A 115,343-nucleotide genomic window follows, 5' to 3' on the forward strand; every position below is an offset into this window, starting at 1 on the left:
CGTTCCATTGAATTATTAAATCAGGTTGGTATACCTTTTCCCGAAAAACGGTTTGCTTCTTATCCACACGAGCTTTCGGGGGGGATGCGTCAGCGTGTTGTCATCGCAATTGCCCTTGCTGCAGATCCTAAGCTTCTAATTGCCGATGAACCAACAACAGCACTTGATGTAACGATTCAGGCGCAAATTTTAGAATTGATGAAGGACATTCAAAGAAGTTCGAATACTTCGATTATTTTTATCACTCATGATTTAGGGGTCGTAGCAAACGTGGCTGACCGTGTTGCCGTTATGTACGCCGGACAAATTGTTGAGTATGGCACAGTAGAGGACATTTTCTACAATCCTAAGCACCCTTATACTTGGGGGCTGCTAGGTTCAATGCCCGACTTAAACAACTCTACAGATGAGTTATTACGTGCAATACCTGGTTCGCCGCCAAACTTGATTAATCCACCTATCGGCTGTGCATTCGCCCCTCGTAATGAGCTGGCTTTAGCAATCGACTATGAGGAAGAGCCACCGATGTTCCAAGTTTCTGACACTCATTATGCAAAAACTTGGTTACTTCATCCGAACGCTCCAAAAATTCCACTTCCTGAGGCGGTTGCTCGCCGGATCGAAATGGCAAGAGGAGGCACAGCTAATGCGTAAAAAGATTTTAGAAGTAAAAGGATTAAAACAATATTTCGGTACTGCTAAAGAGCCTATTAAAGCGGTTGACGGCATTAGCTTCGACGTTTATGAAGGCGAAACACTTGGACTAGTGGGTGAATCAGGCTGTGGTAAATCAACAACAGGACGTTCAATTATTCGCCTGTATGATATTACAGAAGGTGAAATTTTATTTAACCAAAAAAACGTGAATTCTTATTCTTCACGAAAGGAATCGATGCAATTCAACCGCGACATGCAAATGATTTTCCAAGATCCCTACGCATCGTTAAACCCGCGGATGACAGCTGGTGAAATTATTGCGGAAGGCTATGATATCCACGGCCTTCACAAAAATAAAAAAGAGCGTCAAGAAAAAATTGGAGAGCTGTTAGAATCTGTTGGTTTAAACCGTGAGCATGCAAACCGTTATGCACATGAATTTTCAGGCGGTCAACGTCAACGTATTGGGATTGCCCGCGCATTAAGCTTGGATCCAAGCTTCATTATTGCGGATGAGCCAATTTCTGCTCTAGACGTATCTATTCAAGCTCAAGTCGTTAACTTATTAAAGCAGCTACAAAAAGAACGCGGTTTAACATATTTATTCATCGCTCATGATTTATCGATGGTGAAGTATATCTCGGATCGTATTGCTGTTATGTATCGCGGGAAAATTTTAGAGTTAGGTGATGCGGACGAGATTTACAACAATCCGATTCATCCTTATACAAAGTCTTTACTTTCTGCCGTACCTCAACCAAACCCTGAGTATGAGCGTAAACGTGTTCGTATACCATACAAGCATGAAGAAACACCAGAAAATGCGGAGACTTTAGAAGCACGTCCCGGGCATTTCGTATTTGCCACAAAACAGCAACTTGCCAGCTGGTTATAAATAGAGAGCCGAGTATCCAAATTGAGTACTCGGCTTTTTCCATTATAGTGGTCCAATTTCTCTACCATTTTCTCACTCCTTCATTGCAAAGGATTGGAAAATGACCCTTATATTTTTCAAGAAAAATAGCCTCGACAAAAATCGAGACTACGTTTGTTTATATGGTTTGTTTTGGTCTTAATGTATGCTTCAGTACTTTACCGGAAGCATTACGTGGCAGTTGATCGATAAAGTCAACTTCAAATGGAACTTTATATTTTGCAAGCTGTGTCATGCAATAATCCAGTACATCTTGTTCCATTAGTTGTTTGTCTTCCTTTAATACAACAAACGCCTTAGGAACTTCACCGTAAACTTCATGTGGGATCCCTACGACCGCGGCTTCCAGAATTTGAGGCATTTGGTACAGTACTTCTTCCACTTCAATTGGGTAAATATTTTCGCCTCCACGAATGATCATATCCTTTTTGCGATCTACAATATATAAATAGCCTTCCTCATCAAAACGGCCTAAATCTCCTGTATACAGCCACCCATCCTGAATCGACTTGGCTGTTTCTTCCGGTGCGCGCAAATATCCCTTCATTACTTGGGGACCTCTCACGCAAATTTCACCGACTTCCCCTAGTGGCACAATTTCACCATTCGCATCGCGCAACTGAATATCCGTCCGTGCTAACGGTTTGCCTACTGAACCGATTTTAAACAGTGCCGCATCATCCAGCAATGAGCTGGCTGCGGGTGAATTTTCCGTTTGCCCATATAAGTTCTGTACTTTTACATTAGGGAATGTATCCTTTAGACGCTTCACAAGCTCATACGGCATTGGTGCAGCCCCATAGCAGAACAGGCGCAGTTCACTAAAATCATAGGACTGCAGCTCAGGTTTATTTAATAAAATGGTATACATTGCCGGTACCCCAAAGAAAATAGATGCCTTTGTTTCAACTAAATTTTTCAAAGTCTGGTCTGGTGAAAATGCCTCTTCAATAAGAACTGCACCCCCCTTATAAATTGTCGGCACTGCAAATACATGACTGCCTGCACAATGGAATAAAGGTGTACAAATAAACATGCGGTCCTCACTTGTCATATTCATTGAGTCAGACCAGATTTGCGCCGTCTCTAAAATGTTCCGGTGACTGAGCATAACCCCTTTTGGTTTTCCCGTCGTTCCGGATGTATACATAACAACTGACGTGTCCTCGAGCTCTAACTCCGGCATTGTTGGAGAATTACTTTGTTCATTTAAAATGTTTTTGATTTGTGATAGTGAAAGAATTTCCTGAAAACTATGTGTCGTGAGATCAATCGTCTCTTGCAGTTTTTCATCATAAATTAACACTTTTGCTTCTGAATGCTTAAATATAAAATCGACTTCAGGAGGAGCAAGTTTTGTATTCACAGGCATTACGGTTAAGCCTGCGAGCTGCACACCATAATAAACAGCCATAAATAAATGGGAGTTTAGGGCAAACTCTGCTACAATATCATTCTTTTGAAAACCTTTTTCAATTAGATAACCGGCAATTTTCCGGGAATTATCCAGAAGTTCATCGTATGTCCATACTTCATTTTCAAATTGAATAGCCGTTGCATTCGGTGTCTCCAGAGCTTGGTCAACTAATGCCTGTAAAACCGTCATTTAACATCCCCCTTAGTATATAAATATCTTAATATTCTAAATTTTAACAATTTATAGCTGCCTAATGCAATATTTTCATTTTTTATTTTTATCAACTAATGAAAATTGAATTATTTATTAGGTTCCGCGAATGGTATACGTTTATTTTGGATAAGCTAGTTGTCAAATAAAGTTAATACATCCATTTTATTTGAACATAAAAACATTCAGAGTGGACAAATTAATGATGAAGATTTTAAAAGGAAAGCAATCAAGATCAAGCGCCTTTTTCTTCATTATTGCTAAATCAAAGAGGAGGAAAGCTAATGCCAACTTTAGAGGTGAAATGTACTGTATCAGATTGTTTTTTCCATGCAAAGGGAAATTTTTGTGGGGCAGAAAAAATAGAAATTGATATGGAAGGTATAACCAACAAAAAAGAACGGACGGAGTTTGCTTCTGATTTTGATTTGCAAGCCCCTAAACAAAAAGAAGCGAAGTCGTCCAGCGACACTTGCTGCAAAACGTTTATTTCTAAAAAAGATAAGCAGCACTAATTAATTTTGAAGAAGCTGTCTAGAAAGTATACACTTTCAAGACAGCTTCCTTTTTCATAAAAATTTAATGCGGACCATTGCCACCTAATTGCCCACCAGGTACCTCACTGATTTTATAAGTACTGCTGTCGACTTCCAGATTTTCTGTTAATGGTCGAAGCGGCATTTCATCAGTGGTCTTTACTTCCTGTTCCTTGGCAAGTAAAGCAAGCGTGTCATTATAAGAAAGACCGGACGCTGCATTCAATCTCTTTACTTCATCAACATCTGTTCCTGCTTCTGTGAATTTTTTCTCGTTCATTCATCCACCTCCTCAATTACTAGGATGTGCGATGAACAATTGTTTATGTAATTACTTGCTCAAGTCGACATTGTTTCCGTAACAGATCCTTCTTTGTATAACATAATTCCAATTAAACCGACTGAAGAAAAAATAACTGGAATAATAAACCCGTAAAAGTACCCATTTTGTAAATTTAACGAGCTTGCCTGAACATAGTCTAATATTGCACCTAAAAAAATCGGCAATAGGACGGCACTTAAAAAGCCTCCTGTATTGGCAAATCCCGATACAATGCCAGACTCTTTCATTGGGAATGACTGCCGTACAGCAGCAAATGTCAATGCACTTGCTCCATATCCGAAGCCGATGAGGAAGAAAAGAACAATAACTCCGATCAGGGACGGATATCCTTGAAATAAAAGAAACGTAAACCAGCTTGCAAAAACAATCGTTTGCACTGCTATATAAGGTTTTTTAATCGATTCATACATACTGGCAACCCAGCTCATAAAAGGCGCACCAATAATTGCACCAACGAGCCCAACCATAATTAACTGACTCGCCTGTGACCGGCTCATTTCGTAAAGATCCATTCCGTACGGCACCGCCCACGAACTGATAAATCCAACATAGCCGCCCACTACCCCAAAATGGCATAAAAATAATGCCCATGCTTGACGGCTGGAAAAGACTCTTTTTACGATGCCAGCTGTTTTTTCGCGTTGGACAGGCTCAGTTACTACAGGCGTAATTTGCGGGAAAGCCTTTTTTGCTTGTTTTATCAGGACAACATATAATAGTATTCCGCATATGCTTACAAGAAGTCCCAATGAGAAAAATGCCCCTCTCCATCCAAGCAGTCCAATCCATGCCGAAAATGGAACAGTCGCCAACAAGAATCCTAAACTGCCTGTCATACCGGCAAAACCAACTAAACGGACAAATTCCTTTTTATAAAACCACTGTCCTAATATGAGCATCATATTAACCCAAATGGTCGCATCCCCTATTCCGGTAAAAATTCGCGAAAGAAATAATACCGATTCATGCGTTCCTATACTGTAAAGAACCGTTCCCACCCCGGCAAGGACTGCACCAAAAATAAGAAAAAAATTTGGTCCAAAGCGATCCGCCAAAATCCCCATTGGAATTTGCAGACTTGTATAAACAAAAAATTGAACACCTGTAATTAATCCGATTGTGGTGGCCGTGATATTAAAGTCATTCATTAATTGATCAGTAATCAATCCAGGCGCTGTCCGCTGACTAGCCATTAACAAATACGTAAGCAATACCGAAACAAATACTACCCATCTGTACTTACTGTTCTGTTTTTCCAATGATCACGACTCCCATAATGTTTTTCTTTACACATTGAATTGTTTAATTACGAGTTCCTTATCATCATCCATTTTATGAAAGAACTTTGCATGTTATCTTTTCAAGCCTTCACTTTCATAAAGTTATATACACTACATATAAATAACAGTATGCAGGGTATGATGCATATTGTTATTTAAGAAAAAATAAATGAAGGAAGTGAAACTATTCTTCAAATTGGTCCAATGCCTGTTAGTACTGTTCGATTAGATTGTGGACCGAATCAATTGGTATATTATCCTCATGTTTCTTACAAGTGGGATCATTTATGGGAAAACGAGATGAATGAGGCGATTAAGGAGCAAGTACAAAAGCAAATTGCACAGCAAGTTGGTGAAATGCCGACAACTGTAGAAGAAATGCTGGGGCTATACGAAATAAAAAACAATCAGCGGCAAGTGCTAAGTTTGAGTCTTTCCAATTATACGTATCATCAAAAGGCCGCGCATGGGATGACGACAATCCAATCACTGACATTTGATATTGAAAAAAAGAAGCTATGTACACTTAAAGATTTATTTAAACCGGGCAGCAACTATGTTAGAAGACTTTCTGCTCTTGTCGATATTCAAATACAGGAGCGGGACCTCCCGACATTAGGAGATTTTCGGGGTATAAGTCCAGATCAGGATTTTTATATTGCAGATAAAACACTCGTTATTTATTTTCAATTATATGAGATTACTCCATATGTAGTAGGTCTGCCAATGTTTCCGATTTCTGTTTTTGATTTGGCTGATATTATCGACGAATCCGGTCCGCTCGGCAGATTGGCAACTAACGGTTAAAGTTAAGTGAAATGTACTATATTTTCACATTCAAAATATAGTACATTTTTTTCAATTTAGTTAATGGTCATCAATATGTGGTGGCTGCACGAGATGGGCATCGTTAATAACGCGAATCGGTCGCATCATATCATGATCTTCATGCTCAAGAAAATGACAGTGCCACATATAATCCCCTGTATGTTCTTTCCAATGCATAATAATTTTCGTTACCTTTCCAATGTCCGCTTTTACAGTATCCTTCCAACCTCTTTCATAATCTCTCGGTTTTTCCGGCTCACCTGTAAACTCTAATTTCCCTTCCGAAACATATAGATCTACATTAAACGGTCTACGCTCCAATATTTTGAACTGTACTAAATGGAGATGGATTGGATGATGGACTGGTGTCGTATTTATAAAGTTCCAAATCTCTATACTATCTAACGAAGGCTTTTCTGTTGCGGGGTCATGGTACATTTTATTATCCAGCATGAGCATAAGCCTGCCATAACGGTCTAGAGAAGATGTTAAAGGCAGATTACGAATGGTATGTGCATGATGCTCATGTAAATCCATCGCTGGTTCCAACAATGTAGGTATTTGGCTTGTATCTTCTCGCCTTAGAGGTAAGTTCACAATGAATTTCATAATGACATTCGTATGTTCATCTGCAAACTCCTCATCATCATTCATCAGAAAAATTTCTTCATTCGCAAATTTACTAAAATCAATAATTACATCTATACGCTCAGCAGGATTTAATTCAGCTGTGATGATTTTCGTTGTTGCAGCTAAAAATCCGCCATCTGTTCCAATCTGGTTCATTTCTTCTTCATTTGAGAGACGTAGTTTGTAACTTCTACGGTTTGAGCCATTTAATATTCGGAAGCGATATTTTCTTGGCTCAACATTTAAATATGGCCATACCTTCCCATTTACAATAACTGTATTTCCAACATAGCCTAACGTAACAGTCGGATCCGGCAGTGGAAGCTGGTCAGGTACAGGTAGAGGAAATGGGGGATCAAGTTTCGTTGGATAAAAAATAGAACCATCTTCATTAAAGGAGCGATCCTGAATGAGCAATGGTATTTCGTATTCTCCCTTTGGCAGTTTTAATCGTTCCTCCAAAGAATCACGAAGCAAATAAAATCCTGCCAATCCTGCCACAACGTTTAACCTTGTAAGTGCCATCGCATGGTCGTGATACCACATAGTCGTACCCGGCTGATGGTTCGTATATGCATGCACTTCCTGTTTAAATAGTGGTCCTGTAGCAGCATAGTTTTTTGTATACCATGCTTCAGGGTGCCCGTCACTTGCAGAAGCGACATTCGCCCCATGTAAATGAACTACTGTTCGGACTTCTGCAGAATTGTTTACTCCATGCAGACTGTAATCTACCGGCAGAAAATGTTTATCGGGAAGTTTATTTAAATATTTCACATAAGTCGTAACATCTTTTTTTGCTTCAATTGTTGGACCAGGAACGATTCCATCATAGCCCCACACATCAGTATAAGGAAAGTCTTTATGAAATCGATGCCTTGCTTTAAGCATCTGGATTTCATAATAGGAATTAGGCGGATAGTTATTGTTTGGTTTAGATCTTGCAACTCGCGGTATAACAAGTTTATCTTCAAATTTTGATATTGTAGCAGGATCTGCTGGGTTCACCGGCTGATCATTAATTTTCAAATTGTCCCATCCTTCATTGTTTATTACTCTATTTTATTCTCTATATAATTAGGCGTTCCACAATATTTGAAATCCGACATTTATTCAAGTTTCCCGGACAGCAAACATACTGCAGCGAGTGGTTTGTTATATCCGTGCAACAGGTTAGATAATGAAAAGCGCTACAATCGTCGTTACGATTAGTCCGATTATTACCGGTACAAGATTTCTTCGTGCCAGTTCAAATGGGCTAACATTACAAATGGCCGCTGCAGGAATTAACGCCCATGGAACAAGTGTCCCGCCACCTACCCAAATAGCCGCAATTTGACCAAGAGCAGTCAATGTGGCCGTACCTTCTCCGATTGCCGTACCAAATAAATTTCCGAGTGAACCGACTAAAGAAATTCCGGAAAACCCTGATCCGTCCAGCCCTGTAATGGCTCCTACGCCCGTCAGTGTTACAACTGCAATTTCGGTTGTTAATGGTACGAGTGCCGCCAGTCCCATCCCTAGATCATTCACAATACCATGTGACGTTTCAGGCAGATGATTCCCGAGAATTGTAAGGAAACCTGCATCCCCTAAATAGAAAAACGCCGCAATCGGGATGACCGGTCCAAATACTTTAAAACCAAACTGAAACCCTTTAATAAAGTAGCTTGTCGTTTGGTCGAGCCCTTTCTTTTTAAAAGCAATAACACAAAGAATAAGCAGGATAAATACAGAAGTTCCTCCTACAAGTGCTGTTGCATCTCCCCCTTGGAGATCAAAAATAGCCATTGCAACAACATCCAATACAAAGGCAACCGGAATGAGCAACGCAAACAATTTTTTCTGAGTCATCGATAATAGATTTTCTGTTTGCTCCAGCTCTTGCTCCGTACTATTATCGTACGTTCCTACTAAAGGAATAGTGCCGCGCTTCATATCCCGTTTCAAAAAGTAAAATGCGACAACTGTCGTTACAACCCCCATCGTTATGACAAGCGGTATACTTGCCATCACGACATCCCCAACTGGAAGACCGGCAGCATCAGCCGTTAATTTTGGTGCACCTTGAATAATAAAATCACTGGATAACGCAATCCCGTGACCGAATAAGTTCATCGCCATAGCCACACCTAATGCCGGCAGCCCCGCCCGTATTGCTACAGGCAATAAAACAGCTCCGAGCAGAGCTACTGCAGGAGATGGCCAGAAAAACCAGGAAATGATCATCATTAATATCCCGATTGTCCAAAATCCTAGTGTCGGATTTTTTATGATTTTTGTAAAAGGTGCAATCATTACTTCGTTAATTCCCGTTTTAGTTAGTACCCGACTCATGGCGACGATAATTGAGATAATTAAAATAGTAGATAAAAGTTCGGTAATTGCATAAACAAAGCTATTAAATACACCGCCTATTGACGCTACAAAATCCCCTGTTGCGACGAGAGCAATAACAAAAATCCCCACAATACTAATCAATGTTGTATCCAGGCGCCTCACCATAAAGATAATGATCAGCATGATAAAAACAACATAGATCCAATGGAGAGCTGTTATCTCAATTCCCATACTCCAACCTCTTTTCCTTTTTTACTTAGCATATGGAGAAAAAAGAAAGGTTGTGAGCGCCTAGTACCAATATATATATTTTAATCTTTCATGGTATTCGCCTAGATTCTATAAAATGGGACGCAATGTTAGTAAGGCATTATTAAATGTAACTTCATCGGGCATTTGTGTTTAATTAATGGTGGAAAAGAGACATATTGCATACATACGATAAAAATAGAGGTGTGTTTATGGCGATTTGTCCGTTGTGCAATGCATTAGAAAAAGTCAGCAAGGATTGTCCTTCTTGCAACAGTCCACTGCAGGATGGAGGAAAGGTAGCCGATTATTCGGATCCATATGGACATTATAATGATGAAAATACCGTTAAGCTTGGGGATGGCTACCCTAATACTGCAAAAGATGAAATTTGTCCGCATTTACTTGTTTGCAAAGAGTGCAGCTTTGAGCAGGTTCAGTTTATACAGGAACAGTAAAAAACATGTCCGAAACAAAGTTTCGGACATGCCATAATCAAAATTATTAAATAAATATATCCAAAATTAATACTACGCAAAGGCCGACAATCGATGTCGTGAATAGTAAAAGACCCCATGTTTTAAATGTATCTTTAATCGATAAGTTAAAGTACTCTTTAAACAGCCAGAAAGATGCATCATTAACATGTGTAATTGTATTACTTCCCGCTGCTGTTGCCAAAACCATCAGGACTGGATTGACATCAAACGTATGGATTAACGGTCCTACAATACCTGCAGCTGTAATTGCCGACACAACCCCGGTACCAGTCGCAATACGAATAACGGCTGTAATCAGCCATGCCATAATTAATGGGTTAATGGACGTATTTTGCATCACACCTGCAATGAGATCACCAATGCCTGTATCTAAAATGATTTGTTTAAACGCCCCACCGGAACCAACGATAAAGATAATCATTGCAATACCTTCTATTGCACCCGAGAACGAATTCATTACTTCCTTCATCGTACGGCCAAGACGGATACCGAATACATAAATTGCGATCAGCACTGCCAGAATCATACTAATTTCAGCACTGCCTAAAAAGTTGATGAATTGACCGACTGCCGACTCTTTATCGAAAATCATATTGTAAATCGTAGCACCTGTAATAATAATTGCAGGTAATAATGGAATTAATAAACTAATTCCAAACCCTGGGGCCTTGTCCAGATCTACTTCTTCAGATTTCTTCAATAATGGAGGTATTGGCAAATCCAAATTCTTTAAAACCCGCGGAAGAATAATCCCCGCAGCAATAATCGCAGGTACAGCTACAACAACCCCCAGCAGGTAAACCATCCCCATATCTGCACCATATGCTTCTACAAGTGCAGTTGGACCAGGCTGTGGCGGGAATATACTATGCGCCATCGTAGCGGCAGCAACCATCGTAATTCCTAAACGCAAGTAAGGCATTTTTGCTTCAATTGCAATTGAAATAACTAAAGGCGCCAAAATAATAAATGCCACTTCATAGAAAACGGAAATACCGAAAATTGCACCGACAATTAAAATTGCCCATTCTACATTTTTTGCTCCGAATTTTTTAAGCAATGTCGAGGCAACTCGTTGTGCGGCTCCCGAATCGACCATTAACTTCCCGAGAACTGCACCCATCCCGATAATAATCGCTAAACTTCCAAGTGTGCTCCCAAAGCCTGTTTTAACAGATGTCACAACATCCGTTAATGATAAACCATTTAAAACCCCAACAAGAATTGCAACAATAAGTAAAGCTAATACACTATTTAATTTGACAACGATGTTTAAATATAATAATAAACCGACACCAAGTGCGACCCAGATAATCGGTAAATAGTCTACTATGAAATCCATGTTTTCCCCCTAGGTTAATAGCTGTACATCCAGTCTATCTATCAACACAGCTTATTGTATTAATGACTTTGACGCATATTAAGTTGGCCACCAAAGCGGATTGTTTTAGACATCTTTTGTTCCCCTTTGATTTGCTGTAATAACAACTCCACGGCTTTATTCGCCATTTTTGTTGTTGGCTGTGAAATGGTCGTAAGTTGGGGTGTAAACAAGTTTGCAAATGACACATCATCTATTCCAATAACAGCTAAATCTTTTGGAATGACAAGTTGATGCTCTTTTGCAAAGTTTAAGATTTCGACTAATACACGGTCACTGCCTGCGATAATCGCTTCCGGCCGCTGATCCAGTTCAAACATATTACGAAGAGATACTTTCATTTCTTCGACTTCGACACTATGTATATATTCATCCCGTACTTGTATGCCTCTACTCACTAAAGCTTTTTTATAACCTTCAATTCGCTCCAGCCGTGGTGTAATATTACGTGTTACCGGTGCGGTCAGTATGGCAATCCGGCTATGCCCGTTATCGGTCAATGCCTTTACCGCCACTTCTGCCGCCTGTTCATTTTCCAGTAAAATAGAGGGAATTCCTAAGCCCTCTATCGTACGGTCCATAAAAACAATCGGATATTTTTTCTTTTTCATTTGCTCATATAAATCCAAATTGTCGCCAGTAGGAAAGATTATCATCCCATCCACCTGTTTTGCCATGAGCATTTCAATATACTGCCGTTCTTTCTCAGGTTCGTCGTCAGCGTTACATACAATTGTATGAAAGCCGTGTTTATTAAAGTTCAATTCAATTGCGCGAATAATATGAGTGGAGAATGAATGTAAAATATTCGCGACAATAATCCCAACAGTAAAAGTAGATTTTTGCGACAAACTACGAGCAATAATATTTGGTCGGTAATTAAGCTCGCGAATGGAATATTCCACTTTTTTTCGGGTATGCTCACTCATATATTCATAGCGGCCATTCAAATATTGTGAAATAGTACTTTTAGAAACCCCCGCATGCTTTGCGACATCGGAAATCGTGACATTTTTCAAATATCACACCCCCGAATACGCGTTAAAGCCACCATCTACTGCAATTGTTGTACCCGTAATAAACGAAGAATAAGAAGAGTCCAGTAAAAATAGCAGAGCCCCTAATAATTGATCTGGCTCACCAAATTTTTTCATCGGTGTTGCTTCAATAATTTTTTTTGAACGTGCTGTGTACTCTCCTTCTGCATCAACGAGCAGATCTTTATTTTGCTGGGTAATGAAAAATCCAGGTGCAATTGCATTTACACGTAAGCCTGTTTCAGCAAAGTGAACAGCCATCCAGCTTGTAAAGTTGTTTATCGCCGCTTTTGCTGCACTGTACGCAGGGATTTTCGTTAATGGTGTGTATGCGCTCATCGATGAAATGTTGATGATGGCTGGACTTTCTGCCTGTAAAAGTGCCTCTCCAAATACTTGGCATGCCAGGAATGTTCCTGTGAAATTTAAAGAGAATACATCGGAAAAGCCATTTTCCTGCAAGTCAAAAAATGAAAGACCAGTGGAATTCGCCTCATAATATTCTTTTTCGGTAATCGCATCCGGATGGTTTCCGCCTGCACCGTTAATTAAAAAATCAATACGTCCAAACTGCTCAAGAATTTGCTCTTTTGCTGCAAGTAAAGAATCTTTGTTAAGTACATCAGCAGTTATTGCCACAGCAGTCCCCCCTGCTGCAACGATTTCCTCTTTAACTGCTTCGACCTTTGACTCAGTACGACCGATAATCGCCACCTTTACTTGCTGGCGTGCCAATTCCTGTGCCATCTTTGAGCATAGAACACCGCTGCCACCTGTAATTACTGCTACTTTATTTGCTAAATTTTCGTGTATTGGAATCATTATTTGCCTCCTGTTTGTTCGCTGTAAGCATCCCATAAACCATTTAAATACATAATACCGAGTGCACGATCATATAAACCGTAGCCAGGGCGACAAACTTCTCCCCATAAGTGACGGCCATGATCCGGACGTACATACCCTGTATAATTTTGTTCATGTAATGTTTTAACGATCCCTTTAATATCAATTGAACCATCTGATGTAAAGTGTGAAGTTTCTGCAAAGCTGCCATTTTCGTAGATTTTCACATTACGAATATGGGCAAACGGTGAACGATATGCATATTTTTCGGCAATTGCGACCATGTCATTATCCGGTGATGCACCCATCGATCCAGAGCAGAATGTAAAACTGTTTGCTAAAGAATCATTGATCTCGATTAATTTTTCATAGCTTGCTGCTCCTGTAATGATGCGAGGTAAGCCAAAAATTGAATACGGCGGATCGTCCGGATGGATTGCCATGCGTATTCCAACCTCTTCTGCAACAGGAATAATGGCATCTAAAAAGTAACGTAAGTTGTTCCATAGCTTTTGCTCATCCACTTCTTTATACGCTTCGAAAAGTTCCGCGATACGGGCCATACGTTCAGGCTCCCAACCTGGCAAAGTTAAATCAGAAGCTTCACTAACCGTTTTTACAAGCTGCTGCGGATCAAGACTTTGTACTTTTTCTTTATCGAAATAAAGTGCTGTCGACCCATCTTCAAGCGGGTGGAACATATCTGTACGTGTCCAGTCGAAAATCGGCATGAAATTATAACAAATTACTTTAACGCCTACTTCCGCCAAGTTCCGTATTGTCTGTTTATAATTTTCAATATATAAATCGCGATTACCAAGACCGAGCTTAATATCTTCATGAACGTTGACACTTTCAACAACATCAATATGGAAACCTTTTGACTGTATATACTCTGCTTCTTCTTTAATTTCTTCTTTCGTCCAAAGCTCGCCTGCTGCCTTTTGATGCAATGCCCAAACAATTCCTTTAACATTCGGAATCTGACGGATATGGTCGAGCGTTACTGTATCATTGTTTCTTCCGTACCAGCGAAATGTAATATTCATCTTTTACACCTCTCCTTGTTTTGCTGCTTCTACATATTTTCTGCTCGCTTCTACTACTGCTGCATGTCCGCCTGTTGCATAAGCTTTATTTAAATCACTGCCAATCCCTACTGCGATTGCTCCCGCATCAAGCCATTCACCGATATTGTCAGTATTTATGCCACCAGTCGGCATAATCTGTACATGCGGTAATGGACCTTTAACAGACTTAATGAACGATGGCTTAAAGTTATTTGCAGGGAATAATTTAATCACATCACAGCCATACTCAAGTGCCGATACCATTTCCTGAATCGTCATACAACCAGGGAAATACGGAATAGCGTAGCGATTGCATACTTTTGCTACTTCTTTGCTGAACTGTGGACCTACAACAAACTTTGCCCCATTCATAATTGCATGACGAGCTGTTTCCGCATCAAGCACCGTCCCAGCACCTACTACTGCATCAGAATTGCGGAATGTTTCCAGTACTTGCTGCGTATTTGGCGTTGTATAAGTGAGCTCAATTAAATGAATGCCCCCTTCAATCGCTGCATTAGAAAGAGCGATTGCTTCTTCTGCTGAACTTCCTCGAATCACTGCTACTACTTTCGAACTTGTAATCGCTGCTAATGTTTCAGCCTTTACCATATGTTCATCTCCCTTTTATATGATTAACGTTCAATTGCTTTTTTATTGTTCATAAAGTCGAGCACTTCCTGTAGTTCCGGCAATCCTTCATTATCACCTTTTACAGTCGTTACTAGCGCACCCACCGCATTCGCAAACGTAAGACTTTCTATTGGTGAATAATTGTGAAGAGCTGCGTATATATAGCCTGCATCAAACCCGTCTCCGGCACCTACTGTATCAATTGGAGTGATTTTGAAAGCTTCCTTTTCATGCCACATATTTTCTGAATAAAGCTTTGCACCATTGGCTCCGTCTTTAATAACAAGTTGTCCGATTCCGTGCTGCTTTGCGAAAGCTTCCAGTGCTGGTTTGCTTACATCATGTTGAATAAGCTCCACTTCCTCCATTCCTGCCAGCAGAATATCTACATAAGGGAAAATTTGCTCATATGCTTTACGAGCGTCTTCAATCGTCCATAGTTTTAGTCGAATATTCGGATCGAATGAAATCTTTATATTTTTTTCTTTCGCCTTTTTTAGTACAGCTAGTACAATTTGCAGATTCTTTGGTGCGATTGCCAAAAATACACCTGTTAAATGGACAATCGACACGCCATTCAACAATTCGTCCGTAATATGCTCCGGTTCTATTGTTAATACCGGAGATTGATAGCGGTAGTAAAACGTTTTTCCGGAACCGTCTTCGCGGATTTCTTTAAAATTCAGAGATGTCGGATACCCATCAACGAACTCAACTTCCGATACATCAATGCCTTCTCCGCGAGCAAACTTGTAAATGCCTTTACCGAATTCATCATTACCTAGGCGACTCATCCATTTCGACTGCAATCCAAGTCGGGCACAACCAATAGCAAAGTTTAACTCTGCCCCACCCGCTTTCTTAGCAAAGCTTTGCACATAACGAAGCGGACCTGTTTCGGATGGGTTAAACGTAACTAATGCATCTCCTAATGTAAAAACAGTTGGATTTGTAGTCAAAATTATTCCTCCTTGAGAAAACTTTTAAGCTAAATATTTTACTAAACCGGTTTAGTAATTTGAATTATTCAAATCTTACATTGAAAGTGCTTTCATTTCAATAGTAAAATTTAGAATATTTTAAATGTAAAGTGTTTTTTGATAGTACTGAATGCTGTTATATAAGGACTCAATACGCTTTTTCAGGCCATAAATTTCTTTTTAACTTTTTGGCGATTAAATTTACGGGATAGCAATTTTGTTTAATATTAATAAGCCCATTTTATTTTTAATATCATATACTGTTATGACATCAAATTTAAAAAATCATTATAAAAATACCAAAGCTGCTAACTTCTAGCCGGAAATGTATTGAACGTTCTAAATGATTATAAGGAAGGAGAGAACGAATGATTGTAGACGGGGTTTTTTCAGGCGGCGGTATTAAAGGCTTTGCATATGTAGGTGCCATTCGGGCGCTCGAAGAAAAGGGTGTGAAGTTCGAACGTGTAGCCGGTACAAGTGCCGGAGCCATATTGGCAACTTTTATCGCTGCGGGATTTAATACAAAGGAACTTGAAGAAATTTTTGATGAACTAAATTTAAAGGTTTTACTCGATCCCCCGAAATTCATAATCGAGTTACCGTTTTTAAAATGGCTTAATTTATATAAAAGAATGGGCTTGTATCGTGGTAAATCCTTGGAAAACTGGTTTCTCGAAAAACTTGCGACAAAAGGCATCTACACATTCGGAGATTTACCAAAGGGCATTTTAAAACTAGTAGCCTCCGATTTAACAAACGGCAAGATTCTTGTTCTCCCGGATGATTTGCATCACTATAATATAGATCCCAAAAGTTTTCCGGTCTCCCGCGCTTTACGCATGAGTTGCGGTCTTCCATTCTTCTTTGAGCCTGTCTATTTAAAAAATGGGAGAAGGGAGTCTGTTATTGTAGATGGTGGTGTTTTAAGTAATTTCCCAATGTGGATTTATGATAATGGAAATAGAGTACGGCCCGTTCTTGGAATGAAGCTTAGCAGTTCAAGCGAGGATAAGAAACCTCATGATATTAATAATGGAATTCAACTATTTGAAGCGTTATTTAGTACGATGCAAAATGCTCATGATAATCGGTATATTTCTCGAAGACACGAGAAGAATATTATCTTTATTCCGGTTGAAGAATATAGTGCAACCCAATTTGATTTAGATGAAGCGACAAAAAATAAATTAATGGGCATCGGAAAAGAGCGGACAATTCAATTTTTAAAAACCTGGTCTCCAGTTTGGTAAATTACCCAATAAAAAACTGGATGCTTTCATAGTTATGATTCACCCAGTAATTGAAGTATCCACTTTTTCAAATCAACTAGTCGATCAGATTCAGGTAATTCACTTTCCCCAGTCACTATAATCGGAACAATCGAATCTACTTTATGAAGAGATCCATGTGCGCCGCCACCCGCATGGTCATGGCTATGCTTTTCAATAAACTCATAAGATGGTTTAGCATCCACGATAATAACACGCCCTTCCTGTGAATGAAGCGCTCCATGCAGCCTTGCAAGTGCATCTGGATAATCCTGATATACAATACGTTGTTCTTTCGTCATGTTTAAATCCAAAATTGAGGCATCGCCAGCAATTCGCCATGCTTGATTATATTCATCAATAAATTTACCTTCTCTTGAAAATTCTAACTCTCCGTCACTTTGTGGGCTGACAACATAGTTTGTTTGTCCACTCTTCCATGCGATAAAGCCAATTCGCTCATCCTCTTTTAAAACATTTACAATTTCCGATAGCTCAACTTGGGGGTCAGTTAAGTAAATGTATGACATACGCTCGTTAACAGCGACAGCAAGTTGGGCATTCGGATTTTTCCTTTCCCAAAAAGTATAATCCTTCAATAACTGATTTAAATCAATTAATGCCGTTTCTTTATCATCAGTTACAATCGATTGACCACTATCGCCCAGTATAATCCAAGTTACTTCTTGTATAGCCTCTTCCCATGATGGAAAGCAATTTAGAATGTTTTGTACTGCTTGATCCGCTTTCTGTATTCCCTTTAAATCTTCAGGCCCGTGTTTGTGTATAGAAGCATCTGCATCCGGTAAATAGGCAAGTGTAAAGGGCGGTAACATTTTTCGGTCAATCAAGTAATTCAGTTCATTCGCAGTAAATTGGTTATTGACACCTAAACGATTCCATACAAATTTATAACGATTATTTTCTGAATTATATTGAGATAACGTTCCAAGTGAAAATATTGCAGGACCATTAACATCAATATTTTTCGGCAAAAGATCTACTACCGTAATTAATTTAGGTATATTTAAGCGATGTTGAAAATTTCCACGATATAATAGACCGTTGATCGAAGCTGAAGAAAGATTCCGATGAGCCAGCTCTTCATGGATTGTTTGCACTTCTTTACTTAAATGGCTGCTATTCAAATGGACAACACTATCAAGAGCAACATTTTTAACTCCATTACTCCAGATTTCGCCGATTCCGCTGCCGTAGCTAATCATTCGATTTTCATCTTCTTTAAACCAGATTAATCCCGGCACTTGATGCTGATCTGGATATGTACCCGTTAGTAACGTACTGTCAATCGTGACTGACATCGTCGGATAAGAGCTAATCATTTCCTGATGCAGCTGTCCGTTGTTCATTAAATATGCTAAAGCAGGTGCATCACCTTCTTTTATCACTTTTTGCAATGGTTCATTCATTAAGGAATCTACGACAATGAGAACTACAGGTTTATTCGGGTTTTTCATTATTTGACCTTCCAGTTTTTTTAATGGGGAAATTGAAAGCGCTAATAAAAAACTAGCACAGATAACAGCAACAAAGATTGCTGCAACTATTAATTTTCGTTTCATCGTGTCACCTTCAAATTAATTATATAAAGAATAGTATGGTTTGAACTTTATGAATGTATGCCGCTAATAACAAATCCTGGCCTGAAATAATTTTTTTTGAAATGGGCAAAGTAATTAATATTGCTATCATATTGCCTTGAAAGGTGGTTTTTCCATCATGAATAATACAAAAGTCAAACTATGGACAAACCAATACTTAATAATTATTTTACTGTCTTTAATAATGTTCGTTTCTTTTTATATGATTACAGCAGGTTTTCCAATTTATGTAGCCACGATTAGTGAGAACCCTGCAATTGCAGGAATTATGACGACAACTTTAATGACTGCATCCCTGATTACACGCTTCTTCGCTAGTATAATTATCCAAAAAATTAATATGAAATTGCTGCTGATTATTTCTTTGCTTTATTTTATAGGAACAATCGCCCTCACTTTCGTCAATGATTCAATCGGATTTTTAATCGTCATTAGAGCTCTTCAAGGGATTGGATTTTGCATGCTTACAAATTTGGTGTTTACTATATCCAGTACTATTGTGCCAAAGTCCCGCTTAGGTGAAGGAATTGTTTTCTTTGCAATGTCTACGAGCCTTGGGACAACAATTGGGCCTCTTATTGCTATTTCCTATTTAGCAAATTTTTCATTCCAGTCTATGATGGTACTAACATTAGGTCTTATGGCATTTTCATTTGTGTGCAGTCTTTTTACAAAAAATACGAAAGTTGAAAAGGAACATCCAAAGGAGAGAAATAAAGAGCCGTTCTATAAATATATGTTCGATAAACGTGTTCTTCTTCCGTCTATTTTAGTAGCATTCAATTATATGACGATTGCAGGGATTGTGAACTTTATGGGGGCATTTGGGAAAGAAATTAATGTAGGGGCAAGCATATCACAGTTTTTTATTGCTCAAGGAATTACAATGGTGATCATCCGTTCTTTCTCCGGTAAGATTTTCGATAAGTTCGGGCATAGAATTCTCATTATTCCGGCTGCAGTTTCAGGTGCTGTCGGGTTGGTTGTATTAGGCTTTTCAACTAACCTGATCATGGTTTTACTGTCAGGTGTACTGTTCGGAATTGCTTTTGCTATTCTTCATCCCATTATTCAAGCTTGGGCATTAACACTTGTTCCACCGGAGAAAAAGGCAACAGCCAATTCGATGCTTCTTATATTTATCGATTCCGGTTTAGCTATTGGTTCAGTAGGATTAGGTTTTATAGCAAGTATAGTTGGCTACGGCATGACCTTCAGTTTTTCTGCGGTACTTATGATTCTTATTTTAATCATCTATTTAATTGGAAGTAAGAAAATGACCGTATATAACGATAATTAAAGCATAAAAAAGGTGAAATCTTTTCGATTTCACCTTTTTTGAATTACTTATTCATTACTTTAAACATTTCCGGTACTGAATTCAGATCAATATCCCACATAATTGGAAGCAGGAAATAAATGGTCAGTGTGATGAATACTACACCAAACAAATTCAGTGCAAATCCAGCCTTCATCATGTCCTTAATCTTAATATACCCTGATCCAAAAACTGCCGCATTTGGCGGTGTGGCTACTGGTAGCATGAATGCACAAGATGCTGCTACACCAGCAGCAATCATTAATGCGTATGGATGAACTCCTAGCGCTACAGCCAGCGATGCCATGATCGGGAACATCATAGAAGCAGTTGCAGTGTTTGAAGTAATTTCAGTTAAACCAAGAACAAGTGCTGCTACAAGGAAAATCAGGACGATAACACTTACGCCCTCAAGCCCCATAAGTTGTGTACCAATCCACTCAGATAAGCCCGTTCCTACAAAACCGGAAGCAATTGCAAGCCCTCCACCGAATAGTAGCAGAATGCCCCATGGTAACTTTACTGCTGTTTGCCAATCCATTAAGCGTTCTCCTTTACGGTTTGCAGAAGGCAACGCAAATAACACAAGCGCAAAAATAACAGCAATCATACCATCTGTTAAACCGTCGACAAATTTGCTCAGTAAAAATGTACGCGTAATCCAAGAAAATGCAGCTAATGCAAAGACTATGAATACAAGTTTCTCTTCGAATGATGCTTCTCCAAGATCTTTTTTCTGTTTATCAATAACAGCACGTCCACCAGGCATTGTTTTTAATTTTGATGGGAACGCAATTTTAACAAGGTAAATCCATGTCACAAAAATAAAAATCCATGCAAATGGTACACCAAACAGCATCCAACCAGCAAATGATAGTTCAATGCCATACATTTTATTAATCGCTCCAGCAAGCAATGTATTTGGCGGTGTACCGATTAATGTGGCGATTCCACCAAGTGAGGCAGAATATGCAATTCCGAGCATCAATGCTTTACCAAATGCAAAACGCTGTGGAGATGTATCAATCGACGGGTCATTTTTTAATCCGTCTGCAACTTGGTTGATGATGGCAAGTCCAATTGGAATCATCATCATCGCTGTAGCGGTATTAGAAATCCACATCGATAAAAATCCTGTTGCAATCATAAATCCTAGAACAATTCGGTCCATATTTGTACCGACCATTGAAATAATTGAAATTGCTATACGTCTATGTAAGTTCCATTTCTCCATTGCAAGAGCGATGATAAATCCACCCATGAACAGGAAAATCGTTTCATCCCCATAAGAAGATGCTGTCACCTTCATATCCAAGCTATTCGTTAATGGAAACAATACGAGCGGCAATAACGATGTTGCCGGAATCGGAATCGCTTCCGTAATCCACCATGTCGCAATCCAAATAGTACTTGCCAATACTCCCCTTGCTTCTGTTGAGAGACCTTCTGGCTGGAAGAACAATAATGTTAAAACAAAAAGCAGTGGACCTAAAAATAGACCAATCATCTGCGCTGTTGTATAACTGCGAGGCGTATATCCACCACCATTACCTGAGTTTTCGTTACCAGACTTTCCGGTAACACCCTTTGATACGACCTTTGAAGAATTTGGTTTTATGAAAAAAGTAAACATGTCTTTTACTTGATCATGCATTTCCCATAACCGATTCCAAGTTGTTGAAAACAATTCCTTACCCCCTAAAATTTGATTATAACTAGCCTTATACCCATTTTTGATGCTAGATTGTTATTACCTTTTACATTTTTACTTAGGTTAAGAAAAAAAGCAATAGTATTTAAAATATTTCGATTTAAGTATACAAATGAATATTAAGAGGAAAATATACAAAAAATCCCACTATTTAATCGATTTAAATAGTATTTTTATACATGAAGCATTGTTATATAACACTTTAATATTATATTAAAAAAGTAAATATTAATAGCAAAACAAATAAATTTACTCTCTATAAGAAAATATTTATTTCTTTCAAAATTAGAAACTCGCATGAAATGCCTAAAAAAGAACGGACTCCCTTAATAGGAATTCCGTTCTTCTATCCAGAAATTAACGTGCATTCGCTCTTTTAAAACCATCATAGACAGATATTACAGCACTTACGATGAAAATGATAATAGCACTGCCAACCACCCATATACTAAATTGCGTCCTCGTCATCGTAAATAATTCCATCATATAAGTTACAAAATGATCGTTCATTATATCAGGATTGATTACAATTACTACAAAGACAACAGTTGACAATAATTGGAGAACCGCATTCCATATTGCCATTCCTTTTGTCCATTGTTGTTTTAGTAATTTATAAAGTGCAAAGGAAATCTCCAGTCCAATGATTAAAATAACTAGCGGCAAATATTGGAGTAAAACTTCTTGATTCAGCGCAATCATAACGAACTGGAGTCGGGTCCCATCACCTTCATATACCCCTATAAGCTGGTTGGCATAAAAATAAAGAGTTGCCCAAATAGCTGTCCACAATAAACTTCCAAAAACCTCAAACTTTGAGATCGCCCTTTTTTTAGGTATATAGGGGACATTTTTTAAATCATCTGCTGTCCATTTTTGCATGCTTGCAGTTAGCGGTTGCTGTTCTTTATCTTTATCAACCCTTTCAATAATCGCAAACGTTAAAGTTGCCCAGAAAAAAACTTGGATTGCAGCATTAAATATCGACCAGATGCTTTCTCCAAAAATAGATAACACACTCATTAAAATTGCTTCTTCACCATTATAACTAACAATATATTTCGTAATAACCGTAATCAGAGTAATGATAACGGCAATAGGGACAATCATTTTAAGCAATGAGACATATACATCAAAATAACGAGGACCAATCAGATGCATCGGCTCATCTTTATAACCATTCGCCAGGACGGCAGGATTGCCCAACTGATTAATAACCTGTTTTGCATCCTCCTCACTATATTGTTCCGGCAACATGTCCTCGATCGTTGAACGTAACTCCAGTGCAATATCCGTACGCATTTTTTCAGGCAATCTCCGAGTGACTTCTTGAATATATACATCAATGATCCTCATTTTCTTCATCCCCTCTTAATAAAGCATATAGTTCCTTAGAATTATCAATCCATTCCTTTTTTAGTTGCAGAAATATTTCCGTACCATATTCGCTCAACACATAGTATTTTCGCGGTCTGCTTTCAGAAGTATCCCAGCTGCTCGTAACAAGTTCCTGCTTTTCTAGTCGGCGTAGCAACGGATACAGAGTACTTTGATCAATTGAAATACCAGCACCTTCTAATAGCTGAACCAATGAATAGCCATACTGCGGAGTTCTTAATTGACTTAAAACAGCTAAAGTCAATGTCCCTCTTCTAAGCTCTGTCGTTAAGGAATTTAGTAAATTACTCATATATACACCTCAAATCATTATAATGTATGTCATACAGTATTATTCTTATACTATGTATCATACAGTATTAACGTGAAGAAAATCCATTATAACTTCAGATAAAAAAATAAAACCAATGAATCCTTAAAAGAATCCACAGGTTTTAAATAAGCAACCGGAGATAAGTTTGTATCCACTTTATAGCTGCTTACAAAAACGGTGAAAAATAGGCTTGATTCCATTTACCGGAATCAAGCCTATTATTATTCTTCTTTATTCAACTCAAAGCTATTAAGCAATGAACGTACTTCATCCGTAGATTTTGTATTCATCAACTGGTTTCTCAGTTCACCGGCACCTCGGAAGCCTTTTACATAAATTTTGAAAAAGCGGTGAAGACCTGACATTGAACGTGGCAGTTCTTCCGCATACTTGTCCTGTAGATCAAGCTGCAGTTTTAGAAGGTCAAGGTACTCTTCTGGACTGTGCTCCTTTGGAACCTTTTCAAAAGCAAACGGATTTTTAAAAATACCGCGTCCTATCATTACCCCGTCAATTCCGTACTTTTCTGCAAGTTCTAAACCAACTTGACGGTCCGGAATATCGCCGTTAATTGTTAACAGTGTATTTGGCGCAATTTCATCTCGCAACGCTTTAATTTCCGGAATAAGCTCCCAATGTGCATCAACAGCACTCATTTCTTTTCGTGTACGTAAATGAATAGAAAGATTTGCAATATCCTGTTTTAAAATATGTGTGAGCCACTCTTTCCACTCATCTATTTCTTTATAACCTAGTCGTGTTTTCACGCTGACCGGCAGACCACCTGCTTTAGCAGCTTCGATTAGCTCTGCTGCCACATCGGGACGTAAAATCAGACCGCTGCCTTTCCCTCTGCCTGCAACATTCGGTACTGGGCATCCCATATTAATATCAATTCCCTTGAAGCCCAATTCTGCCATACCAATGCTCATCTTGCGGAAATTGTCGGGATTGTCTCCCCATATATGTGCAACAATCGGCTGTTCGTCTTCTGTAAATGTTAAGCGACCACGGACACTTTTAATTCCATCAGGGTGACAGTAACTTTCTGAATTAGTAAACTCGGTAAAAAATACATCTGGTCTTCCTGCTTCAGCCACTACATGCCGAAAAACTAAATCTGTCACATCTTCCATCGGCGCGAGTACAAAAAATGGTTTCGGTAGCTCCTGCCAAAAATTCTCTTTCATATGTTAAGTTCAATTCCTCTCATTACAAACAATCATCTCTTACTTTTAAATTTCCTCTAACAATATTAGCGTAAATAGTGCAGAAAAGTAAAAGCAGATGATTTAAAAAGCTGTCTTTTAATAAATAGATTGATTTTTTGCTTCATTAACCAATTAGCAGTTTCTGTTTTATTTTTTTAAGTGTTCCTAAAATACTCATCGCTGCTAAATAACTCGTTTTAGGATTTGCAGGTAGCGGATTATTCTTAATTGTAAATGTTGCTTCCCCAAAATCCCCTGTCATTTCAACTTGGTGAATGTTTTTATCAATTTTCGGATCTGCCACTAATGTTACACTCGTTTCGTCAAATCCAATTCCAGCCAGCGCAAGCACAATCGATACATTCATATTTTTAGGGTAACGTCTGATCGCTTCTGTCGCACTCCCTTTAAATATCACTTTCTCTATCTCGATTGTTTCCTCAATTAATGAGCTCGCCGGTTTGCGTGTTGTTAGCGCAACGGATGTAACTGTACCAAGCACATGGGCGTTTTGCAGTAAATCCAATCCTCCGATTGCACCTGATGGCAAGTAAAGTCTTCGGTTGAATTCATTCGCTAAGGTGTTCAGCCCTGCCAACAGTTCCTCATCCACTAATGCACCAATACTAATTAAGACAACATCCCTTTTCCTGATTGCCGCCGGAAGTAATGTATGAACTGCTTCAATATTTGCAGCCTCCACAACAATATCAATTTCTGATTCTAAAAATGCATCTATTTCCGTGTACAGCTTTACTCCATAATTGGATTCAAGTAAATGATGCTTTCCCCTGTCCCTCACAAAAACATTTGTAATTCGCAAGTTTTCTTGCCTCTTTCCATTTATTTCTTCCAACAGGAAATGAGCAATTGCACCCGCGCCGATTAAACCGATTTTCATTGTGTACCTCCTTTAAATCATCTTCTATTTTCAATTGTACTCTTCTACAACCATATCATAATTTCAGCAATGCATTCTCCCATCCTTTAACAGAGGGTTTACTTCAAATATATAGATGAATTCGTTAGTATGAATATAAGGCAAGAAATTAGAGGAGGCATTCGTATGGAACTGACAGTTTATTTAGCAGGACAGATACATGATAATTGGCGTGAAGAAATCGCACAAAAGGCGAAGGTAAAAAATCTTCCACTCCAGTTTGTAGCACCACAGACAGACCACGATCGTTCAGACAATATTGGCGAGGAGATTTTAGGCATACAGCCTTCTGCATATTATAAGGACAATGCTGCTTCTGATATTAATAATTTCCGTACACAGGTATTAATGCAGAAAGCAGATATCGTCATTGCATTATTCGGTGAAAAGTATAAACAATGGAATACCGCAATGGATGTAAGTACAGCGATTGCATTGAATAAACCGACAATCATCATCCGTCCCGAGTCATTAATTCACCCTTTAAAAGAGTTATCCAACAAAGCAAATGTGACAGTGGAAACTGTTGATCAGGCAATTGAAGTAATCCGTTATATATTTGATTAAAGCACCAGTTAAAACTAAAAAAGAACGAACTCCCTTTGGAATTCGTTCTTTTTTATAAGTATCTATATAATTAAATACGCTTCAAGGCACCATTAGGCTGTGGTAATTCTTGCGCTGTTATTTCATTCATTTTACAGAAATGTGTAAAGAATTGTTGAGCAAGCTCTTTTTCCTGAGGGTCTGTTTTCAAGGAAACAATATCACGTAAAATTTGAGCCATCCATACATTATCAAAATAACGATGCTTACCTGTATTCCACGTCATTTTATGAGTGAACTTCTCATTTACGTAATAGTTCCAGAACAGCATTTGCTCAGCTTCTTGTTCTGTCAGTTGAATTCTGTACTTTGAATGTGCCGGAATATATCCATCTTCACTCAATTTCCCGATAAAATTCTCTTCTACCATATACACACCTAAAATGCGTCGTTCCTTTTCAGGCGAATTTTCATCCACTGCCGTTAACAACACTGCACTGTTCAGGTGCAGACGAATTGGTTTTACAGGCTTCCCTTTATTTACACCGCTCTTCGTTAATCCCGAAAAAACCTTCCAATCTGAAAAAGCTGTTTGCTGTTCTTCAGTGTCACACCAGAAAACCAATTGTGATTCTGGATGAAGTTTAAAGTTTTTCATATGTTTTTCATGAATTAATCGTTGTTCCTGGTTTTTACGCTGGAGTTTTAATTTCTCTTCTTTTTGCCATTCTTCTTCTCTTCGCTCAAGTTCTTTTTTCTGAATGATTTTTTCTAGCGTTTGCACATCATCTTTATCGTGAAGTACTAAATGCTTTCCAAATACATCAGGGAAAACAAACTTTTTACTTTCCGATGCGAAATGTATTTCAATGCTTGATTCATTCTGTTTAACGATACTACCCATTCCGAAATGCTTATGTGTAACTTTTTTATTGATTAGATTCATTATTTAAATCCTCCTTGTAAAATAAAAACACAGTTACGTTCAATCGTCAGCCAATAATTAACTCTAGTTTAGAGCTTAGACAACTGTTAAAATTTTTGCTCTCGTGAATAAAAAAAGTACATAAATACGTATCCTTAATAATGAATTCAAAAAGAACAAAGAATACATAATACGCACCGAAAACAATTGTAAGACTATTATAACATTTTTTTATAGAAATTACAAAAATTTTATTGACATATTATTTTACGTTAGGTTAAAATGAAATTTTGCTCTAAGTCAACTAAAATATTTATCCCTTAAAATTATAGTAGGCATCTGGTTCGGACGTGTAAAAACGCGTTTTAACCGGATGCTTTTTTATTTATTAAATAGATGAATACAGCATTTACTTAACGCTTCCTTTCAAAAATTCACATATTACGAAGCACTTTAAAACCTGTCCTTACATATGTTGCGTATATACAAACATACAAAGTGCTACCTTGTTTTAGTTCAAGCCTACATTTGCATATAAGTAAGTAATTGGCTGGACGATGATCATGAAACTTAAGGAGTGGATGAATGGGTGCAATTAATGGTGAAAATTATATTAACCGATTAAATGCGTTAAATAATGAAATATGGTTGGACGGTGAAAAGTTAGAAGGGTTGATATCTGAACACCCTGTTTTTAAAGGACTTATTCAGACGAAAGCATCCCTTTATGATTTACAGCACAATCCTAAAATAAAAGATGAAATGACCTTCGTATCCCCCCTTACCGGAGAACGTGTCGGCCTTTCTTATTTGATGCCCAAAACGAAAGAGGATTTAATAAAAAGGCGAAAAATGATGGAACATTGGGCTAGACATACACATGGCATTTTAGGAAGAAGTCCCGATTACTTGAACTCTGTTTTAATGGGCTTCACCTCCTCTGCTGCAATGCTTGAAGGCCAGGAAAAATGCTACCCGGAAAACCTTCTGGCATTTTTTGAAATTGTAAGGGAAAATGATTTATCGCTTACCCATACGTTTATTACCCCTCAAGTAAATCGTTCTCAAAGTTATATTGAAAACACGAACGAACCTATTTCAGCAAGGGTTATCGCCGAGACTGAAGAAGGCATCATCATAAAAGGCGCACGTCTTTTAGCAACACAAGGCGGATTAACAGATGAAGTATTTGTATTTAATGTTGGTAAGCTTGTATTTGGTGAAGATGAAACTTTTTCCTTTGCCGTCCCATCGAATACAGAAGGTTTAAAATTTATTTGCAGAGATTCTTTTATAGGCGGGGAGTCTGCATTTGATCATCCTTTAAGCTCAAAATATGAAGAAATGGATTCCATTGTCGTCTTTGACAATGTATTAGTACCATGGGAACGTGTCTTTTTTTACAACAATGTTGAGGTTGCCGAAAAATTTATTATGCAAAGTGGTTTTCATCATTTTGCCAAATCTCAAGTTTTAATTAGGCAGATTGTAAAAACAGAATTTATTTTAGGAATTGCCGAACTCCTCATCAATACGATTAAAGTTTATGAATATCAGCATATCCATGAAAAAATGTCAGAAATTATTGTTGGATTGGAAACGATGAAAGCACTATTGGAGAAATCGGAGAATGATGCAGCACTAGATGAATACGGCTATTTACGGCCTGCAATTTTACCATTGAAAGTTGCCGGTCATACGTTTTCGAAAATTTATGCCCGCCTCACCGAAATCATTCAGCTCATTGGTGCCAGCGGAATAATTACACTTCCAACTGAAAAGGCATTTCACTCTGCTATAAGAAGCGATTTAGATCAATATCTTCAAGCCGCAACTAAACCTGCTGAAGAACGGGTAAAAATATTCCGGTTAGCTTGGGATTTAACGATGAGTTCATTTGGAACTAGGCAAACTCAATATGAACGTTTCTTCTTTGGCGATCCCGTCCGGTTAGCAAGCGAATTATATTTCAATTATCCTAAAAAAGAATATGTAGAGGCTGTATGTAAATTTATAAATCTAAAATAATTAGAATAGTTGATGATCCTAGTAGGTAGGTACATTCATCACTCCTTCTTCAGTCATTAACTAAAACGGGTTTATTGCATAAACTAAATAAGAATGATTATAAAAAGGATGATGAATAAAATGAAGTTGCGGAAATGTTGCGGAAATACCCATCCAAACGACAAACATGCAGATTACATTGAAAATGATGAAAGCAGTGACATGAATCGCTGGGAAAACGATGGCGGTAGCACTGCGGGTACTTTAAACCTCGTAACCTGTACGAAAAATTTCATATTCGCTAAAATATCACTTTTTATTAAAAGTGATATTTTAGCGTTGTACAAACCCATTTAGAGTTGTGATCCAAAAATTCAATTACAGTCCGCCCTTTTGGTCAATATTTGATTAATACCCCCTCTACTTACAGTGGGACTTGTATATAGCTTATCTGTGATAAAACGATAATTCTTGTTATACTTTCCCTTTCGTAGGTATTAATAGATTCAGTTAAAATTAGAAAGTCCTGTTTAACCGCTTCCAATGTTCCTGTAATCAGGTCTTCTCCCACTGCTACTGTAATTTCCCTTTTTAAAAACATCTCCAGCTGCGTATTCAATAATTTGCGGCTCATTACACCACCTCCTCTTTAATAAGCTACATTTTCAATACTGGTTAATGGAATGTATAGAAAATGCGTGTTCATTCTAAGTGTTATAAAGTCCAAGTCCACTTCTACTAAAATACCGGTTACCTTTGAATATTCCGTTGTAACTGTAAGGTTTGACCCTTTCAAAGAATTAAGAAATGCACGCAGTTGCCCCATATTGCACCCCCCTTTATGTTGGTATGTTAAATGATATGTTTACTGCAGAAACTTCTCTGGGTAAAGATTCAATTTTCCATAATTCCCAATAAAATATAAGCATGTCGCACAGTTGGTATTAAATAAGGTTCATATCATAATTGGGAGGTGATAACTATGAAGGAAAGGAAGGAAGGATTAGTGAGTGTTGTAATTCCATGCTATAATGCAGCGCAATTTATAGAAGATTGCCTAGATGGACTGAAGTGTCAAAAACACGATAAAATTGAAGTAATAATTGTTAATGACGCTTCTACTGACAACACACTAGACGTAGTTGAAAAGTGGCTGGAAAATTCAAATCCCCACTTTCAAACTATTATATGTAATCTTCCTGTGAATACAGGGTTTGCCGGTGCTCTTACTGTCGGCTATTTTATGAGCTCGGGCGAATATATTGCAGTAAATGATGCCGATGATATTTCGCACCCGTTACGTTTATATAAACAGGTAAACTTTCTCCTGGAAAATCCAGACTATGATTTAATTGGAGCAAACTACAAAGTATTTTATAACGCAGATTCAATAGAAGATGGACAAAAATCTAATTGGTTGCAATACGGAGATTCTATACAAGAATGTTATGCGGCTGGAGGTCATTGTGTCTGTCACGGAACGATTTTATTTCGCGGAAAGGTTTTTGACATGATAGGTGGTCCCACACGAAGGATTAACGGTGCAGAAGATTATGAATTTATCGTAAAATTTCTGAATGCAAAATTAAAGATAGATAATCTTACAGATGTTCTCTATTACTATCGAAATCATGATCAGCAACGCTCCAAGACGTTTTATGGAGGCGAGAAGAGTGACTGAAAAAAGGATTTTGCTTGCCGTTGATGCCTTCTATATCGGCGGAACTGAAACTCATGTATTAAGTTTGGCAAAAGAACTTATTAAAAATAATATCTTTGTGGCAATCGTTGCTAATAAAACAGGTAATTTAGTCAATTCATATGAGGCATTGAATTGTCCCATATATCATATTGAATTTCCAAAATCGATTACTTTGGAAGAAACCTATGAGACGGAATTGATAAAACAAATTGAACTAATTATTGAAACAGAAAAAATATCCCATGTTCATATTCATCAAACTTCATCTGGCTACTTGGCTGGAAAGGCAGCAAAAAACAGAGACATTCCTACAATTATAACAATACATGGGACGTATTATCCAAATCATGAGATAGAGGAACTTCTCAAATTATCAGATGTAGTCATCTGTGTAAGCCCTCCATTATGTGACTATGTAAAAACATTCGGTGTAGAACATCCTTTCTTAGTACCAAATGGAATCAACTTAGAAGACTATCCCATAGATCTGGCTGAAAGAGATATAAGAAACGAATTGAAAATACCGGAAGATGCCACCATTCTTCTGTATGCAAGTAGAATTACATGGGCTAAGGCGCATGTTTGTTCCATTTTTTTAAGAGCTTGCAAGGACTTAAAAGTAGGTGAAATTCCTAACCTTCATGTCATAGTGGTAGGCGATGGAAACAAGTTGGATGAAATTACATCTTTGGCTCGAACAATTGAGGGAATTTGCGGTGAGGCTTTTATCCATATAGTAGGAGAACAAAATAATATGCACCCCTATTATTCAATTGCAGATTGTGTAGTTGGCACGGGGCGAGTAGCATTAGAGGCGATGGCTTCGGAAAAGCAAGTGGTTGCAGTAGGGAACCATGGTTATTTCGGTATTGTGGATACTAACAATTTTCAAGAAGCATGGAGTCATTATTTTGGAGATCACGGTTCAAAGGCTGTTTGCAATAGACATCAATTAAGTGATGATCTAAAAAAAATTTTAAGAGATACAGAGCAGCTCAGACATAATGGAATAAAAGCCAGAGAGATTATCGAGGAAATGTTTAACATTCAGACGATTGTAAAAAAGATTTTAAAAATCTACTCTCAACAAACGAAAATAAGGTGGGATGGAATAAGAAATATATTATATATAGGCTGGATCGGCTTTAATAATTTGGGTGATGAACTATTGTGGAATATGTTTAAAGATACATGTGCCAAATATTTAGACGTGGGAAAATTCACAATTAAGCCATCACTACCAGGTACTGATTTAAAAAATCTTGATGAATTTGATATGGTTGTATTAGGTGGAGGCTCCCTCTTCTTGCCCGGCTATCTTCAAATTCTCCAAGACGCCATTCATAGAGGAAAATCAGTACTCATTTGGGGCGCAGGAATAGATTGGATTGAAGAACCAACGTTAGGCTTACTGTTAAATGATCAATTGACTTCCTTAAACCCAAGCTTTACACAAAAAGATGTGGATGTACTAGAAGAGGTTTTAGAACATGCGCTTTTTGTAGGGGTCAGAGGTCCCTTAACTAAAAAGGCCATTGAACTTATGGTGGGCAATGAGATATCTGCAAAAGTAAAAGTGATTGGCGATCCTGCCTTACTATTGCAAAATGCACATTTATTGCAAACTCCAGAAAAAGAAAAAATAATCGGCATCAATTGGGGAACAACATTTAATCGTTTATACGGCGCAAATGAAGAATCAGTAGAAGAACAGTTGGTTGAAACGGCGAAGAGATTAATTAACAAAGGATATAAAATATTGATTTACACAGTGTGGAATGACGATATCCTACATTGCGAAAGACTTTACAATAAAATTAATGATCCGGACAATGTAGTACTAGACAAAAACCTTTATACCGAACAGCAATTGATCACTCAATTATCAAGGTGTAAAGCAACGATTAACTTCAAGCTATATGCCAACATTCTATCTCTGATAGCAAATGTCCCCTCTATCCCATTAGGCTATCGGTTTAAAGTATTTGATTTCGCTGCATTATTAGGGTTACCGCACTTAGTCGTTTCTACAAGTTCTCAACAATTAACAGATGACCTGTTAGAACGCGTCATAATGATTGAAAAAAACGAATTAGAGCCAGTAAAACAATATAACACAATCCAACAAAAATATATTTCTCTTTTGGAATCACCCTTCACAAAAAAATAATATGAACTTTTCAATTCATTTAAATTCCATTTAAATAAGACTCCTACCTCCAACAAATCTAACACATGTCGCAAAATGGTTAGTTTATGTTTGTTACCCATTTTAAGGGGTCTTATTTTTTTATTAAATCTAAGTGGACGAACATATGTAAATGTCTTCCCGTTGCTATCTGCTGCAATTATTCCCACCTCATAAAATCCCTGTTCTCAAGACAAACTAAACCAAAATAAAGAGAAGGTGTTGTGCAAAAAACATGAATAAACCTTTCATCCCTCAGCTTGTTTATTTTGAACCGAAAGCATTGGACTATCCGCTTGGCAAAGAACTAAAAGAAAAGTTTGAAGCGTTAGGCATTGAGATACGGTATACAACTTCCCATAATCAAATACGGGACTTTCCCGGAGAAAATGATTTGCAAAAGTATCGAATTGCAAAATCCACTCTTGTCGTTGGTATTCGCAAAACGTTGAAGTTTGATACGTCCAAGCCTTCCGCAGAATATGCTATTCCGCTTGCTACAGGTTGTATGGGGCACTGCCATTATTGCTATTTACAGACAACAATGGGAAGCAAACCGTATATTCGCACATATGTGAATGTCGAGGAAATATTTGAAGCGGCTGACCGGTATATTGAAGAACGTGCACCTGAAATTACAAGGTTTGAAGCAGCCTGTACTTCCGATATTGTAGGTTTGGATCACTTAACCCATTCATTAAAGAAGGCGATAGAGCATTTTGGTCAAACCGAGCTGGGCAGGTTAAGGTTTGTCACAAAGTTTCATCATGTTGATCATTTACTCGATGCTAAACATAATGGTCATACGAGATTTCGTTTTAGTATTAACGCGGATTATGTTATAAGAAATTTTGAACCCGGTACATCCTCGCTTGCCCAGCGTATTGAGGCAGCCGGGAAAGTAGCGAGAGCGGGCTATCCGCTTGGGTTTATCGTAGCACCGATTTATCTTCATGACGGTTGGCAGGAAGGTTACTATCATATGTTTGAACGACTTGACGCCGAACTCCCCCAAGACGTTCGGGAAGATATTACATTCGAATTTATTCAGCACCGTTTTACAAAGGCTGCTAAAAATGTGATTAATAAAAACTACCCGAAGACGAAGCTAAAGCTGGACGAATCAGCAAGACGAGTGAAGTGGGGAAAATACGGAATCAGTAAGTATATTTACCAAAAGGACGAAGAAGATGAAATGAAAGAAACACTCTACAGCTACATGGAAAAATTCTTTCCAAATGCAAAGCTGGAATATTTCACTTAATGCAAAAATAAAAGCAGACATTCATTTTTGAACTGTCTGCTTCTTATATTTAATGGTTTTTTAATTATTATTTAGTAAAATCAATTTTCTTTTGCAATAAATAAATTGTGACGCCGCCTACTAGCATTGAAAAGGCTTCCCCCACTGCTACCATTCCGTACGTTGGCCAAAATGGCATATCAAAAACGACCATCAGCTGTGCTGCCACTGTAAACATGGATGCTGTAAAAATAACTCCGGTTACAATAATTTTCAACACAAAGTTTTTCATATTTTTTGTAACGATACGGCAAATTACTAACACAATCAGTGTAGCGATCCCGCCTACCGGTACATCAACCCACCACATCGGCGAAAAGAAGTTTGCAATGACCACACCTAATGTTACTGCTACTATGTAACGTTTATGGAACAGAACTAAATAGTTAAACATCTCCGACAGCCTTAATTGTACGGCTCCGAAACTTATGACAGCCAAAACAAGCGTCACTGCTACATAAAGAGAAGCAACGATCGCAACTTTAGCTGTTTCATGCACGTTGACACGTGATGGTGAAACAGAATTTTCCATTATTTAATTTCCTCCTTTATAAAATAGCTAGTTGCTATTTTACTGATAACTATGACCAAAGGAGCACGGGTGCTAGTACCCTGCCAAAGTGCCATAGTGTGATTTTGCACCAATTCATTATGGAGTAAATATTATATAATGGCAATACTTTATTTGTTCATCCATCCACCATCGACCGGTAATATTGTTGCATGCATATAATCGCTTGCTTCACTCGCTAAAAATAACGTAACATTTGCAACTTCTTCCGGCTTTGCCCATCGACCAGCCGGTGTTTGCTCTGCAACAAACTTCGCCATTTCTCCTGACCCTTCAAAATCGGCCGCATTCATTGGTGTTTCAATCGCTCCCGGTGCAATTCCGTTCACCCGTATACCTTCCTTACAATAATCATAGGAAAGCTGCTTTGTATAACCGATTACAGCATGTTTGGATGCCGTATATGCCGCTCCACCGCCACCAGCAACCATTCCTGCGATGGACGCCATATTTACGATAATACCGCGCTTTTGTTTGAGCATTTTCTTTAATACTGCGTTCGTTACAAAGAACATCCCTTTTACATTCACGTTAAAGATTTTGTCCCATAGTGCTTCTTCTGTCTCAAGTGACGGAGCATAACCATCAAGTACGCCGGCTGTATTGCATAAAATATCAATAGACTTTAATTGTCCAATCGTTTCTTCAATAAATTGGTTATCCGCTACACTTCCTACATAGTGATGATACTTATCGTCTGTTATAGCTGCTTTCTGAATATCGATACCAACAACAGTGGCCCCTTCTGTTAAAAAGGCAGCTGCCTGTGCACGACCAATCCCGGATGCGGTCCCTGTTATGACGACCACTTTATTTTCAAATCGGTTTCCCACTGTATTCCCTCCAAAAAAAGAACTGACTTGTTTAAAACAAGCCAGCGTAAATTTCTTATAGAACAATTTCCCAATCATCCGCTAAAATATCACAAACTGTCGGTGTAAACATTGTATATCCTTCACCAGTTACATTAATAACAAAGTACGGGTTCATGTCTAAATCATCCAATGTAGTCGCCGGCACATATTTTACATATAGTTCAGCACCGCCCCAGCCTTTACGGATTATTTTTTCTCCATTTTTTAAACGTGGCAAAATTTCTTCAAATGTCATATTCATCTTCCTTTATGTATTCATATTTCTTATACATATTATAACAATAAGTTACGAAAATCACATGCACCGGGTATCAAAATGATATTCCGGTGCACCACATCCTTATGTTCCTCTATGCTTTGTCACTTCTTGCGGCGGGTTATTATGAATTACTTGATTAAACTCTTTTGAATACTCTTCACGGCGGTTCGTGTCCTTTTTTTCCTTTTTGTTCTTAGTGAAGCTTGTTTTACTTTTTTTCGCCAACTTATTTCACCTCCGAAAACGAATTGGATTCTTATCTATTTTGCGTAAAATTAATGAATGTATGCTGTAATCAAATGAACACCAATTTATTTATATCAAGACAATTTTTAGCGCTTTGAGTATCCAAATTATTTGACGGGAAAATTCTATAACTTTTTGTATAAAAAATAATATATGACCTATACTATTAAAGATTTCACTTCAAATCTAAGTGACTGGAGGGTTAACCCGATGAGTGCGAAAGATCAATCTCAAAAGGACCAACAAGAACTGAATAAGCTTACACAGAGTATTTTTGGAGTAATCTAAAATTAATCTGAAAGCGAGGCAGTGTGTCATGGAGGATCATAAGTGGTAATCAAAAAAAGAACCTGGAATTAAAAATCCAGGTTCTTTCTTATTTTTGCCTAAATAGTGCCCTACGTGGAATCTCCATCGTATTATAAAAAAACTTTATTGATTAACGTTTAAAAAATAAAATAAGGCCTATACTATTATAGATTTCACTTCAAATCAAAGTGACTGGAGGGTTAACCCGATGAGTGCGAATGATCAATCTCAAAAGGACTATCAAGAACTGAATATGCTTAAACAGAATATTTTTGGAGCAATCTAAAATTTAATCTGAAAGCGAGGCAGTGTGTCATGGAGGAGCAAAAGTGATAATCAAAAAAGAACCTGGAATTAAAACTCCAGGTTCTTTCTTATTTTGTTCACTAACGTTCTATCCCCGCAATACCAAATCCTCCTGGACCTGCATGAGTGGAAATCATCGCTCCGGCCTGCATCCATCTTACATTCTCAAAGCCGTTTTCCTTCGAGACTTCTTCCAAACGTTCTTTAATACGTTCATCAAGTCCTATCGAGTAAATTAAATATAACTGTTTACGATCTATATCGTATTCATTGAAATAATCGTTCATAAGCTTTTCTGCCACACTATCCATTTTGCCACGGTATTTTCTAGTTGAAACAAGTTTCCCCTCTTTTAACTCGATGCAAGGCTTTATTTTAAGCAATGCGCCACCTATATAGGCGAGATTACTCACCCGTCCCCCGGCTTTTAAAAAGTCTAAACTTCCTGGCAAGAAAGCCAGTCTTGTTTTAGGAACGATTGAATAGATTTTTTCAATTAAGTACTCATGGCTAATCTCAGGTTCTTCTTCAAGCAAATTTGCTGCATACATCACCACTGCACCTAATCCACCTGTTACATTTAACGTATCAATAAGATAAAGATCGTCAAAATCTTCTGCTGCAATTACCGCACTTTGAAAGGAAGCAGATGCTTTTGACGTATAGCCAATGTGAATAATAATGCTTTCAGGATACTTCAATCGAATATTTGTAAACAAATCATGGTATTCATGGACATTCGTCGCAGCTGTAGAGGGAATTGCTTTCGACCGGTCATAAAATTGAAAAACATCTTCTACAGATACCTTACCATCCAAATAATCTTTTCCATCCATAATAACGTGCATCGGTACTACTTGAATTTGATGTTTTTCAACTAGGTCCTTCGGTAAATCCGCGCCACTCTCAGTCGATAAAATAATTCTCTTCATTGTACCTTCCTTTCAAAAGCGCAGTCACTGCTGCAATCTTTTTTGCGTATTCACCTTAAATATACACTAAAAAGGAAGTGCGGGAAGCACAACTTTTAGAATGAGTGTTGTATAAATGACATATAGTAAAAACGAAGTGCGAATAAGGCTATTCGCATCGATAATTGGAAGGCATCAAATTTTTATTGCCGTAAAATTGGCATCGAACAGCATCTGAATGAGCCGCCAGATTTAATAATTTCTGAGAAATCAACTTCCAGCACTTCATAACCATGCTGTTTCATTTGATAATTCACATCACGATTAATCGGCAAGCTCAGCACACGGTTTTGTCCAATAGAAAGCACATTCGTCCCCATTGAAAACTGCTCGGTTTCACTTACTTCGATCAAATGATACATACTCGACAAAAGATTTACTATTTTTGGTTCGAACGCTTCCGGAAAAATAAGAGCATCTTCTGATGAGAGAATATTGAATACACAGTCTAAATGTAAATATTTTGGGTTAAACGGGATCGGAATAATTTCATAATCGGGTAATTCTTTTTGTAAATTTTGAATTGCTTTTTTGCATGTACGATCACTAATTCCGACAAAGACCCTATTGCCATCAACAATCACATCGCCACCTTCAATGGAATGTAAAGAAAGGTTTTTGTAAGCAATTTTATTGTTGTTCAGCCATTGAGCCAATACTTCCTCTTCACCTTGACGGATGGGATTGGCCATTTCAGAAACAAACAAGTGATTTCCAATTGTAAAACCAATATCTCTTGTAAACACTTGTTCCGGATGGTCTTTACTAGGCGGCAGTTTAATTATTTCTACACCGGCATTACGTAACGCTTGCTCAAAGTTTCGGTGCTGCTTAACGGCAAGTTCTTGATCAATATTGTCATCTTCATATTTTTTTTGAACATCATTTATCACTTCTTTAATTTCCATATATTCAGGCTCGCATAATACGACTTGTTTTAAAATTCCATATTCACTTTGACATTGTACGTTAGATTTATTTGAAACTGTTTTAACCATAAGTCATCCTCCAAATTTTCAATTCACCTTTATACCATTCCCTAATTTCTCGATTTCATAAACTATTTCCGATCATTACTAGGTGAATGCTGTTGTTTCAGGAATTTTCCGTTGGGGTATGGACTAGCAATAAAAATTAAAATTAGGCGAAGAACATCAATGGAGGAGATTATATGATTACGAAAGGGCAGGCACTATTAACAAAAGAGGATTTTCACAATCGAACAGACTTGCCAAGTTGGCTGTATAGCGAATATGAAACTTTTCATAATACGGTAACGGATAAAACATTCCCATGCTTTTTTGGTATGAGCGGCGAACTAAAAGGCGAACTCCGTTATGCGTATATTACACAGGACGACTGGAGTAATCTGCCTCAAGCAGTTGAAGGTTTTTTAGATTTGTTTAAACAGCCCAATTATAAAAGACACGGTCTCTTTGTTTTTGTGGAGCCTTTTGAACAAGAAGGTGCTATAGATGATTACCGCAAACAGTTTTGGGATATCCTTCAGTACCTGCATACGGTCGATAAAGTAGAATGGCCGGAAAACAGTCCTCGTGATCCGGATCATTACTTGTGGGATTTTCATTTCGCTGGAGAGCCGATCTTTGTGTTTGGAAATGCTCCCGCATATAAGAAGCGCAAAACCCGCCATTTAGGAAATGCAATGGTACTTGGATTTCAGCCCCGTAAAATATTCCAAGGTTTAGAGGGTACTGAAAAAGGCGGGATTATGTCGAGGGAGAAAGTGCGGAAACGTGTGGAAGTTTGGGATCAGCTTCCGAAGCATCCTGATATCGGCCACTTTGGAGATCCGACACATAACGAATGGAAACAATCCTTTATCGGTGATGACATAGTGCCAATTCAAGGAAAATGCCCTTTCCAGCATAAATCATTACTATAAGTTTATAGTTCAAAACAAAAGAACGAATCCACTGGAAGATTCGTTCTTTTGTTATTCAGACTAACCCTGTCTTTTTGACCGAAATAACATAATAAGCGCAAATAAAAACATAAAAAAAGTGATAATCCATACTAAAAAAAATACTAATCCCAACCCGATATTCGCATCCTGATAATCCATAATTTTATTATCGATTAATGTCCAAGTTAATAATACAAGGGCTGCAATACCGATGAAGCTGACTATCATTCTGGAAAGTCCTTTACTTATATAATAGCTGATAATAAGTAAAGCGATTAAAAGAAAATAAGTTAGTGCTGATAACCATATAATTTTATCCATACTGTATCTACCCCTCAACAATCGAAACATTTACTACCGTATGCTAACGTTCTAATCCGGCAACCCCAAACCCGCCTGGACCAGCATGCGTAGATATTCCCGCTCCGGCTTGCATCCATTTCACATTTTCGAATCCTTTCCCTCTTGCAATTTCAACCATCCGATTTTTAATACTTTCATCAAGTCCAATAGAGTAAATCAAAAATAGCAGTTTTCTATCAATATTATATTCATTTAAAAAATCCCGCATAAACTTTTCTGCTACAATACTCATCTTCCCGCGATAGTTTCTTATTGAAACAAGTTTCCCATCCTTTAATTCAATACAAGGCTTTATTTTCAACAATGCTCCACCAAGATAAACTAGATTACTTACCCTTCCACCCGCTTTCAAAAAGTCGAGACTGCCTGGAAGAATCGCAAGCCTTGTTTTCGGAACAAAGGATTCTATTTTCTCTATTAAACGATTATGGTCAATGGAAGGTTCATGTTCAAGCAAAATGGCCGCATACATGACGATTGCAGCTAATCCCCCTGTTATATTTAATGAATCAACAAGGAAAAGGTCGTCAAATTCTTTTGCAGCAATGACCGCACTTTGAAAAGTGACGGATGCTTTTGATGTACAACCAATGTGAATAATGAGACTATCCGGAAAATCCGATCTGATTTTTGAAAAGAAATCATGATACTCCTGTACATTAGTTGCTGCAGTAGATGGGATTTTCTTAGTGCGATTATAATATTCAAAAACTTCTTCTACAGATAGCTCTCCGTCCAAATAATCTTTTCCATCCATAATGATGTGCATGGGAGCTACTTGAATTTGATATTTTTCAACGAGTTCTTTCGGTAAATCTGCTCCACTGTCAGTTGATAAAATAATCTTTCTCATCGTATACACCTTCCACTTTACGCAGCCATTTATGCGTACTTATTATTTTTATCTATAGTTATTACTGTAATATAAACTTACTTATAGATTAATTGAACCTCTACTATATTTATATGTAAGAGTTAGATTAGCATTACCTGTTATGACATGTTCAATAGAAAAAAACGAATTCTTTTTCAAAAATTCGTTTTGTAATTTTAGTACTCATAATTTTTTTGTTCTACTTCCAATTTAAAAACGTTCCTCAGTAAGATCAACATTTACAGAAACTGCCGCTTTATTTCCTCTGGCAGCCGAAATCATTAAGGAAGACGGTCGGGCTGTTTCGGTTTCTCCTGCAATATAAACATTTTTTTCAGATGTTCTGCCAACGCCATCTGTTATAACTTTCCCATTTTCATGTATTTCACACCCTAACATTTCCACTAGTTTATTAGGACGGTAATAGGTCGGCGCTACAAAACCATATGAACGCTTTACTGTTTCTCCAGACTCAAATTCTATTTTTTCTAAATAGCCGTCATTACCAATTAAAGTTTTTATCCGATCCTCTATTATTTTGATCTTTCGTCTTTCTAACTGCGACACCGCCTCTTTCGATAGTTTAAGGCCATTCGTTAGAACAACTAAATCCTTTGACCAGTTATAAATTAGTTTAGTTAAATGCATTACATGGTCTTCTTTTTCCGCGATCACAACTAAAGGTTTATCCCGCTGTTCCCAACCATCGCAGTAAGGGCAGCTAAATAAACTTTTTCCATAATAGTTTCTTATGCTCGGTATGAAAAAAACCTCTTGAATTCCTGTAGCCAATATAATTTTTTCTGTCACATACTCCTGCTTGTTAGATGCTTTGACAGTAAATCTTTCATTATCTGTGTCCTTAATTATTTCAGTAACGGTTGCATTCACGTAGGATACCGATGGATAGTTATCCAATTCTTGCAATCCCATTTCTCTGAATTCCTGTGGATTTGTCCGATCCCGCGTAATAAATCCACGGGCCTCATCTGTCACGCGATTGCGATTCGTTTTATCATCGAATAATACAATCTCTCTCCTAGCTCTACCTAAAACTAAACTCGCACTTAATCCTGCCGGTCCACCGCCGATAATAATACAATCCAATACATCCACTTTTTTTCACCCACTTAATTTGTTTCTAATTCCATTAAATTCCCAGTATTTATATAGAAAAAACATCAATAATTCTTTATGCCCTATCTTGGATATTTTGAACCAAAAAACCAGAAGTATCCTTTAGTAAAAAATCTATATTAAATATTTAATGAATAGTAAAATAAATCAAAAAATTATAACTTTTAAATATATATTATAATTTACTGAAAAATTAATAGACAAAAGTCCCGTGATAATATATCCTTAATTCGTCTCAAACCCCTCATTTTGGGAATGAAAGTAAATACATAGGTAAAAGGTAGATGTAAAACATGAATATATTTAACAATTTAACTATTAAAACTAAGTGGATGATGTTCATTTCACTCACTGTTATTTTAGCAGTTGTCATCACAGTTATTTTTAGTCAGTGGACAGTTCGAAATATTTTAACGGAAGAAAATGAGCAAACTTCTTCTAATAATGCAAAAAATGCTGTTGATCAAGTATCCTTAGGCTTAGAAAATTATGAAACAAATCTTCTGCAGTTCGGTCAGGTTATCGAAACGATTTTACAAAATGAACAGGTTGATTATTTACAAATCGATGAAATTACCCGCACATTGAAAGAGAATAATAGAAATTATTTATCCGTATATTACATGGACTTTAATACCGGAAAATTACATGTCACACCTCAAATCGATTATGAATGGGATGTACGTGATTCTCAAACATTCGCGAAATTGAACGCAAACCCCAACCTACAATGGATGGATGTCTATTTGGATACTGGTGTAAACAAGCTGATGACTTCTGTTATCGCCCCGGTATTTAAAAACGATGAACTTGTTGGTGCGGTCGGCTATGATATTGATTTCTCAACAATTGGTACAATTCGTGAAGGAATTGAAGCCAAATCATCTTCAAAATTAATGATTGTCGATCCAAATGGATTGATTATATCTTCATTTATTGAAGATGGGGACGGGAAAAATATTATTGCGGATAATTCCGGTAAAATTGAAGGGGTTACGGACTTATTAGATACTGCCAAATTAGAAGCAGAGTTTAAATGGCTCTCCGATGCCAAAAGTGGAAGCAATAAAATTGAACAGTTTGAATGGAATGAAGTGAATTATACAGGTGAAGTTCAGGTAATCGAGAAAAATAATTGGAAAATTGTTTCATTAGTAGATGCTAATAATTATGCACAGCAGTTAAAAGATTTAACAATTGCAGGTTGGATATCATTAGTAATCGGGCTAATAATAGGGTGTTTAATTGCCTATTTCATGGCACGAAAATTAGTAGAGATTTTTAATAACTTTAAAAAAGTATTCGAAAAAACAGCAAGTGGCGACTTTATTTCACGTTTTGAAACAAAGTCAAATGACGAAATTGCAGACTTGGCAAATCACTACAACAAAATGCTTGATGAGGTCCGCAATTTAATTAACCAAGTAAATGAAAATTCATTACAAATTCAACATTCTTCAAACAGTTTAGCGATTATTGCGAAGGAAAATGAGCAAGCGTTAAATAATGTCTCAAACAGCATTGAAGAAATTGCTATGAATACAAGCACACAAGCAGAAAAAATGCATGATGGTTCTACAGCTATTCATGTATTGGCCGATGGTATAGAATCTATAGAATTAAAAACTCAGCAAATGGTAAATGATGCAGACGAAGCATTGGTTGAAGTGCATTCGAGTATTGGTAAGGTTCAACAATTGGAAACATCCTATGCGAATTTAGAGCGAGCGTTCAATGAAGTAACGGTTGTAACCGGACAGTTAGATGGAAAAACGAAATCCATTTCAAAAGTAACGGATGTAATTGCTCAAATTACCGAACAAACAAATTTACTTGCACTTAATGCTTCAATTGAAGCTGCTCGAGCAGGTGAACATGGTAAAGGTTTTGCAGTTGTGGCAGATGAAGTAAGAAGCTTAGCAGAAAGTTCTAAAGCGGCAACAACTAATATTCAGCAAATTATTCTAAGTATTTTAGAAGATACTGAGCAACTCGTTCAAGTAATGAAGCAAACAAATGAGATTAGCGAAGATCAGAAGTCAGCAGTTAATACTGTAGATAATGCTATTAAACAGCTGTCCGATACATTGGAAAATATGAAAGTATCAATATCAAACACGATGGAAAATGTATCAACAATGCAACAGCAAAAAAATGTCGTTGTATCTTCAATTGCAGTTGTTAATGAAATGACAACAGAAGTTACAGCAGAGACTCAAGAAATTGCAAGTTCAATTGAAGAACAAACGTCTGCTACTTCTGAAGTAACGATGCATGCTACTCATTTAAATAACCAGGTTGAAAAATTAACTGAGTCGGTTTCTAAATTTAAGCTCTAGTCAACAGTAAGATAGTAATAGACAATTTTTCAAAATTAAAAGCAGTTCAAATTTTAACTAAAATAAAATTTGAACTGCTTTTTATATGTCGTAAATACATCGAAGAGAAGAATTTCTATAATCTAAATTATTATTCAAATACAGCTACTAAACGACCTTTTACTTCATGGTTTTTCAGTTTCTCGATACCTTTGTCGACTTCTTCAAATGGAATTGTAATCAGATTCGGGCTCATTTTTCCAGTAGCAAAACAATCATATACACCTTGTAAGTCCTCGACTGATCCGCCATTACTTCCTAAAAGTTTAATTTCTTTTGTAATCATTAAATACGTGTTGATATTGGATTCCAGTTTCCCCATCCCAACAATTACAACTGTGCCTTGTACTTTTACAGCTTCCAATGCATCAGATGTTGTTTGTCCGAAACCGGCAAAGTCAACAATGACGTCACATTCCGCTTCTTTCATATCAAGAATCGTATCGTAAACTTTATGGGCACCCAGTTCATCAGCAAGTTTACGCGCGTCCGGAGAAACATCGGTAGCATATACTTTGCATCCTTTAATTAATGCCATTTGTAGAGCAAATTGTCCAAGTCCGCCGACTCCGATGATTCCTAATTTTGTTCCTTCTTTTGCTTGCCCGATACTAAAAAGAGCTCGATAAGCTGTGATTCCGGCATCTGTTGAAGCAGCACCTTCTACAAAGGACACGCCCTCGGGAATAACTACACATTGATGTTCAGGTACACGCACTTTTTCTGCGTACCCACCATCATAGTTGTATCCGGCTGTTACTTTCGTGGCCCTATCCATCGGGTTAACGCCAACGCGGTCCCCAACTTTAATATTTTTCACACCTTCACCAACTTCAATTACAACCCCGGCAAACTCATGTCCCATAATAACAGGGCCGTTAGGGAATAGTGGCATCCACCCTGGATCCTGTAATGCCGCTACATCTGAATGACATAGGCCGGCAGCTTTTACATCAATCACAACCTGACCCGGAATTGCTTTTGGATCCTCTTTCTCAATAAATTCTAACGGTTTGTTTGTACCTGTAAATAACCAACCTTTCACACAATGCCCTCCCATTAACTTTATATTTCCGTTTTTAGAATAACCTCTTCATTTCAAAACAGATCCGTCTTTGTGTCTGGCTGTATAAAACGATAGTATTACGCATAATAAACCAAGCCCCAATAAACATTTTCAAAATGAGTATTGGGGCTGGGCTTATAAAAAATTAACAGTCTTTTTTATTCTGTTTTTGGTTTTTATTTTGATTTTGGTTGAAGTTTACTTCCTCAGCAAATTCTTCTCTGTTTTCACGTGGTCTGTTAGCATTTTGATTTTGATTCTGCTGTTTTTTGTTATCCTGAGTTTTATTGTTTTTATGTTTATTGTTCCCCATTCCAACTCACCTCCAATAACAGTGTGTGTGGAAATAATTTTTCTATCCGCATTGTCTACTTAAAAGCATCTAGCTAGTTCATGTAAGAATGGATGCATTAAGAGTAAACAAAAAATTTACGATTTAACAATGTAAAGGCACCCGAAATCGAACAAACGATTTGGGTGCCTCTTATTACTATAGAATAAACTTATAATCTAGCTTCCCTTATTCTTAAGGAGTAATAATACCAAGGTTGGTAGGTACTACTGTTGATAAGCCAGCGCCAGCTTGGATTTGTTGAACTTGTAATACTTTTACAGTAAGGTCAAGTACGATTTTTTCACGCAGCGTGTGGAATGATCCATCATGGTATGTGGAATGTGGTGAAAAATCAAGTTCAAAGAAGTTGGCAGCAACTAACTCACCATATGGCTGCTCATTGTATCTCACAAGATTTTGGAAGAAGTATTTATCTAAACGAGCGTCCATTTGAGTTTTTTCGCTTACGAAATTAGCTTCTTCATTTGCTGAAAAGCCGAAAATTGGTGGATTTAAGAAATCAGCTCCTGTTAATTCTGCAAAACCAGTGAACCGAACATTTGCGATTCGATCTTGTAGTGGTGCATTGTAATCTGCGGAAGCATATTCAATATTTTTACGAATATGTCCTCCTACAAATAATTTAGCACTTGTTACTGTGAAATAGCCAGTTGTACCAATTGGTGCGAATGCTGTTGGTACTAATTTTACTTGATCTAAAAATACATGTTTTTTAACTCGTTTAATCTCCGTAGCTGGCGGATAAAGGGAAATATCTGATTCGACAACGATTTGAAGCGTTCTTTCTGCAAGGACTATTGGAATCTTAAAAGTAGGAGTTGTAAGTGGTGTTGGAGTTACAAGAACAGTTGCATCAGTTACAGGAATTTGTTGCTGTGATTTAACCCCATGATCCTCCGCTTGCTTATGATTTTTGGCTGGCTTGCAGCTATCGTCCATTGAATAGCCGCCGTCATTCTTAGAATAATTTTGATCCATTATTTTATACCCTCTTTCTTTTTTGTTAGAGTCAAAGTTTCACTCTACATTCCTAACATATGTAATGATGTATTTATGTCATAGGCTAGTAAAATAGTCATATGATTCAATTTCAAAAACATTTTTTCTATATAATTTAAATTTTTAGTTTTCTACGTGTAAAATACTTACTCCTGAAAAAAGCATGTCCTTATTATTCCCATAAAAAATGCTACTCAATAATTATTTCGAGTAGCAATCCAGGTCAACAAATTGTTCTTGAAAAAATTGAATAGACAATCGAGCGAACCCGTTAACTTGAAGTTGTTTTTCCGTTGAATTTAGTTCTTGATGCCAAACAAAATGGACTTGTTTTAATTGACTTTGAATAGATTCTGCAAATTTTCGTTTAGCTTCATAGTGGTAATTAGAATCATGTGCATGGTGGGTGTGGAACATAAATTCTTCTTGTTTGCTGAAAGGCGTATCAGGTAAGGTTAGCCAGTGAATATTTTCAGTTTTTTTCCATGGAATAGTGACGTTCAATGATTGGATATTGTTTTCATGCTCTTTGTTGCTGAATGAAACTTCTGCAGTGATGTCACCTTTTAAAAACACTGTCGTCGAAGGTAATACAACATTGCAATCAAGCGATTGGACGGACCATTCTACTTTCAATATATTATGAAGCGGCATTAGCAAATCAATTGTTTCAATAATATCTATATCTGTCTGTAATTCAGTCAGCAATACTGGCATTTTGACAGTTATTTTTTTTGTATTTTCGATAGAATCGTTAAAGTAAGTATTTTTTTGAAGAAGCTGCTCACCGTCATCTCCCTTAAAATCCGCTATGTGATATGGGTTATTTTTGTTAATACAATACTTTCTATTCTTCTTTTTGGAAGAATTTTTTTTTTGTTTTAGTTGAGGCTCATCGGTTGAGATATCTTCTATTTCAACGTACTTTGCCTCTTCAACATTTGTAATTGAACTGTTTTGTTTTTCTTTCTGTAATTCATCGCTTTCTGAAAGCATTGTATAGAATTTTTGTGCAAGCGTATCAGTATTTTCATTCGCCCCGTCAATCTCTTCTGCAATTATATTGCCATCTTGTTCTTCCTGCAGTTCATCGTTTTCTAAAAGCATTGTATAGAATGTATCTGCAAGCGTATCGGTATTTTCATTCGCCCCGTCAATCTCTTCTGCAATTATATTGCCATCTTGTTCTTCCTGCAGTTCATCGTTTTCTAAAAGCATTGTATAGAATTTATCTGTAAACGTGTCGTTATTTCCATCCAACTTTTCAACATCTGCTTCAGTCTTGGTACTGTCCTGATCTTCTTCCCTAAACTCATCGATTTTTGAAAACAAGGCAAAGAAATTGTCTTCTGACTTGTCATTATTCGTTCCAACGTATTCTTCAATCATGTTTCGCATTTCTTCATGGGATTCTTTTTTTTGCTTTTCTTCCTGCAGCTCATCACTTTCTGAAAGTATTTTGGAGAACATATCTTCCAAAATGCTCGTATTTACATTTAATGAATGCTTTTTACGTCCAGACTCAAACTCGTCAAATAGCATGTTAGTATAATGGTCGCCTATTGTAAGATCGTTATGTTCAGTAGAATTTTTATCATCCTCGTTACTGGAATATTCATCAGCGTATTTTTTTTCAGATATGGATAGACTTTCACTCGAATTTAAAAAGGAATCGTTCTCAAATTCGCTTTCTGGAAGAGCTGTAAATTCTTCATTTTTTGAAGACGTATCATCAAGCATGAGAGAGAATTCCTTCGTTAAATTGGAAACTACTTCTTCCTTGTCCTTTTCGCGGTTTTTACTTTCAGAAGTAACTAATGGTAACCCCTCCTTTGAATTTTCATTCAAAGGCTTCTGTACCGAATCAACTTTAGGTGGTGAAAAAAGAACTGGTTTTGAATCTGTTCTTTTTCCTAACTGATCATTTAAATAGATAGAATGTTTTTTTGTTTTTTCATTCTTTTGACTATGTCGAGTTTCATTCTGTTCAAATCCTTGATGATTGTTTAAAGAAAATTGGATACTATTCGGGGTTAAAGGATTTTTATAATATTCATGAACCTTACCTTGATATGTGTCGGGGCCTACATATTGATTTCGGAAATTATTCATGGCTTTTGGAAGGAATGCTCATACGCACCCCCTCCTTCCCCTCCTTACGAAAAGTTAAAGACTCTTTTTCAGTCTTTCAATCTAAAATCTTTAACAATAGTCATCACAATCATCATTTGTTGTTGAAGATACACGTATTTGTTGGTTTTGAAGTACTTTTAACGTTATATCAACAACCATTTTTTCTTCAACTTGAGTAAAAACTCCTTCACCTATAGGAGCATCCTTTGATAAATGTGTTCGATCAATCGCTTCATCCCATTCAATAATATTACTGGAAACTAACTCGCAGAATGGTAATTCATTATAATACTGAGTGGAGTTTTGATGAAACTGAGATAGATCGTTTGATAAAAATTCATCTTTTTCCGGAAACCCGCTTGGCAATGTATCTGCAATTAAAAAATCGAACTCACTCCGAGTGTTGAATGAAGGCTGAACAGGTTTTCTCAAATAGTGTTTGATTTCTGTTACACAGCTAAAAGGAACATCAACCGTCAAGGAATTTATGCTGGATGAAATGGTTTTTAATGTACATTCCGGCTCTGTCATCGGAGTCGCATATTGGATATTTTTTCGCACAAACCCTTTAATAAATAATTTATTCGTCGGCAGAAGCAATCTGCATTGTACTAGTTTAATCTGTTTTTTAACATCTTTTATTTCCAAGACAGGCTTGGGAAATTTAATACAGGCATCTAAGTTTACTTGTACTGTGAGTTCAGCCAATACTACCGGAACTTTTGTATAGATCTTCCCAATACTTACATGGGGATTATGAGGTTTATTATCACACTCATTTAAATTTGACGGGATTTTACATACATCACTTTTTTTATCTTCGTACATCTTGCCCCTCCTAAATATCAATTAGTGCATCATATGCGGGCCAAATGCCCATTCTCTGGGCGAATACCTAAAATCATATTTAGCAGGAAATTAATAAGTACAGGCACGTGTGGGCCAATGTTCTGCATACAATTAAAAATGAGAGGTGAGTGAAATATGGAAGGGAAAAACCTTCTTGCGGTGGATTGCGGGAATAGCTGGTATAAAGCTTTGTCATCTGATGACGGATATTATGGGGATTATCAGATACCAAACGCAATCTCTTTGTACGATGAGGAGTTTCATGAAAAACCTTATGATGAGGAAGATATCAAATTTGAAGAAAATCTGATTGTTGAACTCAAAAGCCATGCCATTATCGACAAAAGAGAAGTATTCTATATCGGGAAGGCAGCCACTAAACAACGTGATGTAAGTTTAACCGGATTCAATAACCAAAAGGTTGCCGAAGATCGCACTTATATTCTCTTATTTGGTTTGGCTGCTTTCCATGCCATATGCATAAATCCTAATGAAACTGAAATACACTATCACATTGATCAATTAGCGGTATCTTTGCCAACTACTCAATATAAGCAAATGAAGGAAAAATTTAGACAACAGTTATTAGGGACACATACAGTTATTTTTCATAAGGTACCGGGTGTCTCAGATCCAAAAGAAATAACTGTAAAATTATATGTAGAAGATGTCATTATTGGCGCGGAAGGTGCTTGTGCTTACCTCGGGTTAACACGAGATCAAGAGACACTAGGAATCAAAGATGATGACCTTGTCAAGGATTCACAGAAAGGGATTATTATTGGGGATCTCGGTGGTGATTCTGTTGATTTTGTCGGAATCAAGAATAATAAACCCGTTGCTTCTGTAGAAGGCGAAACATTCGGCATCAATCAGTTCCTCGATAATATTATTCAAAAGGTGAGTAAAAATGAATTTTATAAATTTGATTCTCGTGCGGAATTAGAAGAAAAACTGGCTGCCGGACAATCAGAATGGTATGTGGAGCCATTTGCAGGTGTCAGAAAAGATATAAGTAAATATATTGTTCCACAATTAAAATCACTGGCCATCAAGTATTTGGAACATTTTGATCGGGTTAGAAGCAGTTCTAGCGAAATTAAAGGAGCTACGCGATATATCGCTGTCGGAGGCGCTGCCAAACTAGCACAGAAGCAAATACAAGAAGTAGCAGTTCGTTGGGCAGATAGAGGACGGCCAATTCAATTGACATTCCCCGAAAATATGGAAAAATTGAATGTTCATGGCTTGATGATTCTTGCAAAAATGAAGCAAATTAAGGCTCAAACAGAAACTGAAAACCTCATCTCTGTGAGAAATTAAGGATGATGGATATGTCTAAATTATATACAGACTATTTCAATAAGACTGCACTAACAGTTCCATCACATTTTATCGATGTTAAAAGCGGAGAAACAGTGGGGGTTTCAACAGAAATCTTAAAACAAATCGAATACCATGCCGAAAATCAGACACTTAATCATTTATTATTATCAGCACTTACTGAATATTTTCATCCAGCTAAAAAAAATCAGCCAAATGAAGATATTTTAGTGGCTTTGGTCGAAATCAAGCAATTGCTGCAGGGACATCAAGTAAATAATGTATATGCAAGCATTCCAACGAGAAAGGTCAAAACAAACTCAACTCATTTAGATATACAGGAAGTCGACGATATTCTGGATGTTTTTGGAGGGTAAATTGTATAGGTGAACTTTAGGGGAGAGTTCACCTATTATTAAAACACTACCACGTTTCTATAGTCGTACAGCTGGTAAAGTAGTAACTGCACAGAAACAGGATAAGTCTACAGTAATGCAGATTCCTGTTTTCATTAAGTCGCTAACATATTGATGGTTAATTTGTTCACAAGGGCTCATGAACTTATTGCACCGATCTCTTTTTGGTTTAAACGTTAAAAGTTCCAATTCAGCACAATTGCCTTTTATTTCTCTGACCTTGAAAATAAAACTAGTAATGCAGATGAATTTTTTATCCTTCATTCCTGCCGGACAAGCCGTTACGCCTTCACCTTTAAATGGTTCACATCCACAATACAGAATAACCGGAATAGTGTTTTTACTAAATTTTTTGTGTTCTTTTTCTTCTAATCGTTCTTCAAACGATTCATCGCATGAAGAACATTTCTTGTCATGATCATTCTCGGCTTTCCTTTGTGCTTTTAAAATTGCCTCAAGAATTTCTTCTACGCATGCGCCTTTATGTTTATCCTTATTGCAATTCCCCTTGCAATGCCCCTCTTCTTTGTAAGTCGGAAAATACTCCTGATTATAACTACTTTCTTTTTCATGGTTATACATGTCTTTCACTCCCCAAAAATAATATTTTCTTTTTATCATATGGGTAGATTTAGTGTTTTGCTTGAATACATCGCCTATCGACAGAGGAAAATTGAGTATTCCTCAGAGACTCTCTCCGAAACATATGACTTGTCAATTGTTGACTCATCAACTAAAATAAAATCCTATTCCAATTTCGATAAAGAAGGGTGAAAAAAATGTCACAACAAAAATCAGCTTTAGAAAAATTAATGGATGAACGTAAATCAGTTCGTAAATATGAACCTGGTGTTACGATTCCCCGTGAGACAATTCAACATATTTTACAGCAAGCAACATCAGCTCCTTCATCAAGTAACTTACAGCCTTGGCGCTTCCTTGTTATTGATGATCAGGAGCAAAAGAAAGAGTTGCGCATCGCTGGATTTAATCAGGAACAAATTGAAACATCATCTGCAATAATTGCAGTCATTGGCGATATCGAAATGTATAAAAATGCTAAGCAAATTAATGATTTAAATGTTGAGTTAGGCTATATGCCACGTGAAATTGCAGATATGATGATTTCAAATTCTGAAGCATCGTACAGCAATTTTTCGGATGCTGAACGCAGTAATATTGCGCATTTGGATTCAGGTTTAATTTCTATGCAAATCGTACTTTTAGCGAAGGACATGGGCTATGACACAGTAATAATGGGCGGCTTTGATAAAGCAGCATTCGCTAAAAGATATGAGTTGCCTGCAAATGAGGTTCCGATGATTTTAATCGCTATCGGAAAAGCTGCTATGCCAGCACGTAATTCATCTCGTTTACCATTCGACCAAATTATTCGTTTTTCTAGCTAATGGACTTATAGGAGCCTTTGCCTGACATGTTCAATTAAAATTTTTTAGACTTTATCCGAATGAACGGAAATGCTACCATATAGGGATACTTGGAACGAAAAGCAATCAATGTAAGGAGGTATAGTATGGAAGTTTGTTTGGATGATAAAAAACAGATGATCATGATGTTAAAAAGATTAGACCGTCATGTAACACAAATATTTGAAAAAAGAACAGAAGTCAGTTTAACGAGATATGAAATATTAGTTTCTTTAATAAAAAAAGGAAGCGTTTCTCAAAAGGTTCTGCAACAATCTTTAGCTATTGATCAATCTGCAATTACGCGCCATTTAAAGCTGCTTGAAGAACAGCAATATGTGGAACGTCAACGCAATGCAAAGAACAACCGAGAAGTTCTTGTAACGATTACCGATAAAGGACGAGCATTACTTGAAGGTTGCACAATGTTTAAAGATCAATTTCTGAATGACCTTTATGAAGATTTTTCAGATAGCGAATTACAGCAGCTTAAACAGTTTCTTACGCGCTTAAATCATAATGTAGAGAAGCTTTAATCGTTGCATAATAATAAAGTAAGAAGAACGATTTTCAATATCAGTAAATCGTTCTTCTTTTTTTGCTCTCATAACCCTTTTTACTACTGGCGTTTCCAATAAATTAATGTAATTACGGATAGTTTTAAATGAGAATGTTTATCATCTGTGATATACTATAACTATAAAGAAAATATGCATTACTTAAGGAGAATGTATCATGCAAATATACTGGACGAAAATAAACAAAATTATTGATGAAACACCAGAAGTTAAAACGTTTTTGCTCGACCTTCCTGAAGGCTTTACATGGGAAGAAGGTGCCCACACCCACCTTGCATTAGAAGGTTTCAATGCTGGTGATCAGCCAAATAAAAGCTTAGTTCGTCATATGTCAATCTCCACGTTACCAAATGAGCAGAATGTTGGAATTACAACTCGCATTAAAGAACTGTGTTCTGAATTTAAATCGATTTTAAGAAATCTCGAAGTCGGCGATAAAGTTGCACTCTTTAAAATCCATTCCAATGTACCGCTGAAAAGACAAAATAGAAATATTTACTTATTGTCTTCCGGTGTAGGTCTTGCAACGTTTAGACCGCTTGTACTTTCTTATTTGGAACGTCCTGACAATATCAGTCGCATTCATTCTCTAAATATTGATTCAACAAAAGACTACTTATTTACCGATATTTTCGAATCTGCACCTGTTAAAAACTTCACATCACAGTACGTCGATAATCGTAAAGTTTACTATGAAGAAGTGAAAAAACTTGCTGCTGATCGAGACGGTCTGTTTTATGTTGTCGGCAGCGACGAGTTTATTATGCAAAACATTGATACGTTACGTGAACAAGGTATCAAACCAGAACAAATTGTCCTCGATAAACGTGAACGACAATTACCTAACTTTTTCCCGGTGGAAACTGCAATTTAAATGATTATTTAAAACGGGGCTATCCGAAAAGAGTTGTTCTACTCTTAGGATAGCCCCGCTTTTTTATCTTTATATTAAACTAACTCCAACCAAGCGACCGCTACAACATGTGGCGGGTGTAAAGTGAGCAATAGTTTACTTTAAATATTCCGCAAAGAAGTCTACCAATGCATTATAAAATTCAATTCGGTTTTCTTCATTTGCAAAGCCGTGTCCTTCATTGTCTTTTACCATATACTCAACTTCCACACCTCTATTTTTAAGTGCCTGTACGATTTGGTCTGATTCTTGTTTATTCACACGCGGATCATTCGCCCCTTGTGCTACAAATAAAGGTGTTTTAATTTTATCGACATGGAATACCGGTGAAGCAGCTTTTAACAGTTCTTTATCCTTTTCAGGGTGGCCTACACGCTCATAGAACATATTTCGTTGTGTTTCCCAATATGGAGGGATTGTTTCCAATAATGTAAAGATGTTCGAAACCCCTACATAATCAACTGCTGCAGCATATAAGTCTGGTGTGAATGTTATACCGGCCAATGTTGCATATCCCCCAAAGGAAGCACCGTAAATACCGATCTTTTCTGCATCAGCAATGCCCAAATCAATTGCCCATTGTACTCCATCTGTAATATCATCCTGGATTTTTAATCCCCATTGCTTGTTGCCCGCTTCAAGGAATTCTTTACCGTAACCTGTAGATGATCTAAAGTTTGCTTGAAGTACTGCATAGCCTTGATTTGCTAATAACTGTACTTCATTATTAAAGCCCCACATATCCCGAGCCCATGGACCACCATGCGGAATGACAACTAACGGTAAATCTTCAGCTATTTTATTTTTTGGTAATGTTAAATAACCGTGAATTATTAGACCGTCTCTCGCTTCATAGGAAATAGAATGCATCTCCGCCAAATTACCAGCATCCAACCATGAGCCTAACTCTGCTAATAATGTCATTGTTTCTGTTTCAGCATCATAATAATAATACTTTCCATAAACAGTATCGCTTGAAACACTTACGATAAATTTCGTCATTTCCTTATTGTAATCGTTAATCCCAAATTCACTTGCACTTACACCAAGTTGGTCTTTCATTTTATTGAAAAGATTTTCAAACTCGCTATCAAAGAAATTATAGTGAACTTTATCTGTGATATAAGCAGCGTAAAGAAGTTGATCTTTTGTTGAGCTGTAAAGAGCCCCTGAAATATCTACGAGTGGATTTGAGAAAACTACTTCTTCTTTGCCCTCTAAATCATATTTTACTAGTGCCGCTTTATCTCGACCCTTATCAGATACGGCATAAATAGATTGATTGTCTCGAGAAAATCCTAGCGGTGAAACTGTTTCACCAGCATCAATTGAGATAAATGGCTGGAACTCATCTTCTTCTGTTTCACGATATAAAACAGCACCTACTACACCGTCAGATGCTACAGCCATTCGAATTTGTCCATTGCTATCGGGAATCCAGCTTAAAATATTCCCAGGATTTTTTGCTACTAACTTCGTTGCACCCGTCTTTACGTTTAATTTATAAACATCAAATACCGTTGCATCTTCTTTATTCATCATGATTAAAATTTCATCTTCAACATCTTTCAAATAATCGATAGGAAGTACGACAACATTCGGGTACGGCGTCAAATCTTTTTCTTTTGCACCGTTAAATGAAGACGAGTAAATATGATAATTTTCATCTCCCCCATTATCCTTCAAATAATACATATTATTATCTTTCCAGAAAAGCCCCGCGATATCTCGATCAGTTGTACTTGTTACTCGTACAGGCTCGCTCTCATCATCCATATTCTTTATAAAAACATTTAGCCTGCTTTGCCATTCTGCAGCGTAAGCGATGTATTCGCCGTCTGGAGATAATTGATAACCTAAACTACCGGGATTTCGCATAAAATCTTCGACAGATATTTCCTGTACCCCTGTGTTATCAATATCTTTGTTTTGATAGTCTTTTACATTACTAAACATTTTGTAAACCTTTGCTTTTGTAATCGGCTGTAAATCGGAAACACCTTTAAAAAAGCCTAGCTTTTCTGCTGTTTTTCTATAATCATCCAGCGTTTCCTCATTTGTTTCTGCACCAAGGGCTTTTACTAAAATAAGTGCAGCCTGTTTTTCAGTAATATAGTTGCTTGTATTTTCGAACTCATAATCACCAAGCCAATTTTCAATGACTTCTGTTCTCATATAGTCCGAAGCATGCTGAAAAGTTAAAGCTGTGACAGCTTCTTCAAGAAAATCTTCAATAGTTACATTTGATTCTTGACTGGCAGTTGTTGAATCGTTTGCAAAAGCAGAAAACGGTAACGAGACTAATAATGTTATCGTTAACAAAACTGATAAAAAGCTTTTTTTCACAATATTCCCTCCTTTATAAGTACAAATTTAATAATAGCGCACAAAAGTTAAATTAATAACATATATTCCAAATTATTCATTATTTTTACATATATATAAAATTAAATTCCATTAATATGCATATTTATGAAACTCATTTATAGAACAAACGTATATATTAAGTTAAGTGAAATAACAGGAGCATTCAAATATTTTCAAGAAGGTCACGCTCAAGGCAGCTTCTTTTCATCCCCATTTGTTAGTATGCTTCCTGTAAATTAATGATATTGACAAGTTATATTTTCATTTTAAAACAACAAAAAAACCGAATGATATAGTAGAATCACTCAGCTTAATATTTTAACGTTATTTTAAATCTGTATCTGATAATACAGGAATTATTTTCTGATCAATTTCACTAATAAAAGAATTTAAAATGCCAATTTGCTCTTCTAGTTTTTTCTTGTGCTGAATTAATATAGCTTGTGTATTAATCTCTTCCTGCTCTGAATTCAGCGTTGATATATTTTCTCTTATATCCTCAATTGACATGCCTAGACTTCGAAAACATTTAATTAATTTTAAAAGTTCAATGTCTTGTTCATCAAATATTCGATGCTTTTGTTCATTTCTTTTTATTGGTGGAATTAAATCTATTTTTTCATAGTATCGAATTGAACTTGCAGGTATTTCAATTAAGAGGCTCGCTTGTTGAATTGTATACACGAGGTGTCCTCCTTGACTTAAAGTATGGTTTAACCTATAAGCTTGATAGTATCAAACTTAAAGGAGATTGTATAATGAAAAAGATATTAGTAGTAGTAACGAATACCTCTAAGTATCCCAATTTAGATCGTGCAACAGGATTATGGTTAGGAGAAGCTGTTCACTTTGCAGCTGAAATAGAAAAAGCAGGGTATGAAATTGATTATGTGAGCCCTAAAGGTGGTTATACGCCACTCGACCCGCATAGTTTGCAACCGGATCAAATGACCGAATTAGATTGGAAGTATTACACAAATACTGATTTCTTAAATAAACTAAGCACTACTTTGCCCGCTGACTCTATTAACCCAAATGATTATGCTGCTATCTATTATGCAGGTGGCCATGGAGTTATGTGGGATTTCGCAGAAGATGAAAAGTTGCAAAACATTGCAAGTACTATTCACGCTAACGGTGGCGTTGTTTCTGCTGTTTGTCATGGAGTTGTAGGATTATTAAATATTAAAAATGGTGATGGTGAATATTTAATTAAAAATACTAAAGTGACCGGTTTTACTAACACAGAAGAAATTGCTGTTGGACTTGATAAAGTCGTTCCATTTTTAACTGAAGATGAACTTGTTCGTAAAGGTGCTAATTACGTAAAAGATGCTGATTGGTCAGTATTCACTGTAACTGATAATCGTATTGTTACAGGACAAAATCCTGCATCAGGTGGCGCAGTTGCCAAAGATGTAATTAAATTATTGAAATCACTTTAATACAAAATTAACTCAAAAAATTGTTTTTAACCTCAAAAAAGCTGTGCTAAAATCCCCATACAATGTGGATTTTTGACACAGCTTTTTTATTGTACTTCTATACTAACTCCAACCAAGCAACCGCTTCACAGTGTGTCGTGTGCGGGAACATATCGACCGGCTGTACTTCCTGCGTTTTATATCCGCCGTCTTCTAAAATACGGAGGTCGCGCGCAAGGGTTGCGGGATTGCACGATACGTAAACTACACGCTTCGGTTTTTGCTCTATGATTGTACTCAATAACGCTTCATCACAGCCTTTACGCGGCGGATCGACTACTAATACATCTGCTTCCTTACCTTCTTTGTACCAGCGGGGAATGACTTCCTCTGCCGGGCCAGCTTCGAAATATGTGTTTGTAAAACCGTTTAATGCGGCATTGCGTTTTGCGTCTTCGATTGCCTGCTCGACTATTTCAACACCCATTACATGACCCGCTTTTTGGGCTAAAAACAGTGAAATGGATCCGATACCGCAGTAGGCATCGATTACGCGTTCATTGCCTGTCAGTTGTGCATAATCGAGGGCCTGTTTATAAAGCACTTCTGTTTGAACCGGGTTGACTTGATAAAACGAGCGTGCCGAAATTTCAAAACGGACATTGCCGATTGTATCTTCAATTGTATCCTTGCCCCAAAGTGTGAATGTGTCATTGCCGAATATAACGTTTGTTTTCTCACCGTTTACATTTTGGACAATGGACGTGACATTCGGGATAAGTGCTCGGATTTTTTCGATTACCGCGCTCGCCTGCGGGAATTTCTTAGATTTTGTAACGAGTACGACCATTACTTCGCCTGTTGCGCGACCTTTACGAACGACAACATGACGCAGCATGCCTTGATGGGATTTTTCATCATACGGACGCAAACCTAAAATTTCCAACTCACGTTTCAAGTCTGCCATGACAACATCGGCTTCTCCTGTTTGAATTAAACAACGTTCCATATCAACAATTGAGTGTGACTTCGTTTTATAGAAGCCTGCCACCATCTGACCTGATTCGTTTTGCGCAAAAGGTATTTGTGATTTGTTGCGGTAATGCCAAGGCTCTTCCATCCCTTTTACCGGATGGACAGGTGCGTCGATTTTACCAAGACGCTTCATCACATTTGCGACCATATTTTGTTTCCATTTTAATTGTCCCTCATACGAAAGATGCTGTAATTGACATCCCCCACATTGCGAAAAATAGACACATGGCGCTTCTACACGATCAGGCGACTTTTCCAGTATATTCACTACTTTTGCAAACCCATAATTCTTTAATGTTTTCATTACATGAATCTCGGCAGTTTCTCCAGGAAGTGCCCCTTGTATGAATAATGGATAGCCATCGATCTTCGCGACGCCATTGCCATCATGTGTTAAATCTTCTATATAAACTGTTTGACGATCATTTTTTTTAATAGGTGCAGACATGTTCATTTCTTCCTCTCATTTCAATCACTTTATTGTACCATGCTCCATATAATTTGCACTTATTATACTTTCTACTAATGTTCTGACTAACCAATTATTACTTTTGTTCTAGTATTCAGTAAGTATTGCCTATATAATTTACCTTATAACTCTAATAATTCTATTAATTTCAAGGAGATTGAGGCATATGTCAGTTCGAAAAAAACTTAATATTGGCTTTATTTTAATCGGGATGGTGCTTTTATTTTCAATCGGATTTGCAACCGTTCAGTTTTCCCGGATTGGTGATGAAGTTTCCAAAGCAGTCGATGTACAAATGGCACAGGTTCAGCGGATTAATGCTATCCAGCAACATATACTGTCGCAAGGCATCTATGCTCGTGCCTATGCAGTAGATCCTTCTCAAAATAACTTGGATTCACTAAACAACCATACAACAAGCCTCGTCCAGCTCATCGAGGAAGTGCAGAGCAAAAATATATCAGCGGATGCTGCACCGATTATTAATAACTTAAAAGACCAATCAGAAATTATTGCCGAACAAATGGATAGAGTGATTTCATCTGTACAGACACGTGATATTTCAGCCGCGCTATCAGTGGTGAATGGTGACTATACATATACGAGCAATTTCACAAGCGAGCTTGCCGGGAAAGTGGAACAAATTGAAAACACCGAACTTGATAAAGTTGTGAATAATACGAAAAACATGATTTCACTATCGATGATATTATCAGTTATATTCATTATTATTGCGCTCCTTGTTATAGCTTCCTACATGATTTACACGAAATATGGTATTACACTGCGCCTCCAGTCAATTACAAAAGATTTGGAACACATGGCTGGCGGGGATATTAAAGTTTCCCACAAACCAGTTCGCACAAAAGATGAATTTGGTATGCTGTCGAATGCTTTTATTTCATTGCAGTGTAATTTCGAGGAATTGTTAGTAAGCATTCAGCATAACGCAAATCAGCTTAGCAATTCGGCGGATGCACTTATGAAAAACAGTGAGACGATTTCATCGGAAACAGCTCATATTAATGAACTGACTGAGCATACTGCACAGACCGCCGCAACGATGACAATTGGGGCAAACGAAAGTGCCCTTGCTGTAGATGAGACGGCACAGGGAATTAATTCGATTGCCCGCTCAACACAAGAATTGCATAGTGGTGCTGTTACATTGACCCAGTTTGCTAATGACGGGGTAAAAATTATTGACGAAGCGATGCAGCAAATGGAAACAGTATATGCATCGACTCAATCGATTTCCAGCCTTTCAAACGTATTAATTGAACAGTCAGGACAAATTAGTACAATTACGAAAGCCATTACTGATATAGCGGATCAGACGAATCTGCTTGCCTTGAATGCTGCCATTGAAGCGGCTAGAGCTGGTGAACATGGGAAAGGCTTTGCTGTAGTCGCAGATGAAGTTCGCAAACTCGCAGAGCAATCCAAAAAGTCCGCAAATGAAATTGTCCATTTAACTGAAACTATTCAGTACAATTCTCAAAATGTTGGCGAAGCGGTGGAAAGCAGTCTCAAGTGTGCAAATGATGGTGTTGTTGTCATCGATCGTGCCGGTCAGTCATTTCACACGATTACCGAAAATATTTACAATATAACGGAGCGTGTAGAACATATTTCTGCTACATCACAGCAAATTTCAGCAAGCTCAGAAGAAGTTGCGGCTTCAGTCATCGAAATTTCGCAAGGTACAGAAAAAACGATGGCGGATGTAGCGCAAGTAGCAAATGCGACACAACTTCAAACTGAAATTGTCGATGAAATGGAAGAGCTTTCTAAACGTTTAGCGAATCAGGCAAAACAGCTGCAACAAAGTATGGATAAATTTACATTGTAAAAGGAATTGACTTAAAACGCCTTCACTTTAACGGTTTATAATTGTTGAAGTGGAGGTTTTTAGATTTTCATCGAGTATTTTGACCATATATATTAGAAAATTGATATTGTATACGCTGTTCTGGGTGTTCTTTCAAATGAAGCTAGCGGATGCGGATATTAGAATATTGAGAGGCTTTATTAGAAAATGTTGAGAGGATATTAATACATTTGGTGAGTTTATTTGAACATCTCGACCCGGTATTAGAAGATCAAAGCACTATATTAGAACTTCCCGCTTTTATTAGAACTTAATTTACTTTATTAGAACATTTAAGCACTATATGAGAAAACCGCTCACTCCCCGTCCCCCGACTCTTCCCGATAAAAACAAAAAACTCACAAGGGCATTCCACTACCCTTGCAAGCTATAGTTAAATTACTTCTTCATCCGTTTCAATTTCACGAATTTTATCTTTCGGCACGAATACTTCAATATGCCTTTTTAAATTTTGGAAAACAGCTGGTGCATCGCCGCCATATTCACCGTCCAGATTTAAATGCACTTCCTGATCAGATGATACGACAACACGACTAGCTTTTCTGTAAATGAGACGTTCGTCGGATAAATGCTCGCCACGCAATGCCAATGAAGCAATACGTATGAAATCCGCAATATTGCATTCCTTTAAAATCATAACAGTGAACAGTCCGTCATTGATCGATGCATCGGGTGCGATTTTTTCGAAACCGCCTACGGAATTTGTTAAGCCACATAAAAACATCATCGCTTTACCATCAAACTCTTCTTCATCCATTTGGATTTTCATATGAGTTGCTTTAATAGAAGGAATCATTTCAATTGCCTTCAAATAATACGCCATTTGTCCAAGTACCGTTTTCATTCTGCTCGGTACTTCGTATGTCAGCTCGGTGATACGCCCGCCTGCAGCAATGTTAATGAAGTAGCGGTCTTCATTCAATATACCGACATCGACAGGTATTGTATCCCCTGCAAGAATGATGTTTAGTGCTTCTTCAACATTTCGGGGAATACGAACAGCCCGTGCAAAGTCATTTGTCGTCCCCATTGGAATTAAACCAAGCTTTGGCCGTTTTTCGCATTGACTAACACCTGCCACTACTTCATTTAACGTCCCGTCTCCACCTACCGCAATTACAACATCAAATTCTCGTCTTACAGCTTCAATTGCAGCTTTTGTTGCATCACCTTCACCAGTCGTTGCATGACATGAAGTTTCATATCCTGCTATTTCGAGTTTCTCCAATACTTCCGGAAGATGTCTCTTAAATACTTCACGACCCGAAGTTGGGTTATATATAATTCTCGCTCTTTTCATATTGATCTCATCCTGATTAATTATATTTTTCATTCTGTCCAAAGTATACTGCTGTCTGTTTTAGAAAAGCAACAATAGTACCCGGGATATTCTCTTCAATAATACGCTTAAAATAGAAAAAAGTTCCTACTATATTATATAGTAAGAACTCGTAAAAGTAACAGGTTAAGTTAAATTATATTGCTGCCGCTACCTTATTTTTAAAATCTTCATATACATAGCTCCACAGCTTTGAATCGTTTACATATTGTCCGCGCATATTTTCGTATACCGCTTTTTGTGCGTCTTCAAATGTTGGATCTTCTTTATCCGGTAATGTTGCACGTAAATCGGTTACTAGCTGCTGTAATTGCGGTGCACGTGGGCCCCATGTTGTAATTACTTCTCCTGCTTCATTTAAAATCAAGTACATTGGAATAGCACGTCCACCATTCGTTAAATAACGATCAATCAAATCTGTATCCGCATCGCGTAATGCTGTACGAATTTCTACATCTGCTGCTTCTGCAACTTTGCGAATGATTGGATTGTTAATCATTGCATCCCCGCACCAGTCTTCAGTAATAGCTAAAATATGGACATTGGCATTTTTCAGCTTTTCAATAAAAGCTGTATCTTCCGGAAGCTCAAAGCTCTCATAAATAGCAAAGCTTTGTTCTTTTAATTGAGACATTGCATCCATATATTCATTCATGGATTTGCTCTCTTCAAAATATTGTTGTTCTGTTTTCATTTATATACCACCTTTCAAATGCTCTCTTCTATTTTGCATGTTTTCAAGAAAAAAAGAAAGTTTTATGTGTCAAAATTGTTACACAATAATACAATTCTAAATTTTCAAAACAAGGTACATAAAACAGCAGATTATTAATACTTTCGAGAATTTTATAACTATCTAATATTTTACCCAAATAATATTACCCTATAGTAAAATAATTAAAAATTTTCATAATTGTTTTACTTATTAGTATCTATAAAAAATTTCAAATGTAGTATATATTTCATACAAATATTCTGATATATTAAAATAACGCATCAAAAAATTATCAGAAAATTTAATTTACATGATTTTCTAGGAGGGGTATTTATGAAACGCAACAAAAAGGTCGCATTGACTGCTACAGCACTTTCATTATCTGCATTACTTGCAGCATGTGGAGGAGATGAAACTAAATCAACATCATCTGGAGATGGGGAAAAAGAATTAGATTTACTAATCACTTCTGAGCCACCTTCATTACATCCACAATTAGCTTCAGATACAACTTCTGGCGCAATTTTAGAAAATACTTTTGAAGGTTTAACAACATTGGTTGAAGGCGAGCCGGTTTTAGCTGCCGCTGAAGATTATAAAGTATCGGATGATCTTTTAACTTATACATTCACGTTACGTGACGCACAATGGTCAAATGGAGAAAAAGTTACAGCTGAAGATTTTGAATACGCATGGAAATGGGCATTAAACCCGGAAAATGCGTCTGAATATTCTACTATCCTTTACCCTATTAAAGGAGCAGAAGAATACAACAACGGTAAAGGTACTGCCGAAGATGTAGCGATTAAAGCTATCGATGAAAAAACATTGGAAGTAACGTTAAATGCTCCGACTCCATATTTCTTGGAATTAACAGCATTTAAAACGTTCTACCCAATCCATAAAGCAACAGCTGAAGCGGATCCAAAATGGTACACAGAAGCAGATACATATGTATCGAACGGTGCTTACAACTTATCTACTTGGAACCATTCAGGCGATATCGTTTTAGAGAAAAGCGATACTTACTGGGATACAGAAAATGTAGATATCGATACGGTAAACATTGCAATGGTTGAGTCTGAAACAACTCAAATGACAATGTTTGACGCTGGAGAAATTGATTTCTTAGGTGCTCCTTACGGGACAATTTCTCTTGATGCAATCGATCGCTTAAAATCTGAAGACAAATTAAACGTTTCTGATATGTCTTCTATTTACTGGTACAAGTTCAATACAGAAGATCCAGTAATGCAAAACGAAAACATTCGTAAAGCATTAGCATTGGCAATCGACCGTGAAGGCTTAATCAGTAATGTTGTAAAAGGCGAACAAGAACCTGCATTAGGTATCGTGCCAAACTCTGTAGAAGGCTTCGGCGAAGATGAAGGTTACTTCAAAGATGCTGATTTCGAAGAAGCGAAGAAATATTTAGAAGCTGGTCTGAAAGAATTAGGATTAGCAAATCCTGCTGATTTAGAAGTAAAAGTTTCATACAATACTTCTGAAGCACACTCTGCAATCGCACAATTCATCCAACAAGGATGGTCATCTAATTTAGGTATTACTGTTAAACTTGATAACTCAGAATGGCAAGTATACTTAGATAAAATTGGAAATGGCGATTACCAAATCGGTCGTCTTGGTTGGGGTGCTGACTACAATGATGCGTATACATTCCTAGAAATGTATAACTCTGCAGAGAACGGCAATAACCAAACTGGCTGGTCAAACGATGAATACACTGCATTATTAAATGAGTCGATCACTGAAACTGATCCGGACAAACGTACGGAAAAATTATTGGAAGCTGAAGCAGTAATTATGGAAGAAATGCCTGTAGCACCTATTTACTACAATACAAACTTAAATGTTGTATCTGACGAAGTAGAAAATATGGTTCCAGATGCTTTAGGTAACATTAATCTTAAATACGTTAAAATGAAGTAATTTTAACTATTTATTATTTACTCCAGCGATGGTCAAATTAATTGCAAAGTCATCGTAAACAGGGAGTGCCTCGAAATAAAATTTCGGGCACTCCCTTTCATAGTTTTATAGAATTTTCAAAATAGTATAAAAAGGAGGTACGGACATTGCTTAACTTTATCATTAAACGATTACTCTATATCGTACTTGCAATGTACTTAATTATTACAGCGACGTTCTTCCTAATGCAGCTTGCTCCAGGTAGCCCTTTCACGAGCGAACGTGAATTGCCGCCTGCCATCGAAGAACAGTTAAACGCGAAATATGGGTTGGATAATCCTTGGTATATCCAATATAAAGACTATTTAGTAGACACAATGACATTTGATTTTGGGGAGTCGATGAAATACAAAGGCCGTTCCACAAATGACATTATCGCAGAAAGCTTCCCTGTATCCCTTGCTTTAGGTCTTCAGGCGATGGTTTTAGCAATTGGTCTTGGTGTATTACTCGGCGTTGTATCGGCACTGTATCATAACCGCTTTGGAGATTATGCCGCGACAATTTTTGCAATTTTAGGGATTTCAGTTCCTTCCTTCATATTAGCCGGACTCTTGCAGTATTACCTGGCATTTGAAGCAGGCTGGTTCCCGGTAAGTGGCTGGAAAGGATTTGCCTATACAATATTACCTTCATTGGCAATTGCTGTTACCCATGCCGGATTTATTGCCAAACTTACTCGTTCTAGTATGTTGGAGCAAAACAATAGTGAGTATGTAAAGCTTGCTCGTGCAAAAGGTCTTGGAAAATGGACAATCGTGTTCAAGCACTCTTTACGTAATGCATTATTGCCGGTTGTAACGTATTTAGGTCCACTTTTTGCCGGTGTTATTACAGGTTCGTTCGTTATTGAACAGATTTTTGCGGTGCCAGGACTTGGCCGCCATTTCGTAACAAGTATTACAAATCGTGACTATACGGTAATTATGGGTACGACTGTGTTCTATTCATTAATTTTATTACTGGCTGTATTAATCGTAGACATTTTATACAGTGTCATCGATCCACGTATTAAATTGAAAGGAGCGAAAAAATAATGGCTCAAAACGAACAGCAAATACCAAAAGTATCAGCTGACATGTTCGATGTTGTCGGTCGTTCAGAAAATACAGATGCCCTTTCTAAAAAGCAAGTATCTTATTGGAAAGAAGTATTTTATCGCTTCTCTCATAACAAGTTAGCTGTACTCGGGTTAATCCTTCTTATTATAATTGCAGGATTTGCAATTTTTGCGCCGGTGTTCTCTTCTTATACATATGAACAGAATGTAGGTTTATATAATACCGCTCCTTCTGCAACACATTGGTTTGGTACGGATGACCTTGCGCGTGATATTTTCGTCCGTGCATGGGAAGGCGCTCGAATTTCATTATTCATCGGTATTACTGCCGCTGTAATTGATTTGATTATCGGTGTTTTATGGGGAAGTATCGCAGGTTTAGCAGGTGGTCGTGTCGATAATATTATGATGCGTATCGCAGACGTATTGACGGCAATCCCTTATCTATTAGTAGTAATTATTTTATTGGTAATTATGGAACCTGGTTTAATTCCTATGATTATCGCCCTTTCCATTACAGGTTGGGTAAACATGGCGCGTATTGTACGAAGTGAAGTACTGAAAATTAAAAATCAGGAATACGTACTTGCTGCTCGTACATTAGGCGCAAATCAATGGCACATCATTAAACGTCACTTAATCCCAAATGCAATGGGTGCTATTTTAGTAACAATGACAATGACTATTCCAAGTGCAATTTTCACAGAGAGTTTCTTAAGCTACTTAGGTTTAGGGGTTCAGGCTCCTTTAGCCAGCTGGGGTACGATGGCCTCTGAAGGTTTCAAAGCACTTCAATCTGCACCATGGCGATTATTGTTCCCTGCAGCTTTAATCTCAATTACAATATTCGCATTTAACGCAGTTGGGGACGGCTTACGTGACGCACTTGATCCGAAATTACGTAAATAAGGAGAGTGTACGCAATGAAGAAAAAAGTATTAGAAGTAAACGACTTACGTATTAATTTCAAAACGTACGCTGGTGTCGTACAAGCCGTACGCGGAGTAAGCTTTGAATTATACGAGGGCGAAACATTAGCAATCGTTGGGGAATCCGGTTCTGGAAAATCCGTAACGAGTAACGCACTGATGAAGTTAATTCCTCAGCCACCAGGTATTTATGCCGGTGGTGAGATTAACTTCAACGGTCGCAATATTATTCCTTTATCTGAGAAAGAAATGATGAAAGTTCGCGGAAATGATATTTCAATGATTTTCCAAGATCCAATGACTGCATTAAATCCAACAATGCGTATCGGCGCACAGATTACTGAAGTACTTCTAAAGCATAAAAAAGTTACAAATAAGGATGAAGCAAAAAAACGTGCGGTTGAGTTACTTGACCAAGTAGGGATCCCTTTCCCCGAAAAACGTTATAAAGCTTACCCTCACGAACTGTCGGGTGGGATGCGCCAACGTGTTGTTATTGCGATCGCTCTTGCAGCAGATCCAAAACTATTAATTGCCGACGAGCCGACAACAGCATTAGACGTAACGATACAGGCACAAATTTTAGAGTTGATGAAAGAGCTTCAAAAGAAATCGAATACATCGATTATTTTCATTACCCATGATTTAGGTGTTGTAGCAAATGTTGCGGACCGTGTTGCGGTCATGTATGCAGGTCAAATCGTTGAGTATGGTACTGTGGAAGATATTTTTTACAATCCACAGCACCCATATACTTGGGGACTACTTGGCTCTATGCCGGACTTAAACAACTCTACAGATGAGCTGTTAATGGCCATTCCGGGTTCACCGCCAAACTTAATCGATCCACCGAAAGGCGATGCATTTGCCCCTCGTAATGAGTTTGCAATGAAAATCGATTTCGAGATGGAACCGCCAATGTTTAAAGTGTCGGATACACATTACGCTAAAACATGGCTACTGCATCCTGATGCACCAAAAATGCCTGTTCCTGATGCGGTAGCACGCCGTATTAAAGGCTATCAACAGGAGGGCATGTAATTATGGCAAATAAAATATTAGAAGTACAAGGCTTAAAACAATATTTTGGCACTGCTAAACAGCCGATTAAAGCGATCGATGGCATCTCCTTTGATGTGTATGAAGGCGAAACATTAGGTCTAGTTGGAGAATCAGGCTGCGGTAAATCAACAACTGGTCGTTCTATTATCCGCCTTTACGATATTACAGAAGGTCAAATTACCTTTAAAGGCAAAAACATATCAGAAATGAAGTCTCGAAAAGAATTGATGCAATTCAACCGTGAAATGCAAATGATTTTCCAGGACCCTTATGCGAGTTTAAATCCTCGTATGACGGCCGGCGAATTAATTGCGGAAGGCTTTGACATCCATGGTCTGTATAAAAATAAAAAAGAGCGCCAAGCCCGTATTGGTGAACTGCTTGAAGCAGTTGGACTGACACGCGAGCATGCAAACCGTTATGCCCATGAGTTTTCTGGTGGTCAGCGTCAACGTATCGGTATTGCCCGTGCGCTTAGTTTAGACCCAAGCTTCATTATTGCAGATGAGCCGATTTCTGCGCTTGATGTTTCTATCCAAGCACAGGTAGTAAACTTACTGAAGCAACTACAAAAAGAACGTGGGCTAACTTATTTATTCATCGCCCATGATTTATCGATGGTAAAATATATATCAGACCGAATCGCGGTTATGTATCGCGGAAAAATATTAGAACTTGGTAGTGCGGATGAGATTTACAACAACCCAATCCATCCTTATACAAAGTCTCTATTATCTGCAGTTCCTCAGCCAGATCCGGCTTATGAACGTAACCGTACACGTATCCCGTACAAACATGTTGAACATGATCCGGCAGCTAAAGTAATCGAAGCCCGCCCTGGTCATTTCGTCTTTGGCACAGATGCACAAGTAAGAGAATGGGCTAAATAGAAGAACAAAATAAAAACTCCTTCACGAGGCAATGTGAAGGAGTTCTTTCTATTATATAAGGAAATTTCCAATGACTATTACTTAATAATTAAAATGCTTCTGATGTTGTTTTCGCTTGCATATGCAATGTTAAATAATCTGGTCCGCCTGCTTTAGAGTCAGTACCTGACATGTTGAAGCCGCCAAATGGTTGGTAACCAACGATTGCACCTGTACAGCCGCGGTTGAAATAAAGGTTTCCAACATGGAACTCTTCGCGAGCATACTCTAAGTTCATACGGTCGTTTGTAATAACAGCACCTGTTAATCCGTATTCAGTATTGTTTGCGATTTCAATCGCTTCTTCAAATGAATCTGCTTTTGTAATCGCTACAACTGGACCGAAGATTTCTTCTTTCATAATACGCGCTTCCGGATCTACATCGGCAAATACTGTCGGGTGTACGAAGTAACCAACAGAATCATCTGCAGTACCACCAGCAACTAGACGGCCTTCTGTTTTACCGATTTCAATATACTCACTGATTTTTTTGAATGCTGCCGAATCGATTACTGTTGCCATAAAGTTGTTATTGTCTGAAGGGTCACCAATTGTTAATGATTTCGTTAACTCTTCCACACGGTTTACAACTTGATCATATACATCTTTTACGATTACTACACGTGAACATGCTGAACACTTTTGTCCTGAGAAACCGAAAGCTGATTTTACGATGGACTGTGCAGCTAACTCTAAATCTGCATCCTTATCAACAACGATTGTATCTTTACCACCCATTTCAGCGATGACACGTTTAATCCAAATTTGACCTGGACTTAATTTTGATGCGCGTTCGTTAATACGTAAGCCGACATCACGAGAACCTGTAAAACTGATGAAGCGTGTTTTCGGGTGGTCTACTAAGTAGTCCCCTACTTCTGCTCCACTACCAGGTACGAAGTTTACTACGCCTTTTGGTAAACCTGCTTCTTCAAGCACTTCAATAAATTTATAAGCGACAACCGGTGTAGTTGATGCTGGTTTTAATAATACTGTGTTACCAGTAACAACAGCTGCAACAGTTGTACCTGCCATAATAGCGAACGGGAAGTTCCAAGGAGAAATAACAATCCCTACCCCTAGTGGAATATAGTCATAACGGTTGTATTCATTCGGACGGCTTTCTACTTTACGACCATCTTTCATTTCCAGCATTTGACGGCCATAGTATTCTAAAAAGTCGATTGCTTCTGCAGTATCTGCATCCGCTTCATTCCAAGGCTTACCTGCTTCTTTCGTCAACCATGCAGAAAACTCATGCTTGCGGCGGCGGATAATTGTCGCTGCTTTGAATAATACGTCTGCACGAATTTCAGGTTTAACTTTTTTCCATGACTTGAATGCTTTATCTGCTTCTTGCATTGCTTTTTCAGCCAAGTCTTTTGAAGCTTTTGAAACAGAGCCAATCACTTCTGTTTTCTTTGCCGGGTTATATGATACAATTTTTTCTTCTGTCGTAATACGTTCGCCACCGATAATTAGAGGATAGTCGGCACCAAGCTGTGATTCTACTTTTTTAAGAGCTTCCAAATAAGCTTGCTTGTTTTCTTCTACCGAGAAATCTGTAAATGGTTCATGTTTATAGTTAATCATTTATCATTACCTCCGATATTAAGTGCAATATATTTTTGCATCATATTATGTTACTTAATTTGAATTATGCAATATAATAATGCTTAAATCAATTATTTTTTCTAAATTACGCAAATTATCTCATTTTGACATTCCCATGCTAAAATAAAATGGAGGGGGTTACACCGTATGAATCAACTAGATGACTCTAGTGTTTTTGAATTTATGATTGAAAAAATAGAAACCGGTCTTTGCGCTATTGACGAAAATGGACGAGTCATCGTTTACAACAAAAAAATGCGCGAACTTACTGGTGAATCACTTGAACAAATTACACAGCGCTTTTTATCACAGTCACTTGACTTTAACTTGGAGCAAAATATGCTGCAAAAAGTTTTAGCTTCGGGTCAAAGTTTCAAACATATTAAGCAAACGTTCTGGAATGCCCATGGTGAAGAAGTGACAATGATGAACGACTATTATCCATATACCCTTAATGACGGTACGAAAATCGCTATTCAATTTTCCCGCGATATTACACAGCAGGAATTTTTGATGGACCGTCCTCTAAGTCGTTACGGTGCTCCATTAACTTTTGATATTATTACTGCTGTTTCAAAATCAATGAAGCAAGTAATTCAGCAAGCTAAAATTGCCGCACTCGGTCGAATTCCGGTTATGCTTGTCGGTGAATCCGGAACAGGGAAAGATATGATTGCAGAAGGTATTCATCATGAGCTTGCTGAAAAAAACGAACGCTTCATCACACTTATTTGCCGACGCAATGAAAAAACATTGCTCAATCAAATAGAAAAATATATTGCCGAGGAAAAAAACTATACGTTTTTTGCCGAGCGGATTGAATTTTTATCAGATGAAGCACAGAACCGCATCGTGGAGCTTCTGGAAAAACATACCGAACGTAACCATGTCTTCATTGCAAGTATTGGTGAAGATCCGATTGACTTAATCCAGAAAGGCCATCTGTCCAAAAACCTGTATTACTTATTTTCGAACTTAACAATACAAGTACCCGCACTCCGGGAGCGCCGTGAAGATATTAAGCCCTTCGTGGACGATTATTTTGCTCGCCGACGCATTGCTTATGGCAGCTCAGTTAAAGGATTAGCACCTGAAATCGAGGAAATTTTCCAGAACTACGACTGGCCTGGAAATTTAAAAGAACTTGAAGTTTTACTGGATGATATTAGTGCCTTACTAACAACAGAAGAATATGTGGAACTTATACATATCCCTGCATACTTCAAGTGGAAGCTCCAGCAAGCAGAGCCAACTGCCTCTGAACAGCAAAAATTATTCGATTTCTCCGAACAGACATTGCAGCCTCTTGATGAATATATGCGTAAAGTTGAGGACTATTATATTTCACACGCCTTACAGCTGAATGATGGAAATATTTCGCAGACAGCTAAAGCATTGGGCATTCATCGTCAAGGTTTGCAATATCGTCTAAAACGCAAATAAAATTGGTAATATTTTGTATTAATTTCCATTTAAGAGACCCGCTACTAGTGGGTCTCTTTTCCATTTCCCTTAGTGCAATGTTTTATTGCATGTTTTATAAATCATGTTTTTTAGAGCATGTAAACGTTTTAAGAAAGTATTTCAGCAAAATTTTTTTACAGCAAAAACCGTTGCCATTTCTCGCTTTTCCTTCTAGCAAACACTAAACTTCTTAAAATTTGTTTCCTTTTTTGAATTTTTTGTTTTATACTCACGTCAATAACAATAAAATACTTTTTTAATCGCAGGGGGACTATTTAAAATGTCATTAAAAGATTTTTTTATCGCACTTTCAGAGAATCAAACATTAAATTCTGCAGCCCAAAAATACGGATTTAAGCTAGGGGCGCAAAGTGTCGTTGCAGGTACAAATATTGATGAAGTTATAGAAAGCATCAAGCATTTAAATGCACAGGGTATTTCTTGTACTGTCGATAATCTAGGGGAATTTGTGTTTGAGAAGTCAGCTGCGCTTGCTGCAAAAGAGCAAATTTTGGCAGTAATCGAACGCATTCACAGTGAAAACCTTGATGCACATATTTCTTTAAAACCATCTCAGTTGGGGTTGGATATTGATTTCGAGTTTAGCTATGAAAATTTGAAAGAGATCGTTGCATTGGCAAATGAATATCAGATTTTTGTTAATTTTGATATGGAAAACTATGCTCGTCTACACCCTTCATTTGAGCTATTGGAAAAGATCCATGCTGAATACGATAATGTCGGTACAGTTATTCAAGCATACTTTTTCGAGTCAGATGAAAATGTAGAACGCTTTAAAGATTACCGTTTACGTATTGTAAAAGGCGCTTACAAAGAAGATGAGTCTGTCGCTTACCAAAATAAAACCGATATCGACCGCAAGTTTATCGAGCAGATTGAATATCATTTACTACATGGCAAATTCACTTCGATTGCGACACATGATCACAATGTAATTAATCATGTAAAACAATTTGTCGATAAGCATAATATTCCTAATGATAAATTTGAGTTCCAAATGCTTTATGGCTTCCGCAAAGAAATGCAGTTGGGCCTCGCAAAGGAAGGGTATAACTTCTGTACGTATGTACCATTTGGTAATGATTGGTACGGCTATTTTATGCGTCGTTTGGCAGAACGTCCGCAAAATCTGACACTAGTTACAAAACAAGTATTTACGAAAAAGACAAATACAATTTTAGCTGTTGCAGCAGGTGCATTTTTAGCCGGACGTATGTCTAAAAAGTATAGATAAGTACAGAAGCGCCATATTTTATTGCGTTGACGACCATCTATTGCAACATGGTAAACTAGTCAAAAATTTATTATTAAGGGAGTTGTATTTATGTCAGATTACAGTTATCAGTTGTTGGCCATTATTATTTATATGATTGTGATGCTCGGCATTGGCTGGTATGCTTTCCGGAAAACTAGCAACCTGACAGACTATATGTTAGGCGGACGTGGTCTCGGTGCTGCAGTAACAGCATTAAGTGCCGGTGCAGCGGATATGTCGGGCTGGCTATTAATGGGGCTTCCAGGTGCAATCTATTTATCGGGTCTCGTGGAAGCTTGGATTGCAGTCGGTTTAACAGTCGGTGCATATTTAAACTGGTTACTTGTAGCACCTCGTTTACGTGTTTATACACAAGTAACAAAGGATTCTATCACGATTCCAAGTTATTTGGATAACCGTTTGCGTGACAACACGAAACTATTACGTATCGCATCGGGGATTATCATTTTAGTATTCTTTACATTCTATGTATCTTCCGGAATGGTATCAGGCGGTAAGTTTTTTGAGAGCTCATTCGGAATGGATTATCATACAGGTCTTTTATTCGTATCTGCAGTAGTTGTCGCTTACACTTTATTTGGCGGATTCCTGGCTGTTAGTTATACGGATGTTATTCAAGGACTTATTATGCTTATTACATTAATTGCGGTCCCTGTTTTCGGAATTTTCCTAACAGGCGGTATTGGGGAAACGGTCGATTCCATTAAAGCGGTAGATCCGGAAATGTTCAGCCTTCTTCCATCTACTGTGACAGCTGCGGCTATTATTTCTTCTCTTGCATGGGGGCTTGGCTACTTTGGTCAGCCACATATAATTGTGCGCTTTATGGCGATTTCATCTGTAAAAGAAACGAAAAGTGCACGCCGTATCGGTATTGGATGGATGATTTTCAGTTTACTAGGTGCGCTTGCAACAGCTTTGGTCGGTGTAGCATACTTCCAACAGCAAGGTACGGAATTAAAAGATCCGGAAACGGTATTTATCGTACTAGGACAAATTTTATTCCATCCGTTCATCGCAGGAATTGTACTTGCAGCAATTTTGGCAGCAGTTATGAGTACCATTTCATCACAATTAATCGTAACTTCTTCAGCACTGATTGAAGACATTTATAAAGCTTTATTCAACAAAACTGCGACAGATAAACATTACGTATTTTTAGGTCGTGTCGCTGTACTATTCGTATCTATCATTGCGGCAATTGTTGCATGGAATCCTGAAAGCACAATTTTAGGACTGGTAGCATTCGCATGGGCAGGTTTCGGTGCAGCATTCGGTCCAATCATTTTACTTTCCCTGTTCTGGCGCAAGCTTACTAACTACGGAGCACTTGCCGGCATGGTTGCCGGTGCCGCAGTTGCATTTGTTTGGGGTCGTACGGAAAGTTTAACAAGCATGCTTTATGAGATTGTACCTGGCTTTATCGCGTGTTTAGTCGTTGCAGTTGTAGTAAGTATGTTAACGTATAAACCAAATGCGGAAATCGAAGAAGAGTTCAATGAAACTCAGCGTATTTTAAAAGAAGAGCAATAGTAACAATAAAAACGGTATGATCTTTTATAAGATATACCGTTTTTTCAATATCCAGAAAAACTTTTGATGGAGGTTATTTTATGCAACTTGCACAACTATTCCCTTCCCTTAAGCAACATAGTACATACCCGACAGCCCATAATTCTGCAACTACAATTTTTTTTGATTCGCCTAATGCATGCTGGTATGAAATCGCCAAAAGTGAAATAACCGAACGAGATGCTCTATTGTTAAGGCATTTTTATCATGAATGTAGTGAGCGAACGGATCCGTGGTTACTATTATTGACACAAGGAGTTGTACCAAAGCCAGCTACTTACTCTTCTATTCGAATTTTACAATATCATATTAATAATGATGCCGCGCAATTAAAATACGCTATCGAACTTTTCTTTATGCATGATGCTTATCTTCTTGAAGTTTCTCCTACTACTTTCTGGATTATTTTGTTTAAAAATTATTCACGGGAAGAACTGGAAGGCTTTATTGCTATACTGGAAAATGATTTTTATTTGCATGGACAACTTTTCATAGGTCAAATGCTGCCAGTTTCCGAGATGCTTCACCAATCTTTCTCATCAGAGCAAAAAATGTTTCAGACTATTTTAGAACGGCAACATCAAACTATTTATACATTTTCTGAAAGCTTCTTAACTTTATTGCCATTACACTTGACTATGCCGTTGCAACAATATTTGCAGCATACGCTGTTCAATAATTTAAATGATGAAATGATTACTACCATTACAACGCTATTTTCCCATAATGGAAACATGTCCTCAGCCGCTAAAGAATTACATATACACCGCAACACGTTGTTGTATCGAACACAACGTTATTTTGAAGAAACATCATTGGACTTAAAGCGCAGTGACGATCTGCTAATAGCTTATTTAGCAGCTCAATTGAATAAACTGACAAAATATCCCTGAAAATTTTAAGCACATTGCACAAAGGCATTCCCCTCTTAATCTTTTATAATATGAAAAAAGGGGGACTGGTTTTTTATGTTAGATTTTGATCATCTTGTAAAACGTTATCCCGATGGCTATGTAGCTGTTGAAAATTTTCATTTAAAGGTTGAACCTGGTGAATTTCTTGTACTTGTTGGTCCGTCAGGCTGCGGAAAATCTACGACATTGCGTATGGTCGCAGGACTTGAAACGATTTCTGAAGGCGAATTGCGCATCGAGGGTAAACGAGTGAATGAAGTTGAACCAAAAGACCGCGATATTGCAATGGTTTTCCAAAACTATGCTCTATACCCGCATATGAATGTGTACGATAATATGGCTTTTGGCTTGAAGCTGCGGAAATTCTCGAAAGATCAAATTGATAAAAAAGTACGTGAGGCTGCTGCAATTTTAGGGTTATCGGATCTATTGGACAAGAAGCCAAAATCACTTTCCGGTGGCCAACGTCAGCGTGTTGCACTTGGCCGTGCCATTGTTCGTGATGCTAAGCTGTTTTTAATGGATGAACCGTTATCGAACTTGGATGCAAAACTTCGGGTACAAATGCGCTCTGAAATTACAAAGCTCCATTATCGTTTAAATACAACGACTATATATGTTACGCACGATCAAACGGAAGCGATGACGATGGCTACACGAATTGTTGTAATGAAGGATGGTGTCATTCAGCAAATCGGAACGCCGCGTGAAGTATATGATACACCTGAGAATGTATTTGTTGGCGGGTTTATTGGTTCACCAGCTATGAACTTCCTTCGCGGGAATGTCGTAGGGGAATATTTTGAAATTGCCAGCGAAAAAGTTCGCATTCCCGAAGAAAAATTAAAAGTATTAAAAGCACAAAATTATACGGACCGGGAAATTATTTTAGGTATCCGTCCTGAAGATATACATGACGGCAATAAACAAGACTCGAGCAGTGTTGTTAAAACTAAAGTGCAAGTAAGCGAATTAACCGGTGCAGAAATGATTGTTTATGCATCAATTGATGACCAGCAATTTGTAGGCAAAATACACGCAGATGCAGATGTAGCTATGGGTCAGGAGCTTTCCCTTAACTTCAACTTAGCTAAGGCACACTTTTTTGATCCGGCAACTGAAATGCGGATTCGCTGATTAGTAAATAGTTAGAAAAAGCAGTCAGAGAAAATTCTGACTGCTTCTTTTTATATTTTATAGCAACGCTGCACCTATCAGTCCGGCATTGCCTTTATTTAAGCTTGCTTGCACTCTGCCTTTTTTATGTTCAAAGAATGGCAGGCTGAAATACTGATCAACTAAACGGGAAATTTCATCCACAATTAGCGGATGATGATTCATAACTCCTCCGCCTAGTACAACAACTTGCGGATCTACTAATAGGATGAAACTATGAATTTTCTGAGCGATTTCTTGCTGCCATTCATGGATGAGCGGCACAATACGTTCATCATTTTCATAGTAGCGGTCAAAAAATTGCTGTAATTTGCCTTCTTCATTTGTTTGCTGCTGTAATGTGTTTAATAAACCGGGTCCAGCACATACTTCTTCAAAATAGGCACCGGAGCCTGTTATTGAAAAACCGATTTCTCCGGGAATTCCGGCCCCTCTTAAAAATTTTCCCTCATGGATGATACAGCAGGCAATTCCTGTGCTAATCGTGACATATATAAATGTTTCTTTCTCAAAGTGACGTACTTTGTATTCTCCATTTGCTGCAGTCATCATATCCGTTTCCATAAAAACCTCAGCTTTCGGAAATGTCGTTTGAAGTCTCTGGACGAGCGGAAAATTACGCCACGGCAAGTTTTGCTGAAAAACTACAAGCCCCTGCTTTAAATCTAAAATTCCCGGTAAACCAACCGCTACTTTTATAACATCCCCTTCTTCACCTTCCAGAAGCTTATGAAAACCTGAAATAATCGCCTCAAATAATGATTCAGACTGCTGGGGACTGTTAACTTCCATTTGCTTTATTAATATTTCCGGCTGTTCTTGCTTCGATAAAGCAAGTGCTAATTTTGTCCCACCGATATCAGCACTTAAAATCCACATTTACTCCACCTGCTTTACAAAAATTCCGTAGTCTTTCCAAATTGTATAGCCTAGCTTCTCATAAAAGGCGATTAAATCCGTCCAATCAATAAAGAACGTCTCTTTACCACGTTGCTGCAAATAATATTCTGCAGCTTCGATAACAGCTCGCCCTAAGCCATACTTTCTATAATCTTCATTTACCCCAAGTGGACCAATGCCACCTAATCGCTCAAACTTCTCTGCCCAATTATAGTTTGGCCCCTTCACAGCACTATGTTCATCATTTATACGACAGAAGCCCACTATCTTGCCCTCCCATTTCACAACGACATAATCTCTCCCTGTACCTCCATGAGCGAAATAATCATGCGCTTCAAAAGTCCACCGCCCAGGGAATGACTGAGCCATAAAATCAATGAGTTGCTGTTGTTCTTCTTTTTCTAGTAAAACAAATTGAACATTCTTTTTTTCAGGCAGTAATAATGGTTCTGTTACGGTTTTTGTGAAGTCTACACTTTCAACAACTCGTTTAAAGCCAAACTTCTCTGCAAACGCAACACCCTCCCGGTGATCAAGCGGGACTCCGCATAATAAGTGTCCTAAATCTCCGCCAAGCTGAATTTTCTTTATGCCGTTATTGAGAAGGGCCTGTTCTGCATAACGGTATAATTCGCTTCCAATTTTTTGCTGACGGTAATCCGGGTGCACAAGCAGCATTTGAATCCAGCCATGCTCCTTATTTAAAGAAACACCATGTGTTTCAAGCCACACTTTTGCAATGACGATACCGGCAATTTCCCCGTCTATTTCCTTTATCGCACTTCCTTCATGTAAAACATAAGGTGATTGCCAACTATTTTGCTCAAGCAAGCGATCTGATAACTTAAAGTCAGGTAGACAAATATTCCATAAGTCTACTACGTCCTTGTGAGATTCTTTTGTTACTGGCTTTAGCATCCTATTCCCCCCAAAATGTTTCTTCCATTCGACGTAACGGATCGTCAATAAAGGCTTCATCCCATTCTACAACCAGACCTTGCTCTATTAACTGCGGTCTTATTTGCTCATATGAAATATCCTGAACGGCCTTCCCTTCCTGTAGCGCAATTGCCGCTACAGTACCTGCCCCTTGCCCAAGCATCATAAATACCGGTTCCATCCGAATTGAACCATAAGCAATATGAGACGCACTTAGGCATACAGGAACAATTAAGTTCGTACAATGTTCCTTTTTCGGTAAAAGCGAGCGTAAATCGATCATAAATGGTTTTACTGGTACTTGGATATCACCTTCATTCATAACTCGCCCATTGATGACGATACGACGGCAATGATGTGAATCCATATGAAAAGATGCGATTGCAATAGGCTGTTCGCAAATTATACGTTGCAAGGCATTGTGTTCTGTCATGACATACTCGCCTCTCATTCGCCTTGCTTCCCTTATATACAGCTGGCGCGGCCAATTGCCTGTTTCGATAAACTCATCTGAAGCCAATCCCCACTGTCTTACTTCTTCCCGAATAACAAGCGGTACTTCTTCATCATTGACTAAAAAGTACAGTAACCCTGCAACATATGTTACGTGCTGCTGATACATTTTTTCTCTTACTTCATAATCCGCATCAGGGAAAGTATAATTCATCCCGATGTAATCCGTAGAAAATGCCCCATGATTATTTAAATCGGTCTTTCCATTCATCAAAGGTGTATGTAACTTCATCGCATCCCAATGCCCTGCCTTAATATAACGTAGGAGCAGTGCATAGTGATTGCGCTCATACCCGTTCGGTTTTGGGAACGGCACTTTTAGCTCCTTCGTTAAACACATCCGGAAATTATATGCTTGAATACGATGATCACCCGTACCATTTTGCTCTGTCACAGCCTCATCTGAAATACCATATAATAGCCCGCTTGCCGGATTGCCTTCTTCAATATACGGATCTATAAAACTTTCAAATTTATGATGCTGTGTACCAAATTGAACACCATTATAAATTTCCTTATAAACAGTGCTCGCTTCTCTTCCTACAATGTATTCGACCCCTGCATGCCCCAGCAGATCACCTTCGTAGCTTGCATCAATAAATTGCTTCGCTTCATAGGTTGTGCCGTCTGTCATAACGACCTGCTGAATTTGCTGGTCTTCACAAAGAACAGTTTCAATAAATTGCTCTGTTTGAACATCAATCTCATGTTCTTGTAACCAAGTTTTAAAAATATGTTCTGCTACATGTGGTTCGAACCGTACACATTTTTCAATTCCATAGTGTTGTGCGATTTCTTCATAAAATTGCATTGCTAAACCACCAATCGCCTGTTCAGCACCTAAATCGGTCGCCCCTAATCCACTTGTCGTCATCCCGCCGACAAAGCGGCTGCATTCAGCAATACGAACATCATGTCCCTTCTTTTTTAATGTAATGGCTGCTGTAATGCCTGCAGGTGTCGCCCCGTATATTAATACTTCCTGCTTATAATGCTGTTGTCTCTTTTCTTTTTTACGGTAATAATAAACCGATTCCCACATTTATAAAGCCTCCCAACGTAACTTCGTAGCCTGAACAACTCGCTGTAATGACTCAACATAATGTTGAAGCGGCTCTTCCAATTGCGCCTGTTGCAGTAAATGTTCCATCTTCTTCAATAATTCCAGTACATCAGGTATCGCTTCCGGGTTTTTTGCTTCTACAACACGGCTAGGAAAAAATATGGCATTATACTGGGTATTTTGCGCAAAAATCTGTTCAATTTCCTCAGCTAGCTGCTGCATTCCCGGTGACAGTAAATATGAAACAGTTTCTACGTCTTCCCAGAGCGACCGTGCAAATACGATATTGTTTAATTGCTGGTACTGCTGATAATCGTACTGCTTCATATGTGGCTGTGCCTTTGCGACTTTATGCAGTGGAACGACTAAATTGACCATACCGTCACAGCCGGCCTCTTTATAATTCTCTATGTCTGTCGCTATCCTTTTAAATAAAAGCGGGAAAAGTTCACTTAGCATAAAGTGGTCACTGTAATATTCAAATACCGTAAATTGTTTGTCTGTCGAACTGCGCCAGTCCATCAGGCTTTCCCATGCACGCTGATCTCGCTGTGAGGCATAACTGTGTGAATAATTACGTCCCCAATATGCATATAAAACATTTGCAGAACCCACCTGCTGCTCATTGCGTTCAAGCATTTCCCAGCTTAGGCCAGCATTATAGACAATATGCTCTACTTCAACCTGTAGCCCAGCTCCGGCTAATGCTTGCTGGAGTTTTTCAGTGAAGGCCATATATTGAGTTAAAAAGAGCTTTGCTTCTTCACCTTTTGCTCCTACATCTTCCGGCCATAGGGAGATCCGGCGAATAACAGGTTCTGCTTCACAATAAGACACGATTACATCAATGACATATTGTTGCGCTTTTTCATCCTGTAAAAAGTCCTGATTTTTTAGCGCATTGGCGGACGTAAATTCTGTTTCCTCACCTACTAAATCATTTACCGCCCCATCAGCAGCAGCCTTTCCGGAAACGCTAACTCCTTTTGCCTTTGCCAATAAATAACGTAAACTGTGCCCGCCTAACGTAACATCAATTCCACGCTTTTTAATTTCCGGTAAAAGTGCATGCTTTACTTCATCCCAGAGGAAAAATGTAAAGAACACTTCATTTAGTCCATTTTTTGTACCAACATCGAGCATGCTCTTTAAAAAAGGAATGTCATCGATTGTTTCAAATACATTTCCTCGACGTCTGAACTTCGGTTTTCCTTCATAGGTACTTGTTAGCCCCTGGATTGCGATTTTTCTTTCTTTTTCTAATTCCAGAAATATAAGCCCTTCTACTTTTTCGATCAATTTATATACCCCGTACAACAAAGCGCGGCTTGTATTCCCTCGAATCACATAATGATTTTCTGTTTGAACAATTTCAAATTCATCCCCATTCCGTGATGGATTGAATCGTTCCAACATGACTCGTTTATCTCCCGTATAAAAGCGTTCTAGTTCCTCAAATGCAAATTGTTCAATTTCATTTTTATAATCCGGTTGTATATTCATCTGCATCGATTCCTTTCATTAATTGCTCTCTGATTGAACGAAAAGGATACCCGTTATGAGTATCCTTTGAATTGTCTTATAGTTTTACTGCTTGCTTTCTGCTATTTGATTCATATGCTGCCAGTGCAATTTCTAAAGATTTCAAACCATCATAACCCGAAATAAGCGGTTGTTTTTGTTGTTGAATAGAATTTAGAAAGTCGACAATTAGATCAAAGTCGGTATCATTTCCGCTATATAAATGTGTGAGCGATTTATTGCCCTTCCCATATAATTGGAGCTTCTCGTTAAACACATCCACTTTTCGTGTTGCTTTCGTTCCGATTACTTCAATCATCACGTCACCCCATGTCGGAAATTCCGGGAACCGTGACCAGCTTGCATCATGTGAAGCAATCACTCCATTATCAAATACAATTGTCATAATTCCTGCGTCATCCGTATCAAGTTCGGTAAAATAGTTATTCGCAAATGCAGCAATTTCTATTGCTTCACTGTTCATATACCAGCGCATAATATCTACCATATGGACCGTATGATCCAATACCGCACCCCCACCTGCCAACTCCTCATCGACAAACCAGCCGCCCGGATTTTGCCCGCGATTGGTAGAGCGTATTGCAACGATCTCACCAAGTTCCCCAGCATCAATGGCTGCTTTCAAATCTCGGATCGGTGCGCTGTAGCGAACCGGATAAGCAATGGACAAATGCACACCGTTTTCTTTACAAACTTCTATCATCTCGTTTGCATCGTTAATATTCGTCGCAATCGGTTTCTCACACAAAATATGTTTTTTTGCCTTCGCTGCAGCATTCACCATTTCTTTATGGAACACATTTTCACTACAGATCAGCACAACATCAATATCCTCTGCCAAAAATTCATTCATATGTGCAAAAAACGGTACATCATACTGCTTACTCGCCTGTTCGCCCCGAGTCGTATCGGTATCATAAATAGCGGTTAATTTCGTGCCCGGTATCCGCTCGATTGCCGTTGCATAGCTTGTGGCATGAATGTGTGCAAAGCTCATAATCCCAATGTTCATTGCAGTTCACCTCGTTGCAGGAGCAGCCGTACAGCAGCAAGTTTTCCATCATAGGCATCATTCCATTGAATCGCATACTGAAGAACTGCATCAATATTTTTGAATAGGTTTCGATTGTTGTCACTGTCACTCGTCATTTGTAAACTATCAAACTCTGCAATATGCAAATGACTGCTCCATTCAAATTCAATACGGTCCTGACCCGTCCGATATTCTAAATGGGCCATGATCGATTCACCAAATTCACAAAGAACGATTGTATAATGATTTTCACCAATCTCATTCGAACGCACCGATACATTTCGAACATTTCCAAACCATTCCGATATGGCAAGGATATCCTCCTCAATATACGAGAAGTTATTCGTTGTTCTGCGCAGACGAAGAACGCCTTTTACCATATCATGTGCTTTCAACACTTGTTGTAATTGAATGGCAAATGAGTAGGACCATAAATCAAAATAAACGAAACCTAGTTTTTCTGAAGTTGAAAATGGCTTATATACGTCTACTTCAGGGTGGTGCAATATTGTTACGGTATTATGCTCTTCACTGTTTTCGTTTGTAAAGCGGTACAGCGGAGAATGCATGAGCAGCTGCCGGTCTTTTTCCAATACGATTTTCATTAGTAATCACCTACAATTTTATTTCTTGTTTTGTTGCAGCTGATTCATAAATCGCCGCCAACATTTTCGTCACTTCAACCCCGTCTTCCACCGTAGAAATGGGCTGCACATTATTCAGGCAGCACTCAACAAAGTGGTTAATCTCATTAATGAATGAACCAGTAAAATCAAAGCTCAACATATCGATTTGCGGGGTAATATTTATAATTGTTTCATGCTGCTCTTTTATAATGGCCAACTCCGGTTCTACTTCGGCTCCGCCATTTTCACCATAAAGTTTTACTGATACTTCATCTTGTTTTGCATGTAATGTAAAACTTACATCCACAAATAGGGAAGCACCATTTTCAAAGCGAATGAGCGCATTCGCAAGATCTTCCACATCATTGTGCTCGGCGTTATAATCAGCCGCTTTATAGAAAGATAAGTTTTCTATATGTGAGCGATTTCCCAATTTTTTATACGTATTCCCCGAAACTGAAACCGGTTTTGGTTTCCCCATTAAATACCAGCAAAGGTCGATCATATGCGTTCCTAAATCAATCAATGGCCCGCCGCCGGATTTTTTGATATCACTGAACCAGCCGCCCGGGTTCCCCAATCTGCGGATGCATGAAGCCTTCGCATAATAAATTTCCCCCAGTTCCCCTGCATCAATAAACTTTTTAAGAACGCCTACATTTGTCGCAAATCGACGTACGTAGCCAACTTGTAAAATCTTTTTCGATTCTTTTACCGCTGCTTCAACTGCATAGGCTTCATCAAGTGTTAAACTTAATGGTTTTTCAAGTAGAACATGCTTGTTTTGTTGGAGTGCCTGTATTGCAATTTCGGCATGGGAATTATTCCATGTGCAAATACTGATTGCATCAATTTCCTCGTTCGCAAGGAACTCACTCACTTTTAAATATAAATTGTTTACAAAGTATTTTTTTCCTAACGCATGTAGTCTTCGTTCATTACTATCACAAATTGCAACAATCTCTACATTGGGATGATCAAAATAAGGTTTTAAATGGAACTCGGAAATAGATCCTCCTCCAATTACACCAACCTTTAACATGTTAATTCCCTCCCGAATATTCAATGATGGCGGTCAATGCCTCACTGCTCTCTAATATGTCATACACACCGGCTGAATCTTCAAAAGGAATTTCCAGTTGGACAAAGTCAGAAACATCGATCGCCTTTCGTTCCAATAAACGTATATAGGCTGCCAGATTTCGTCCTTCCGTCCAGCGAACATAATGATACGGGTAGTCAGTTGCCTCTTTTTCATAGCGAACATCATAACGACCTGGTCCCCCAGCTCTTGAAATCGTAATGACCGCTTCCTTAATGAACAACTGCTCTCGATTAAATTGCGGTTCTACATCTCCGACAATAACAATTCTCCCTTGCTTACGAACCCATTCAAGGCTACGGGAAGTTGTTTCAGAGTGTTTGCCGCCAGCACATAAGAGAACAGCATCTACACCATACCCGTTTGTAAAATCCATAATATGCTGTTCCATTTTTGTTAAATCCGAAAACACCTCAATGCCCGGTGTATCTTTCAGCATTACAGCTCTTTTTGCATTGGGCTCATAGCAGATGACCTCATAGCTAGCAGCAGCACAAATCTTTGCAATCATTTGTCCAAGTACACCTAACCCGATAACTACTACCGACTCACCAAACTGTAACTGTCCTTGGCGTATAGCATGAATGGCAATCGTACCGTGTGCTGCGAATGCGGCGTGCTTTGGCAAAACTTCTGCGGAACATTTAGCTACTAATGGTTCAGGTACAACAAGCTGCTCCATATGCCCAACATAAGGTGCACCATAGCAAGCAACCATATCACCTACTCGAACAGATTTAACACTTTGACCAACTTTCTTTACTTTACCAACGGCGCTATAGCCAAGCTGACGTACACCTTGTTTGCTTCCTTCAATTAATAACCGTTCAGTTCCTGGTGAAACAGCAGTATAATGCGTCTCTACCAATACTCCTGCCTCAAAAAGTTCAGGTTGTTCGATTTCAGCTATTTTCACGACTCCATCATGTGCTTGTAAAGCTTTCACTTTTCTCACCTGATTTCCATTTTGCTAAATTCTGTCTAACAAATGCATCATCTTGTAAATGCGGATACATTTTGTAAACACGAGTTATTTCTTCCGCTTGCCCTTCACTTAATATTTCATGGTCTGCCAAACACCAGTTTCCTTTTAACAACCCTTGTCTCGTCAATACTTCATTGATACCTGCAATGCTCCCTTTAAAGGCATGTGCCGGGTCAAAGAAAGCCGCATTCGCATCCGTCACTTCAATGGCTCTTGTTAACCAGCTTGCATCAATTTGCGCTTTATCCCGAATTGCCTTGATCTCATCAAAATATTGAACTGCTGTTTTTGCCCATACTGACCAGTGCCCTAACAGGCCGCCAACTATTTTTTTTTTAACGGTTTTGCCATTGATAGTAAATGCATATTCAGTTAATAAATCAATAATGATATTATCGTCATTTCCTGTATAAAGAGCGATTTCATCATAGCGTTCGCTATTGCATACTGCCCGAACAACATCTAATGTTTGATAGCGATTAAAAGGCGCCATTTTGATCGCTAATACATTTTCTATATTGGCAAGTTCATGCCAAAACTGATAGGTGAATACACGCCCGCCAACTGATGGCTGTAAATAGAAACCAACTACAGGAATGATTTTGGCAACTTCTCTCGTACGTTCTAATAACTGCGCTTCTGATAAATGCTGCAGTCCTCCCATACTTAGTAATGCTAAATCATAGCCCAGCGTTTTTAAAACTGTCGCTTCATTTTTTGCCTGTTCTACCGGACCACAAACACCTCCTATTTTTATGAAGGATTCAGGTACATTTGCTTTTTTCATCTCATCTATGGCAATTGATAGAACACGCTCATACAAGTTGTATTGCGGATCGCGAATTTCAAATTGTGTCGTATGAACACCAACAGCTAACCCCCCGACTCCCGCATCAATATAATATTTCGTCAAGGCACGCTGACTTATCTCATCCAATGTTTTGTCTTCGTTTAACGCCAATGGATGTGCCGGAATAAATGCACCGTCAAACAATGCCTTTTTTACCGCTTCATTCATTTAAAACGCCCCTTTTCTCTCTTGGAAATGCGTTGGTTTATTTAATGTTGCACCATCTAATTCCACCCAATTTGCAACCATATCAAGCATTTGCTCAACGGATACACGGGGATAGCCGAATAATTTATGGGCATGTGCCGCTGTATTTAATAATGCTGTTTCCTGTTCGACCCCTATAATGATTGCTTCCTTATTAAAGCGTTTTGCAAACTCCTTCGCCAGCCAGCGAACAGATAAGGTTTCAGGTCCCGTTACATTCAATATTTTTACTGGCGAGTCACAATGTAATAGCGAGCGAATCGCGTATTCGTTTGCATCCCCTTGCCAGATTACATTGACACTGCCCATCGTGACATCAACCGGCTCATTATTGTAGACAGATTTTGCAATTTCCAATAACACACCATATCGTAAATCAATTGCATAATTCAAACGGAACATGAGCATTTTTGTTTGAAAACGATTGGAGAAATTGGTGAAAATACGTTCTCTACCTAATGTGGACATTGCATATTCTCCAACCGGAATAGGAGTTACATCTTCTCCGCAATTTCCAGAAGTTACAGGAGTAAATGGGTAAATGTTACCAGAAGAAAATACAACGATATTTGAGTTTTTAAATTTATCCGCCACACGGCCAGGTACGTATGTATTCATCGCCCATGTGAAATGTTCGTTATTAACTGTACCGAATTTATTGCCCGCCATGAAAATGATATTCGGAATATTCGGCAACTGAGCAAGTTGCTCTTCATCCAGTAAGTCACAAGTAATTGTTTCAATTCCAGCCGACTCCAGTTGTTCTTTCATGTCTTTATTTGAAAATCTGGCGACACCGATGATTCGTTTCTCAATCCCTGCTTCTTCAGCAGCGCGCTTCGCCATTTTTGCTAAAGTAGGACCCATTTTACCTGCAATCCCTAAAATTAAAATGTCACCATCTATTTTCTTTATATCCTCTACTAATGCGGCGGACGGTTTTGTCATAAATTCTTCTAATTGTAATACCGTTTCCATAGCGGTCACCCCTTTGTAATTTGAATATTCTAAAATTTTCCTGTAAAATTATATTAATATGGATTTTTGGGAGGCACAGTCATTATGAATCAAGCAATTCCGTATACCTCACAAAGTATGATAGGGATTATTGTTCCTGGTATTTTGCAGGATACAATTAAAGACGCATTACGTGGATTCCCTAATATCCAGCCACACTATTTTTTAACACAAGACTTTATAATGACGGATGAGTTACAGCAATTTATATACGAATATGAAATGCTTGTCGCTGCAGATCCTTATATTTTTCAGCAATTAAAGTTATATGATTCTTCTTTGCAACTTTATCAAATTAATAGTAGAGCGCTTCAGCTTTACGAATTACTGTTAACCCATAAATTACAAAATGAACAGAAAGATTACTGTTTTGACTTGCTGCAACAAAGTACCATTTTGTCGATTACACATCAATTACAGCATAAAATTGATTTTGTGTTTTCTGTTGGCGAAACCGTTGAAGCCATATTAGATAATCATATGAGACATGCTAAACTTGGCTACTACCCTGTAACTACGATTGCATCTGTCTATGAATTATTATGTGAGCACAATATCGAATGTCGCTATTTAATTCCGACAAAGCAAGAATTGATTGTTGCTTTCGAAAGGGTCCTATTGGCTTCTAAAGGGCGACAAAACAAAGAAAGCCAGATTGTATATGGTTTAATTCAATTTGAATCAATCGTTAAACAAGAACAGTCTAAAGTGGAGCAAATACTGCAGCAGTTCACACAACAAATGGATGGTCATTTAATCATGTTGAATCCATTACAATATAGTTTTATTACGACACGTGGACAATTTGAGCGTGAAACTTTAGGATACAAACATTTGCCGCTGCTTTCCCGCTTTACGGAAGAGCTGCATATCAATTGCACAATCGGTGTCGGTTTTGGGATCAATGCAAATGATTCCGGACGTCATGCAAAACAAGCTCTCTACCAGGCAAATGAAAACGGACCAAACCTTTGTTATATCGTGCGTGAAGACAATAGTGTAATCGGTCCGATCGATACGACGGTTTTTATTAACTATGAACAGTACCCGCTGGTCATAACGGATTTAAGATTATTGGAGCGGGCCGAAAAAGCCGGTATGTCTGCTTCCTATATATCCAAATTAATGGGTCGTATTATGAAGCACCAAAAATTTATTTATACGGCTGAAGAACTTGCTCAAACACTGAACATTACGTTACGTAGTGCAAATCGGATCCTACTAAAATGGCTAGATGCAGGACTTGTTGATATTATCGGCGAGGAAAAGGTAGCCCACCGCGGTCGTCCTAAACGCATCTACTATATCCAGTTTTTAGAAGATATTAAAAATCAGTGATTTTTGCTTGCAACATACTTTATTTGTTCTAATAGTTTAATTGTTTGCAATGTGTCTGTTTGATCAATGGCACTTTTTCTTTCTATAAAAAATTGCACTATCGCATCAATCAGATGATCATAAAATCGGATATCTCCTTCAGCAATTTCAAACCATTCACTTTGCTGCTGTGTATGTGCTACAAACTGAAAACTTTGATGATGCTGTAAGTAACCGCGAATTGTAGATACTGTACCGTCTTGAAATGTTAACGTAATAAAGTGTTGCTGATTATTAAAAGTAACAGCTATGTCTTTGACAGAAGTTCCTTTTAACGCACTGATCATTTCCACTGCATGTATTCCATAGTAGGAATAGTCGAATTCCTGCAGCATCGGCAGAGGGGTTATAATGTCCACTGCCTCGATGCTTTTATGAGATTTTGCCAGTTGAATTTCTTCAGCAAAGCGTAATGCTGAGCAGCTCATCAAAGGGATTCCCTTTTCATTGGCAAGCTCTATAATAGAACTCGCCTGCTCATAATTTTGTGCCAATGGTTTATCGATAAATATAGGTTTATCAGATGCAGACAAATCTGCAAATTGCTCGAAATGCTGTGAGGCATCAACCGATGTAATGATAAACGCATCACAAATGTTTGCCAGTTCCTGTAGTGTAGTAATAAAAGGTATTCCATTTTTACGTAACTCCCCTGAAACTCGGTCAATTCGGTTTCTGCTTAATTCAATTGAAGATCCTCCGCGATAAGCGAATAGCTCATGACCTTTTTTCTTCAGCCTTTCACTAAACACCCATGCATGAGTTGAATCTGTTCCGATCATACCTATTTTCATAGAATCCCCCTATTTAATACCTGACATTGTAATCCCTTCTGTAAAATAACGTTGGAAGAAAATAAATATTAAAAATGTCGGTATAAATGAAATTGTTGCTCCTGCCATTTCGACACCGAAGTTCCCTTCTTTTCCAAGCATCGAGGCAAGACCAACTGTAACAGGGAACATCTTTTCATTTGTTAAATAAATTAATGGCTGGAATAAGTCATTCCAATTTGAAATAAAAGCAAAAGTTCCTACTGTCGCAATTACCGGAAATGACAGCGGCAAGATAATCTTGAAGAAGATTTGCCAGTCATTTGCACCGTCAATATAAGCGGCCTCTTCCAAATCTTTCGGTATCCCCTGTAAAAATTGTCGTACTAAAAATACCCCCATAATTGCCCATAATTCCGGTACAATCAATGCCCAATATGTATTAATCCATCCAAAATCGGCGAACATAATATATTTGGGAATAATAAATAACTGTTGTGGAATCATGATGACTGCCATGAAAATCCAAAAAATTGCTTCTTTACCCCAAAATTGCTTTTTCGCAAATATATAACCGAGTAGTGCCGCAAACAGCATTTGTGTAATAACAGGAATGACAGTAATAACGATAGAGTTCCAAATCCACCGTATAAAAATCCCATTTGTAAAAATTGTTATATAGTTTTGGATTGATGGATTGGTCGGCAGCCAAAACAGCGGATCAATCTGTGCCTGTTTCACTTCTTTTAATGACCCGAACACCATAATGATGAATGGCATTATAAAAATGACCGCTAATATTGCTAATGCTGTATAAGAGATTACTTTTTTCATTTATCTGCTCCTTCCCGCACCAGCTTAATAATAATTTGGATCTTTCCCAATATATTTACGTTGTATTAACGAGATAATTAGAATGATAAAGAACAACACATATGATAAAACTGCTGCATAGCTTAAATTCAAGCTTGTAAATCCTTGATGGTACAAGTAATACACGATTGTTGTTGTTGAGTAGTTCGGTCCCCCATTCGTTAACAAGAACGCCGAGTCGAAAATTTGGAATGAACCAATCGTTGTTGTAATCGCCACGTAAAAGTGAATAGGCTTTAACATCGGAAATGTAACTTTCCAGAAGATTTTCCATGGACTAGCACCATCGATACGTGCTGCTTCATACAATTGACGGTCGATGGATTGTAAACCCGCATAATAGTAAATCATTGTTGTACCCGCTACTTTAAAAATACTTAATCCTGCCAAGACTAGAAGTGCCTGTGATGAACTAGATAAAAACAGCTGCGGGTTAATACCGACAAAACCGATTAAATAGTTGATAAAGCCATCTTCTGTCCCACGGAACAGCCATCCCCAAATTCCTGCGATAATTACGAATGATGTAACAACAGGCAAGAAAAACAACCCTTTGAAAAACCCTGAAAATTTAACCCCTGAATTAATGATTACTGCCAAAATTAGGCCAAGTGCCATTGTCGGAACTATATAATAGATGGAAAACTTAACAGTATTCCATATTGCTTTCCAAGCGATTTCATCATCAAGTAGACTTTTCCAATGTTTTAACCCAACGAACTCTGGGTCCCCGATAATTTTCCAGTCATGAAATGTTAAATAAAAACTTAAAACAAATGGGTATACTTGAAAAATGATAAAATGAATAATTACTGGAATGAGCACGACATAGACTAATAAATTTTTGTTTAGCTCTCTTTTTATCCGTGCACTAAGTGATTGTTTAGAAGTTGTAGAGGTCACATGCCTCACCCTTTCTGTACTTGAAGTAATGAGAGAGTTTGATCTTCTAGACCAAACTCTCCTTTTAAATTATTTGTTAATTAACTTATCAATTGCGTCTGCCGATTTATCCGCAGCTTCCTGAGGAGATTGTTTTCCTTCTAACATTGCTTGAATTTCCGCTTGAACTAAAGGCATAATATTACGGCCTTCTGGATGAATAATACCTGGCTTCGCATATTGTGTGTACTCCGCTAACTGAGCCATATATTGTTGTGAATCGAAAATATCCTTCGCTTCATCACGTGTCGGGATATATTGTGTAATATTATTGAATGTACGTTGGTTATCTGTGTTTGTAACATACTTCATGAACTCTGCCGCAGCTTCCGGATTTTTAGAAATCGCCGAACCTACAAACATCCCAACAGTACCGTAAGTTAACTGCTCTGCATCTTTTAATGGAGGAGCAATAACAAAGTCAAATGGCTTCTCAGCTAATAAACGGTTTACCGAAATCCCAGAACCATTTACAGCTAATAATTTTCCGCCGAAGTACAGTGAGTCATGATCAAGCGCCGTAATTGAATCTTGAGGAATCCATCCCTTTGTATACATTTCGTTAATTAATTCAAATGACTTAACTGCTTCAGGCTTGTTAATTAAGATGTTATTATCTTCATCAATTACGTTACCGCCAGCTTGCCATAAAAATGGATAAAGCGTGTTATTTAAAGAACCTCCACCTGCATATGAGAAAGCATAATAACCTGCTGCTTTTGCCTTTTCAGCTAAAGCTTTAAATTCATCCCATGTTGTCGGAAGGCTGTTTTCATCTACGCCTAATTCCGTCAAAATATTTTTGTTATAAATTAAAGACTCTGCCGTTTGTAAAATTGGCATCCCATACTGTTTGCCTTTCCAGCTTGTTGCTTCGATGGCAGTCGGTACGAAGCCGCTTAACTCTTCATCTGTAACATATTGCGATATATCTAAAATTAATTGTTGCTCTGCATATTGTGGCATCTGGTCGGGAATTACATAGAATACGTCCGGACCTTGACCAGCCGCTAAAGCTGTTAAGATTTTTTGGTCACGATTTGCCCAAGGAATTTGTTCGAAGTTTACTTTAACCCCTGTTTCTGCTTCAAAGTCCGATGCAAATGTTTTCCACATATCCCCTTCACCTGTTGAGCCATCTGTATAAGGGTGTGCCCAAACTGTGATTTCGCCTGATAATCCTGAAGAATCTTCTGTATCTGTGTTAGCGCTTCCATTATCCGAATTGGTATTCGCATCTGTCGTTGTCGTTTCATCTTCGCTACATGCAGCCATTACAACAGAAAGCACTAATACTAAAAATAGCAGTCCCAACTTTTTAAAAATTGTATTACTCATAACCCATCCCCCTTTTCATTTTCCCTCTGTATAAAAATAGCAAAATAGCTATTTTTTCCAGACTACAAAAAAACGAGGAGGAACTCAAGTCCATTAAAAGTCCTTAATTTAAATTGTACAATTTTTCAGACTTATTTAATTTATAATAATAGCAAGGGGGGGATCATTATGACATTTTGGGACGGCTTTTACAGTTTTGGTGTTAAGCTATTAAAAATAATTTACTTGAACTTTCTATGGCTGTTTTTTTCTGCGATCGGACTTTTCGCTTTCGGTCTGTTTCCAGCGACGATTGCATTATTTACGATTACAAGACAATTTCTGCTCGATATTGATAAGCCGATTACTCGAACATTTTGGGAAGTGTATAAAAATGAGTGGGTTAGAGGAAATGGGTATGCGGTGATTAGCTATATTATCGTGCTCATTTTAGCAATCGACTTTTATGCTATTTATATGTTTGACTCTTTATCAATTCTTCTTATTCCGACTTTCATCATTGCCTTTATCATTTTTGGTACGTTGTTTTTCTTCTTTCCTGTATACGTCCATTTTGATCTAGCATTTTTGCCAATGATAAAACAAGCATTTTTATTTACGATTACTTCACCTTACACGGTCATTTTAAATGCGTTATGTATCGTATTGATCTATGGCATTTTCAATATTATGCCGGGTGCAATCCCTTTATTTGCAGGGAGTGTGCTTAGTTGGTTCGTTATGAAATTCTCGCTTCGTTCCTTTAAGAAAATTGAACAACGGAAAGTATCGGAGGCTGTAACATGATGAATGGACTGCACCCTGAACTCGTTGAAAGTATTGATCGTAAATTAAAAAATTCTCGTACATTCGAGCAACTGATCATGAACAGAACATTTGTCCATTATTCCGAGCAAAACTACCAACTTGAAAATTGTTTAATCGAAGAAATGATGATAGGAAATATACGAGTCATCCGTATACAGCCGAAGAATGCAGTACAAAATATGCCAGGCTTTATTTGGTTTCATGGCGGGGGTATGGTGTTCGGCAGTCCGGATGACAGCTTACCTTATGTAACAGATTTTGTACATAACTTCCAAGCGGTAGTGTTCATCCCGCAATATCGTCTCGCTCCGGAAAATCCTTATCCTGCTGCTCTAGAAGACGGGTATGAGCTGTTAAAGTGGATTAGTGAACATGCAAGTAGTCTGAATATAGATTCAATGAAAATAATTATAAGTGGTGGCAGTGCCGGGGGAAATTTGGCATTGGCCATTGCTTTAAAATCACGAGATGAAATAGGCCCAAAAATAGCAGCGGTTTTACCGTTGTACCCGATGCTGGATGCAAAAGAAAGGCCATTTCATAAAAAGTTTACTTCACCTGCTATATGGAATGCAGAAAAAAACAAAAAAAGTTGGCGTGCTTATTTACCGGGTACCGACAATATTTCTCCATACGCATCGCCTTTATATGCGAATGTTGAAGGACTTCCGCCTGTTTATACATTTATCGGAACTCACGATTTATTTTACGAGGAAGTATGTGAGTTTGTGGATAAGCTACAGCAAGCCCGTGTACAAGTCCAATTTGATATTTATCAAGGGTGTACACACGGATTTGATTTAGAAGAAATACCTATTGCCCGTGAAGCGAAAAACCGGCTTTTAGATATTATTTCGAAATTATTAAAGTAACCGCAATGTGGAGGCCCGTAGTATTTATCACGGACCTCCATTTTTTATGCCAATCCACTATATGGATAAAGCAAATTATTAGGATACACAATTTCTTTTTGATTTTTTACAAACATTGCCCCATCATCTATAAACACATCTTGCGCGACAGGAAGCTTTATATCATCCGGGGTAAAGCACAGCCTGATCTGTTCAGATTGAATTGGTAAACAACCGAGTATTTCCTGTATATTAACCGGCTCTTTAGAAATCACATCAATTAACTCCGCATGTTGGGCTGTTTCATTTAAAATGACAAATGCCTGAAAGTTTGGCACATAGTAAATACAATCTTGGTATTGGGTCAATGCATGGAACATCACAATATTTTCATTTTGAACCATACTCATTTTCTGACTAACAGGTTTTCTAAACACAGTTGTTTCATAAAATATGTTTCTTGTCGGTTTATCTTCCAAGTTAACTTTCTTTACTTCTGTATAAACCGGTTCAATGTCTTTTTTATCCACAGTAAATATAGATTGCGTCCGAGTTTCAAAACCAAACTTCGGATAAAAGTCCAATACTGTTTTGTTTGCAAACAAGTATATGATATTTGCATCCACATGATCTTCCATAACCTTTTCCATAAGCTGACGCGATAATCCTTTTCCTTGGAATGTTGGATTTGTCATAACAGTTCCAATTTGAACTGCTTTATACTGCCTGCCATCCAAAATCATCGTTCCATGACTGGTAGAAACATTGGCTACTATTTCACCTTCGGCTTCCAATACATAAGGACAATATGAATCGTTCCAATACCCTAGCTCATCCCATTGTCTAAAATCCAAACCAAAAGTATCATTTGCCAGTTTAAAGAAACTCCCTTTCAGCTGCGGATTAAGGCGCACAGCGTCCCCTTTTAGGAAATTCACTTCAATCCCTCCTTTTAAAATTGCTATTTTCGTAAATTATATTTCCTTCTGAAACAGTTAATACAACTTCTTCGTTTTCGTTAACTATATAAAAGTCAGCATCTTTATCAATTTCAATTGACCCTTTATTTTCAAACAACCCTAACAGCTTTGCACTGTTAGTTGCAGTCAGCTTAGCTAGTGTCACATCTGATATTCCGAGCCAGTCTTTCATATTTTTTCGGGCCTTGTTTAAATTCAGCGTACTTCCAGCAAGCGCGTCACTTCCGACTAATTTACATAATCCATCTTCTACCCGGACTTGTTGTCCACCTAAATCATAAATACCGTCTGTTAATCCGGTTGCGCGCATACTGTCTGATATTAATATCATTCGGTCTTCACCAATCGTGTCGTAAATAAAGCGAATCATGTCTGGATGAATATGAAATCCGTCAGCAATAATTTCCAGCATACACTCACTTTGCATTAATGCAACCTGCAAGCCGGGCTCCCGGTGATGGATCGGCCTCATCCCATTACAAAAATGAGTGGCATTCTGAATAAGCTGTTGTCCCAATAATGCCTTTGTCTCAGCATAGGTCGCATCTGAGTGACCAATGGATACTACAATGCCGTTATGTTTTAAGTACGTTGCAAGCTTATGGCCTTTATCTTGCTCTGCCGCTAGTGTAACAAGCTTAATTTCGTAGTGGGCAGACCTGTTTATATGGTCAAATTTGTCTACAGAAGGTTTTATAATAAACTGATCGGACTGTGCCCCTTTTTGAATCGGGTTAATGAAAGGACCTTCTAAATGTATGCCAGCAATTTTTGCACCTTTTACATTGTTTTTTTTATTCGCAATCGCTTGTACAACACGCTTGATTTGATTTTCTTCCGCAGTCATCGTTGTCGCTAAAAAGGTTGTCACCCCGTGTTTTGCAAGTGCCGTACTGATCGTATTTAGACTGCTTTCCTCTCCGTCCATTACATCAGCACCGGATATTCCGTGAATATGCTGATCAATCATCCCCGGCATCATTTTATAAGCTGTCTTTGTTTCTACCAGTTCGACCTGTTCAGGTAATTCACCCCTTTTGCAAAACTGAACTATTTTTCCACCTTCAATTACAGCGTAACAGTCATCCTCTATCCGCTGTTCCCGGACAATTTGAAGTGGTCCAATACACCATGTTTTTTCCATGAACATTTCCCCCCTCTACCGCATCTTATACATTTCCCATTATTAGCCTACCCTTATCATTTTTCAAGAAAATTCCTTTTAGAACAAAATAAAGAGGTTGGGAAAGAAGTAGAATAATAATTGGTTAAGGAGAAACCTCCTTATTAAGAAACGGAAATTTTTTAACGATCAGTAAAAAAATGCTATTTTTCTCTAAGAGAAAAATAGCATTTTTGGGTTATGTCCTACCCTCTTCTTAGAAAAAAATTAACGTTTATTAATTTCTTCCATTAAGATTTGGTTTGTTAATTGTGGGTTTGCTTGACCTTTAGAAGCTTTCATAATTTGGCCAAGAAGTGCTTTAATCGCACGGTCTTTACCAGCTTTGAAGTCTTCTACTGATTTTGCATCATTATCAAGAACAGTTGTTACGAAACCACGGATTACTTCCGGATCAGAAATTTGAACTAAGCCTTTTTCCTTCACAATTTTCGCAGCGTCTCCACCATTCGTTACTAACTCAGTGAATACTTTTTTCGCGATTTTAGAAGAAATTGTACCGTCCGAAATTAATTTCACCATACCAGCCAAGTTTTCCGGTGTTAGAGCTGTATTTTTCAGCTCTTTTTGTTCTGCATTTAAGTATGCAGAAATATCACCCATTAACCAGTTAGCTGATAATTTCGCATCAGCACCTGCGTTTACAGTTGCATCAAAGAAATCTGAAATCTCTTTGTTTACTACAAGTACGTTTGCATCATAATCATTTAAGCCTAATTCAGAAACATAACGTGCTTTACGAGCATCCGGTAATTCTGGAATCTCGTTACGTACGCGCTCTACCCATTCATCAGAAATTGAAAGACGCACTAAGTCCGGCTCTGGGAAGTAACGGTAATCATCTGTACCTTCTTTAACACGCATAAGAATTGTTTTACCTGTTTTCTCATCAAAACGGCGTGTTTCCTGCTCAATAACGCCACCAGCCATTAATACTTCTGCTTGGCGGATTTCTTCGTGCTCTAAACCACGACGGACAAAGTTGAATGAGTTTAAGTTTTTAAGCTCCGTTTTCGTACCGAACTCTTCTTGACCGTATGGACGGATTGAAATGTTCGCATCACAACGAAGAGAACCTTCCTCCATACGTACGTCAGAAACGCCTGTATATTGGATGATTGATTTTACTTTTTCAAGATAAGCATACGCTTCGTCTGGCGTGCGGATATCCGGCTCAGAAACGATTTCTACTAATGGCGTACCTTGACGGTTTAAGTCCACTAAAGAATAGCCATCAGCATGCGTTAATTTACCAGCATCTTCTTCCATGTGAAGACGTGTAATACCGATTTTCTTTTTGTAGCCTGGAGTATCACCTTTAGCTGGAATTTCGATTTCTACCCAACCGTTTTTACCGATTGGCTTATCAAATTGTGAAATTTGGTAAGCTTTCGGATTGTCCGGATAGAAGTAGTTTTTACGGTCGAACTTAGTTTCCTGTTCGATTTCCATGTTTAATGCTAAAGAAGCACGCATAGCGTAATCTACTACTTGTTTATTTAATACTGGTAAAACACCTGGATAACCAAGGTCGATTACTGTTGTATTTGTGTTTGGTTCCGCACCAAAGTGGTTTGGACTGCTAGAGAAGATTTTTGAGTTTGTTTTTAACTCAACGTGAATCTCTAAGCCAATGACTGTTTCAAAGTTCATTTTATTTTACCTCCCATAATGCTGGAGTTTGTTTAGCGAAATCTGTTTGTTGCTCATAAGCATATGCCACACGGTAAAGTGTTTCTTCATCGAAATGCTTACCGATAATTTGTAAACCTAATGGTAATCCGTTTTCAAAACCGCATGGAACTGAAATTGCCGGTACACCTGCTAAGTTGATTGGAATTGTTAAAATATCGTTTGCGTACATTGTCATTGGGTCGTCAATGTTTGCACCAATAGCGAATGCTGGTGTTGGTGCAGTTGGCCCGATGATTACATCATAGTTTTCGAACACTTTGTCATAATCAGCTTTGATTAAAGTACGTGCTTGTTGTGCTTTTTTATAGTAAGCATCATACGTACCAGCTGATAATGAATATGTTCCAAGCATAATACGACGTTTTACCTCATCGCCGAAACCTTCAGCACGAGATTGTTTGTACAGCTCTAATAAGTTTTTCGCGTTTTCTGAACGGTAGCCGTAACGAATACCATCGAAGCGTGAAAGGTTTGAAGAGGCTTCTGATGAAGAAAGGATGTAATAAGCTGCTAACGCGTATTTAGAGTGTGGTAATGATACCTCTTCTACTGTAGCACCTAACCCTTTTAATACTTCCAATGCATCAAGAACCGACTGTCTTGCTGCTTCGCCAACGCCTTCACCTAGGAATTCTTTTGGTACAGCAATTTTTAAGCCTTTAATATTACCGTCTAAAGCGGCTGCATAGTTTGGTACAGGCACATCCGCAGAAGTAGAATCCATTTCGTCTACACCTGAGATTGCTTCAAGTAATAATGCATTGTCTTTTACATTGCGTGTAATTGGTCCGATTTGGTCTAAAGAAGATGCGAATGCAACTAAACCAAAACGAGATACACGACCATATGTAGGTTTCATTCCTACAACACCACAGTAGGCTGCTGGTTGACGGATTGATCCACCCGTATCAGAACCTAGTGAAAATGGTACTTCACCCGCTGCAACTGCAGCTGCAGATGCACCTGAAGAACCACCTGGCACATGCGAAAGATTCCATGGGTTTTTAGTTGTTTTATAAGCCGAGTTTTCATTTGAAGAACCCATTGCGAATTCATCCATATTCAATTTACCGACTGTGATCATGCCTGCATCACGTAATTTTTTTACGATTGTTGCATCGTAAATTGGCATAAAACCTTCCAGAATTTTAGAAGCACAAGTTGTTTCCAATCCTTCTGTTACGATATTATCCTTTACACCAATCGGCATACCGAATAATGGACCGCGCTCCTCAAAAGGAACTTGATCTAATTCAGCTGCTTTTGCAGTTGCTTGTTCTTTATTTAATGCTAAGAAAGCTTGTACATCGCCGTCCAACTTTTCAATGCGGTCAAACGCTTCTTTTGTTAAATCCGCAATTGTTAGTTCACCCGACTTTAAGCTCTCTTGCAATTGTGCTGATGTGCGCTCAAATACTGTCATGCGAGTGGTTCCTCCTATTACTCCATAATTGATGGTACTTTAATTTGACCTGCTTCTTGTTCTTTTACGTTCAGCATTACTTTTTCAAGAGGTAAGCCTTCTTTTGCTACGTCCTCACGAAGTACGTTCACTAAAGGTAAAACATGTGAAGTCGGTTCTACATTTGTTGTATCTAATTCATTTAACTGCTCTGCGAAATCAGTAATTTTCCCTAGTTGTTCAGCAAATTTCTCTGCTTCCTCTTCTGTAATAGCAAGGCGAGCTAAGTGTGCTACGTGTTTTACTTCTTCTTTCGAAATTTTTGCCATTTGTTACACCTCCAAGTTATCGAATCAAATATACCTCGGCAAAATCCGGATCATCCGCCGGGTCTATATGTGGAGTCAGTGATTGTTTTGGATACCCGCTGATTCTACATAAACCATGCCCATAATGATAACATTTTTCCATGTAAAAATCTCCGCTTTAGGAAAAAATCCAGCAAACAATCCCCCACTTATGACGTTTTTTCGCCAAATTAACGCATTAACGTAATGAAGTAGATTTCTTTTACAAAAAGAAAATACCACACTCGTAAAAGTATGGTATTTTTCGAAAGATTTTACTCATAAATATGAATAAAAGGTTCATCTTCATTTGGTTCTTTAATAATCAGTACTTCGGGTCCGTTAACAGAGGTAATGCTCACCGAAATATACAGGTCAAGTGGTAAATGATTAAGCATTAAACCGGTCAAATACTGGGTAAATCCTGTAATTTCAGCTGTTCCGTAAAACTGGATCGGAATTTCGATATCAAGCTTCTGGACCTTTTTGTTCTGGTAAAAGCCAGTCGCAAACACGCTCGTGAAGTTTGAGAAATACTTGTCGACATCTTGTTTGAAGTTTTGGAAATTCGTATTCAGGTCACGATATACATCATCCGGTGAACTCATCGGGAAAGTAACGTATTTTTCATCGATTACCTTCCATTCACCCAATTCTGTCTTTCCTTTATCCGCAAAATTATAGTCCGTATACGTTCCCGGCACAATTGCATTTCTTTCAGCCTGTTTAAATAGAGCAATGACGATTGGAACATCTGCCAGTTCCGGACGGGCACGCAATCGATTGATCACTTCCTGCGCTATTTTTTTACCTTCTGCATCTATTTTTGCATCCGGAATTTTCTCTTCAAAAAATTCTCCATACTGCTCTTTTTGATAATAGTAAACTGAATTTAATGCTAAACCGATTGAAACACCAGCCAGCTTTACTTTGTTCTCATCGGTTTTTGTTAAATAATTTTGTTCCACAATATGTGCCAAATAAACTGGCGCTTCTGTCGCTTTTACAGTCGGATCCATTTCCTTGCCTGTCGCCTCATCCACACTTGATGGGTTTAGACCTTGGTACTCCGGTCCTTTATCTTCAGTTTGATTTGGACGGGCCAGCCAGTATTTCAATGTTTCTTCATCTAAATACTGACCTTCCTGGAAGTAATAGTTTTCCGTATCAAAATGATTTTGCGAAATACGCATTAAGCCTGTTTCGACTTCCTTCATATCGTACTTCGTATAAATATTGGAAACAACTAAACCACGGCTTGCACTTTCCTTATATGGAATCAATGTACGATAAAATTTATCGTTTATTTGCATATTCGGGATAATTGTTGTTTCCACAGCTTGTTCTGTATCTGATTCTTGCGTCAGTTCTGTATCAGGTGTGAGGTTTGGCGCACACGCTGACAACATCGCCGCTACAATTATCGCAGGTATCCAGCGATAACGTTTCATGAGAGCAAGTCCCCTTTACTATATTAATTGTTCGATTAGGCGCACTTCATCCCAAATTTCAATGCCTAAGCTTTGTGCCTTTTCTAGCTTCGAGCCTGCATCTTCTCCGACAATTACAAGGTCTGTTTTTTTACTGACACTCCCTGCAACCGTACCACCTAACTGTTCTATTTTCGCCTTTGCTTCGTTACGTGTCAATTGCTGTAATTTGCCTGTCAGTACAATTGTTTTACCAGCAAAAGGATTTGCCCCTGCTTCCACGACAATTTTCTTGCCTTTATAGCTCATATTTAAGCCAAATCCTTTTAGGCGTTCGATTAATTGTTGTACTTGCTCGTTTGCAAAATACGCGACAATCGACTCGGCCATTTTATCGCCAATTTCATGAATATCTTTCAAATCTTCTTCAGTGGCAACCATTAATGCATCGATTGTTTCAAAATGTGCTGCCAAAATCTTAGCTGCTTTTTCACCAACATGGCGAATGCCAAGACCGAATAATAGTCGTTCCAGCGAATTGTCCTTTGACTGAATAAGTGCTTCAACTAAATTTGTCGCCGATTTTTGCCCCATTCGCTCCAGGTTGATCAGTTGTTCTACTGTCAGTTCATATAGTCCTGCTACATCTTGAATATAGCCTTCTCTCAGCAGCTGTTCTACTACCTTCTCGCCAAGACCGTCGATATTCATCGCATTGCGGGAAACGAAATGCTTCACACCTTCCGCGATTTGTGCAGGACATTGCGGATTCACGCAGCGCAATGCTACATCAGTATCAATGCGTACAACTTCTTCATCACATGCGGGACAATGGGTCGGCATTTTATATGGTACAGCGTCATCCGGGCGCTGTTCCAGAACAACCCCCACAATTTGCGGAATAATATCCCCCGCTTTCCTCACAATGACCGTATCATCGATTCGAATGTCCTTTTCACGAATCAGGTCTTCATTGTGCAATGATGCACGGCTCACAGTTGTTCCGGCTACAAGTACCGGTGTTAAAATCGCTGTCGGAGTAATAACGCCCGTACGACCTACCGTCAGTTCGATATCCAGTAATTTTGTTATCACTTCTTCAGCCGGGAATTTGTAGGCAATTGCCCAGCGCGGCGATTTTGCCGTAAAGCCAAGCTCATCTTGGTGGGCATAGCGATTCACTTTAATGACGATACCATCAATTTCATACGATAAATTTGGGCGCGCTTCTGTCCACTTTTCTATAAACGCCAAAACGTCCTCAATAGTTTCGCAATACTCACGCTCTTTATTCGATGGAAAACCTAGCTCCTCCAAATACTTGAGCATTTCCCAATGCCCATCGATTCCATAGCTTTCTCCATCCCCGCCAACTGCATATATAAAAGTCGATAAATTTCGGCTTGCCGCAATTTTTGGGTCTAATTGACGCAACGATCCTGCTGCCGCATTCCGAGGGTTTGCAAATAGCTCTTCGCCATTTTCAGCTCGACGTTCGTTCAGTTTTTCGAAAGATTTTTTCGGCATATAGGCTTCGCCGCGCACTTCTAATGTTACAGGTTCATTTAAACGTAAAGGAATGGCACGGATTGTCTTCAGGTTGGCTGTAATATCTTCACCAACCGTTCCGTCACCACGAGTAGCGCCTTGTACAAAAACCCCGTTTTCATAGCGTAAAGATATGGCCAAACCATCAATTTTCAGTTCACATACATAGGAGTAATTTTTACCGATTGCCTGCTCGATTTTCCGGTCAAAATCACGCAAATCTTCTTCATTGAAGGCATTCGATAAACTAAGCATTGCTGTTTCATGCGTTACCTTTTTAAAGCCTTCCAATACCATGCCACCGACACGCTGAGTAGGAGAATCAGGATAAATAAATTCCGGATTTGCTTCTTCTAATGCGATAAGTTCATGTAAAAGCTGATCATATACACTATCTTCTACTACCGGTTTATCCAGTACATAATACGCATAGCCATACTCATGAAGAAGCTTGTTTAATTCCGCAATTCTTTGTTCTATTTCATTCATCAAATGTTCCTCCTAAGCTTTCGTAATCGGTGCAAATTTCGCTAGCAGACGTTTTATTCCAGTCGGTGATGGGAAAGCGATATCCAGTTCCATGCCGTCCCCTTCACCTTTTACACTTACGACCATACCGACGCCCCATTTGCCATGGGCTGCTTTGTCGCCTACTTTCCAGTCAAACTTATCCCCGCCTGTAGAATTAAGTCGTGATGTTTGGGAAGCAGGTGCCTGCACGCTTCCTAATGAACGCTTCGGCATACGGTCATAACGGTTCGATTTAAATGGCAGTGAATCATCACGATATGATGTAGTATTTGCTTTTGAAACTTGCTCTAACACATTTTCATCAATTTCGCGTAAAAAACGTGATGGGGCATTGTATCCTGTACGACCAAAAATTGTACGAGAACCCGCACAAGACAAGTATAGACGCTGCTCTGCCCGAGTTGCGCCGACATACATCAAGCGCCGTTCTTCGGCCATTTCATCTTCACTTTCCAAGGAACGTGAATGCGGGAATATATTTTCCTCCATCCCGATAATGAACACAACAGGGAACTCCAGCCCTTTTGCGGCATGCATCGTCATTAAAATAATCGTACCTTTCGCTTTTTCTTCTTCATCTAAAGAATCAATATCTGCAATAAGTGCCAGGTCCGTTAAAAACGCTACTAATGACTGGTCTTCACTGCGCGCTTCAAAAGCCTGTGTTACTGTTAAAAATTCTTCGATATTTTCCAAGCGGCTTTCTGCTTCAATCGACTTTTCCGCTTTCAGCATTTGGCGGTATCCTGATTTTTCAAGCACTTCTTCCACAATCTCTGTAACCGATAATTCCTGCTGTCGATCACTCAATGAACGAATCATATTGTAGAAATTTTCAGCTGAAGTGGCTGCTTTGCCTGAAAGCCCCATAAATACAAGCTCACCCATCGCATCAAAGATTGATCGGTCGCGCTCCATTGCATAGACAAGCATTTTATCAAATGAAGTCGCACCAATCGCACGTTTTGGTTCATTGATAATTCTCGCCAATGACAGGTCATCATCATTGTTTGCAATTAAACGTAAGTAAGCGAGTAAATCTTTAATTTCTTTTCGATCATAGAACTTTGTACCGCCAACAATCTGGTAGTTCATATTCGATTTTACGAGCACATCCTCCATCACACGTGACTGTGCGTTTGTACGGTATAAAATCGCAAAATCATCCAGCTTGTAATCTTCATCCTTCATGAGTTTTTGAATCGTACGTACAACATATTGTGCTTCATCCTGCTCATTTCCCGCTTTGTAAAGCTGGATCATTTCGCCTTCCGGATTTTCTGTTCTCAGTACTTTTTTATAGCGGTCTTTATTCTTTTCAATTACGCTGTTTGCCGCTTGTAAAATACGTTTTGTGGAACGGTAGTTTTGCTCAAGCATAATCACCTTTGCTTCTTTGTAATCTTTTTCGAATGATAATATATTCGAAATATCAGCACCTCGCCAACGATAGATCGATTGGTCCGAATCCCCGACAACACAAATATTACGGAATTTCTTCGCCAATAATTGCACGAGCAAATATTGAGATTTGTTCGTATCTTGATACTCATCAACATGAATGTACTGGAATTTGTTTTGATAAAACTCAAGCACATCCGGCGCTTCTTTAAATAGACGGATTGTCAGCATAATTAAATCGTCAAAATCGAGACTTTGATTTTGTCTTAATCGTTTCTGATAGCCTTTATATACCTGTGCGACAATCTTTTCAAAAGGATTATGCGGATTCATATTCTCTTCAAACCCATTCACAGTAATGCACTCATTTTTTGCAGAACTAATCGTGTTTAAGATTGCACGCGGGTCATATTTTTTCGGATCGATATTATCCTGCTTCAATATATTTTTTATAACCGTCAGCTGATCTGAACTATCTAAAATTGAGAAGCTTTTCGAATAGCCGATCCGGTCAATATTGCGTCGCAAAATACGTACACACATTGAGTGGAATGTGGATACCCACATGCTTTCCGTTGTCCCATTTCCTAATATCCCGTCAATTCTCTCACGCATTTCACGGGCAGCTTTATTTGTAAATGTAATGGCCAAAATTTTTGAAGGGTATACTTCACGCTCAACGACTAAATAGGCGATACGGTGAGTCAGTACCCTTGTTTTCCCAGAGCCGGCCCCTGCCATAATTAGGAGCGGGCCTTCTGTTGTTTTCACCGCTTGAGCTTGCTGTGGATTCATTCCCGCTACTAAATTTTTTGCTATATGCTCCATATTGCACCTTCCTATCTAAAGAACATTTGTTCCTATTATATAACACTTTTCACTGCTTGTACGGTTTTTAATGCCGCTTTTAAATCATCATAAATAATATTTCCGACAACTACGGTATTGGCATATGCAGCCATTTCTTTCGCCTGTTCTACGGACGTAATGCCGCCTCCATAAAAGAGCTTTGTTTCATTTAAAACTTCGGCTGTTGCTTTGACCATTTCGATATCACCATATGCACCGCTGTACTCCAAATAAAAAATCGGCAATTTAAAGTAGTTTTCCGCCATTCGTGCATAGGCCACTACATCTTCCACCGTCAAATCCGTTTTCGCATTTGTTACTTGCGCTACTTTACAATCCGGATTCAGTACACAATAGCCCTCCGCTACGAGCTCTTCCCAAATTAGTACATCGCCATATTCTTTAATCGCTTCATGATGCAAATCTTTCACCCATTTTGTATCACGGCTATTCAACACCGACGGAATGAAGTAATAATCATATCCTGGTGTAATGCTATCAACGTTTGAAATTTCCAGCGCAATCGGTACTGAAAAACGACGTACACGGACGAGCAGATCCAGAACGCCATCCAACGTCACATCATCTGTCCCACCTACTAAAATAACATCCGTTCCCGATTCACAAATCTGCTCTAATGCCTCATCCGTAATTTCCTTAGCAGGGTCCAGTTTAAATACATGTCTCCAGTTTAAATATTCCATGAATATATCCACCTATTCTCAAAATTTTTATATTGAACTTTCCATTATCTTTGTTTTTATTGACCATCTCTTAGTATAACGAAATTCGTTGAAATATTAAAAGACTGAGCGGATAAATCTGCTCAGTCTTTTAAGCTTGCTCATGTATTTATGATTGGGCGCATTGGCGCTTCATTACTTTGACGTAAATGGCTTTTCGTCTGGATAAAGACGGCCCAGCATTTCATCATAAGTGTCATTCCCGTAATCAAAGCAACGGCGTACACGGGAAATTGTTGCTGTTGAAGCACCCGTTTCTTTTTTAATTGTTTCATACGTTTTTTTCAAACGTAATAAATGTGCAACTTCAAATCGCTGTGCCAATGATTGAATTTCACTAATTGTGCACAAATCATCGAAAAATTTATAGCATTCCTCAATATCCTTTAACTCTAGGACTGCTTTAAACAACTGATCTGTTTGATGACCGCGAATTTTTTCAATTTGCATGTGCCCACCATTTCCTCTCTACTCTGAATATATAACAGAAGCCGCTAGACCTGGAGATGTTGGTACGAAATGTATCCATGTATTTCCTTGAACTAATTTTACTTCCGTTCCATCTTCTTCGACTGCCACCAGCAGGCCATCTGCATTTTTCCATTTCACTTCACGTATCGTCCCTGCTTGAGCTACATACGCATTGCCGCCACCAGTAATTGTAATCTCGCGTCGACCGGCATTATCTACAATTTGATGAGGCATTTCAAAAAATAAAATATTAGCTAATTCGATGGATTCATTTGTCTCGTAATCGACTGTTTCTACATTTGCAGAATAACGCTTGTACTGATTCGTTTCGGCATTGTATACGTACTGACTATTAAATGAACCGCTATTATTGTATTTCATCGATATTTCATTAGCTGTTGTTCCTATTTTAACATTATCTTCGGCTTCATAAAATGGGTAGGACACTTTTTTCTGATAAAGTAGTGAAGTCCCTACTTTTTCAGCACCAGCCTTTACATTTTCGCCCGAAATATAAGAATTGTGAGGAGCAACCCGTGTCGATGAACGTTTAAAGAAAGTACCATCATAGTGCATTCCATTAATATTATCGACTACTCTTTGTGAAAGCATCGATTTTGCTTCTGGACTATAGCCATGCGCAATATAAAATGCGTCCAGCCCTTTTGCAATATCAATAAAGTATGAACGTGCACTGCGGATCGGTCCGATAGATTCAGGAAGTTCTGACTGATAAAGAGCTAAAAAGCGTGTTACATCACCTTCCGCCAGCATTTCATACACGACATCCGCCTGTGCAAGTCCGGATTGCGGGCGTGCTTGCGGATGGTTATTGATTGTGGCCAGTATTGGGCGCATCGTCACTTCCTCTGCCACTCGTTCCCCTGTAAACGGCGTTACAAATGGCAGTACTTCTTCAGCCTCCGCTACAATAATATCTTTCTCTACTTCGTTTTCTTCTATCTCTACAGCAGGTTCCTCTGTTTGTTCTTTATCTGAACAACCTGTCGCTAAGGTTATGCCTAATAGTGTTAACATGAATATACTGCGTTTCATCGTGCTACTCCTCTCGTTTTTTCAGGTTTATCGCATTACGGCAGGTAGCATAACCTTATTTTTCATGACATCAAAAATCCCACGTGTCGTAATTCGAATATACGGTAAATGTGTCGATTGTAAAAACAGCAATGTGTAAATTGCATCTGTATGGTGATATCCACGTTTTTTCAAAGCACTCTTCAATGCTAGCTCAAGCGGAATTACTTCATTAACGGTTCCATCATAAATAGAGCCGGCCAAAGTTAAAGGAATACTTGTCACAATTTGATCATCCTCTACAAGTACAATCCCGCCATTCATTTTCTTCAATTCTTGAAAAGCGTACTGCATATCCTGCACCGATTTTCCTAATAAAATAATATCTCCAGTATTGGAATACGATGAGGCAAAGCCTTTTACATGTGTCGCAAATCCTTTAATCATCGTATTAATACGCCATTTTCCATTGCGGTCGACAAGCATTAAATAGCTTTCATCATGGTCTGTTGATAATGTATGTTGATAATGACCGAAATTTTTTATACTATACGGCTTCGTAATAACATCATTCACCATTTCAACGCCAATCGGCATCGAAAATTGAAAATCTCCTTCGTGCAAATCAAAATCGATTTTCAGATCACCGAATAGGGATAAGTCAACTTCCGGAAATGCTTTCAAATCTGTATTGTCGCGTTTTAGCCATACTCCTTTTGAAATTACTGCTTCAGGTGTCGGCGAATGTTCGTCCGCCAAAATATTAATATTTGCATAACGACCTGTAGCAAGTAACCCATGCAAATTGGTCATATTATAATATCTCGCAACATTATAGCTTGCCATATTATAAGCATCAACTGGGCGCACACCTGCTTCAAGGGCTGCCCGAATACATTTATCCATCACACCATCTTCATGGAAACTCGGTGTGGAGCCATCTGTTGTCATCATTAAATGATCGAATATTTCATAGCCTTTATCGACAACCGCTTTTAATAAATGAGGCAAATCCGGGCGAATCGATGAATAGCGAAGTGTAACAGCATATCCATGCAGTATACGCGCTTCAATATCTTCAATTGTCATAGATTCATGGTCACCATCGACTCCTAGTAAACGCATTTTAGCCAACGTTTTTTCGGATGCTCCCGGTAAATGTCCTTCGATTTTTTTCCCCTTATGCTTAGCTGCCTGAATCCAGTAAAGCATCTGATCATCCCCGCGCATCAGACGAGGCCATCCTGTCAATTCCCCGCCAAGCAATACGTCATGACGGTCAAGCCATTCCAAGACCGAGGCATTTGAGTAAAGTTCCCTCTCATTTTCAAGTTCAGTTTGGGAATCGAAACGACTCCACCAGTAAAATGAAAATGGCAATTTAGCAAGCTCATCCATAAAAGAAAACGCTTTCTTATTTTTCATCAATGAAACAAGTGTCATATTGTCTGAAATAAATGTAGTCGTGCCGGTCTGTGCACTAAACTCTGCGAAACTGTGGGGATTGTACAATTGGAAAGGATGTACGTGCGGCTCAATATAACCTGGTACTACTACTTTCCCTGCCAAATCAACAACCTCTGTCCCTTCTATATTTGCAGGCATTTCCTTACCAACATATACGATGCGATCATTGGATATCCAGATGTTACCTGTTGCCCAACTTTTCATCATACTATGTAAGTATTTAGCATTTTTTAAAACTATATTCGGAGCAGCATGCCCGTCAATGATACTAACTTGCTCTCTTATATTACTTAACTTCCAACTAATTTTCGGCATTTTCTGCACTCCTTTCAATTTTTACACCTAATATAAAGACGCTTATAACTTTTCCAAGATGCTAAACCAGCTCTAAAAAATATCCTGCTGCGATTCAAGTAGCTTCAGCAATTGTCTTTAACAGCTGCTGAAGCTAGATTAAATGCGTATCGATTTAAAAGAAAAACACATACTTAGTTCAATATATTTTGCTTTATGTAGGCAATTGCTACAATATTCCTTTTGGTGAATTAATCGTAACATAGCACTTTCATAAAGCAAAGTGTTTCCAAAATAATTTTTAAATTTTCTAAAAAAAGGAGGAAACATAATTGCTGACCCCAAATATTTCTGAAACAAACGCTTTTATCCGTATGATGTGCGGTGTTGCTATGACCGCATTCGGTGTCGGGAGAATTGCTCATAAACCTCAATGTACAGTTGGTCGTATGATGATTCTTGCCGGTTCAATGAAAGTGGCGGAAGGGTATTATCAATATTGTCCAGTAGTCGCGATGGCCAAATCAGAGCAGATGACCGAAATGATGCCCGTCAATGATTAAGAGGTGGATCTAGGGGCTTGTTCTATAATGCTCACATTACAAAGCGCTATATTTTAAATTTAAATATAGCGTTTTTACATATCGCAGTGTTACCAATAACTTAATCATCATACAGTGAAGAAAGGGTAAAATGCCCTTTCTTTATTTTGCTTACATAAGCAAATAAAAATCATTTGTAAGACGGCAGCATTTCCAGTGCCTAAAAGCTCCAATCCTTTTGAAATACAATTAATTGCGCTGGAAAATCAAACCCAAAATTATATCCACGAATAAAAGAATTCAACGAATAACTTCCACTTTTAATATATTCCATCAATTAGATCAAGAGAGTTTATATCTAGGCTCTTACCATATTTCCAAGATCAGTTACCTGAATGTTGTTATTTAGCGGATGTATGTAAATGTACAGCTTTAAATGTTATTTATTTGGAACAGGAGGAAACATTATAAACGAATTTGAAGATAAACGAGAAGAATCGGAAGTACTAACATTTGATAAAATCCTAAAGCATTTTATGAAAGAGAATTTTTCACCGGTAAAAGATGAAGTACAGGAAAATACTAACAGCTTTAAATTTTCGGAAAAAAGTTCACTCAATTTATTAATGGCTTACTTATTATCAAACAATAAATATGAAACATCATATCCTGCCAATGAAGAAGAAGAGAGAAAAGCTGCAGAAAAAATAAATCAGCTCGTACATGAAAAGGAAAAAGATTTCCAAGAGATTATAAGCTTACTGAAAAATATGACTTGATAGGAGGGATCCATTTGGAGATTGATAGCGTGAAAAGTAAAGACCCACTTCAATTACAGCAAACCATCAACTTTTTGAAATCTGAAATCGCCAAATATCAAAACGAAATATCCACCCTACAAAGCGTGGACCATTATTCAATGGTAAATAGTCTTGAGCAGGAACTGAATCAGTTAATTAATGAGAAAAAAGAACTTTCCGTGGAATTAATGATGCTAAGGAAAAGCTTTGAAAAAGAGCTGATTGAACTGCACGAAAATATTCAGTTACGTGAAGAGCAAAGAATAAAACTCATTTCTTCCATAGAATCACTAGTGGAAAAAAAAGAAAACTTACAGAAAGAAAACAAACAGTTAAAAGAAACAATCGAGAAAACAGCTAAAATTGAATCTCCTGCTGCCCGTTCAGAAAATTATATACAGGCCGTCGAAGAGCTGGATCATTTGCTTCGTTCGTTCCTGAGCAGTAACAATGAACAATTAATTTCTCTGCACGAAACGATCAATCAACAGCACAATCTGTTAAAGGAAATTAAAGATAAAAACGATGAAATTCATTCTACCTTAGAAGAAATGGTCCAAGTAAAAGAGCCTGAACATAAATATTCCCCAACGACAGATGTACAATCCATTACCCGGATTAACCTGGAAAACCAGCTCAAAAATCTTTTTATCCAAGCAACCAGTTTCGAGACGGAGCTTGAAGAAAAATTACGTATTCTCGATGAGTTTGATGACAAGTTACTTTTACTTGCCATTGAAATTGAGAAACATAAAAAGAGCGATATATGATAGACAGCTATATTGAGTAAAAAGGCGACACGTCTGTACGTATCGCCTTTCCTTTATTTAAATGTTCTCCAGCCAATATCTTTGCGGAAAAAGAAATTCGTCCATTCTTTTTTTGCAAGTTCAGCATATACTTTTTCCTGCGCTTCTTTTAATGTAGTTGCTTCTGCCGCTACTAATAATACACGGCCACCGTTACCTACGAACCGATCACCCGCAAGCTTTGTCCCCGCATGGAATAGCGGCAGTTCAACATCCGAAAGCTCCGGCAGAGCATTTCCTTTTTCCACATCGCCTGGGTAGCCTTCCGCCGCAACAACAACACCTAGCATAGCTGCTTCTTTCCACTGTAAATCGAATGGCTGCTCGTTCATTACGCTCATCATAAATTCACCGAAGTCTGAAGCCATACGTGGTAATACGACTTGTGTTTCCGGGTCACCAAATCGTGCATTGAACTCAATTACTTTCGGGCCTTTTGCCGTTAAAATTAAGCCTGCATACAGGATACCGGTGAATGATACACCTTCTGCTTCCATTGCATTTACAGTCGGCTCTACGATTGTGTCATATGCAACTTTTACAATGTCTTCTGAAATTTGCGGTACTGGTGAATAAGCACCCATTCCCCCTGTATTTGGTCCTTTATCGCCGTCATAAGCACGTTTATGATCTTGTGCTATGACCATTGGATAGATTTGTCCTTTATGTACAAAACTCATAAAGCTGAATTCTTCGCCATCCAGGAACTCTTCCACAACAACACGGGAAGACGAATCACCGAAACGTTGGTTACCGATCATATCTTCCACTGCTTCGATCGCTTCCTGTTCTGTCATCGCTACAATGACACCTTTTCCGGCAGCTAATCCGTCCGCTTTAATTACAATTGGAGCACCTTGCTCTTTAATATAAGCAACCGCTTTATCCGCTTCTGTAAATGTTTCATGCGCTGCCGTCGGAATATTATATTTGTTCATAATCTCTTTTGCATAAGATTTCGAACCTTCAATTTTTGCCGCCGCTTTTGTTGGGCCGAAAATAACCAACCCTTGCTCGTTGAAGTAGTCAACGATTCCTTCTGCTAATGGCTGCTCCGGACCTACAAATGTTAAAGCCACATCATTTTCTTTTGCAAATTGTGCAAGTGATGCGAAATCCAGTGCATCGATTGCCACTACTTGCGCATCCTGCTTCATCCCGTCATTTCCTGGTGCTACGAAAACGTTTTGTACAGATGGTGCATTGTTGAATTGCTTTGCGATCGCATGTTCACGACCACCACTACCGATTACAAGAATATTCATTATGAGCTCTCCTTTTTTATCGTTAATTTCCGTTGCGGGCGAATGCCTTCCGCGGGGAGTCCTCGCCCTTCACTACAAACAACTAAAGTCATTCCCTACACATGATTTAACCTTATAATTTTCTATAAATTTTTTTTTTCTAATAAAAAAACGCCCGCCAAATTTTAGGCGAGCGCTTTTCATTAATGGTCGTTTACACTGCGCTACCCGACCAAAAGTAGTGCTGTGTATCTTACAATCAATGATTATTTTATTATTAACATGGCATCTCCCGGCCAAAGTCGATGCAGTTGTTAATAAAATTTGGTTACGACGGGGACCCGGCCAAGAATCGCCCAATCGTCTTATTTACCCCTCTCCCGGCCAGAAAGAAGAATAAATAAAGCATTTGCAAACGCTTCTGCTAACGTCCGGCCAGAACATTAGCGAAACTTTATTCTATTATAACGTAAATTTAATAATTTCTCTACTGCTAACTTTTAATTAGTGTTTAAAGTGACGAACCCCTGTAAACACCATGGCAATACCATATTTGTTTGCTGCATCTATTGATTCCTGGTCTTTAATCGAGCCACCTGGTTGAATGATTGCTTTAATACCGGCTTTTGCCGCTGCTTCTACTGTGTCGCCCATTGGGAAGAATGCATCAGAAGCTAATGCCGCGCCCTGTGCTTTTTCTCCCGCTTGTTCAAAGGCAATTTTCGCAGCACCTACACGGTTCATTTGACCCGCACCTACACCTAATGTCATTTGCTTATCTGTTACAACGATGGCATTCGATTTTACATGCTTCACAACTGCCCAGCCTAGTTTTAATGCTTCCCACTCTTCTTCAGTCGGTTCACGGTCTGTCACAACTTGAATAGTTGCATCTTTAAAGCCGAAACGGTCCGGCTCTTGTACGAGTAAACCACCTTCAACTGCTACAACATTGAACTGATCCTGCTTTTCCTGTGTGAAATCGATTG

At 38.2% G+C, this 115,343-nt stretch carries 106 protein-coding genes (2 of these 106 cut by a window edge); 37 read left to right on the forward strand and 69 right to left on the reverse strand.

What is annotated here, in order from left to right; genetic code table 11:
* Window positions 1-654: the 3' portion of an ABC transporter ATP-binding protein gene (locus MHB58_RS17750; protein ID WP_008405634.1), read on the forward strand. The gene continues 399 nt to the left of window position 1, outside the view; only the last 654 of its 1,053 coding nucleotides appear in the window; its start codon lies beyond the left edge, outside the window; the stop codon is at window positions 652-654.
* A complete protein-coding gene (locus MHB58_RS17755) occupies window positions 647-1,552 on the forward strand; it encodes an ABC transporter ATP-binding protein (RefSeq protein WP_008405631.1) in 906 nt (301 codons plus the stop codon). Before MHB58_RS17750 ends, MHB58_RS17755 begins: the two co-directional genes overlap by 8 nt.
* Window positions 1,553-1,709: 157 nt before the next feature.
* Here MHB58_RS17755 and MHB58_RS17760 read toward each other — a convergent pair whose 3' ends face one another.
* Entirely contained in the window at window positions 1,710-3,197 is a 1,488-nt protein-coding gene (locus MHB58_RS17760; protein ID WP_340735742.1) for a class I adenylate-forming enzyme family protein, read from the reverse strand.
* A 305-nt stretch (window positions 3,198-3,502) separates the two neighbouring features.
* Between MHB58_RS17760 and MHB58_RS17765 the strand changes: the two genes are divergently transcribed.
* A complete protein-coding gene (locus MHB58_RS17765; RefSeq protein WP_008405628.1) occupies window positions 3,503-3,733 on the forward strand; it encodes a DUF1540 domain-containing protein in 231 nt (76 codons plus the stop codon).
* A gap of 64 nt (window positions 3,734-3,797) precedes the next feature.
* Here the strand turns inward: MHB58_RS17765 and MHB58_RS17770 are convergent, their stop codons facing one another.
* Complete coding sequence (locus MHB58_RS17770) at window positions 3,798-4,034, reverse strand: hypothetical protein (protein WP_008405626.1); 237 nt, start codon at window positions 4,032-4,034, stop codon at window positions 3,798-3,800.
* Between the two features lie 59 nt (window positions 4,035-4,093).
* Complete coding sequence (locus MHB58_RS17775; RefSeq protein ID WP_340735743.1) at window positions 4,094-5,356, reverse strand: MFS transporter; 1,263 nt, start codon at window positions 5,354-5,356, stop codon at window positions 4,094-4,096.
* Between the two features lie 267 nt (window positions 5,357-5,623).
* Here MHB58_RS17775 and MHB58_RS17780 point away from each other — a divergent pair, with 267 nt between their 5' ends.
* On the forward strand, window positions 5,624-6,184 hold the full coding sequence (locus tag MHB58_RS17780) for a DUF3298 and DUF4163 domain-containing protein (protein WP_008405623.1): 561 nt from the start codon (window positions 5,624-5,626) through the stop codon (window positions 6,182-6,184).
* 60 nt (window positions 6,185-6,244) lie between these two features.
* Here the strand turns inward: MHB58_RS17780 and MHB58_RS17785 are convergent, their stop codons facing one another.
* A complete protein-coding gene (locus MHB58_RS17785; protein ID WP_340735744.1) occupies window positions 6,245-7,864 on the reverse strand; it encodes a multicopper oxidase family protein in 1,620 nt (539 codons plus the stop codon).
* A gap of 144 nt (window positions 7,865-8,008) precedes the next feature.
* The gene (locus MHB58_RS17790; RefSeq protein ID WP_340735745.1) at window positions 8,009-9,406 is read right to left on the reverse strand and encodes a hypothetical protein; all 1,398 of its coding nucleotides are present in this window, start codon (window positions 9,404-9,406) and stop codon (window positions 8,009-8,011) included.
* Window positions 9,407-9,636: 230 nt separating this feature from the next.
* Between MHB58_RS17790 and MHB58_RS17795 the strand changes: the two genes are divergently transcribed.
* The gene (locus MHB58_RS17795) at window positions 9,637-9,882 is read left to right on the forward strand and encodes a hypothetical protein (protein ID WP_340735746.1); all 246 of its coding nucleotides are present in this window, start codon (window positions 9,637-9,639) and stop codon (window positions 9,880-9,882) included.
* 46 nt (window positions 9,883-9,928) lie between these two features.
* On the opposite strand, the gene MHB58_RS17800 is transcribed toward MHB58_RS17795, so the two are convergent.
* The 6 genes from MHB58_RS17800 to MHB58_RS17825 are packed head-to-tail and all read right to left on the reverse strand — an operon-like array spanning window position 9,929 to window position 15,847.
* Window positions 9,929-11,266: a gluconate:H+ symporter gene (locus MHB58_RS17800; protein WP_014822668.1), complete on the reverse strand. Its 1,338-nt coding sequence runs from the start codon at window positions 11,264-11,266 to the stop codon at window positions 9,929-9,931.
* Window positions 11,267-11,325: 59 nt separating this feature from the next.
* Complete coding sequence (locus MHB58_RS17805) at window positions 11,326-12,324, reverse strand: LacI family DNA-binding transcriptional regulator (RefSeq protein ID WP_340735747.1); 999 nt, start codon at window positions 12,322-12,324, stop codon at window positions 11,326-11,328.
* A 3-nt stretch (window positions 12,325-12,327) separates the two neighbouring features.
* Window positions 12,328-13,164, reverse strand: coding sequence for an SDR family oxidoreductase (locus MHB58_RS17810; protein ID WP_340735748.1), 837 nt, complete (start codon window positions 13,162-13,164; stop codon window positions 12,328-12,330).
* Window positions 13,164-14,234 carry a mannonate dehydratase gene (gene uxuA, locus MHB58_RS17815; protein ID WP_014822665.1) on the reverse strand — a complete coding sequence of 357 codons (1,071 nt, stop codon included), beginning with the start codon at window positions 14,232-14,234 and terminating at the stop codon, window positions 13,164-13,166. Before uxuA ends, MHB58_RS17810 begins: the two co-directional genes overlap by 1 nt.
* Before the next feature lie 3 nt (window positions 14,235-14,237).
* Window positions 14,238-14,867, reverse strand: coding sequence for a bifunctional 2-keto-4-hydroxyglutarate aldolase/2-keto-3-deoxy-6-phosphogluconate aldolase (locus tag MHB58_RS17820; RefSeq protein ID WP_014822664.1), 630 nt, complete (start codon window positions 14,865-14,867; stop codon window positions 14,238-14,240).
* Between the two features lie 23 nt (window positions 14,868-14,890).
* The gene (locus MHB58_RS17825; RefSeq protein WP_340735749.1) at window positions 14,891-15,847 is read right to left on the reverse strand and encodes a sugar kinase; all 957 of its coding nucleotides are present in this window, start codon (window positions 15,845-15,847) and stop codon (window positions 14,891-14,893) included.
* A 389-nt stretch (window positions 15,848-16,236) separates the two neighbouring features.
* Between MHB58_RS17825 and MHB58_RS17830 the strand changes: the two genes are divergently transcribed.
* On the forward strand, window positions 16,237-17,121 hold the full coding sequence (locus tag MHB58_RS17830) for a patatin-like phospholipase family protein (RefSeq protein WP_065217605.1): 885 nt from the start codon (window positions 16,237-16,239) through the stop codon (window positions 17,119-17,121).
* 32 nt (window positions 17,122-17,153) lie between these two features.
* On the opposite strand, the gene MHB58_RS17835 is transcribed toward MHB58_RS17830, so the two are convergent.
* Entirely contained in the window at window positions 17,154-18,722 is a 1,569-nt protein-coding gene (locus tag MHB58_RS17835; RefSeq protein ID WP_340735750.1) for an alkaline phosphatase family protein, read from the reverse strand.
* A 157-nt stretch (window positions 18,723-18,879) separates the two neighbouring features.
* Here MHB58_RS17835 and MHB58_RS17840 point away from each other — a divergent pair, with 157 nt between their 5' ends.
* A complete protein-coding gene (locus tag MHB58_RS17840; protein WP_340735751.1) occupies window positions 18,880-20,061 on the forward strand; it encodes an MFS transporter in 1,182 nt (393 codons plus the stop codon).
* A gap of 43 nt (window positions 20,062-20,104) precedes the next feature.
* On the opposite strand, the gene MHB58_RS17845 is transcribed toward MHB58_RS17840, so the two are convergent.
* The 5 genes from MHB58_RS17845 to nadX all read right to left on the reverse strand — a co-directional run bounded on the left by MHB58_RS17845 (window position 20,105) and on the right by nadX (window position 25,613).
* A complete protein-coding gene (locus tag MHB58_RS17845; RefSeq protein WP_340735752.1) occupies window positions 20,105-21,766 on the reverse strand; it encodes an SLC13 family permease in 1,662 nt (553 codons plus the stop codon).
* A 381-nt stretch (window positions 21,767-22,147) separates the two neighbouring features.
* Window positions 22,148-23,146, reverse strand: coding sequence for an HAAS signaling domain-containing protein (locus MHB58_RS17850; protein ID WP_340735753.1), 999 nt, complete (start codon window positions 23,144-23,146; stop codon window positions 22,148-22,150).
* Window positions 23,133-23,480, reverse strand: coding sequence for a PadR family transcriptional regulator (locus tag MHB58_RS17855; protein ID WP_014822657.1), 348 nt, complete (start codon window positions 23,478-23,480; stop codon window positions 23,133-23,135). The genes MHB58_RS17850 and MHB58_RS17855 overlap by 14 nt, the downstream gene beginning before the upstream one ends.
* Before the next feature lie 242 nt (window positions 23,481-23,722).
* Window positions 23,723-24,691: a tRNA dihydrouridine synthase gene (locus tag MHB58_RS17860; RefSeq protein ID WP_065217608.1), complete on the reverse strand. Its 969-nt coding sequence runs from the start codon at window positions 24,689-24,691 to the stop codon at window positions 23,723-23,725.
* A 145-nt stretch (window positions 24,692-24,836) separates the two neighbouring features.
* Window positions 24,837-25,613, reverse strand: coding sequence for an aspartate dehydrogenase (nadX, locus tag MHB58_RS17865; RefSeq protein ID WP_340735754.1), 777 nt, complete (start codon window positions 25,611-25,613; stop codon window positions 24,837-24,839).
* A gap of 165 nt (window positions 25,614-25,778) precedes the next feature.
* Between nadX and MHB58_RS17870 the strand changes: the two genes are divergently transcribed.
* The gene (locus MHB58_RS17870) at window positions 25,779-26,219 is read left to right on the forward strand and encodes a YtoQ family protein (RefSeq protein ID WP_065217610.1); all 441 of its coding nucleotides are present in this window, start codon (window positions 25,779-25,781) and stop codon (window positions 26,217-26,219) included.
* 70 nt (window positions 26,220-26,289) lie between these two features.
* Here MHB58_RS17870 and MHB58_RS17875 read toward each other — a convergent pair whose 3' ends face one another.
* The gene (locus MHB58_RS17875) at window positions 26,290-27,144 is read right to left on the reverse strand and encodes a hypothetical protein (protein ID WP_008405590.1); all 855 of its coding nucleotides are present in this window, start codon (window positions 27,142-27,144) and stop codon (window positions 26,290-26,292) included.
* Between the two features lie 564 nt (window positions 27,145-27,708).
* Between MHB58_RS17875 and hpaB the strand changes: the two genes are divergently transcribed.
* A complete protein-coding gene (hpaB, locus tag MHB58_RS17880; RefSeq protein WP_014822653.1) occupies window positions 27,709-29,151 on the forward strand; it encodes a 4-hydroxyphenylacetate 3-monooxygenase, oxygenase component in 1,443 nt (480 codons plus the stop codon).
* A gap of 403 nt (window positions 29,152-29,554) precedes the next feature.
* On the opposite strand, the gene MHB58_RS17885 is transcribed toward hpaB, so the two are convergent.
* Together MHB58_RS17885 and MHB58_RS17890 are read right to left on the reverse strand one after the other, a co-directional pair.
* Complete coding sequence (locus MHB58_RS17885) at window positions 29,555-29,764, reverse strand: hypothetical protein (RefSeq protein ID WP_008405583.1); 210 nt, start codon at window positions 29,762-29,764, stop codon at window positions 29,555-29,557.
* A gap of 15 nt (window positions 29,765-29,779) precedes the next feature.
* Window positions 29,780-29,956, reverse strand: a complete 177-nt coding sequence (locus tag MHB58_RS17890) for a DUF2642 domain-containing protein (RefSeq protein ID WP_008405580.1) — start codon at window positions 29,954-29,956, stop codon at window positions 29,780-29,782.
* A gap of 156 nt (window positions 29,957-30,112) precedes the next feature.
* Here MHB58_RS17890 and MHB58_RS17895 point away from each other — a divergent pair, with 156 nt between their 5' ends.
* From MHB58_RS17895 to splB, 3 genes are all read left to right on the forward strand, one after another.
* Window positions 30,113-30,811: a glycosyltransferase family 2 protein gene (locus tag MHB58_RS17895; RefSeq protein WP_014822651.1), complete on the forward strand. Its 699-nt coding sequence runs from the start codon at window positions 30,113-30,115 to the stop codon at window positions 30,809-30,811.
* Window positions 30,804-33,002, forward strand: a complete 2,199-nt coding sequence (locus MHB58_RS17900; protein WP_340735755.1) for a polysaccharide pyruvyl transferase family protein — start codon at window positions 30,804-30,806, stop codon at window positions 33,000-33,002. Before MHB58_RS17895 ends, MHB58_RS17900 begins: the two co-directional genes overlap by 8 nt.
* Before the next feature lie 253 nt (window positions 33,003-33,255).
* A complete protein-coding gene (gene splB, locus MHB58_RS17905; RefSeq protein ID WP_065217615.1) occupies window positions 33,256-34,284 on the forward strand; it encodes a spore photoproduct lyase in 1,029 nt (342 codons plus the stop codon).
* Window positions 34,285-34,351: 67 nt separating this feature from the next.
* Here the strand turns inward: splB and MHB58_RS17910 are convergent, their stop codons facing one another.
* The 6 genes from MHB58_RS17910 to MHB58_RS17935 form a co-directional block, all read right to left on the reverse strand.
* Window positions 34,352-34,855: a QueT transporter family protein gene (locus tag MHB58_RS17910; protein WP_340735756.1), complete on the reverse strand. Its 504-nt coding sequence runs from the start codon at window positions 34,853-34,855 to the stop codon at window positions 34,352-34,354.
* Between the two features lie 149 nt (window positions 34,856-35,004).
* Window positions 35,005-35,727, reverse strand: coding sequence for a 3-oxoacyl-ACP reductase (locus tag MHB58_RS17915; RefSeq protein WP_340735757.1), 723 nt, complete (start codon window positions 35,725-35,727; stop codon window positions 35,005-35,007).
* A 55-nt stretch (window positions 35,728-35,782) separates the two neighbouring features.
* A complete protein-coding gene (locus MHB58_RS17920; protein ID WP_008405570.1) occupies window positions 35,783-36,004 on the reverse strand; it encodes a DUF2829 domain-containing protein in 222 nt (73 codons plus the stop codon).
* Between the two features lie 105 nt (window positions 36,005-36,109).
* A complete protein-coding gene (locus tag MHB58_RS17925) occupies window positions 36,110-36,253 on the reverse strand; it encodes a hypothetical protein (protein WP_014822645.1) in 144 nt (47 codons plus the stop codon).
* Between the two features lie 716 nt (window positions 36,254-36,969).
* Window positions 36,970-37,821, reverse strand: coding sequence for a DegV family protein (locus MHB58_RS17930; protein WP_340735758.1), 852 nt, complete (start codon window positions 37,819-37,821; stop codon window positions 36,970-36,972).
* A 182-nt stretch (window positions 37,822-38,003) separates the two neighbouring features.
* Window positions 38,004-38,858, reverse strand: a complete 855-nt coding sequence (locus tag MHB58_RS17935) for a dimethylarginine dimethylaminohydrolase family protein (protein ID WP_008405565.1) — start codon at window positions 38,856-38,858, stop codon at window positions 38,004-38,006.
* A 173-nt stretch (window positions 38,859-39,031) separates the two neighbouring features.
* Here MHB58_RS17935 and MHB58_RS17940 point away from each other — a divergent pair, with 173 nt between their 5' ends.
* A complete protein-coding gene (locus MHB58_RS17940; protein ID WP_014822643.1) occupies window positions 39,032-39,766 on the forward strand; it encodes a YqcI/YcgG family protein in 735 nt (244 codons plus the stop codon).
* Window positions 39,767-39,826: 60 nt separating this feature from the next.
* Here MHB58_RS17940 and MHB58_RS17945 read toward each other — a convergent pair whose 3' ends face one another.
* The 3 genes from MHB58_RS17945 to MHB58_RS17955 all read right to left on the reverse strand — a co-directional run bounded on the left by MHB58_RS17945 (window position 39,827) and on the right by MHB58_RS17955 (window position 42,140).
* Complete coding sequence (locus MHB58_RS17945) at window positions 39,827-40,108, reverse strand: potassium transporter Kef (protein ID WP_339263256.1); 282 nt, start codon at window positions 40,106-40,108, stop codon at window positions 39,827-39,829.
* A 43-nt stretch (window positions 40,109-40,151) separates the two neighbouring features.
* The gene (locus MHB58_RS17950) at window positions 40,152-41,003 is read right to left on the reverse strand and encodes a DegV family protein (protein WP_339263257.1); all 852 of its coding nucleotides are present in this window, start codon (window positions 41,001-41,003) and stop codon (window positions 40,152-40,154) included.
* A 231-nt stretch (window positions 41,004-41,234) separates the two neighbouring features.
* A complete protein-coding gene (locus MHB58_RS17955; RefSeq protein ID WP_065217620.1) occupies window positions 41,235-42,140 on the reverse strand; it encodes an NAD(P)/FAD-dependent oxidoreductase in 906 nt (301 codons plus the stop codon).
* A 314-nt stretch (window positions 42,141-42,454) separates the two neighbouring features.
* Between MHB58_RS17955 and MHB58_RS17960 the strand changes: the two genes are divergently transcribed.
* Window positions 42,455-44,500 carry a methyl-accepting chemotaxis protein gene (locus MHB58_RS17960; protein WP_340735759.1) on the forward strand — a complete coding sequence of 682 codons (2,046 nt, stop codon included), beginning with the start codon at window positions 42,455-42,457 and terminating at the stop codon, window positions 44,498-44,500.
* A gap of 130 nt (window positions 44,501-44,630) precedes the next feature.
* On the opposite strand, the gene MHB58_RS17965 is transcribed toward MHB58_RS17960, so the two are convergent.
* The 5 genes from MHB58_RS17965 to MHB58_RS17985 all read right to left on the reverse strand — a co-directional run bounded on the left by MHB58_RS17965 (window position 44,631) and on the right by MHB58_RS17985 (window position 49,920).
* Window positions 44,631-45,584: a zinc-binding dehydrogenase gene (locus MHB58_RS17965; protein ID WP_340735760.1), complete on the reverse strand. Its 954-nt coding sequence runs from the start codon at window positions 45,582-45,584 to the stop codon at window positions 44,631-44,633.
* A gap of 166 nt (window positions 45,585-45,750) precedes the next feature.
* A complete protein-coding gene (locus MHB58_RS17970) occupies window positions 45,751-45,918 on the reverse strand; it encodes a hypothetical protein (protein ID WP_014822637.1) in 168 nt (55 codons plus the stop codon).
* A 213-nt stretch (window positions 45,919-46,131) separates the two neighbouring features.
* The gene (locus MHB58_RS17975; protein ID WP_340735915.1) at window positions 46,132-46,899 is read right to left on the reverse strand and encodes a CsxC family protein; all 768 of its coding nucleotides are present in this window, start codon (window positions 46,897-46,899) and stop codon (window positions 46,132-46,134) included.
* Window positions 46,900-47,160: 261 nt separating this feature from the next.
* Window positions 47,161-48,807 carry a hypothetical protein gene (locus tag MHB58_RS17980; protein WP_340735761.1) on the reverse strand — a complete coding sequence of 549 codons (1,647 nt, stop codon included), beginning with the start codon at window positions 48,805-48,807 and terminating at the stop codon, window positions 47,161-47,163.
* Window positions 48,808-49,161: 354 nt separating this feature from the next.
* On the reverse strand, window positions 49,162-49,920 hold the full coding sequence (locus MHB58_RS17985) for a CsxC family protein (protein WP_065217624.1): 759 nt from the start codon (window positions 49,918-49,920) through the stop codon (window positions 49,162-49,164).
* A gap of 156 nt (window positions 49,921-50,076) precedes the next feature.
* Between MHB58_RS17985 and MHB58_RS17990 the strand changes: the two genes are divergently transcribed.
* Window positions 50,077-51,264 (forward strand): ParM/StbA family protein, encoded by a 1,188-nt coding sequence (locus MHB58_RS17990; protein WP_339263260.1) that lies wholly within the window; start codon window positions 50,077-50,079, stop codon window positions 51,262-51,264.
* An 11-nt stretch (window positions 51,265-51,275) separates the two neighbouring features.
* Entirely contained in the window at window positions 51,276-51,641 is a 366-nt protein-coding gene (locus tag MHB58_RS17995; RefSeq protein WP_340735762.1) for a dehydrogenase, read from the forward strand.
* A 57-nt stretch (window positions 51,642-51,698) separates the two neighbouring features.
* Here MHB58_RS17995 and MHB58_RS18000 read toward each other — a convergent pair whose 3' ends face one another.
* Entirely contained in the window at window positions 51,699-52,262 is a 564-nt protein-coding gene (locus MHB58_RS18000) for a CotY/CotZ family spore coat protein (RefSeq protein ID WP_340735763.1), read from the reverse strand.
* Between the two features lie 197 nt (window positions 52,263-52,459).
* On the opposite strand from MHB58_RS18000, the gene MHB58_RS18005 reads away from it, so the two are divergent.
* The 3 genes from MHB58_RS18005 (at window position 52,460) to MHB58_RS18015 (ending at window position 54,559) form a co-directional block, all read left to right on the forward strand.
* Window positions 52,460-53,089 (forward strand): nitroreductase family protein, encoded by a 630-nt coding sequence (locus MHB58_RS18005; RefSeq protein WP_008405542.1) that lies wholly within the window; start codon window positions 52,460-52,462, stop codon window positions 53,087-53,089.
* Window positions 53,090-53,214: 125 nt separating this feature from the next.
* A complete protein-coding gene (locus tag MHB58_RS18010) occupies window positions 53,215-53,643 on the forward strand; it encodes a MarR family winged helix-turn-helix transcriptional regulator (protein ID WP_014822630.1) in 429 nt (142 codons plus the stop codon).
* A 199-nt stretch (window positions 53,644-53,842) separates the two neighbouring features.
* A complete protein-coding gene (locus MHB58_RS18015) occupies window positions 53,843-54,559 on the forward strand; it encodes a dihydropteridine reductase (RefSeq protein ID WP_340735764.1) in 717 nt (238 codons plus the stop codon).
* Between the two features lie 135 nt (window positions 54,560-54,694).
* Here the strand turns inward: MHB58_RS18015 and MHB58_RS18020 are convergent, their stop codons facing one another.
* Together MHB58_RS18020 and MHB58_RS18025 are read right to left on the reverse strand one after the other, a co-directional pair.
* The gene (locus MHB58_RS18020; protein WP_340735765.1) at window positions 54,695-56,944 is read right to left on the reverse strand and encodes a S9 family peptidase; all 2,250 of its coding nucleotides are present in this window, start codon (window positions 56,942-56,944) and stop codon (window positions 54,695-54,697) included.
* A 345-nt stretch (window positions 56,945-57,289) separates the two neighbouring features.
* A complete protein-coding gene (locus MHB58_RS18025; protein WP_340735766.1) occupies window positions 57,290-57,649 on the reverse strand; it encodes a MerR family transcriptional regulator in 360 nt (119 codons plus the stop codon).
* A 74-nt stretch (window positions 57,650-57,723) separates the two neighbouring features.
* Between MHB58_RS18025 and MHB58_RS18030 the strand changes: the two genes are divergently transcribed.
* Complete coding sequence (locus tag MHB58_RS18030) at window positions 57,724-58,410, forward strand: type 1 glutamine amidotransferase domain-containing protein (RefSeq protein ID WP_340735767.1); 687 nt, start codon at window positions 57,724-57,726, stop codon at window positions 58,408-58,410.
* A 97-nt stretch (window positions 58,411-58,507) separates the two neighbouring features.
* Here MHB58_RS18030 and rlmD read toward each other — a convergent pair whose 3' ends face one another.
* Window positions 58,508-59,872 (reverse strand): 23S rRNA (uracil(1939)-C(5))-methyltransferase RlmD, encoded by a 1,365-nt coding sequence (rlmD, locus tag MHB58_RS18035; protein ID WP_014822625.1) that lies wholly within the window; start codon window positions 59,870-59,872, stop codon window positions 58,508-58,510.
* 187 nt (window positions 59,873-60,059) lie between these two features.
* Between rlmD and MHB58_RS18040 the strand changes: the two genes are divergently transcribed.
* Entirely contained in the window at window positions 60,060-61,745 is a 1,686-nt protein-coding gene (locus MHB58_RS18040; protein ID WP_014822624.1) for a methyl-accepting chemotaxis protein, read from the forward strand.
* Between the two features lie 412 nt (window positions 61,746-62,157).
* On the opposite strand, the gene MHB58_RS18045 is transcribed toward MHB58_RS18040, so the two are convergent.
* Both MHB58_RS18045 and MHB58_RS18050 read right to left on the reverse strand, forming a co-directional pair.
* Window positions 62,158-63,084 carry a diacylglycerol kinase gene (locus tag MHB58_RS18045; protein ID WP_014822623.1) on the reverse strand — a complete coding sequence of 309 codons (927 nt, stop codon included), beginning with the start codon at window positions 63,082-63,084 and terminating at the stop codon, window positions 62,158-62,160.
* Between the two features lie 175 nt (window positions 63,085-63,259).
* Window positions 63,260-63,817, reverse strand: coding sequence for a thioredoxin family protein (locus MHB58_RS18050; protein ID WP_014822622.1), 558 nt, complete (start codon window positions 63,815-63,817; stop codon window positions 63,260-63,262).
* A 354-nt stretch (window positions 63,818-64,171) separates the two neighbouring features.
* Between MHB58_RS18050 and MHB58_RS18055 the strand changes: the two genes are divergently transcribed.
* The 5 genes from MHB58_RS18055 (at window position 64,172) to MHB58_RS18075 (ending at window position 69,768) form a co-directional block, all read left to right on the forward strand.
* Window positions 64,172-65,788, forward strand: a complete 1,617-nt coding sequence (locus MHB58_RS18055) for a peptide ABC transporter substrate-binding protein (protein WP_339263267.1) — start codon at window positions 64,172-64,174, stop codon at window positions 65,786-65,788.
* A 146-nt stretch (window positions 65,789-65,934) separates the two neighbouring features.
* Window positions 65,935-66,864, forward strand: coding sequence for an ABC transporter permease (locus MHB58_RS18060; protein ID WP_008405519.1), 930 nt, complete (start codon window positions 65,935-65,937; stop codon window positions 66,862-66,864).
* Complete coding sequence (locus MHB58_RS18065) at window positions 66,864-67,796, forward strand: ABC transporter permease (RefSeq protein ID WP_008405516.1); 933 nt, start codon at window positions 66,864-66,866, stop codon at window positions 67,794-67,796. The genes MHB58_RS18060 and MHB58_RS18065 overlap by 1 nt, the downstream gene beginning before the upstream one ends.
* Window positions 67,797-67,810: 14 nt before the next feature.
* A complete protein-coding gene (locus tag MHB58_RS18070) occupies window positions 67,811-68,857 on the forward strand; it encodes an ABC transporter ATP-binding protein (RefSeq protein ID WP_339263268.1) in 1,047 nt (348 codons plus the stop codon).
* Window positions 68,858-68,859: 2 nt separating this feature from the next.
* Window positions 68,860-69,768, forward strand: coding sequence for an ABC transporter ATP-binding protein (locus MHB58_RS18075; protein ID WP_340735768.1), 909 nt, complete (start codon window positions 68,860-68,862; stop codon window positions 69,766-69,768).
* A gap of 88 nt (window positions 69,769-69,856) precedes the next feature.
* Here the strand turns inward: MHB58_RS18075 and pruA are convergent, their stop codons facing one another.
* Complete coding sequence (gene pruA, locus MHB58_RS18080; RefSeq protein ID WP_340735769.1) at window positions 69,857-71,401, reverse strand: L-glutamate gamma-semialdehyde dehydrogenase; 1,545 nt, start codon at window positions 71,399-71,401, stop codon at window positions 69,857-69,859.
* Between the two features lie 168 nt (window positions 71,402-71,569).
* Here pruA and MHB58_RS18085 point away from each other — a divergent pair, with 168 nt between their 5' ends.
* The 5 genes from MHB58_RS18085 to MHB58_RS18105 all read left to right on the forward strand — a co-directional run bounded on the left by MHB58_RS18085 (window position 71,570) and on the right by MHB58_RS18105 (window position 77,806).
* Window positions 71,570-72,865: a sigma 54-interacting transcriptional regulator gene (locus tag MHB58_RS18085; RefSeq protein WP_340735770.1), complete on the forward strand. Its 1,296-nt coding sequence runs from the start codon at window positions 71,570-71,572 to the stop codon at window positions 72,863-72,865.
* Between the two features lie 301 nt (window positions 72,866-73,166).
* Window positions 73,167-74,141 carry a proline dehydrogenase family protein gene (locus tag MHB58_RS18090; RefSeq protein ID WP_014822616.1) on the forward strand — a complete coding sequence of 325 codons (975 nt, stop codon included), beginning with the start codon at window positions 73,167-73,169 and terminating at the stop codon, window positions 74,139-74,141.
* Between the two features lie 90 nt (window positions 74,142-74,231).
* Window positions 74,232-75,716, forward strand: a complete 1,485-nt coding sequence (gene putP / locus MHB58_RS18095) for a sodium/proline symporter PutP (protein WP_340735771.1) — start codon at window positions 74,232-74,234, stop codon at window positions 75,714-75,716.
* An 80-nt stretch (window positions 75,717-75,796) separates the two neighbouring features.
* Window positions 75,797-76,648 (forward strand): PucR family transcriptional regulator, encoded by an 852-nt coding sequence (locus MHB58_RS18100; RefSeq protein WP_340735772.1) that lies wholly within the window; start codon window positions 75,797-75,799, stop codon window positions 76,646-76,648.
* A gap of 75 nt (window positions 76,649-76,723) precedes the next feature.
* Window positions 76,724-77,806: an ABC transporter ATP-binding protein gene (locus MHB58_RS18105; protein WP_340735773.1), complete on the forward strand. Its 1,083-nt coding sequence runs from the start codon at window positions 76,724-76,726 to the stop codon at window positions 77,804-77,806.
* A gap of 57 nt (window positions 77,807-77,863) precedes the next feature.
* On the opposite strand, the gene MHB58_RS18110 is transcribed toward MHB58_RS18105, so the two are convergent.
* From MHB58_RS18110 to MHB58_RS18155, 10 genes are all read right to left on the reverse strand, one after another.
* Entirely contained in the window at window positions 77,864-78,724 is an 861-nt protein-coding gene (locus MHB58_RS18110; protein WP_340735774.1) for an ROK family protein, read from the reverse strand.
* Window positions 78,725-79,663: a GNAT family N-acetyltransferase gene (locus MHB58_RS18115; protein ID WP_340735775.1), complete on the reverse strand. Its 939-nt coding sequence runs from the start codon at window positions 79,661-79,663 to the stop codon at window positions 78,725-78,727.
* Window position 79,664: 1 nt separating this feature from the next.
* Complete coding sequence (locus tag MHB58_RS18120; RefSeq protein WP_340735776.1) at window positions 79,665-81,239, reverse strand: FAD-dependent oxidoreductase; 1,575 nt, start codon at window positions 81,237-81,239, stop codon at window positions 79,665-79,667.
* Window positions 81,240-82,763 (reverse strand): hypothetical protein, encoded by a 1,524-nt coding sequence (locus tag MHB58_RS18125; RefSeq protein ID WP_340735777.1) that lies wholly within the window; start codon window positions 82,761-82,763, stop codon window positions 81,240-81,242.
* Window positions 82,764-82,839: 76 nt separating this feature from the next.
* Window positions 82,840-83,814 (reverse strand): Gfo/Idh/MocA family protein, encoded by a 975-nt coding sequence (locus tag MHB58_RS18130; RefSeq protein WP_340735778.1) that lies wholly within the window; start codon window positions 83,812-83,814, stop codon window positions 82,840-82,842.
* Complete coding sequence (locus MHB58_RS18135; protein WP_340735779.1) at window positions 83,811-84,440, reverse strand: peptide ABC transporter substrate-binding protein; 630 nt, start codon at window positions 84,438-84,440, stop codon at window positions 83,811-83,813. Before MHB58_RS18135 ends, MHB58_RS18130 begins: the two co-directional genes overlap by 4 nt.
* A 10-nt stretch (window positions 84,441-84,450) precedes the next feature.
* Window positions 84,451-85,503: a Gfo/Idh/MocA family protein gene (locus tag MHB58_RS18140; protein WP_340735780.1), complete on the reverse strand. Its 1,053-nt coding sequence runs from the start codon at window positions 85,501-85,503 to the stop codon at window positions 84,451-84,453.
* A 1-nt stretch (window position 85,504) separates the two neighbouring features.
* A complete protein-coding gene (locus MHB58_RS18145; protein ID WP_340735781.1) occupies window positions 85,505-86,509 on the reverse strand; it encodes a zinc-dependent alcohol dehydrogenase in 1,005 nt (334 codons plus the stop codon).
* Complete coding sequence (locus MHB58_RS18150; protein WP_014822604.1) at window positions 86,487-87,566, reverse strand: dihydrodipicolinate synthase family protein; 1,080 nt, start codon at window positions 87,564-87,566, stop codon at window positions 86,487-86,489. The genes MHB58_RS18145 and MHB58_RS18150 overlap by 23 nt, the downstream gene beginning before the upstream one ends.
* Window positions 87,567-88,583 (reverse strand): NAD-dependent epimerase/dehydratase family protein, encoded by a 1,017-nt coding sequence (locus MHB58_RS18155; protein WP_340735782.1) that lies wholly within the window; start codon window positions 88,581-88,583, stop codon window positions 87,567-87,569.
* Window positions 88,584-88,667: 84 nt separating this feature from the next.
* Between MHB58_RS18155 and MHB58_RS18160 the strand changes: the two genes are divergently transcribed.
* The gene (locus MHB58_RS18160; RefSeq protein WP_008405490.1) at window positions 88,668-89,960 is read left to right on the forward strand and encodes a hypothetical protein; all 1,293 of its coding nucleotides are present in this window, start codon (window positions 88,668-88,670) and stop codon (window positions 89,958-89,960) included.
* Here MHB58_RS18160 and MHB58_RS18165 read toward each other — a convergent pair.
* The 4 genes from MHB58_RS18165 to MHB58_RS18180 all read right to left on the reverse strand — a co-directional run bounded on the left by MHB58_RS18165 (window position 89,954) and on the right by MHB58_RS18180 (window position 93,925).
* Window positions 89,954-90,793: a Gfo/Idh/MocA family protein gene (locus MHB58_RS18165; protein WP_340735783.1), complete on the reverse strand. Its 840-nt coding sequence runs from the start codon at window positions 90,791-90,793 to the stop codon at window positions 89,954-89,956. The two genes, MHB58_RS18160 and MHB58_RS18165, sit on opposite strands and share 7 nt — an antisense overlap.
* 9 nt (window positions 90,794-90,802) lie before the next feature.
* Entirely contained in the window at window positions 90,803-91,606 is an 804-nt protein-coding gene (locus MHB58_RS18170; RefSeq protein WP_014822600.1) for a carbohydrate ABC transporter permease, read from the reverse strand.
* A 24-nt stretch (window positions 91,607-91,630) separates the two neighbouring features.
* A complete protein-coding gene (locus MHB58_RS18175) occupies window positions 91,631-92,548 on the reverse strand; it encodes a carbohydrate ABC transporter permease (RefSeq protein WP_340735784.1) in 918 nt (305 codons plus the stop codon).
* Window positions 92,549-92,617: 69 nt separating this feature from the next.
* Complete coding sequence (locus tag MHB58_RS18180; protein WP_340735785.1) at window positions 92,618-93,925, reverse strand: sugar ABC transporter substrate-binding protein; 1,308 nt, start codon at window positions 93,923-93,925, stop codon at window positions 92,618-92,620.
* A gap of 168 nt (window positions 93,926-94,093) precedes the next feature.
* On the opposite strand from MHB58_RS18180, the gene MHB58_RS18185 reads away from it, so the two are divergent.
* Both MHB58_RS18185 and MHB58_RS18190 read left to right on the forward strand, forming a co-directional pair.
* The gene (locus tag MHB58_RS18185; RefSeq protein ID WP_340735786.1) at window positions 94,094-94,711 is read left to right on the forward strand and encodes a YesL family protein; all 618 of its coding nucleotides are present in this window, start codon (window positions 94,094-94,096) and stop codon (window positions 94,709-94,711) included.
* Window positions 94,708-95,604, forward strand: a complete 897-nt coding sequence (locus MHB58_RS18190) for an alpha/beta hydrolase (RefSeq protein ID WP_340735787.1) — start codon at window positions 94,708-94,710, stop codon at window positions 95,602-95,604. The genes MHB58_RS18185 and MHB58_RS18190 overlap by 4 nt, the downstream gene beginning before the upstream one ends.
* 44 nt (window positions 95,605-95,648) lie before the next feature.
* On the opposite strand, the gene MHB58_RS18195 is transcribed toward MHB58_RS18190, so the two are convergent.
* The 12 genes from MHB58_RS18195 to MHB58_RS18250 all read right to left on the reverse strand — a co-directional run bounded on the left by MHB58_RS18195 (window position 95,649) and on the right by MHB58_RS18250 (window position 110,980).
* Window positions 95,649-96,521, reverse strand: a complete 873-nt coding sequence (locus MHB58_RS18195) for a GNAT family N-acetyltransferase (RefSeq protein WP_065217643.1) — start codon at window positions 96,519-96,521, stop codon at window positions 95,649-95,651.
* Between the two features lies 1 nt (window position 96,522).
* Window positions 96,523-97,707 carry an N-acetylglucosamine-6-phosphate deacetylase gene (gene nagA, locus MHB58_RS18200; RefSeq protein ID WP_340735788.1) on the reverse strand — a complete coding sequence of 395 codons (1,185 nt, stop codon included), beginning with the start codon at window positions 97,705-97,707 and terminating at the stop codon, window positions 96,523-96,525.
* A gap of 246 nt (window positions 97,708-97,953) precedes the next feature.
* Window positions 97,954-99,399 (reverse strand): Asp-tRNA(Asn)/Glu-tRNA(Gln) amidotransferase subunit GatB, encoded by a 1,446-nt coding sequence (gatB, locus tag MHB58_RS18205; RefSeq protein WP_008409014.1) that lies wholly within the window; start codon window positions 99,397-99,399, stop codon window positions 97,954-97,956.
* A gap of 1 nt (window position 99,400) precedes the next feature.
* Window positions 99,401-100,864: an Asp-tRNA(Asn)/Glu-tRNA(Gln) amidotransferase subunit GatA gene (gene gatA, locus MHB58_RS18210; RefSeq protein WP_340735789.1), complete on the reverse strand. Its 1,464-nt coding sequence runs from the start codon at window positions 100,862-100,864 to the stop codon at window positions 99,401-99,403.
* A 17-nt stretch (window positions 100,865-100,881) separates the two neighbouring features.
* Window positions 100,882-101,172: an Asp-tRNA(Asn)/Glu-tRNA(Gln) amidotransferase subunit GatC gene (gene gatC, locus MHB58_RS18215; RefSeq protein WP_008408705.1), complete on the reverse strand. Its 291-nt coding sequence runs from the start codon at window positions 101,170-101,172 to the stop codon at window positions 100,882-100,884.
* A 293-nt stretch (window positions 101,173-101,465) separates the two neighbouring features.
* Window positions 101,466-102,641 (reverse strand): CamS family sex pheromone protein, encoded by a 1,176-nt coding sequence (locus MHB58_RS18220; protein WP_008408707.1) that lies wholly within the window; start codon window positions 102,639-102,641, stop codon window positions 101,466-101,468.
* A gap of 18 nt (window positions 102,642-102,659) precedes the next feature.
* Window positions 102,660-104,657 (reverse strand): NAD-dependent DNA ligase LigA, encoded by a 1,998-nt coding sequence (ligA, locus tag MHB58_RS18225; protein WP_008408709.1) that lies wholly within the window; start codon window positions 104,655-104,657, stop codon window positions 102,660-102,662.
* A gap of 12 nt (window positions 104,658-104,669) precedes the next feature.
* A complete protein-coding gene (gene pcrA, locus MHB58_RS18230) occupies window positions 104,670-106,928 on the reverse strand; it encodes a DNA helicase PcrA (RefSeq protein WP_340735790.1) in 2,259 nt (752 codons plus the stop codon).
* Between the two features lie 35 nt (window positions 106,929-106,963).
* Complete coding sequence (locus MHB58_RS18235; protein WP_087617509.1) at window positions 106,964-107,653, reverse strand: heptaprenylglyceryl phosphate synthase; 690 nt, start codon at window positions 107,651-107,653, stop codon at window positions 106,964-106,966.
* Window positions 107,654-107,827: 174 nt separating this feature from the next.
* Entirely contained in the window at window positions 107,828-108,142 is a 315-nt protein-coding gene (locus MHB58_RS18240) for a YerC/YecD family TrpR-related protein (RefSeq protein ID WP_008408714.1), read from the reverse strand.
* Window positions 108,143-108,160: 18 nt separating this feature from the next.
* Complete coding sequence (locus tag MHB58_RS18245) at window positions 108,161-109,219, reverse strand: DUF3048 domain-containing protein (protein ID WP_340735791.1); 1,059 nt, start codon at window positions 109,217-109,219, stop codon at window positions 108,161-108,163.
* Window positions 109,220-109,246: 27 nt separating this feature from the next.
* Window positions 109,247-110,980, reverse strand: a complete 1,734-nt coding sequence (locus MHB58_RS18250; protein ID WP_340735792.1) for an adenine deaminase C-terminal domain-containing protein — start codon at window positions 110,978-110,980, stop codon at window positions 109,247-109,249.
* A 311-nt stretch (window positions 110,981-111,291) separates the two neighbouring features.
* Between MHB58_RS18250 and MHB58_RS18255 the strand changes: the two genes are divergently transcribed.
* From MHB58_RS18255 to MHB58_RS18265, 3 genes are all read left to right on the forward strand, one after another.
* On the forward strand, window positions 111,292-111,522 hold the full coding sequence (locus tag MHB58_RS18255) for a YgaP-like transmembrane domain (protein WP_014822588.1): 231 nt from the start codon (window positions 111,292-111,294) through the stop codon (window positions 111,520-111,522).
* Between the two features lie 401 nt (window positions 111,523-111,923).
* The gene (locus tag MHB58_RS18260) at window positions 111,924-112,280 is read left to right on the forward strand and encodes a hypothetical protein (RefSeq protein ID WP_340735793.1); all 357 of its coding nucleotides are present in this window, start codon (window positions 111,924-111,926) and stop codon (window positions 112,278-112,280) included.
* Between the two features lie 14 nt (window positions 112,281-112,294).
* Window positions 112,295-113,071, forward strand: coding sequence for a multidrug ABC transporter ATPase (locus MHB58_RS18265; RefSeq protein ID WP_340735794.1), 777 nt, complete (start codon window positions 112,295-112,297; stop codon window positions 113,069-113,071).
* 53 nt (window positions 113,072-113,124) lie between these two features.
* Here the strand turns inward: MHB58_RS18265 and purD are convergent, their stop codons facing one another.
* Together purD and purH are read right to left on the reverse strand one after the other, a co-directional pair.
* Window positions 113,125-114,375: a phosphoribosylamine--glycine ligase gene (purD, locus tag MHB58_RS18270; protein ID WP_340735795.1), complete on the reverse strand. Its 1,251-nt coding sequence runs from the start codon at window positions 114,373-114,375 to the stop codon at window positions 113,125-113,127.
* A gap of 483 nt (window positions 114,376-114,858) precedes the next feature.
* On the reverse strand, window positions 114,859-115,343 hold the end of the coding sequence (gene purH, locus MHB58_RS18275; protein ID WP_087617515.1) for a bifunctional phosphoribosylaminoimidazolecarboxamide formyltransferase/IMP cyclohydrolase. Its footprint extends 1,051 nt past the window's final position; 485 of the gene's 1,536 nt are visible here — the last part of the coding sequence; its start codon lies off the right edge, out of view — the gene reads right to left on this strand; the stop codon is at window positions 114,859-114,861.

The sequence above is a fragment of the Solibacillus sp. FSL K6-1554 genome (assembly GCF_038005185.1).
GTDB classification, from domain to species: Bacteria; Bacillota; Bacilli; order Bacillales_A; family Planococcaceae; genus Solibacillus; species Solibacillus silvestris.

Excerpts from the sequence above, each read along its gene's own strand:
- MHB58_RS17830 (WP_065217605.1), top strand. The coding sequence starts at position 16,237 with ATGATTGTAGACGGGGTTTTTTCAGGCGGCGGTATTAAAGGCTTTGCA.
- MHB58_RS18070 (WP_339263268.1), top strand. The coding sequence starts at position 67,811 with ATGAAGAAAAAAGTATTAGAAGTAAACGACTTACGTATTAATTTCAAA.
- MHB58_RS18015 (WP_340735764.1), top strand. The coding sequence starts at position 53,843 with ATGCAAATATACTGGACGAAAATAAACAAAATTATTGATGAAACACCA.
- MHB58_RS18030 (WP_340735767.1), top strand. The coding sequence starts at position 57,724 with ATGAAAAAGATATTAGTAGTAGTAACGAATACCTCTAAGTATCCCAAT.
- MHB58_RS18170 (WP_014822600.1), bottom strand. The coding sequence starts at position 91,606 with ATGAAAAAAGTAATCTCTTATACAGCATTAGCAATATTAGCGGTCATT.
- nagA (WP_340735788.1), bottom strand. The coding sequence starts at position 97,707 with ATGGAAAAAACATGGTGTATTGGACCACTTCAAATTGTCCGGGAACAG.
- MHB58_RS18190 (WP_340735787.1), top strand. The coding sequence starts at position 94,708 with ATGATGAATGGACTGCACCCTGAACTCGTTGAAAGTATTGATCGTAAA.
- gatA (WP_340735789.1), bottom strand. The coding sequence starts at position 100,864 with ATGACAGTATTTGAGCGCACATCAGCACAATTGCAAGAGAGCTTAAAG.
- MHB58_RS18150 (WP_014822604.1), bottom strand. The coding sequence starts at position 87,566 with ATGAATGAAGCGGTAAAAAAGGCATTGTTTGACGGTGCATTTATTCCG.
- MHB58_RS17995 (WP_340735762.1), top strand. The coding sequence starts at position 51,276 with ATGTCTAAATTATATACAGACTATTTCAATAAGACTGCACTAACAGTT.
- MHB58_RS18115 (WP_340735775.1), bottom strand. The coding sequence starts at position 79,663 with ATGCTAAAGCCAGTAACAAAAGAATCTCACAAGGACGTAGTAGACTTA.
- MHB58_RS18250 (WP_340735792.1), bottom strand. The coding sequence starts at position 110,980 with ATGCCGAAAATTAGTTGGAAGTTAAGTAATATAAGAGAGCAAGTTAGT.
- MHB58_RS18105 (WP_340735773.1), top strand. The coding sequence starts at position 76,724 with ATGTTAGATTTTGATCATCTTGTAAAACGTTATCCCGATGGCTATGTA.
- MHB58_RS17790 (WP_340735745.1), bottom strand. The coding sequence starts at position 9,406 with ATGGGAATTGAGATAACAGCTCTCCATTGGATCTATGTTGTTTTTATC.
- MHB58_RS18010 (WP_014822630.1), top strand. The coding sequence starts at position 53,215 with ATGGAAGTTTGTTTGGATGATAAAAAACAGATGATCATGATGTTAAAA.
- MHB58_RS17850 (WP_340735753.1), bottom strand. The coding sequence starts at position 23,146 with ATGAGGATCATTGATGTATATATTCAAGAAGTCACTCGGAGATTGCCT.
- MHB58_RS17945 (WP_339263256.1), bottom strand. The coding sequence starts at position 40,108 with ATGGATAAAATTATATGGTTATCAGCACTAACTTATTTTCTTTTAATC.
- MHB58_RS18240 (WP_008408714.1), bottom strand. The coding sequence starts at position 108,142 with ATGCAAATTGAAAAAATTCGCGGTCATCAAACAGATCAGTTGTTTAAA.
- MHB58_RS18125 (WP_340735777.1), bottom strand. The coding sequence starts at position 82,763 with ATGAATATACAACCGGATTATAAAAATGAAATTGAACAATTTGCATTT.
- pcrA (WP_340735790.1), bottom strand. The coding sequence starts at position 106,928 with ATGGAGCATATAGCAAAAAATTTAGTAGCGGGAATGAATCCACAGCAA.
- uxuA (WP_014822665.1), bottom strand. The coding sequence starts at position 14,234 with ATGAATATTACATTTCGCTGGTACGGAAGAAACAATGATACAGTAACG.
- MHB58_RS18065 (WP_008405516.1), top strand. The coding sequence starts at position 66,864 with ATGGCTCAAAACGAACAGCAAATACCAAAAGTATCAGCTGACATGTTC.
- MHB58_RS17930 (WP_340735758.1), bottom strand. The coding sequence starts at position 37,821 with ATGAAGAGAATTATTTTATCGACTGAGAGTGGCGCGGATTTACCGAAG.
- MHB58_RS17795 (WP_340735746.1), top strand. The coding sequence starts at position 9,637 with ATGGCGATTTGTCCGTTGTGCAATGCATTAGAAAAAGTCAGCAAGGAT.
- MHB58_RS18120 (WP_340735776.1), bottom strand. The coding sequence starts at position 81,239 with ATGTGGGAATCGGTTTATTATTACCGTAAAAAAGAAAAGAGACAACAG.
- MHB58_RS17890 (WP_008405580.1), bottom strand. The coding sequence starts at position 29,956 with ATGGGGCAACTGCGTGCATTTCTTAATTCTTTGAAAGGGTCAAACCTT.
- MHB58_RS17910 (WP_340735756.1), bottom strand. The coding sequence starts at position 34,855 with ATGGAAAATTCTGTTTCACCATCACGTGTCAACGTGCATGAAACAGCT.
- MHB58_RS18135 (WP_340735779.1), bottom strand. The coding sequence starts at position 84,440 with ATGAAAATCGTATTGGAAAAAGACCGGCAGCTGCTCATGCATTCTCCG.
- MHB58_RS18130 (WP_340735778.1), bottom strand. The coding sequence starts at position 83,814 with ATGAACATTGGGATTATGAGCTTTGCACACATTCATGCCACAAGCTAT.
- pruA (WP_340735769.1), bottom strand. The coding sequence starts at position 71,401 with ATGATTAACTATAAACATGAACCATTTACAGATTTCTCGGTAGAAGAA.
- MHB58_RS18090 (WP_014822616.1), top strand. The coding sequence starts at position 73,167 with ATGTCATTAAAAGATTTTTTTATCGCACTTTCAGAGAATCAAACATTA.
- MHB58_RS18220 (WP_008408707.1), bottom strand. The coding sequence starts at position 102,641 with ATGAAACGTTATCGCTGGATACCTGCGATAATTGTAGCGGCGATGTTG.
- MHB58_RS18085 (WP_340735770.1), top strand. The coding sequence starts at position 71,570 with ATGAATCAACTAGATGACTCTAGTGTTTTTGAATTTATGATTGAAAAA.
- MHB58_RS17885 (WP_008405583.1), bottom strand. The coding sequence starts at position 29,764 with ATGAGCCGCAAATTATTGAATACGCAGCTGGAGATGTTTTTAAAAAGG.
- MHB58_RS18110 (WP_340735774.1), bottom strand. The coding sequence starts at position 78,724 with ATGTGGATTTTAAGTGCTGATATCGGTGGGACAAAATTAGCACTTGCT.
- MHB58_RS18140 (WP_340735780.1), bottom strand. The coding sequence starts at position 85,503 with ATGTTAAAGGTTGGTGTAATTGGAGGAGGATCTATTTCCGAGTTCCAT.
- MHB58_RS17920 (WP_008405570.1), bottom strand. The coding sequence starts at position 36,004 with ATGACATTTGAAGAAATTTTGCCACGTTTAAAAAATGGAGAAAAAATA.
- MHB58_RS17975 (WP_340735915.1), bottom strand. The coding sequence starts at position 46,899 with ATGGACGATAGCTGCAAGCCAGCCAAAAATCATAAGCAAGCGGAGGAT.
- MHB58_RS18245 (WP_340735791.1), bottom strand. The coding sequence starts at position 109,219 with ATGAAACGCAGTATATTCATGTTAACACTATTAGGCATAACCTTAGCG.
- MHB58_RS18100 (WP_340735772.1), top strand. The coding sequence starts at position 75,797 with ATGCAACTTGCACAACTATTCCCTTCCCTTAAGCAACATAGTACATAC.
- gatC (WP_008408705.1), bottom strand. The coding sequence starts at position 101,172 with ATGGCAAAAATTTCGAAAGAAGAAGTAAAACACGTAGCACACTTAGCT.
- MHB58_RS18075 (WP_340735768.1), top strand. The coding sequence starts at position 68,860 with ATGGCAAATAAAATATTAGAAGTACAAGGCTTAAAACAATATTTTGGC.
- MHB58_RS18260 (WP_340735793.1), top strand. The coding sequence starts at position 111,924 with ATGTACAGCTTTAAATGTTATTTATTTGGAACAGGAGGAAACATTATA.
- MHB58_RS17855 (WP_014822657.1), bottom strand. The coding sequence starts at position 23,480 with ATGAGTAATTTACTAAATTCCTTAACGACAGAGCTTAGAAGAGGGACA.
- MHB58_RS18235 (WP_087617509.1), bottom strand. The coding sequence starts at position 107,653 with ATGGAATATTTAAACTGGAGACATGTATTTAAACTGGACCCTGCTAAG.
- MHB58_RS17810 (WP_340735748.1), bottom strand. The coding sequence starts at position 13,164 with ATGATTCCAATACACGAAAATTTAGCAAATAAAGTAGCAGTAATTACA.
- MHB58_RS17960 (WP_340735759.1), top strand. The coding sequence starts at position 42,455 with ATGAATATATTTAACAATTTAACTATTAAAACTAAGTGGATGATGTTC.
- MHB58_RS18050 (WP_014822622.1), bottom strand. The coding sequence starts at position 63,817 with ATGAAAACAGAACAACAATATTTTGAAGAGAGCAAATCCATGAATGAA.
- MHB58_RS17870 (WP_065217610.1), top strand. The coding sequence starts at position 25,779 with ATGGAACTGACAGTTTATTTAGCAGGACAGATACATGATAATTGGCGT.
- MHB58_RS17765 (WP_008405628.1), top strand. The coding sequence starts at position 3,503 with ATGCCAACTTTAGAGGTGAAATGTACTGTATCAGATTGTTTTTTCCAT.
- MHB58_RS18180 (WP_340735785.1), bottom strand. The coding sequence starts at position 93,925 with ATGAGTAATACAATTTTTAAAAAGTTGGGACTGCTATTTTTAGTATTA.
- hpaB (WP_014822653.1), top strand. The coding sequence starts at position 27,709 with ATGGGTGCAATTAATGGTGAAAATTATATTAACCGATTAAATGCGTTA.
- nadX (WP_340735754.1), bottom strand. The coding sequence starts at position 25,613 with ATGAAAATCGGTTTAATCGGCGCGGGTGCAATTGCTCATTTCCTGTTG.
- MHB58_RS17760 (WP_340735742.1), bottom strand. The coding sequence starts at position 3,197 with ATGACGGTTTTACAGGCATTAGTTGACCAAGCTCTGGAGACACCGAAT.
- MHB58_RS18005 (WP_008405542.1), top strand. The coding sequence starts at position 52,460 with ATGTCACAACAAAAATCAGCTTTAGAAAAATTAATGGATGAACGTAAA.
- MHB58_RS18000 (WP_340735763.1), bottom strand. The coding sequence starts at position 52,262 with ATGTATAACCATGAAAAAGAAAGTAGTTATAATCAGGAGTATTTTCCG.
- MHB58_RS17755 (WP_008405631.1), top strand. The coding sequence starts at position 647 with ATGCGTAAAAAGATTTTAGAAGTAAAAGGATTAAAACAATATTTCGGT.
- MHB58_RS17970 (WP_014822637.1), bottom strand. The coding sequence starts at position 45,918 with ATGGGGAACAATAAACATAAAAACAATAAAACTCAGGATAACAAAAAA.
- putP (WP_340735771.1), top strand. The coding sequence starts at position 74,232 with ATGTCAGATTACAGTTATCAGTTGTTGGCCATTATTATTTATATGATT.
- MHB58_RS18055 (WP_339263267.1), top strand. The coding sequence starts at position 64,172 with ATGAAACGCAACAAAAAGGTCGCATTGACTGCTACAGCACTTTCATTA.
- MHB58_RS17835 (WP_340735750.1), bottom strand. The coding sequence starts at position 18,722 with ATGAAACGAAAATTAATAGTTGCAGCAATCTTTGTTGCTGTTATCTGT.
- MHB58_RS17940 (WP_014822643.1), top strand. The coding sequence starts at position 39,032 with ATGATTACGAAAGGGCAGGCACTATTAACAAAAGAGGATTTTCACAAT.
- splB (WP_065217615.1), top strand. The coding sequence starts at position 33,256 with ATGAATAAACCTTTCATCCCTCAGCTTGTTTATTTTGAACCGAAAGCA.
- MHB58_RS17770 (WP_008405626.1), bottom strand. The coding sequence starts at position 4,034 with ATGAACGAGAAAAAATTCACAGAAGCAGGAACAGATGTTGATGAAGTA.
- MHB58_RS17935 (WP_008405565.1), bottom strand. The coding sequence starts at position 38,858 with ATGGTTAAAACAGTTTCAAATAAATCTAACGTACAATGTCAAAGTGAA.
- MHB58_RS18160 (WP_008405490.1), top strand. The coding sequence starts at position 88,668 with ATGAATCAAGCAATTCCGTATACCTCACAAAGTATGATAGGGATTATT.
- ligA (WP_008408709.1), bottom strand. The coding sequence starts at position 104,657 with ATGAATGAAATAGAACAAAGAATTGCGGAATTAAACAAGCTTCTTCAT.
- MHB58_RS17820 (WP_014822664.1), bottom strand. The coding sequence starts at position 14,867 with ATGGTAAAGGCTGAAACATTAGCAGCGATTACAAGTTCGAAAGTAGTA.
- gatB (WP_008409014.1), bottom strand. The coding sequence starts at position 99,399 with ATGAACTTTGAAACAGTCATTGGCTTAGAGATTCACGTTGAGTTAAAA.
- purD (WP_340735795.1), bottom strand. The coding sequence starts at position 114,375 with ATGAATATTCTTGTAATCGGTAGTGGTGGTCGTGAACATGCGATCGCA.
- MHB58_RS17840 (WP_340735751.1), top strand. The coding sequence starts at position 18,880 with ATGAATAATACAAAAGTCAAACTATGGACAAACCAATACTTAATAATT.
- MHB58_RS17875 (WP_008405590.1), bottom strand. The coding sequence starts at position 27,144 with ATGAATCTAATCAATAAAAAAGTTACACATAAGCATTTCGGAATGGGT.
- MHB58_RS17800 (WP_014822668.1), bottom strand. The coding sequence starts at position 11,266 with ATGGATTTCATAGTAGACTATTTACCGATTATCTGGGTCGCACTTGGT.
- MHB58_RS18165 (WP_340735783.1), bottom strand. The coding sequence starts at position 90,793 with ATGAAAATAGGTATGATCGGAACAGATTCAACTCATGCATGGGTGTTT.
- MHB58_RS17990 (WP_339263260.1), top strand. The coding sequence starts at position 50,077 with ATGGAAGGGAAAAACCTTCTTGCGGTGGATTGCGGGAATAGCTGGTAT.
- rlmD (WP_014822625.1), bottom strand. The coding sequence starts at position 59,872 with ATGTCTGCACCTATTAAAAAAAATGATCGTCAAACAGTTTATATAGAA.
- MHB58_RS18155 (WP_340735782.1), bottom strand. The coding sequence starts at position 88,583 with ATGGAAACGGTATTACAATTAGAAGAATTTATGACAAAACCGTCCGCC.
- MHB58_RS18185 (WP_340735786.1), top strand. The coding sequence starts at position 94,094 with ATGACATTTTGGGACGGCTTTTACAGTTTTGGTGTTAAGCTATTAAAA.
- MHB58_RS17950 (WP_339263257.1), bottom strand. The coding sequence starts at position 41,003 with ATGAGAAAGATTATTTTATCAACTGACAGTGGAGCAGATTTACCGAAA.
- MHB58_RS18045 (WP_014822623.1), bottom strand. The coding sequence starts at position 63,084 with ATGAAAAGAGCGAGAATTATATATAACCCAACTTCGGGTCGTGAAGTA.
- MHB58_RS17985 (WP_065217624.1), bottom strand. The coding sequence starts at position 49,920 with ATGTACGAAGATAAAAAAAGTGATGTATGTAAAATCCCGTCAAATTTA.
- MHB58_RS17895 (WP_014822651.1), top strand. The coding sequence starts at position 30,113 with ATGAAGGAAAGGAAGGAAGGATTAGTGAGTGTTGTAATTCCATGCTAT.
- MHB58_RS17860 (WP_065217608.1), bottom strand. The coding sequence starts at position 24,691 with ATGAAAGAGAATTTTTGGCAGGAGCTACCGAAACCATTTTTTGTACTC.
- MHB58_RS18040 (WP_014822624.1), top strand. The coding sequence starts at position 60,060 with ATGTCAGTTCGAAAAAAACTTAATATTGGCTTTATTTTAATCGGGATG.